Source organism: Cypionkella sp., from assembly GCF_028290025.1.
In the GTDB taxonomy this organism is placed as follows: domain Bacteria; phylum Pseudomonadota; class Alphaproteobacteria; order Rhodobacterales; family Rhodobacteraceae; genus Cypionkella.
Genome location: NZ_JAQGKQ010000046.1, coordinates 1 through 115,343, shown reverse-complemented (window position 1 = coordinate 115,343; position 115,343 = coordinate 1). Strand labels below are relative to the sequence as shown.

Here is a 115,343-nt window from a genome sequence, read left to right as displayed (position 1 = left end):
ACAACGGCCACAATCCTATGGCCGCGCTCCAGCATGTCCTCGCCACAATGGCGGGTCAGGGTTTCGTTGCCGATCAGATACGCGGAAAACTGGGTCATTATGGTATCCTTACCCCTCTGCGGCGGGATGCGATTTGTGGGATGAGACGCGCCCGCCGAACAGGGCTTTCACCAAAGCCCCCAAAGCGTGCAGCGTGATGTCCATCAGATAGAGCGGCGGATCGCCTACGTCTTTACGCTGGACCAGCAAACGCGCGCGCCACAAAAAACCCCCCGCGAGCAGCGCAAACGTTGCCGCCATCGTGTAGAAAACTCCATGATTTTTAACGAAATAATGCAGACGACTGTCCAGCCAAAAGCGAGGGATACGCTGCCATTCCCGCATACCGGTAGAAGCCGACCCGATATGCATCACCCGACTTTCAAGCACATAATCTGTTGGCCAACCGGAAAGTGCTGCGCGTCGGCAAAGATCGGTTTCCTCAAAGTACAGAAAAAATCGCTCATCAAATACTCCGATTCCATCCAGCGCATTCATTCGCATCATCAGGCTGGCACCAGCCAACCAATCGACCCGCCGCGTCTTTTCCGGAATCGGTTGCGCCACGACCCAGCGGTTCAGCAGACGACTGATCGGACCAAAGCGCACCTGCGCTTCAAATTCCGAAAGTATCGACGGGAAGCGAAACGCCGTGCGATGCGCTTCGCCATCGGCACCATAAATGAAACTGCCTGCAAATCCCGTAGCCGTGTTTGTCTTCAGATGATCCAGCAGCGCATGAATTGCCGACCTTTCTGGGAAAGCGTCCGAGTTCAAAATATAGACAAACTCCGGCGCGCTGCCATCCGGCATACCCGCGCGAATGCCGTAGTTATTGCCCGCTCCGAAGCCACCATTGCGCCCGGATTGCAGCACCCGGACCGACTGCGCGCCCTTGTCCCAGCCGCGCTTTTGCGCCTCGGCCTGCATCACTTCAAACGAGCCATCGCCGGAATCATTGTCCACAATAACCAGTGCACCTTCAATTCCCTGCAGCGCCAGAAGCGCTGCTTCTGTCGCCCGCAGCGTCATCTCCGCAGAGCGCCAATTCAGCAAAACCGTCAGCAGACCAGCCATTGCTACTCCGCCGCCGTGGCGAGAGCGGTGACATTCGATGTCGCGTCCTCGACATCGCCAATCACTGACCGCAGTTTAGCGGCCAGCACCCGCACATTTGGTTCCAAAACCATACTGTCATGACTCCCGGGCACCTCATACACTGTCAATGTTGGTGCGAAACGGGTCAAATCGTTGTCATGGAATACATATTCCTTGGCCTCGGAAATCCAGTTTCCCGCTGTCGCCGACCAATACCGATCTAACGGCGGGCGGAACAGCACCGTAGCCCCTTGCCTTTTCGACATCGTATAACGCGGCAAGGCTGCCCGGAAAGCCGCCTCAATTGCTGCGTTGTGGAACTGCGCATCGCTCTGCTCAACGACAATTGGTTGACGCTTTTGCATCTCCCACTGCCAGCGTTTGCGCGCCCATTCACCCAGATACCTTAAGCCTTTTGAGCGAAGTTCCGCGAGTTTTATCAGAACCTTATCGGCGCGTTTCAGGCGGGGACGCTCGGGCAATGGCGTGTCCAACAGCACGAGCAAGGATACCACATCACCCGCCGCTTCCAGCTGCCGCGCCATTTCCCAAGCAGTCAGACCGCCACCAGAAAACCCGCCGAGCATGTAGGGGCCAACGGGCTGCACCTGCCGCAACTCGGCGATGTAATCCGCCGCTGCCTCTGGCAAGCTGGTATGCGGATCGGCATCGCCATAAAGCCCACGCGCCTGCACGCCGTAGAACGGTCGATCTCCGCCCAAAAGCTGTGCCAAATGCCGCAGATTCAGCACGTTACCAAACATGCCCGCCACAAGAAAAAATGGTCGCTTCGTGCCGCCTTCACCTTGGTGCATCGGCACCAAATGGATGAACCGCCGCGCTGGTACTGCCAGCATTGCCGGAGCATCCGCACCGCTATCGCCGATCTGCGCAACGATCAAAGCCGCACAACGCGCAATTGTCGGCGCTTCGAACAGCACCGAGATCGGAAAATCGACTCGGTAGGCCTTTTTTACCATCGCAAACAATCGGACCGCGATCAAACTGTGACCGCCGAGGTCAAAAAACGAGTCCTCGACGCCAACCTGCGCCACCCCGAGCAATTCCTGCCAGAAACCGGCGAGGGTGCGCTCCACATCATTGCGCGGCTCGACATAAGCGGTGTCCAGATCGGGTCGCTCGAAGGCTTTCGCATCGATTTTCGCCGCCTCGGCCTCGGCCGTCTGACGGATCAAGGCTGGCAGATCGAGGCTGGATACGATGATCTGGCTGCCCTTCAACGCCACTGCGCGACCAAAAGCCTCGGCCCCTTCGTTGGGTCTGATCCCGAGACTGAAGGCATGCAGCAAGCGTTCCTCGGCAGGCGAGACCGGCTTTGCAGACACGCTGTCATAGCTCAACTCGCTCGGATCTGGGGCAGAGAACGTCAGCCCGCCTTCCAAGCGATGAACGTTAAACCCTTCGATTTCCACGCAAACCTGGCCATCTGGCGTGGCAAGGGTCACATCAAAACTTGCGGTCGAAGACCCGACGCGACTATTCGCGGCATTGCGGACCCACGACACGATTTCAGCGGGAAGCGGGTGTAACACGCGGATGCAGGCGTAAGAAACCGGCACCCAAAGGTGATCCGGGCGATAACCCTCAATTAGTTCCATCGCCCAGCCAGTCGCCATATCCATCAGCGCCGGATGCAGCAGCCAAGAGCCGGCCTCTTGCGCAAATTCCGCGGGCAAAGCCAACCGCGCTAACCCCTCGCCCGCGCCAATCGAGCGCGAATGCAAAACCCGCCAACGCGGACCAAACGTCAAATGCTGTTCTTGCGGACTGCGCAAACCGATGCCAACTTCAGCCGAAGGCAAACGTCCGGCAATCGTCAACACGTCGATTTTTGCTGCTGTCAAAATAGGCGGCCTGGCCATCGGAACAACGCGCGCCTGCGCATGTAGCTGCCAACCCAGACGCCCTTTCACCGTCACACCCGAGCGCAACTCAAACCCATAGCCCTCATCGGTGCGCGAAAGCGTGGCGCGCACCGGCCGCTTTTCATCATCCGCGACCTCCAACGGTCGAAAGAAATAGAGATCGCGCAACTCAAACGCGCCCATCTCACCCTGCGCCCGCAAAGCCTCTGCCGCGATTTCGATGGTGCCTGTTCCTGGAATAAGCACCCGCCCAGACTTCGTACGGTGCCCATCCAGAACCCAGCGATCCGAGCCATAAATCGCTGTAAACAGGCGATTTTGGTGGGCGTCAAAGCTTGCTTCATCCAGCATTGACATGGAAATTGGCAGGCGCGGCGCTGGCGGCGCACCCGTGCGGTCTGCCAAAGCTTCGGCGGCCATTCCGACGCCAGTCCAGATACCCCAGTTCAGCGCCACGACCTTTGTCTTCCCGCCGCTGCGCGATTTCGAATAAGCGTTCAGGAACTCGTTTGCCGCCACATAGTCAATCTGACCGGCTGGCCCGGTGACAGTCGAAGTTGACGCAAACAGCACGAGCAAATCCAGCGATCCATCGGGGAACAGTCGATCCAACACCAACGTACCGTGCAGTTTTGGTGCAAAAACCTCCTCGACCTGCGCCGGGGTTTTAATCATCAGCGGGCCGTCATCGACCACGCCCGCCGCATGGATCACCGAGTTGATCGGGCCAAACCGCTCGACACCGGCGTCAACTGCAGCGCGCATATCCTCAATGTTGCAAACGTCTGCGGGGGCCACAAAGACCTCACCCCCAAGTGCCTCCAGCCGCTGCAGTGCTAAGATGCGCCGTGCAATCGGGCTGGCGGGATCATGGGCAGCCAAATACTTCACCCAAGTGCCGCGATCGGGCAAATTGCGCCGTGCGATGAGAGTGATCTTCGCCCCAAACCGGCGAATAAGATCTTCGGCAATGGTCAAACCGATGCCGCCAAAGCCCCCGGTAATCAGCACATGCGCGCCTATACGCAATGTGAACGATTGTTCAGGAAGCGAAACAGGTCTAAGCCCCAACTCGTATCGTTTCTCGCCCCGCAAGGCGGAAATCGTGCTGGCGGGTTCAGCGAGAAGTTCCTCCAATACTTGCTCGGTTAATGGCCCCAGCAGAGCCTGCCCCCGACGTGGAGCGGGTGGCAAAGCAATGTCTAACGTCGAAACCGAAACGCCCGGCAGCTCGCGTGGTATCACCCTTGCGGGGCCGAGAATGGTGGCCTTCTCTGGACAGACCAACGCCTCAGATTTGACCTGAACCGCCCCTGTTGAGGCTACAGTGATATGGATCGGACGCGGCAGGTTTTCCTCGGCAATCGCTTGCGCAAGGAACATCAGACTGTAGAAACCCTGCTCCAGATTGCGGTGGAAAAAGCTTGAGCCGGGGCGGAAATTTTCGCCGCGCGTGACCAGCCAGAAATGGGCAATGCGGTTCGGTGTCTGACCCTTTGCAACCAGTTCTCGGATCAGCAGATCATAGCCTTCTCGACCACGTTCAGGAGCCAGAAGGTAGCCGCGTTCGCCGTCTCGACCAAATGCGTCGCCTGCTCGCACCGTTGTCACGCGATGCCCTGCAGTGCGCAGACGCTGGGCGCAATCAGCGCCAAGCCCTTGTGTATCAACGAAAATAAGCCAGCTTTCACCGCCTGCGTCTGCAAAGTCGGCAGCATAGTCAAACCCCGTTGCTGCGGGTCGCCAATGCGGCTTCCAGCCCCAATGGCTAATATCTTCAATCCGCGCAGGAAGCGCCGGAGGCTTAACGTCCAGCCCTTTACCCGGTTCGATAAAGTACGCTTTGCGCTGAAACGCATAGGTCGGCAGCACCACGCGATTGCGCTTCGCCCCGCCCCAAATCGGCTCCCAATCTACCGGAACGCCGCAAGCCCACAGCCGCGCTATGCTCGCCACATGCCACGCATCATCCGCCATTTTCTGCTCAGGATGCCGGAGCGCGGCAATCACGCAGCCCGTCGGCACACCATTGGCTTGCGCCAGCGAAGACAGCGCCCGCCCCGGCCCCATCTCAAGATAAACCCGCCCCGGTTCAGTCATCAAATCAGCCATGCAGGCCCGAAAATTCACCGTATTGCGCAGGTGCTGAACCCAGTAGTCCGGACTGGTCGCCTGAGCATCGGTCAACCGCGTTCCCGACCGGTTAGACACAATCGGTATCTGCGGAGGGCTTAAGTGAATCTTCGTTAGGTAATCGCCAAACCGTTCCAAAACTGGCTCGAGCATCCGACTGTGCGCGGCAATATCGATCGGGATCCGCTGAGTTTCGACATCAGATTTTGCCAGTTCCGCGGCCAATGCCACCAACGTCGCATCCGGTCCCGAAACCACGCACAGCCCCGGCGCGTTCACCGAAGCCAGATCGAGATCGCCCGTGATATAGGGGAGCAAATCCGCCTCAGCCAGCGGCACCGACAGCATCCCGCCCGGTGCAATAGTGTCAAACAGAGTGCCGCGCAGATGCACCAGTCCGATGCAATCCTCAAACCCAATCACGCCCGCCAAACAGGCGGCAGTATTTTCGCCCATCGAATGCCCGACCAATACTGCAGGCGTCACCCCCCACGACATATACAACTGCGCCAGCGCATATTCGGTAATCATGATCAATGGCAGCTGCGCCGAGGGACGTTTCAACCGCTCCTGCGCGGCAGCTTCCGCACCCGGTTCAGGCAACCACAGCGCGCGAATATCATAGTCGAGCCTTGGTTGCAGAACGCCCAAGCCCTTGTCCATCCAATCGGCGAACACTGGCTCGGTTGCGTAAAGATCCCGCGCCATTCCGGCAAATTGCGCGCCACCGCCGGGGAACATGAACACCACTTCGGGCTTTTCGCCGAGGTATTCGTGGTCGAAAATCCGGCGCGGATCGCCGCCGTCCAGCAGATCTGCCGCCTCGTCATGGCTGCCCGCCACCAGCACCCGCCGCTTCTCAAACGCGCGTCGGCCCTCTTTCAGCGTATAGGCAACATCCACCAAATCCTGCCCCGGATTAGCTCGCAGATGCTCGGCCAACCGAGCCGCCCCAGCATCCAATGCTGCTTTGGATTTAGCCGAAATAACAATAGGTTGAAACGGCCAGACACTTTGTTCGCCCATCGCCCTGACCGGAGCCTCCTCCAGCACCACATGCGCATTGGTGCCGCCAACCCCAAGCGAATTCACCCCCGCCCGACGCGGGAAATCGCTGACCCAATCCGTCAGCCGATCATTCACCTTGAACGGACTAGTTTCAAAATCAATCGACGGATTCGGCGCCTCATATCCCAAACTTGGCGGCAGTTGGCGGTGATGCAGTGACAGCGCCACCTTGATCAACGAAGCCACCCCTGCCGCAGTGTCCAGATGCCCGATGTTGGTTTTCACCGAGCCGATCCGGCATGAACCCACCGCATCCGTGGTCTGCCGGAACGCCGCGGTCAGCGCCGCCACCTCAATCGGATCACCGAGATATGTTCCGGTGCCATGGCATTCTACATAAGACACATCAGCGGCTGAGACCCGCGCAACCGCTTGCGCTTCGGCGATACATTTCGCTTGCCCGTCAACCGAGGGCGCCAGATAGCCAGCCTTCGCCGCGCCATCATTGTTAACCGCCGAGCCTTTCAAAATCGCCCAAATGTGGTCGCCATCGCGCACAGCATCTTTAGCGCGCCGCAGCACCACAACCCCCGCACCCGAGCCGAACACGGTTCCCTCAGCCCGATGATCAAAGGCGTGGCAGTGCCCATCCGGCGACAGAATTTCGCCCTCTGTGAACAAATAGCCTCGCGAATGCGGCAGCTCAATCGTCACGCCGCCCGCCAAAGCCATGTCACACTCGCCGTTCAGCAGCGCTTGAATGGCAAAATGCACCGCAACCAATGATGTGGAGCACGCGGTTTGCAGGTTGATCGACGGGCCTTTCAGATCAAAGATATGGCTGACGCGGGTGGCAAGAAAATCCTTGTCATTGCCGGTATGTCGCAACAGGAACATGCCGGTTTGATCGACCAGATCGGGGTTTGAGCATAGGTTGAAATAGAAATAACTGCCCATGCCGCAGCCTGCATAGACCCCGATTGCGCCGGAAAAATTCTCAGGCGGATGGCCCGCGTTTTCCAACGCCTCCCAAGCCGCTTCCAGAAACTGACGGTGCTGCGGGTCCATGATCCCGGCCTCTTTCGGCGAAAAACCGAAAAAATCCGAATCAAACTGCTCAAATCCGTCCAGTACAGCTGCCGAAGCTACATAGTTCGCCTTGCGCAGCTTTGCCGGGCTTTCTCCGGCCGCCAGCAACTCTGCCTCACTCAGCACCCGAATCGACTCAACTCCGCCGACCAGATTGGCCCAGTAAGCGGCAATATCCGCAGCACCTGGCAGATGCGCTGCCATACCCACTACCGCAATATCGCTATCGCCGATGCCCGCTAGGTCGAGATCTTCGCTCATCTGCCTTGTTTTCCCTGATGGCCCAGCACCAAAACTCAACGCACAAACACCACAAGTTCCCGCAATATCCACCGTCTTCAAACCTTACCACGGCCGTGAAATGGAGACCGCATGTGGGTTGAACAATGATGTTCTATTGCAACAATACGGCCCGGATGTGGCGATATTCCATGCAAGCCAAGCTACCAGTGCCCAGCGCCTGTGCCTCGAAACATCGCCCATTGCGCACGGCAGTAGACGATCAGATCAAAACCGAAGCCCAAAACAGTGACCAACAGGTGCTTTGGCTGTAGCAGATCGCGTGGCCGGGTGGCGGCCCGTCGCAGGCGCTTTAACAGAAAATGCCCAGGCACATAGCCGATAGGCCAGCGCGGCATACCGCTTTGCAGCACAAGGTCCAGCCAGCGCGGATCAGCCGATGCGTGCGCAAGTTCGATATGCCGCACGGCTACCGGAATCGCTGCCAAAACTTGATAAGCCGCCAGATTTATCGCCGAGCCGATTACAATCCGCGTCTGGTGCCGGATCAAGGCGGCAATCGAACGCTCTGACGTGTATATATGCGATACGTCCTCAGCCCCGCCAATACGGGTGAAATCCTCTGGCCCGGTCAAAGCATCCGTCAGCACCATGGCGCGCAGAAAACCATCCTCTACAGGCAAACCGATCGGCAGATGAAACAGCCGCGCTTTACCCGCCGGCATCGCGTAAAGCTGCCCACAAATCGCCGAACGCCAATCGTCCAGACCACCCCCTGCCGCCGCGATGATCTTATCCGTGCCCGACAGATTATGGGGACGCGCCACGATGTCCTTGATCGGCTGACTGTTAATCACCCAGTGCCCGGCCATAGCCTGAACCAACCGCCGCAACGCCCCCGCATCACAGAACTCAATATCCGCGTCCACGAACACCAGCACGTCTGCATCGCTGCGCGAAAGATCATGTACAAAGCGATTCCATGTCCGCGATTTGCCGCCTTCGGCCATATCGACGACCTCAATGCCGGGTCGTTGCGCCCGCGACGCCGTGTCATCGACGCAGCCATTTGCCAAAACCACCACGCGCGCCGAAATGGCTGCGTCCTGCAGAATATCCTGAGCCAACAGACGCGCCACCATAGCTGCAATACCCGCAGCCTCGTTATGCGCGAATACACCTATGTCCACCCGCATCAAATCACCGTCCGCTTCTGTTTGCCGCCCTGAAGACCGCGTCGTAAAGCCTCTCGAGCGGTTTCCAGCCGAAGTCGCCGAACCCGCTCGGCCTCACCCAGCAGACCCCCAGCCATCAGCCATGTGAACGGAATATGCGTGGCATTCGGCAGCAGATCGACCATGTTTGCCGCCAGTATCAACGCCAACCCCGCAGTGTACCGATTAAGCGTCGTCACGTGCCGCGACAACGCATCCCGCGCCAGCAGCAGCAGCGGCAGACCGGTGAGCCCGAACTCGGCAATGAACCCAAGCCAGCCATAAGTGCCCATCACAATGACCCAAGCACCGTCCGCAATCGCAGTCATCTGGCCGGTGATCGGATCATGCAAAAAGGCGCGACCATAGCCGCCCCAACCGAACAAAGCTCTTTCCTGCGCCCGCGCCAGCAGCTCTTCTTCGTTGTCAAAGCGGAATTGCAACGACCCCGCCCGATCGGCGCTAAAGCTGTTCGATATGTCGATCATCTGCTGCAACGGCACCAAATGCAGCCCGCGCAGCACCGGATAGCTGATTACAACCAGCGCCAGCAACCCCGCCGCCATTACCTGCACCCGCCAACTTGCCAACAGCAAAAGCGGCGTCAAAGCCACTGCATAAACCACAACACCGGCGCTTTTGCAGACCACCAACATAAACGTTAAGTATAGCGCGATCACCAATGCGCGCGGTCGCGCATCGGCGGGGGTGTCACGCAGGCGCACCACCGCCGCAAGCAAGCTCATCAGCGCGAAAAACGCCACCCACAGCCCATGCGGCAGAAACACCACCGGACGATAACCGCCCTGCCGGATCGTCTGGAAAAAGTCATGCTGAAAAAACCCGTAAATCCATAGGTTCAGTTGCGGCGAAAACCGCGCTTCAATCAGCATTGGCACCGAATAGACCAGCCCCGCAGCGACCAAAGCCTCAAGCACCGCCCGCATTCCCTCAGGCGTGCCGAGGTAGCGGCGCGCCAAAAAGAACGGCAGCAATGCGATGAACTGGTACGCCACAGCAGCGCCCGAGTCATAAACCTTCATGCCCTGTATTTCTGCGCCCGGAAAATGCAGCGGGTCAGAGTTGGTAAGAACGGTCGCAAAGGGGGAGAGAATATACATCAGGATGAAAGTCTTGCCTAAAACTCCGTCAGGCAGAAAATTGATCTTGTCACGTCGCACATAGCGCGCGCAGCAAAAAGCGATCAAGTTAGGGATCGTGGTTTTATCCAGATCGGGAATGACCGGAAAGTTGATCGCAGTCAGCGGCGGCATCACCAGATAGCCGCCCAGCACCGTCCATATCAGCGCCCGGGCCGGGTCCAGCCGTTTCCACAACTGCCAGCTGATCATCGGCCAGACCAGTAGCATCAGATAAGCGATGATATTCGGCGAGGCCACGGCGCAGATCAGCTTTCTCTAATAATGGTGCGAGTTTAGCGTAAAACGCCGATACTGGTAATGTCAGGTGACGCGTTTGAAAAACGGCACACGCCGCAACGCCACGACAGCCGCCCAACTCATGCCAAATGTAAGCAAAGTCGCCAACAGATGATCCACCTTTGCACCCACAAACTTGTAGACCACCAGCATGAAGAACGGATGAACCAGATAGATCCCGAACGCAGACCGCCCCAAATTCGGCAGCCATGGGTGCTGTAATGGCATCCGCCAAAACGCCTCAAACACAAGCACAGCGGCGCAGATTGTCCATACCCAAGGTGCAGCCTCCGTCACCAAGTAAGCAACCACCGTCATCGCAGCACCGCTAACCATCGGCCACGTCGTACGCCCTATTCGGTGCGCCACCCCAACCAGCAAGCCCAGCACATAGACCGGCAGCCCGAACAGCCACTGTGTAAGTGGAGCGGGGGCCGCATAAACCTGCATCGCCCAGAACATCGGCGCAGAGACCAGTGCCAGACCGACCAGCGCCACGGCCAACCGGGTCGGCGTGGTGACGGCCGCCCCCACTGGTTTTACTAGCAGCATCGCCAACATGATAAATGGCAAGAACCACAGATGGATCGACGAGCCGACAACCAGCGTCCACGGATCGCGCAAAATCTGCCACTTTTCCACTGAATCGGACACTTTCAGGTCAACCAGCCGGAAAAACGCCGACCAAAACAGCCACGGCAGCATCAGTCGCACAACCCGCCCGCGAAGGTTATAGCTGCCATCCGAACGTTGATAAGATTGCATCGCCAGAAATCCGGTCAGGACCAGAAACAACCCCAATGACAAATGACCAATCCAGTCGTCCTGTACCGCGTAAGCATGCGCCGCCACGATGCCAAAGCAGGCAAGGAAGCGCGCCAAATCAACCGATTGGCGATGGTTGCTTATTTGGCTCATCCCGCGTGGCTAATCCATAACGGCCCGGCCACGCAACGGCTTGTATGCCGCGATTGCGAAACAGTGTGTTTGTGGTTAACTGGGTTAACCGCCCTGATTTGGCCATGTTGCTGTGCGAGCCACGCGGTAAAAGTTACGAGGTATTTGTGCAGTTCGGGTTCGCCACCGCCGTAATCAAAGTCAATCTGTCAAGCCGGTCTGCTTTGCTAGCCGCCGCAGCCCAACGCTTTGCCGCTGGTGAGGGTTTTGCTTTGGCCACGATCAATCTGGATCATTTGGCAAAACTGCGCGCTTCACCTGCATTTCGCGCCATCTACGCAGCGCAGGATTTCGTGGTGGCAGACGGTCACCCGATCGTCTGGCTGTCGTGGCTGGCGGGCCGCCCGGTTGATTTGGTGCCCGGCTCTGACATGGTGCTACCGCTAGTGCAATTGGCGATGCAATCGGGCCGCCGCGTCGCTCTTATCGGCAGCACAGAAGAAGCTCTCACCGAGGCTACCACGAACCTCGAATCTCAAACCCCCGGCCTTAAAATTGCGCTGACCATTGCTCCACCAATGGGTTTTGACCCGCAAGGCCCGGATGCCCGCAGCATTCTCGCCCGGCTTACCGCCGCCGACATTGGTTTTTGCGTGCTGGCGCTGCCGGCTGGCAAACAAGAAGCCCTCGCAGCACTTGGTCGCAGTCTGGCACCGAACACCGGTTTTGCGAGCTTCGGCGCCGGCTTGGACTTTCTCGCAGGCAACCAGACCCGAGCCCCGCGGTGGATGCGGGGCATGGCGCTCGAATGGCTGTGGCGTGCGCTGTCAAATCCGCGCCGAATGTTGCCGCGCTATGCCGCCTGTTTTGCAATCCTACCCAGCCAGATCGTCGCCGCATGGAGACTGCGTGGCACCTGACTACTTATACTCGATCAACCCACGCCTGCGCCCACGCGCACGATTGATCCAATAACTTATCACGCCGACAGCCTCGGCAAACTTGCCCACCACACTGAAAAACCCCCAAACCAGACCACTGCGCCGCGCCAGTCGCAACACTTGGAGCGGATAAATCAGCGCCAGAACCCAAGCCAGCGGATGCAAAAGTCCCGCGCCGATCACAGTCAAAGGCAACACCATGCCCCAGAGAATCGCGCGGCGAACCTCAAGCACCCAATGCCGTTCAGCTGACGCACCATACCGCGCAGCACCTTCTGCAAACGCGTAACCCGCCCGCACGCTGCGCCGCCACCACTGAGCAAACCGCAACAAAGCCGCGTCATGCAGAGTCATCTCCGCGTCGATACGCCAGATTTCGCCGCCCGCACGCCGCAGTCGCAGGCACAACTCCGGCTCCTCCCCCGCAATCATATCCGCATCATAGCCCCCTACTGCCTGAACAGCTTGAAACCGCATCAGAGCATCGCCACCACAGGCCAAAGCTTGGCCCACCCCAGTATCCCATTCTCTATCCGCCAAGCCGTTATAGATCGAAGCTTCAGGAAACCGCTCGCGCCGCCGCCCGCAAATCACCACAGCTGCCGGGTGCGCCGCAAATCCCGCCAAGGCCGCTTCAAACCACCCGGGCTGCACTTCGCAATCGCCGTCCACAAACTGCACAAACTCCGGGGCGTCCAGTTCAGCCAGACCCGCATTTCGCGCGCGTGCCGCAGTAAAGGCCAAGCTCATATCCAGTGCTACCACATCCGCCCCCAAGCGCCTCGCCGCCTCTGCTGATCCGTCGCTCGACCCCGAATCCACATAAACCAGACGCCGCACTTGGCCGCGCAGGGCGCGCAAACACGCGATCAATCGCGCGCCCTCGTTGCGCCCGATAACAATTGCGTCGATCACTGCGCCCGCCATAGCAACCCTCCAGATTTCTGCCAATCTAAGGCCATGATTGCGCCTTGGCCATGCCCCGCCACACCTGCATAATGCCCCGTAAGTCTTTCAATTTGGGGCAGGTTCGGCTATGTATAACTCCTCTGCACAGGGGCACGGACGAATCCTGATCTGCCAAACGCCATCCAGCGCGCCGCTTGTCATGCGTCATCCGTTATCGTCCCGGTCGAAGCGCGGCTTGTTGCTGTTTTGGTTACGTCGCGGTTCGACAAACGGTTCGACCAACCCGACTTTCGGATGAGCGGACACTTTATCTTGACGTCGCGGCCCGTTGGCCTCGCAGATCTGGAGCTTACTGCCATGACTGCCGACCAAACCGGTCCTAAACCCAAACCAGATAAACCCCGAAAATCCACGGGCGTTTCGCTGTTCCGCACCGGTCATGTGGCATCTCCACAAAATGTTGCCCCCGATCTGGCCACCGGGCGTGAGATTTTTTCATCGACGCTTCCCGCGCTTTTCAATCCGCAGCGCGTCTGGGAATCGCTTAGGCCCGTGCAGGCGGACATCAGATCGAAATCGCGGAATGCTTTGTTTCTGGAAGCTTCCGACCATCCTGCGGCTGTCGCATTTGACATACTGCGCACCCGGCTTTTGCGAGGACTGGTTGAAAAGGGCTGGAAACGCATCGCGGTCACTTCGCCGACCCATGACTGCGGAAAATCTTTCGTCGCCACCAACCTTGCGTTTTCGCTGGCCCGCCGCCCAGCCTCTCGCACCGTTTTGCTCGATTTCGATCTGCGCCACCCCGAGATCGCGCAACTGCTTGGCGTCAAAGATCCAATCTCTCTGGGTGCGTTTCTTGCGGGCCAACAGCCGTTAGAAAACGAGTTTCGCCGCTTTGGCCGCACGCTGGCGCTTGGGTTGAACACGCAACCAATCGAAAAGGCGTCCGAAACCCTGCACGATCCAGATACAGTAGCGGCGCTTACCGCGATGATCGAACAGCTAGACCCAGAGGTGGTGATCTACGATCTGCCACCGGCTTTGGTGAATGACGATCTGCTTGCACTCGGCCCTTCGCTGGATGCCGTGCTGCTGGTCACTGATGGCACACGTTCGTCGCCGCAGGAGATCAGAGCCTGTGAAAAACTGTTTGAAGGCCGCATCCCGCTGCTCGGCGTCGTGCTGAACCGCGCGCAAGATTTCACCGCGGGCCGCTACCGCTACGCGAAGAATTAATCATGGGTCAGATTCAGTCTATAGAGGAACTCGTCAGCCTGCTGTTGCGCCGCCGCTGGCTGATCATCCTGATCACCTTGACAGGTTTGCTAGTCGCTGTGGTTTTTGCAAAGTCGCGTCCGAATATCTTTGAGACCGCAGCCGTGATCCAGATTGAAGGTGCCGAAGTCGCCGAGCCCACGGCGCAAGCCGCGCAGCCCGACGGTGGTGGTGCCGCACAAATCCTGCAAACCATCGAGCAGCGCCTGACGACCCGTGACGCGTTGACCGCGATGATCGAGCGCCACAATCTATTCGCCGATCAACCCGCCATGGCCAAGGACGACAAGCTTTTTGCCCTCCGTACCGCCGTCACCTTCCAAGCCGTCGATAGTGCAGGCGGTCAAGGCTTTGGTCAGGCGCGCAGCATCTCGGCAATCATCATCTCGGTGCGCTACGGTGATCCACAAACCGCAGCGGCGGTGGCCAATGATTTCGCGCAAGGCATACTCGACCAAAGCGCTGCGGGCCAACGCGACCGCGCCGACAAGAACGTCGCCTTTTTCAAAGAAGAAGAAGCCCGCATATACGCCCAAATCGCTACGCTAGAATCCGAAGTTGCCGCCTATAAAAATGCCCATGCTGGCGCGATGCCAACGCTTTCGGATGCGCGCCGCGATGAAATTGTCAGCCTGTCAGACGACCTGCGCCAAGCCACCCAAGACCTTGTAGGCTTACAAGGTGAGCAAAAAGCCATCGTTCAAAAACAGCTGCAACGAGAGACTGACAAACGACGTCTCGACGAAATCGCCACCCAAACGAATGTGTTGAACGCGCAGATCGCCTCAATCAACGCCCGCAAAGCTGATGTCGAAACCGCCCTTGCCGCAACGCCCGAAGTGGAACGTGTGCTTGCTGGCTATGATCGCCAGCTTCAGCAACTGCAGGATCAATACAACAACGTCACGCAACGCATGGCCGAGGCTGAGACCACCCAACGCCTCGCCATGCGCCAACAGTCAGAGCGTTTCACTTTGCTCGATCGTGCGCTGTCACCAGAATATCCCATCGGCGGCGGCAAAAAGAAAATCGCCATCGCAGGTACTATGGCCAGCTTGCTTGGTGCGATTGCGCTCGCCTTCGTGCTGGACCTTATCAAACCAGTGGTGCGCACCGCCGCCCAGATGCAGCGGCAACTTGATCTGGAGCCTGTCGTTTGCATTCCCGAAATACGGGCCCCAAAAGGCCGCTTGGGACGGGCGGCCTTGCGGCTCATCGACGATCCCAAACGTCCAATCTTTGGGTTGCCCCGCTTTGCCGTCCTGGCGGTCGCTTCTATGCTGGCGCTGGTATTGATGGCCGCTATACCATAAAAAGCCCGCCCCTGTGATGGGACGGGCTTAACCGCTGCTTAAAATTTCTTGCTGGCTCAATAACCGTTGGCGCTGACCACGACCCCTACCGTTGCCGCAAGCACCTTCACATCTGTCAACAATGACACGTCCGCCTCGTAAGCGTCGTCAAACCCTGCGCGCGCTTCAAACGTCGTGCGATTGCGCCCAGAGGTTTGCCAATAGCCGGTAATCCCCGGACGCAGCGCATAGTATGCGCGGCCCGGATACATATTCTGCTGACAAATCATCATCGGACGCGGTCCGACAAGGCTCATATCGCCGACCAGAACGTTCCACAGTTGCGGCAATTCATCCAACGACGACTTGCGCAGAAATTTACCCGTCCGAGTGATACGTGGGTCAGCTTTCAGCTTTTGCGTGCTGTCCCACTCCATCCGCGCATCGGGATTGGCGGCCAGAAATTCTTCCATCCGCTCATCCGCATCCCGCACCATCGAGCGCAGCTTCCACATCCGAAACCGCTTGCCGCCCTTGCCCACGCGCATCTGCGTATAGAACGGGCTGCCGCCATCTCGCGCCACCATAACCGCTGCCACGGCCACGATCGGCAACACAGCAGGGGCCGCCAAGACAATGGCTGCAATATCGAAAGCACGCTTGAAGAACCGCCGATAGGGACCACGACCCGAAGGTCTGACATCAGCCAGCGGTGTAGCGCTTTGGTCGTTGAAACTGTTAGCAGCATCGGCCGGAACCGAGCGGATGTTGTAGAAATCAGGATAATTTATAGTCATTGCAAGCCACCAATCGACAATCTGAATCGACCAATCCCTGTCCCATGATCACATGGATTTCAGGAAACAAACCAAAGTCCGAAGCATCGGATCTGATCAGAAAACTAGCCGTTCACTTGCCGCACCAAACAGTACGCCCCCGTGGTCAATTTAACCGCTCTGCTATGGGCTTGGCGATAGCCAATTCGGAATAGCGAACATATTTAAGCCATTTTAACCCAGATATTTTGACATAATGCAGCCTTGATCTTGCCATGTTTCAGCGCAGCGCAACCATGACGTGCAGGGGCCAAATAGCGCTCCGCCAGAGGTGCAACGCAGCTTCCCTGCGCGTCAATTCAGCGCGAATCACCTGGCGCTGTCATAGCCGCGTAGGCGACGCCGACTTCCCAAGCGATGATTTTGAATTTTATCGTGAATGCAGAGGCTTGCTAAGCGAAGCGAGCTTTAGAAAGACTGCGAACAGCGCTGAGACGCTCAAAACCGCTATAGTGAACCGTCGGCCAGAGGCACGATTTAGGGCCAAATTCGCCCGCCCGAGCATTGCCAATCTCATTAGAAAGCTCTCAATCAGGCAGCACCCGCATACAATATTTTGCGGTGCGCTATGATAAGACATCCTACGAAGCGCCTGTGGTTCCGCGACGAAACCACTGCTATCTAAAAATACAAAACATTTGATAATGCGGCTCTATTTGCAACCTTAACCTGTGCTATCTCCACAATTGTTCTTAAGCCGGCAACAATTAGACAAATATCAGACCGCTTGCTATATATAGACAACCCAAAGCTAATCGTTGCAATGAAGCCTTCTCAGAGCACACCCAGCATATCGACGTTGACCCATAGGGCCAAAGCCACCAAAGCTGCGGCCAGTGCGAATAGCACGACATCATTCAGCGGATCCCACGCCCTATGCTTGCGGGCCAGCAAGATCACCGCCGGATGCAGCGCCAACAGCGCCGCTGCCTGTGCCAGCAACGCACCCTCCAGCCCGCCGTGGGTGATGCCGACCAAGAACGCCACCGTCTGAACAAAAGCCTTCAACGCTTGCAGCCAAAAGTAATTCCGCCCATCCCCCGCCGCCAGCGCCGACTGGTCATAGGTAATGCCAATCGTTTCAGGCATCTGGATCAGCGCCACTACGACCACGATAAATCCTGCCGCGGCGTAGCGCTCGTCATACATGAAGCCCACCAGCGGCATCCCGATCACCGCAAGAAAGCCCAACAACAGCAGCGTCGCGCCCGAAATCGCCCAGCGCAGTTTGCGCATCTTGGCGAAGTTCGCAGCCGAGTCGGCCGGATGATGATCGCGGTACAGCGGGATCATAATACGGCTGTTCACCGCCCGCGCCAAAAGCAAAGGGAAGGACGCCAGAAAGTAGCCGATGTTGTAAACGCCCAACTCTTCCAGACTAAGGTAATGCCCGAAAATCGCCTTATCGCCCTGCGCCAGCGCAAAACCGCAGGCAGTTGACAGGAATATCCACTTACCGAAGTGGATAAGCTCATGCCCGGCTGTTTTATCCCAGTGAAACCGATTGCTCGGCCCCGGCAGATACGCCCAAGTCAACACCAGCTTGGCCAGGCTGCCGACGATCGCACCGATCACCAGCCCCCAGACCGAATGGCTCATCAGCGACAGCACAACCATCGCCACGATCCCAATCGCCTGCGCAATCAGGTCCAGCAGCGTCACCCGCCCCAACAACAAATGCCGCGTCGCAGTGTCAATCCGCGTTGGATTGAAGCCAGAGATAAACAGCGAAATCCCCGCGACTGGCAGCAGGTAGACCAACTCTGGCGCATGATAAAACTGTGCCAGCGGCCATGCCAACCCACATGTGACCAGCCACAACATCGTGCCGCGAAACGCATGAATGGTGAATGCCGTGTTCAGAAAGTTCGGATCGTCGCCGCGCTTGTTCTGCGCAATCGAAGCCGAGACCCCGACATCCGAGAACATCACCATGCCCACCAGCACCACCGAAACCAGCGCCATAACACCAAACGCGTCAGGTGCCAAAAGCCGTGTCAGGATCAGGTTAGAGCCCAGCCGCATCACTTGGGTCAGCGCATAAGACCCTGCGGTAAAGGCTGAACTCCGCAGCGCACGCGCAAATAAACTTCTTCCCACCGAAGCAGGCACGTTCAAGTCCGACATTAAATAAACCTTCAAGACTGCGATTCGACCTAGCTGCTGCATATAACCCGTCAATGAAGGCGAATTTGGCAACAATCTCTGCGAAAGACATGCGAATTTGCCTTACTCTCGCCAAATCCGCCGCCTATTGACCAAAGCCAAGACCCAATCCGGTGCTTTCATGCTGATTGCCTATCTCATCAACACTTACCCCAAGCCTTCACATACCTTCATTCGTCGTGAGATTGCCGCGCTTGAAGACATGGGATGGCAAGTGCATCGCTTTGCCATGCGATCAGATCGCGCAGCTTTGGTGGATCCGCTGGACTTCATTGAAGATGACAAGACCGAACATGTCTTGGAAATTGGCAGTAAAAACCTGCTGCGTTCCACTCTCGGTTGGGTGTTCAGACACCCCAAACAAGCCGTGTCTGGTCTGGCGATGGCGGTCCGCTGCGGCTCGAAGGGCAAGTCAGGTGGCCCCGGCACCGGTGGCATACTGCGCCATCTGATCTATCTTGTGGAAGCCGCATATATCGCACGCCGCAGTCGCGACCTTGGGATTAAACACATTCACGCCCATTTTGGCACTAACTCCGCCACAGTTGCCATGCTGTCGCAAGCGCTGGGTGGCCCCGGTTTCAGCTTCACGGTGCATGGCCCAGAAGAATTCGACGCCCCCCGCGCATTCTCTTTCCCCGAGAAAATGGCCAACGCCCGCTTCACCGTGGCAATCTCCAGCTATTGCCGCAGCCAGCTTTATCGTTGGTGCCAGATTGCCGAGTGGCCGAAGATCAAAGAGGTGCATTGCGGCGTTGATATAGCAGGCTATCCCGTTCCCGCCGCAATGCCCGAAGGCGGCCCGCATTTGGTCGCGATTGGCCGGTTGTGCGAGCAGAAAGGCTTCCCCGTCTTGATTGAAACCATGGCCATCGCCGCCAAACGCCTGCCGGGGCTGACCCTCACGATTTGCGGCGACGGCGAACTGCGCGAACTGATCGACGGCGAAATCGCCCGCCACGGTATCAAAAACCGCATTACTATTGCGGGCTGGGTCGATGAAGCAGGCGTGCGCGCCGCCATTGCCGCCGCCCATGCGCTGATCCTGCCCTCGCTTGCCGAGGGCCTTCCGATGGTTGTGATCGAAGCAATGGCCTGCGGTCGCCCGGTAATCTCCACCTGCATAAACGGAGTACCCGAACTGCTGACGCCAAAAGAGGGTTGGCTTGTGCCCGCAGGCGACCCCGCGGCATTGGCTGATGCGATTGTCGCGCTTTCCGAAATCCCCAATGCCGTTCTAACCGAGATGGGCTTCGCCGCCCGCGCTCGGGCCATGGCTCGCCACGATGGCAACACCGAAGCCGCCAAACTGGCGCAGCACTTCACAGAGGCGCTGAAATCCACAGCACCAATGGTCGCGCCAATCACCGTCGAGGCGATTGGACCGGCATGACCATCGCGATCATCTGCGCCAGCCACAGCGATGAAATCCTCAACGCCAACCTCGCACGATCCCCGATGATCGCCGAAGCCACCGTGCCTTTACACCTTGAACGCGATGCCGCTTCTGCCGCCCTTGCCTACAACCGCGCTATAGATGCCACCGATGCCGATATCCTGATTTTCGCTCATCACGACGTTTACCTGCCGCGCGGTTGGGAAAACCTGCTCGCCCGCCGCCTGCGCGAGCTGGAAACACACGACACGAACTGGGCACTCTATGGCCCGTTCGGCGTGGGCTTGGACGCCAGCCACATAGGCCCGGTCTGGTCCTCTAGCATCGGTCTGATCGTTGGCCGCGTCCCCACCGCGCCAGCGCAGGTGCAAAGCTACGATGAAATGGTGATCGTCATGCGCCGTTCATCTGGCCTGCGCTTTGACGAAAACCTCCCCGGCTGGCATATGTACGGCACCGACATCGTCACAACTGCCCGCACAAAGGGCCTACACGCCTATGCCGGAGCGCTGCCAACCATCCACAACGACCGCTACCACGACCATCTGCGCGAGGACTTTGTCGAAAGCTACACCGCGATGCGGCACAAATGGCGCGATCACCTCCCACTGCGCACCCCAATCATCAAGATCAGCAAATCCGGCCTGCACCTTTATAAGAACCGCTGGCAAGATTACCGATCCGAGAAGTTCCGCGCCAATATGTCCGTCGGGATCGCTCATGCGCCAGAATACCTCGCATCGCTCTGCGGCTGGTCCGATCTGACCGCTTCAGCCTAACTCAAACGAGATTAAAATTTGCGCCCCAGAACAGCTTGTTGCGCACCGCCCGATTCGCCCAAGCGCAGCGCCGAGCAATCGCAAAATCAATGCAATCGATAACAGACGTTAAACCCGAGCCCAGTCAAGTATATGAACTTGCTTTTTAGTAACGACTCGCCAATCATTAGAAAAACTTTTCAGATGGTGTTAAATGCTCTTCACACCGATGGGCTTGTCCCACGTAGTCTATTGGACACGACGACGTCTGGCCATTCATTACCCTCGATTGCTTGGGACATGGCTGCTGGGCCGCGACCGGCCCGAAGTAATTTTGGTTGAATTGACCAATGCCTGCAATCAAGCCTGTCCGTTTTGCGCCCGCGAGGTTATGTCGCGACGGGTCGGAGACATGTCCTACGAGGTTTTCACCTCAATCATTGATCAAGCCGCCCAATTTCCTTATGTTTTGCTTCGTATCGTCGGTCTGGGTGAGGCCGCCATGCACCCTCGGTTTCGAGAGTGCGTGAACTACGCAACCGCCCGCAACATCCCAATTGAGATCACATCAAATGGGCACATTTTCGAAGTGATGAGCCCAGCTGAAATCATCAACTCGTCGATCGTCATGCTATCGATTTCGATTGACGGTTTTTCAGATGGCTCCTACGAAAAGCTGCGCGTTGGCGGCAACTACCAAACCCTTCGCGAAAATATCACGGCGTTTCATCGTGCTAAAGCCATCACCAAATCAAAACGCCCCCTTTTTACCCTGCGCAATGTTTTACTGTCAAAGGTTGCGCACAAAAGGGCCGCCCAAGCCGCCCGCTTTAAGGCCGAATGGTCTGGCCTGTGTGATCGGATAAGCTTTAATGACTATACCCCACAGGCTCTTACCGAAAAAAACGAAGGCAAGCTGCGCGTTTGTGATAACATCTTTTATAACCTTCACGTCGAATGGGACGGCCGTACCCCGCTTTGCGCTTACCAGCATTTGATTGTCGACCAGGAATACACTGGAAATGTCGGCGAAATGCCCGTCAAAGAGATATGGAACGATCGACGTCGGCAAGAAGTTCGGCAGGCCCATATCAGCGGTGACCTATCGGCTGCCAGCTTCTGTCAAAAATGTCCCAAAACCCGGAAGACGGCAGTGTATCGCAATATCCGCGAGCATGGGAGCCACAGCAGCGCACTGCGCCACGGGTTAGAGCGGCTGCTGTGGCGCATCGTGGGTTAGTGCGCACGCCCCCGGCTTGATGCGATTCAGCCGCTAAATCATCCCGCGCAGCTTTTCTGTCACCGCCACCGCCAGTTTCGCATGCTCGCCCTGATCAAAATGCACCCCGTCCAGCGGACTCACTTTTATCACTGCGCCCGCATCCAGAAATTCAATCCCACGCGACTGCGCCAAAGCTGCATACAGCGCCGACAACGCCTGCGAGCGCAAAGCCCCTCCCCAGAACTCATCCTTGATCGGCCCAATTTCCACCACCGGAGTCGGGCACACCAGCAACACCTTAAACCCGCCGTGCCGCTCCTGCATCACCCGATGCTGCGCAATATCCAACAACCCGGCGATCCCGCCCACCACCGTCTCAGCTGTAGAGGTAAACCGCGCCTTCACATCATTGGTACCGAGCATCAGCACCAAGACGTCCAGCGGCCCGTGGCTTTCCAGCGCGATTTTCAGCCCAACCTGCCCGTTCATATGCGCGCCCATGATCGGATCATCAAACTGCGCGGTACGTCCCGGCAAACCTTCCTCGATCATTTCGCAGCCCAGAGCCGCCTGCACGATTGACGGCCAACGCACGCCAACGCCATAGCGCTCATATTTCGCCAAATCGACAATCGGCGGCGATCCATGCGTATTGCTGTCGCCAAAACACATCACAACTGGCATCGCGGTCTCCTGTTTTGCGCCACGCTAGGCCCGCGCCCAACCCGCGTAAACCCCCTTCCCCTTTCGCCCCTCGCCCCCCATATATACCGCAACCCAAACTCTGTGAGGCTTTCCATGTTCGGCACGACCACCGCCCCCACCGCAGCAGCCCCCAGCGAAATCCTGATCACCGACGGCTCAGAGCAGACGTTCATGCAAGACGTGATTGAACCCTCGCAAACCGTGCCCATCATCGTCGATTTCTGGGCGCCTTGGTGTGGTCCGTGCAAAACGCTTGGCCCCGCTTTGGAAGCCGCCGTGACCGCTGCCAAAGGTCGGGTGCGGATGGTGAAGATAAATGTCGATGAAAATCAAGCTCTTGCGGCGCAGTTGCGCATCCAGTCGATCCCTGCCGTGTTTGCGTTCTTCCAAGGTCAGCCGGTTGATGCCTTCCAGGGTAATGTCGCGCCGTCCGAGCTGAAGCGTTTCGTCGATAAACTGGCAGCCCTAGGGCCGGAACCCGACAATGGCCTTGCCGATGCCATCGCGGCCGCCGAAACCATGCTGGAGGATGGCGAATATACCGATGCCGTGGAAACATTCACCGCAATTTTGGAAGAAGAGCCGGAGAATGCCGTGGCCTACGCCGGTCTGATCCGCGCGCATCTGGCGCTCGGCGATCTCGATCTTGCAGAAACCTTGATCACTACGGCGCCCGGCACTCTTGCTAAGGCGAAAGAGGTGGACTCTACCCGTGCCATGCTCGATCTGGCGCGCCAAGCGGCCTCTGCTGGCCCCGAGGATGATCTGCGCGCCGCCCATGCCGCAGACCCGAAAAACCCACAGATCCTGTTCGACCTTGCCACCGCGCAACACGCCAACGGCAAAGTCGAAGAGGCGGTCAACTCCCTGCTCGATCTCTTCAAGCTCGACCGGGAGTGGAACAACGGCGCCGCGCGCACCCAGTTATTCACCATCTTTGACGCGCTAAAGCCGCAAGATCCCATCGTCTTGGCAGGCCGTCGCCGCCTGTCCTCGATGATCTTTGCTTAATCCAGACGCCGAGATAGCTAGGGGGCATGATGAAGCAAGTTGACCTGCCTGATACGCTGCCGTTGTTCCCGCTTCCCGGCGCGTTGCTTTTGCCGCGCGCCCGGTTGCCGCTGCATATCTTTGAGCCGCGCTATCTGGCGATGCTGGAAGATTGCATGAAAACCCCGCATCGGCTGATAGGTATGATTCAACCGCGCGAGGGGCCAAACGGCGAGAAGCGGCTGTCCGCAATCGGCTGCGCGGGCCGCCTGACCGGCTTTTCTGAGACCGAGGATCATCGCTACATGGTCACCCTCACCGGCGTGTCGCGCTTCCGCCTCCGCGCCGAGGTCGAAGGTTTCACGCCGTACAAACGCGCGCATATTGATTGGCAACCCTTCACCCGCGATCTGGGACGTGAGGAATCCGACGCCAATTTCAACCGCGAACCTTTCCTAGCCCTGCTCGCCCGCTACTTCGCCACCCGCGACCTCGGCACCGATTGGAGCGGTATCAAAGCCGCCGAAACCGAGCTGCTGATAAACTCGCTATCCATGCTGCTGCCGTTCCAGCCCGAAGACAAACAGGCGCTACTCGAAGCCCCTTCCCTCGTCACCCGCCGCGAAACCCTCGTCACCCTTTTGGAAATCGCCCTCCACTCCGATGGCCGCGATGAGACATTGCAATGACCGACGCGCCCCCCAGCACCCCCCTGCACGACCGCCGCATGTTAGAAGCCCTCGTCTGCCCCGTCACCCAAGCTGTCCTGACTTATGATGCAGAAAAGATGGAACTAATCTCGAAAGCCGCCCATCTGGCGTTCCCGATCCGGGATGGTATTCCGATCATGCTTGTGAGTGAGGCTAGGGCTGTGGAGTGAGGCGATCTCGGGTTATCTCATGATTTAGCGCTTGGCGCATAAATACCACATCTTGCGGTTTTAATAAACCAGAGCCCTATTCTCTCCCAGCCGGGAAAAATGAAATCGGCAGGCCAAGGATCACACCTCACCCCCTCAAACCTCCACCCCCCGGAGCAACTTCGGCACATCCCCCGACAGCCCAGCCGCCTGCCGCATGAACCCGCGCCGCAATCCCGGCACCGCATTCACCAGCCCCATCCCGAGATCGCGCCCCAGCCTCAACACCGGATTGTCATTAGAGAACAAATGGTTCACCCCATCCATCCCCAATGCCAGCGCGGTCGAATCAAACCGCCGCCACCTTTGATACCGCTCCAGCACATTCGCCGCGCCAATATCCTCGCCGCGTCGCACCGCCTCAATCAGCACCTGCGCCAGCGCCCCGACATCGCGCAGCCCAAGGTTCAGACCCTGCCCCGCAATCGGATGCACGCCATGCGCCGCATCGCCGACCAAAGCCACCCGTGCCGCCACAAAACTGTTCGCCAGTGTCAGGCTAAGCGGGTAGGTAAACCGCTCCCCCGCCAGCGCAATCTCACCCAGAAAATCACCGAACCGAGGCCGCAACGCCTCCAGATACTCCGCGTCCCCCAAAGCCTGAATAGCCGCCGCCTGCGCCTCCGTCTCGCTCCACACGATCGACGAATGATGCCCGCCCACCAGCGGCAAAATCGCCAGCGGCCCCGACGGCATGAAGAACTGCTGCGCAATTCCCCGGTGATCATGCTCATGCCGAATGGCCGTCACCAGCGCAGTTTGCCCATAGCCCCAGCCCGTCCGCCCTATCCCGGCCCGCGAAGCCACGCCCGACCCACGCCCATCACAGCCCACCAAAACCGAAGCCCGAACCCGCCGACCCGAGGCCAAAACGACCTCAACGAACTGACCCGTAACCTCCTGAGAAACCACCGTTTCTCCCGAGATTAAATCAATCCCGGCATCCTCCATCGCCGCCAGAAACGCCGCATACAGCAGCCGATCCTCCGCCATAAACCCCATCGGGCCTTCTTCCATCTCGGCATGATCGAACGTCAGAAAGAACGGCGCGGGCCCCTGCCCCGCCACCCCATCGCTCGCCTTGATCTGCAAGATCGGCTGCACCCGGCCCTCAAGCCGCTTCCAGACCCCGATCACCTCCAGCAGCCGTTTAGACGCCACCGCCAAAGCATAAGCCCGCCCGTCAAAGCCAGCTTCCGCCCGCGCGATTGCAGGTCGCGCATCGACCACAACGACCCGCAAGCCACTGCGCGCCAAAGCCAAAGCCAAGGCCGGGCCATTCAAGCCCCCGCCCACGATCACAATGTCAGCATCTTTTTCCATGTCCCAAATATGGCTCAACGCGCGCCATTGTCCATGCGCCGCCTTGCCGCTAGGCTTGGCGAAAATGGGGATGATGATGAGCAAAACTTGGTCGAACATGACCGCCGCCGAGTTGGGCCGCGAAATTGGCAAAGGCTGCATCAATCCTGTCGAGCTCACCGAGTTTTTCCTCGAAAGAATCGCCATCCACGAACATTCCACCCGCATCTATGCCCGCCCCACCGCGACCAGAGCGCGTGGTGAGGCAATGGGTGCCGCCACCCGCGCCAAATCCGGCTTCCGCCGAGGTTTGCTGGATGGCGTTCCGATCAGTTGGAAAGACCTGTTCGACACCGCAGACATCGCAACCGAAGCAGGATCGGCGCTGCTGAAAAACCGCACCCCGCTCAAAGACGCCGCCGTCCTAGAAATCGCCACCCGCGAAGGTCTCGTTTGCCTTGGTAAAACCCATATGTCCGAACTCGCCTTTTCCGGCCTCGGCCTGAACCCGATCACCGCCACGCCACCTTGCATCAATGACGAGCAAGCCGTTGCTGGCGGCTCTACTTCTGGCGGTGCGGCGTCGGTCGCCTACGGCCTTGCCCCTGCCGCGATTGGTTCGGATACCGGCGGCTCGGTCCGCATCCCCGCCGCTTGGAACGATCTCGTCGGCCTGAAAACCAGCCACGGACGCCTGCCTTTGACGGGCGCTGTGCCGCTGTGCGAAACCTTCGACACCGTTGGCCCGCTTGCCCGTTCGGTTGAGGACTGCGCCCTGCTGCTCGCCGCGATGGAGTCCCGCAAGCCCGCCGATTTACACGGCGCGAGCCTTACCGACGCGCATTTTCTCGTGCTGAATACTGTCGCGCTTGACAATCTTCGCCCTCGCCCCGCCCAAGGTTTTGAAGACGCGCTCACTCGGTTATCTCGCGCCGGCGCGCAAATCCGCCACATCGACCTGCCCGAAACTGCTGAGGCCATGGCGCTCGCAGGCATCCTGTTCACCGCCGAAGCCTACGGCATTTGGGCGAAAACCATCGAAGCGGCACCCGAGAAAATGTTTCCGCCCATCCTCGATCGTTTCCGCATGGGGGCCAGCATAAAAGCCGCCGATTACGTCGCTGCATGGCGTCGCTTGCACGAAATACGCAGCATCTGGGCGGCAAAGACCGCCGGCTATGACGCGGTTTTACTGCCCACCTCGCCGATCCTGCCGCCCAATGCCCACCGTCTGATGACCGACGATGCCTATTATGCCGCCGAAAACCTGCTGGCCCTGCGCAACACCCGGATCGGCAATCTGATGAACCTTTGCGCCCTGACTCTGCCGACAGCGCAACCGTCCTGCGGCATTAGTTTCATGGCTGGCCCCGGCCAAGAGGAACGCCTTTTGCGCATCGGCCAAGCTGCCGAACGTGCGCTGGCCTAAAAGCCACAACTTCGCGCCCCAAGCCCATATCCCGCATGGGTTTTTCTGGACGCGCCCTCACGATCTGGTTATCGTGGACATGAACGGGGCGATATGACCCTGATATGAGGCAGTAATGGCGTTTCCAGAGCGGTTTTCGAACCTGCCGGATTATGCGTTTCCGCGTTTGCGGAAGCTGTTGGACGCGCATGCGCCCGTCGGTGAGAGCATTTCCATGACTATTGGAGAGCCCCGACATCCGATTCCCGACTTTGTCGCGCCAATAATGGCGGCCAATATCAAAGACTTCGCGATCTACCCGCCAAATGACGGCACGCCCGAACTGCTGACCGCAATTTCCGGCTGGATCAACCGCCGCTACAGCGTCGCGATGGCGCAAGATCAACTGATGGTGCTGAACGGCACTCGCGAGGGGCTTTACAACGCCTGCATCGCGCTGTCGCCTGAGACAAAAAACGGCATACAGCCCATCGTCCTGATGCCAAACCCATTCTACCAAGTCTACGCCGTAGCCGCCGTCACCGTAGGGGCCGAGCCGCTCTACGTCCCCGCCACCGCCGCCACAGGTTTCCTGCCCGATTACGCTGGTTTGCCGCCCGAAGTCCTAGACCGCGTCACCATCGCCTACCTGTGTTCGCCCGCCAATCCGCAGGGCGCAGTCGCCAGCGCCGACTATTGGAAAACGCTGCTGGCCTTGGCCGAGAAGCACGATTTCACCATCTTCGCCGATGAATGCTACAGCGAAATCTGGCGCAACACCGCCCCCACAGGCATCCTCGAAGTCGCAAAAGCCACCAATGCCAACCCCGAGCGCGTCTTCACCTTCCACTCGCTCTCAAAACGCTCCAACCTCCCCGGCCTGCGCTCTGGCTTTGTTGCAGGCGGCTGCAAAGGCATGGCAGAAATCCGCAAACTGCGTTCCTTCGCAGGCGCACCGCTGCCGCTGCCGATCCAAAAAATCTCGGAAGCCGCTTGGAATGATGACGCACACGTCGCAGCCTCCCTCGCCCTCTACCAAGCGAAGTTTGACGCAGCCGACGCAATTTTCAGCGGCCTTCAGGGTTTCAAAACCCCCGAAGGCGGCTTCTTCCTATGGCTGCCCGTCGAAGACGGCGAGCAAGCCGCAGTAAAAGCATGGCGCGAAACGGGCGTGCGGGTCTTACCCGGCGCTTATCTTTCGCGCGATGCAAACGGGGAAAACCCCGGCAAAGGCTATATTCGGGTCGCTTTGGTGGCCCCCAAAGAAGAAATGCAGCGCGGGTTGATCAAACTCCGTGACTGCCTCTACGGTTGAGGACAGGGTTAACATGGCATCTTATCAAGCACGGCAACGCGATCCGCTTCTCGACCAAGGCACCACCGCCATGCTCGAGCGCCGCGGCCGTGAGCTGCTCGGCATCGGCCTGATGGTGGCCGCCTTCGGCTTCATACTGATGCTGAACAGCTACTCCCCCGAAGACCCCGGCTGGATGGTCGCCACAGACGAGCCCGCCGCCAACACGCTTGGCCGTTTCGGCGCAGCCCTCGCCTCCACCCTGATCATCATCGGCGGCAAAGGCACATGGGCGATCCCAATGATTTTCGCCGCTTGGGGCATCCGTTTCGTCCTGCATCGCGGTGCCGAACGCGCCGTCTCGCGCATGGTTTTCGCCGTGATCGCCATCGCAATGGCCTCGGTCTACGCAGCCACCCTACTGCCTTCCGCAATGTGGACGCACAGCTTCGGCATGGGCGGTTTGTTCGGCGACACCGTGCTCGGCGCGCTGCTCAACATCATCCCCGGCGGTGCCGCCATCGGCCTGAAACTGATCTCGATGGCCTCCGGTGCCGCGATGATTGCCCTGATGCTGTTCGTCACCGGCTTCAACTTCCCCGAAATCCAAGCTGGTTTCCGCTTTCTGATCACCAGCCTGATCCACACTTATTCAATCCTGCTCGGCGCTGCCGGTAAAGGCGCAGAAGGCACCAGCCGCGCTGCCGCCGCCATCCAAGCCCGCCGCCGTCGCACCGCTGCCGAAGCCGCCAAATCGGCTGACACCTTGCGCGCGCCTGCCGATTGGCGCGAAGACCGCGCGCAATCCAGCATCCGCCGCGCCGAACCAGCCGTCGAGGCCAGCGCCTTCGGACGCCCTTCAACCCTGCGCGCCGATACCCGCTACGCCGAACCCCTTGCAGAAGCGGCACAATACGCCCCGCCACGCGAAAAACTTGGCCTGCTTGCCCGCATGCCAGCCCTGATGCGCCGCGCGGTTGATCCCGAACCCGAACTGATCGAACCGACCATAACCGACGCCGCCGACCATGCCGACATGCCCACCGATGATCGCATCAGCTCGCGGATTTCTGATGCCATCCGCTCTCGCACCCGGCCGCCAGAGGCGCAACTTTCCCCACTCGCCGCCGCCATCCAGCGCCGCGAGCCACCCGTGCAACGCCCACGCAGTCCGGCCCCATTGATCGCTGACACTCGCCCTAAGCAACGGATCGAGCCGCCCGTAGTCGCCCCGCTGCACAACGCTTTTGTTGAGGCCGAAGAATATCAATCGCCTGAGGTCACCGATGAAAGCCACTTCACGCTCACCGATGATGCGCATGACTACACCGCAGAGGAAGACGATTACGCCGAGGATTACACTCCCGTCGTAGCAGCCCCCCGCCCTGCCCCCACACCCGAGCGTCGCCCGGTTGTCCAGCACGCGCAGAAAAAACCCATCGCCCCGTCGATTCGTGCCGCAGCCGAGGCGCAACCTCGCCTGCGTTTTGACGACACGGCACCCGCCTACGAACTCCCACCGCTGTCCCTGCTGACGCCGCCGTCCGCGGTCGAACGCCACGCCCTCTCCGACGAAGCCCTCGAAGAAAACGCCCGCATGTTGGAATCGGTTCTCGACGATTACGGCGTCAAAGGCGAAATCGTCTCGGTTCGCCCCGGCCCGGTCGTCACCATGTACGAACTCGAACCCGCCCCCGGCCTAAAAGCCAGCCGCGTCATCGGTCTTGCCGACGATATCGCCCGCTCAATGTCTGCCCTAAGCGCCCGTGTTTCCACCGTTCCGGGCCGCACCGTGATCGGCATCGAGCTTCCCAACGCCGTCCGCGAGAAAGTGGTCTTGCGCGAGATCATCGCCGCCCGCGACTTCGGCGACAGCAACATGCGCCTGCCTTTGGCGCTTGGCAAAGACATCGGCGGCGAGCCCATCATCGCCAACCTCGCCAAAATGCCCCACCTTTTGATCGCAGGCACCACCGGCTCGGGTAAATCCGTCGCCATCAACACCATGATCCTGTCGCTGCTCTATAAACTCAGCCCGGAAGAATGCCGCCTGATCATGATCGACCCGAAAATGCTGGAGCTTTCGGTCTATGACGGTATCCCACATCTGCTGTCGCCCGTCGTCACAGATCCAAAAAAAGCCGTCGTCGCCCTGAAATGGGTCGTGTCGGAAATGGAAGAACGCTACCGCAAAATGTCGAAAATGGGCGTGCGCAACATCGAAGGCTACAATGGCCGCGTCCGCGAAGCCCTTGCCAAAAACGAGGTGTTCAAGCGCACCATTCAGACCGGGTTCGATGAAGACACTGGCGAGCCGATGTTTGAAACCGATGAATTCCAGCCCGTCACCATCCCCTATATCGTGGTGGTGGTTGACGAGATGGCCGACCTGATGATGGTCGCAGGCAAGGAAATTGAAGCGTGTATTCAACGCCTTGCTCAGATGGCGCGCGCCTCCGGCATCCATTTGATCATGGCCACCCAGCGCCCCTCGGTTGACGTGATCACTGGCACCATCAAAGCCAACTTCCCAACACGGATTTCTTTCCAAGTCACCTCGAAAATCGACAGCCGTACCATCCTTGGCGAGCAAGGTGCTGAACAACTCCTCGGCATGGGCGACATGCTCTATATGGCAGGCGGCGGTCGCGTCTCCCGTATCCACGGCCCGTTTGTGAGCGATGAAGAAGTCGAAGAAATCGTCAACCACCTGAAATCCTACGGCCCGCCGGTCTATATGTCCGGCGTGATCGAAGGCCCAGAGGATGAGAACGCCAACGAAATCGACAGCCTCTTGGGCCTCGGCTCCGACGGCCTGGACGACAGCCTCTACGACCAAGCCGTCGCCATCGTCGCCAAAGACCGCAAATGCAGCACCAGCTACATTCAACGCAAACTCGGCATAGGCTATAACAAAGCCGCCAAACTGGTTGAGCAGATGGAAGAACACTCGGTTATCACCGCTGCAAACCACGTCGGAAAGCGCGAGATTTTGCTACCGGAGCATTAATCTTCACGGCTGCTCACTGCAAAAACCCAAAAACGCGCGAAGCAACCTTCGCGCGTTTTGCATTTCTAAATCGCCCGATATGCGAACCTAAACTGCAAGCCCGCCCTAGCCATTTCACATTGGCCCAAATACTCCCGCCGGAGGCACCAAGCTCTCAACCACAGCCAGCACGCTGAACTCGCACCCTAAAGCCCTACTCGGGCCACCGCCCCATCGGCCAATCCCGCGCGGTATGGATAACCCGAACAATCGAAAGCACCTCAGCCCCTAGGCGCGCTGAAATCACATAGACAATGATATAAGGCAGTCGCGTGACAGACTTTTCATAAGTCCCCACAACCCGGCCCGCCCGCCCCGTCGCAATCTGGCCAAGCCCCTCCGCAGCATCCCGCAAAGCATCGGCCACCCGTCGCGCCGCGTCAGGATTATCCGACGCTATGTAGATCAGTTGAGCCTTCAGATCGTCCAGCGCATCACGCGACCAAACGACAGCGCGAGTCAAATCTTACTGCCTTTTGCCGCATCAATCGCCGCGTAAAGCTCCGCCATCGCGTCATCATGTGTCGCAACCCGCCCCGCCTCGACATCGGCCAGCCCACGTTGAATCCCGCCAATGATCGCCAACTCGCGCTCTACATAAGCCGATACGGCCTCTGCTGCCAAGAAAGAATTGCTCCGCCGAGTATCCTGCGCCAACTGGCCCAGTTTATCCTTCAAGTCAGAATCGATGCGAATTGTCAGAGTAGTGCTGGCAGACATAAGAGCCTCCTGTGGCCGCATGTACACAAGTTAACACCAGCGACTCTATCCTGCAACGGCATTCAACCGGCCAGCCTTTGGCCGACAGCAAACAAATTCGTATTGGTCCAAATATCCCCGCCGGAGGCTTCCACAGAACGGCAGTAACGACCTTGAAAATCATAAAGACAAACGACACGCAAACCATAAGAAACCCTTAAAGCCACCCATCCAACCCATTGATAAATATAAACCCCAAGCCCACGCCACGTGTGGACATCGGCCAGCTTCAGACTCCGATCAACCTCGATCGCGCCTTCAAAGCCCCGAGCCAAGCCAGCCCATGCACCGTAGCGCGCGAGGGCCGATATTCCGCCGAAACCCAGCCCGAATAGCCGCCCTCATCCAGAGCAGAACAAAGTCCGGTGATATCAAACCCGCCGCCGCCCGGCTCGTTCCGGCTCGGAAACCCCGCGATCTGGACATGATTGATCCGGGCAGAATGTCGCGCCCAAACCGCCGCCGCATCGCCATGAATCCGCGCCGCGTGCCACAAATCGAACTGAATACCAACCCGAGCCAATCCCAGATCCTCAACGATCCGCCCCGCCTGATCGAAGTCGTTCAGGAAATAGCCAGGCATATCATCGGGATTCAAAGGCTCCAGCGTGATCGTCAAATCCGGCGCCTGCCCCGCAGCCCAAGTCAGGTTCTCCACATAAACCTGCTCCGCCTGCGGCCCCTTCGCCACCCCTGCCATCACATGCAGACGAGCAGCCCCCAGCCGAGAAGCGAGTTCTGCCGCCCGCAAGAACCCGTCTCGAAACCGCTGCTCCTCACCCGGAACCGCCGCAAAGCCACGATCCCCCGCTGCCCAGTCGCCCGGGGGCGTGTTGATCATCGCAAGCGGCAGCCCAGCCAAAGCGGCCTCCCATTCCTTTGCGGGATAATCGTAGGGAAACAGGATTTCCGCACCATCGAACCCCGCCTGCGCGGCGAGGCCGGGGCGGTCGAGGGGGGAAACCTCGGTGAAAAGCATAGTCAGGTTGGCGGCGAACTGAGGCATCAGCGCAGGTCTAGCGAAGGAATCACCGGAAAGAAACACCCATCTGACCAAAGCCCGAACCAGCTGATCCCCTGATGCTCGGCGTGAACTCCCAATTCCATCAACCGATAGAACGATTTGCGGTCAATCAACGCCTCCAGCCCCGCCCGGATGTGCACGTACGGCGCAGGCTCCCCGCCCTCCCCGATCATCACCCGAATCGGATTATCCGCGCCAGCAACCACCTCATCCTCAGTCTTAGTGAAGAACCGCAGCCGCTGATCCTTCTTCTCACCCTCCACTTCAAAATTCACCGCCAGCATCGGCGCGTCATCGACCTTGATCCGCACTTTCTCGACCGGAGTGACCAGAAAATACTCATCCCCTTCCCGCCGCAGAATCGACGAGAACAGCTTCACCATCGGCATCCGACCAATCGGTGAGCCTTCGTGAAACCACGTCCCATCCCGCGCGATCCGCATATCTATGTCGCCGCAAAACGGCGGATGCCACAAATGCACCGGCGGCGGGCCCTTTTTTGCGGCAGCCTGCACCGCAGCCAGCCCATCGGCCAGCGGTTTCACGATCATTTGTGCATCTTCGCTCTTTGCCATTTGTGCCTGACACCCAGTTTGGATCATATGGCAGCATATAACCTGTTCCGGAGAATTGTCATGGCCGATCCAACCCAGCTTGTCGCCGAGATCGAAACCTTGGGCGCGCGGTTGGCGCAAGCCAAGGCCTCGATCAACCAGCGCTTCATCGGGCAAGACAAGGTGGTCGATCAGGTTCTGGCCGCGATGTTGTGTGGTGGCCATGCTTTGTTGGTCGGTTTGCCGGGTCTGGGAAAGACCTTGCTGGTCGATACGCTCAGCACCGTGATGGGCCTAAAAGGCAACCGCATCCAGTTCACCCCCGATCTGATGCCCGCCGATATTCTGGGCTCCGAAGTGCTGGAAACCGCCGCCGATGGCAGCCGCGCCTTCCGTTTCATCGAAGGCCCGGTATTTTGCCAACTGCTAATGGCGGATGAGATCAACCGCGCCAGCCCCCGCACCCAGTCGGCTTTGCTGCAAGCCATGCAGGAAAAGGAAGTCACCATCGCAGGCCAGCACCGTGCTTTGGGCCGTCCGTTTCATGTGCTTGCCACGCAAAACCCGATTGAACAGGAAGGCACTTATCCGCTCCCCGAAGCGCAGCTTGACCGTTTCCTTCTGCAAGTGAACGTCGATTACCCCACCCGCGCGCATGAGCGTGACATTCTGCTCGCCACTACAGGGGCCACCGAATCTGAAGCCCATCAAGTGTTTAGCGCCGATGAACTGCTCGCCGCCCAAACCGTGCTGCGCCGGATGCCTGTGGGCGATCAGGTGGTCGAAGCGATCCTTGATCTGGTCCGCGCCTGCCGTCCGGGTGAGCCTGAAGGCCGAGATCTGGCAGGCAGCCTGTCTTGGGGCCCCGGCCCGCGTGCAGCCCAAGCCCTGATGCTAACCGTCCGCGCCCGCGCGCTGCTGGATGGCCGCTTGGTGCCCTCTATCGCCGATGTCGCCGAGATGGCGAAGCCTGTGCTGGAGCACCGCATGGCTTTGTCCTTCGCCGCCCGGGCGCGTGGCGAAACCCTGTCGAGCCTGATTGACCGCACCATCAGCCGCAGCTTGAAACTTGAGGCTGCTGCGTGAGCATATCCGCCGATCTGCGCGCCCGAGCCGAAACGCTTGGCCAATCGCTGCCAGCCCTTCTGGCAGAAGCCGAACATTTGGCGGCAACGCTGATGCTTGGCGAACATGGCCGCCGTCGCGCAGGCCAAGGCGATGAGTTCTGGCAATACCGCCCCGCCCATCAGGGCGATGCGGCGCGCTCGATTGATTGGCGGCGTTCCGCCCGTTCCGACGCGCATTTCGTCCGCGAACGCGAATGGCAAGCGGCGCAATCGGTGACACTCTGGGTCGATGCCGCCCGCTCAATGACATTTTCCGGTGACAAAGATCGAGCGACGAAACTCGACCGCGCGCGGTTGCTGGCACTGGCTTTATCGGTGCTACTTCTGCGTGGCGGTGAACGGGTCGGCCTGTCTGGCACCGCTCCCAAACCGGGACGCGCGCAGATCATGGCGCTGCTCGAAGGCTTGTCCTCTGATGGAGCTGACGACTATGGCACACCCGATGTGGCAGGCATGGTCAGCCATGGCCGCGCTGTTTTCCTGTCCGATTTTTTGAGCAATCTTGAGCCGTTAGAGACTGCCCTCACTCTTGCCGCAGATCGTGGTGTGCGCGGTGTTCTGCTACAAGTGCTTGATCCCGCAGAGGAAGATTTCCCCTACCAAGGCCGCACCGTGTTTGAATCCATGCAAGGCTCTCTTAAACACGAAACCCAATCGGCTGGCGATTTGCGCACGCGCTATCTAGACCGCCTCGCCGAACGCAAAGCGCGTCTTGCCACTTTAGCCCGCGCAATGGGCTGGCATTACCACTGCCACCACACCGGGCAATCAGCGCAAACGGCGCTGCTGTGGGCCTATAGCGCGCTGGAAGGTGGCCGATGAGTATGTTCGCCTTCAACACGCCTTGGCTGCTCTGGGGGCTGATCGCCCTACCGATCCTGTGGCTCCTCCTCCGCGCCATCCCCCCCGCGCCGATCCGTCGTCGCTTCCCCGCCGTTGCCCTCCTGCTTGGCTTGACGGATGAAGATCGCCAAGCCGACAAGACCCCTTGGTGGCTGTTATTGCTGCGGGCTTTGGCGGTGGCGGCCGCTATTATCGGATTTGCCGGCCCGGTGTTGAACCCGGAAAACCGTGCGGCGGGCACTGGTCCGCTGCTGGTTGTTTTGGATGGCGGTTGGGCCGACGCGCGCGACTGGCCCGCCCGCATTGAGAAGGCGAACAGTCTTCTTGCCGAAGCTGGCCGTTCGGGCCGCACCGTCGCTGTCATTCGGCTGACCGATCTGCCGCAGCCCGTGGAATTTCAGAACGCCGAGGCTTGGACGGGGCGGCTCGCCGCGATGGAGCCGCAACCGTTCGCGCCACAAGCATTTGAAGAATGGTCGAAAATCCTGCCCGAAAGCGCCTTCGACAGCTACTGGTTCTCGGACGGCCTTGACCACCCGGGTCGCGATGTCCTCCTGACAGCCTTGAATACCAAAGGCAGCCTCACCGCTTTCCTGTCGCCGCGCCCAGTTTTTGCGCTGCGTCCAGCCGTGTATGAAGACGGCAAAATTACTCTGACTGCCGCCCGCCTGCCCAGCGATACCGCCGATCTTGATGTGATCGCCCGCGGTCCTGACCCCTCCGGTATTGACCGCGAACTCGCGCGCGGCAGCCTGCATTTCGACGTGAACGCAGCGGAGGCGAAAGCCAGCCTCGACCTGCCGCCCGAATTGCGCAACCGCGTTACGCGGTTTGAACTCTTGGGCCAGCGCAGTGCCGGTGCCGTTAGCCTGACCGATGACAGCCTGAAGCGCCGTAAAATCGCGGTGATCGGTGGCACTGCCGACCGCGAGGGTCTGCCGCTGCTGCAACCCACCTACTACCTGCGCCAAGCTCTAACCCCCGTCGCTGATCTGGTCGAAGGCGGCCTGTCCGACGTGATCCCCGCCAATCCCGATGTGATCATCCTAGCCGATGTCGCCAAACTAACCCCGGCGGAAAGCGATAGCCTGCTAGAATGGGTAAACAAGGGCGGCCTCCTGCTGCGTTTTGCTGGTCCTCGACTGGCCGCGTCCCAACTTTCCCGCGCCGAAGAAGACCCGCTGATGCCCGTCCGCTTGCGCGAAGGTGGCCGTTCGGTCGGCGGTACGATGAGCTGGGGTGAACCGAAAACCTTGGCCCCTTTCCCCGAGGATTCGCCCTTCCACGGCCTGAGCATCCCGGATGATGTGACCGTCACCGAGCAAGTCCTCGCCCAACCCGACCCCACCTTGACCGAGCGCACGATTGCGGCGCTCGCCGATGGCACGCCCTTGGTGACCCGCAAGGAAATCGGTGCGGGCCAGGTGGTGCTGGTGCATGTTACCGCCAATGCCGAATGGTCCAGCCTGCCGCTGTCGGGCCTTTTCGTGCAAATGCTGGAGCGGCTGGCGGTTTCCACCAAGCCCGCCCAACCCAATGCGCAGGACCTAGCGGGCCTGACTTGGGTGCCGCAGAAGGTAATGGACGGCTACGGGGTAGAACGTGATGCAGGCGAAATCGCCGGAGTAGAGGGCGAAAAGCTGGGCAAAGCACTGGTTTCCGGCCCCGGTCCGGGCCTGCCAGCCGGGCTTTACGCCAGCGCAGATCGTAAAGTCGCGCTGAACGTGATTGGCCCCAAAACCCCCATCACCGCCGCGACTTGGCCCGCTGGCACGATGATCGAAGGCATCGCAGCCGTCAAAGCCCAGGCTTTGAAGGGCATCCTGCTGACCGCTGCAATGCTGATGTTGGCGCTGGATGTGCTCGCGGCGCTCTGGGTTTCGGGTCGGATTGGCGGCATTGCCCGCACCGCCGCTGTGATGCTCGCGCTGTTTGTCCCGCATGATGCCCGCGCCCAAGTGCCCGATGACATCAAAGCGCTAGAGGCGACGCGCGGCGTGGTGCTGGCCTACGTGCAGACCGGCGATGCGGCAATGGATCAGGTGTCAGAGGCGGGCCTGCGCGGTCTTAGCGATCAGCTTTGGCTGCGCACCGCCGTGGAGCCCGAAACTCCGATGAGCATTGATCTTGAGAATGACGACCTCGCCTTCTACCCGTTCTTATATTGGCCGATCACCCCGAACCAGCCTGTCCCCTCGACCGCCGCCTATGCCAAACTGAACCGCTTTCTGCGCACCGGCGGCATGATCATGTTTGACACCCGCGATGGCGATATCGCGGGCCTCTCGGGTGACAACACGCCGGAAGGCCAGATGCTGCAACTGATCGCATCCGGTCTGGATATCCCGCCGCTAGAGCCAATGCCGAAAGATCACGTTCTGACCCGCAGCTTCTATCTGCTGCAAGACTTTCCCGGTCGTTTCGCTGGCGGCACCGTGTGGGTCGAAGCCTCTGATCCCGAAGCCGAAAAGGCCGAGGGCATGCCGTTTCGCAATCTTAACGATGGCGTGACTCCGGTGATTATCGGTAGCGCCGATTGGGCCTCGGCTTGGGCCACGGACCCTGATGGCGTGCCGATGTTTCCGGTGGGGCGCGGCTATGCGGGCGAGGATCAGCGTGAGATTTCCTACCGCTTCGGCATCAACGTCATCATGCATGTGCTGACCGGAAACTATAAATCGGATCAGGTCCATGTGCCTGCCCTGCTCGAAAGGTTGGGCGAATGAGCCGGACAGTTGTTTTCGATCCGCTAGTCGCCCTCCCCTTGATCTGGGCGCTTGCCGTTATAGCCGGTCTGCTGGTGGCCTTCGCTTTGTGGAAAGGCTTGCGCGGTTGGCTGTTGCGCGGCCTCGCGTTCATTGCTTTGGGCGTGGCGCTCGCCAATCCGTCCTTGCAGGAAGAAAACCGCAAACCATTGTCCGATATCGTTTTACTGCTGGTCGATGAAAGCTCTAGCCAAACCCTGTCAGATCGCAAAGCCCAAGCCGAAGCTGCCGTCGCCAAGGTTACCGCCGAGGTCGCGGCCCTGCCCAACACCGAACTGCGGCTGATCCGCTTTGGCGATGGCCCCGAGGATGCGGGCACCTTGGCGATGACAGCACTATCGCAAGCAATGGCCGAGGAACCCCGCGCCCGCATTGCCGGGGCGATCCTGATCACCGACGGCCAAGTGCATGACCTAAACCTCGCCCCCGCTTTACCTGCACCTTTGCAAGTTCTGCTCACCGGGAAAAAGCAAGACTGGGATCGTCATCTGATCATCGAAGAAGCCCCAGCCTTCGCGATTCTGGGCGAGGAGTTTATCCTCAAGCTGAAAGTTGAAGATAAAGGCGCAGTGCCAGCCGCAGCTGGTGCTTCGGTGGCGCTGACCATCGGCGTTGACTCCGACGCGCCCATGACCTTCGACATTCCGGTCAACGAAGATATGGAACTGCCCGTCCGCCTGCCGCACGCTGGCATGAACGTGCTGCAATTCTCGGTAGCGCCCGTGGACGGCGAACTGACCGACCGCAACAACACTGCCGTGGTGCAGATCAACGGTGTGCGTGACCGCCTGCGTGTGCTGCTGGTTTCGGGTGAACCGCATGCAGGCGAGCGCGTCTGGCGCAACCTTTTGAAGTCTGACCCTTCGGTCGATCTCGTGCATTTCACCATCCTGCGCCCACCCGAAAAACAAGATGGCGTGCCGGTTGAGGAACTCTCCCTGATCGCCTTTCCAACGCGAGAATTGTTCGTCGAGAAAATCAAAGATTTCGACCTTATCATCTTTGACCGCTACCGGATGCGCGGCATCCTTCCGATGGAATATATTGATAACGTTGTGCAATATGTCAAAAACGGCGGCACAGTGCTGGTCGCCGCTGGCCCGGAATTTGGCGCTGTCGATAGCCTCTGGCGCTCGCCTTTGGCAGAAATCTTGCCTGTCGAGCCCACCAGTCAAGTCATCGAAGAAGGCTACAAACCCAAACTCACCGACCTCGGCCGCCGCCATCCCGTCACCGAGGGGCTGGAAGCCTTGTTCCCAAAAGGCTGGGGCCGTTGGTTTCGCATGATCGACGTCAATCTGCTGCGGGGTCAGGTGCTGATGTCCGGCCCGCAAGACAAACCTTTGCTGGTGCTGGACCGCGTTGAAAAAGGCCGCATCGCGGTGCTCGCCTCAGATCAGGCTTGGCTTTGGGGCCGTGGCTATGAAGGCGGCGGTCCGCAGTTGGAATTGCTGCGCCGCCTCGCGCATTGGATGCTGAAAGAACCGGAGCTAGAGGAGGAGTCACTGACTGCCACCAACAAGGCCGAGGTTCTGACCATCACCCGCCGCACCGTGTCCGACAAACCTCCGGGCGACCTGACCATCACCGGGCCGGATGGCAAAACCGAAACGCTGACTCTGCCATCCGACGGTCCCGGCAAATACAGCGCCGACTGGAAAGCGCCCGCTTTGGGTCTGTATCGTCTGCAACAAGACGATCTGGTGCGTGTGGTAGCTGTCGGCACGTCTGCCCCTAAAGAGTTCGTCGAAACCTTAGCCTCAGCCGAGGGCCTGGCCCCGATCGTCGCCACCCTGCAGGGCGGTATCCAGCCGATTGAGGCGGGCTTGCCCAGCATCCGCACCGTCCGCGAAGGCCGCCCCGCTGCCGGTCGCGGCTGGATCGGCATCATCCCGCGTGAGGCTTACGTCACCGAAGACTTGCGCATCAGTCCATTGGTCCCCAGTTGGCTGATGCTGATCTTGGCGGCAGGTTTGGCAGTTGCAGCGTGGCTGGTGGAAGGTCGCTTCAAGCGACGCGCAGCATAACTTTGCGCGATTCCGAGGCAAATTCGCGCCGGATCAGCATCGCCGAGGTCAGTAAAGTCGTCGCGATCAAAACATAAGGCCCCAGCAGCCAACCCAAACTGCCCAAAGCGAAGTAAATCGAGTGCAGTCCGCGGTTGAAGCTTATTGCCGCCGTGATGTTCAACTCCCCAGCTTGCGCCGCCCGATGCGGTGCCAGCGGATCGGCAGGGTCATTCGGCACCGCTGCCATCATCACCGCGCAATAGCCAAACAGCCGATTTGACCATATGAATTTCAGCACCGCATTGGCGAGAAAAACGATCACCAGCAACACCCGAAGCTGCAATCCGGTGGCATCAGCGGGCAAGGTCAGGTCTTTCGCCAACCCCACCACCGCTGCCGGATTGCCGATCAACGCAATGCCGCCGCCAATCGCAATCAGCGAAGCGCTAGCGAAAAACGCAGTGCCCTGCCGCAAACTGTCGATCATTGAGGCGTCAAATATCCGTGGCTGCCGCGTCAAAAACTGCCGCATCCACTCGCGCCGATATTCTTTCATCAGCAGGCTGACCGAAGGCCGCGATGCCGGAGGATGTTCAATTACCCAGCCAATCACTGCCCAAGCCAGCACTGTAAACGCCACACAAAGCGCATCCGTCGTGCCAAGCGGGCCGATGTTGATCATAGTTTCCATCGGGCAAACTTACGGCTTCACAACAATTCTGGAAAGACCCAACAGCAGCTTGCCAATTTGCTAAATTGGTTATATTTTCTGACCAGACGCAGGAGACGCCGATGGATATGCCGATCCCCAATGCCGCGATATTGGCGCGCAAATCCACCATCGTGGCCCGTCTGCGCGGCGTCCTGCCCGCCGATGCGGTGATCTTCGATCCCGCCGAAACCCGTGCCTATGAGTGTGACGCCCTCACCGCCTACCGCTGCGCGCCTCTTGTGGCGGTGCTGCCCCGAACCACCGCCGAAGTCGCCGCCGTTCTGAAGATCTGCCACGAAGAACAAATACCTGTGGTGCCGCGCGGTTCTGGCACCTCGCTTGCCGGAGGCGCTCTGCCTACCGCAGACTGTGTAATCCTTGGTGTAGCGCGGATGAATGCCGTGCTGGAAACCGACTACGACAACCGCTTCATCCGCGTGCAATCAGGCCGCACCAATCTATCCGTCACCGGTGCGATAGAATCCGACGGCTGGTTCTATGCCCCCGATCCCTCCAGCCAACTCGCCTGCGCCATTGCGGGCAATATCGCGATGAACTCGGGCGGCGCGCATTGTCTGAAATACGGCGTCACCACGAATAATGTGCTGGGCGTAACCCTTGTGCAAATGGATGGCACAGTGGTGGAAATCGGCGGGCCGTGGTCCGACGCTGGCGGAATTGATCTGCTCGGGGTGATCTGCGGGTCCGAGGGCCAGCTTGGCGTCGTCACCGAAGCCACCCTACGCATCCTGCCAAAACCCGAAGGCGCGCGCCCCGTGCTGGTCGGGTTCAACTCCAACGAAGTCGCAGGCACCTGCGTCTCCGACATCATCAAAGCTGGCATCTTGCCCGTCGCCATCGAATTCATGGACCGCCCCTGCATCCGCGCCACCGAAGCTTTCGCCAAAGCGGGCTACCCCGATTGCGAGGCATTGCTGATCATCGAAGTCGAAGGCTCCCCTGCCGAAATCGCCGAACAACTCACCCGCATCAAAGCCATCGCCATGCAGCACAACCCGGTCGAGTTTCGCGAAGCCGCCGATGAAGATCAGGCCAAACGCATCTGGCTGGGCCGCAAGTCGGCGTTCGGCGCGATGGGACAAATCAATGATTACATGTGCTTAGATGGCACCATCCCGGTCTCCGCACTCCCTTACGTCCTGCGCCGCATTGGTGAGATGAGCACCGCTTACGGGCTGGACGTCGGCAATGTCTTTCACGCAGGCGACGGCAACATGCACCCGCTGATCCTATTCGACGCCAACAAACCCGGTGATCTGCAACGCTGCGAGGCTTTTGGAGCTGACATTCTCAAGCTGTGTGTCGAGGTGGGCGGTTGCCTGACGGGTGAGCATGGCGTCGGCATCGAAAAGCGCGATCTGATGTCGGTGCAATTCACTGCTGCAGATATGGAAGCGCAACTGCGCGTCAAAGACGTGTTCGACCCGGCTTGGCTGCTAAACCCGGCGAAGGTGTTTCCGTTAAACATAACGGCATCGCGGCGGGCTGGTTGAAAGTCCGGGCTCGCTTCACCGGACCATTGGCTTCTCGAACCAAGCGCGAACCGAACGGACCAACCCAAGAATGTTGAGAACAAAGGATAACCATGAAGCCTGCTTCAGAAAGCGAACTGAGTGAAATGATCCGGGGCGCTCGGGCTTTTCTGATCCAAGGCGGTGGCACGCGCCGGATTGGGCAAACGGTGGGCGAATTGCTGGAAACAAGCGCATTAGCGGGGGTGGAACTGTATGAACCGGGCGCTTTAACGCTGATCGCGCGTGCAGGTACGCCGCTTGCCGAAGTGCAAACGATCTTAGCTGCCGAACGGCAGCGCCTCGCCTTTGAGGTGCCCGACCTGCGCAAACTGTTAGATCGCGAAGGCACCTCGACCATCGGCGGCGTGGTGGCGGCAAATGCCTCTGGCCCCCGCCGCGTGCAAGTCGGTGCCTGCCGCGATGCACTGCTGGGAGTGCGGTTTGTCGATGGCACGGGCGCGATTGTGAAGAACGGCGGGCGGGTGATGAAGAATGTCACCGGCTATGATCTGGTCAAGCTGATGGCAGGCTCGCAGGGCGTTTTGGGCGTTCTCACCGAGGTCAGTTTCAAAGTCCAAGCGGTGCCAGAAGCCGAGGTGACCTTGATGGCCGAACGGAGCTTGCCGCAAGGTCTGGCCGACCTGCGCGCAGCACTTGGCTCGCCTTACGACATTTCCGGTGCCGCATGGATTGCGGGTCGCGCCATGATCCGCCTCGAAGGCATGGCTGGTTCGGTCGCCTATCGTGCCGGTAAGCTGCGGGATCTGCTGGCGTTTGACACAGCCGAGGCTGACTGGAGCGCAGTGCGCGACGTCACTCTGTTCGCTGGCCGACCCGGCGCGGTTTGGCGCGTCTCGGTAAAGCCGACCGAAGCGGCACCGCTGATCGCACGGTTGGGGCTAGAGGCGGTTTGCGATTGGGGCGGCGGCTTGGTTTGGCTGCTCGACCCCACCGGCACAGCCGATGTGCGCGCTGCTTTGTCCGGCAATGGCCATGCCACCTTGATGCGGACTCTGCCGGGTGCAATGTCAGTGCCCGTTTTTCAGCCCGAGTCGCTCGCTGTCGCAAAACTCACCGCTGGCCTGCGTGCGAAATTCGACCCACGCGGCGTTTTCAACCCGGGGATGATGGGCTGATGCAGACACATTTCACTGACGCGCAACTTCAAGACCCCAAGCTGTCCGAGGCAAACAAAATCCTGCGCTCGTGTGTGCATTGCGGCTTTTGCACTGCAACTTGCCCGACATATCAAGTGCTTGGCGATGAACTCGACAGTCCGCGCGGCCGGATTTATCTGATCAAGGAAATGCTGGAAACCGGCCGCCCCGCCGATGCGCGCACCGTCAAGCATCTCGACCGCTGCCTGTCTTGCCTTGCCTGCACCACCACCTGCCCGTCGGGCGTCGATTACATGCACCTGATCGACCAAGCCCGCGCCTATGTTGAGAAAACCTACAAACGCCCGCAATCCGACCGCGCCTTGCGCTGGCTGCTTGCGAAGGTGATCCCGCATCCAAAACGCTTTCGGCTGGCACTGTTTGCCGCCAAACTGGGCCGCCCCTTTGCCAACCTGATCCCCGACGCAAGACTGCGCGCGATGCTCGCTATGGCACCGAAAACCATTCCTCCGGTCAGTCGCAACGACGATCCGCAAAGCTTTCCGCCGGATGGCAAAGCCGTAATGCGCGTTGCGCTGATGACCGGCTGCGCGCAAAAGGCGCTGAACACCGATATCAACGACGCCACCATCCGGCTTTTGCGGCGTCTGGGCTGTGAGGTTGTGATTGCCAAAGGCATGGGCTGTTGCGGCGCGCTCACCCACCATATGGGGCGAGAGGCCGAAAGCCACGCCTCCACCCGCGCCAATATCGCCGCCTTTATCGCCGAGAAACGCGGCGCAGGGCTGGATGCGATTGTGATAAATACCTCGGGTTGCGGCACCACGGTAAAGGATTACGGCCACATGATCGGCAGCGCTGAGGCTGCTGAAATCTCTGCACTGACGCTGGATATATCTGAGCTGCTGCAACGGCTTACACTGCCTGCAGGCGCACCCAAAGGCATGACCGTCGCTTACCATTCCGCCTGCTCGCTTCAGCACGGTCAGCAAATCAAAACCGCGCCGAAAGACCTGCTCAAGCGCGCGGGTTTCACTGTGGTCGAGCCTGCCGACAGCCATCTCTGCTGCGGCTCGGCAGGCACCTATAACCTGCTGCAACCCGAGATTTCGCAGCAACTCCGCGCCCGCAAAGTCCAGACGCTTGAGGCCAAACGCCCGGACATTATCGCCGCCGGTAACATCGGCTGCATGATGCAGATCGGTTCGGCAACCAGCATTCCCATCGTCCACACTGTCGAGCTGCTGGATTGGGCCACTGGTGGGCCAAAGCCGCGGGCGTTGGGCTGATTGGCCTCAAATCCGCCGCACTTCCGGGCTACCCCCGGCAACAGCCCGGAGGATACATGCGCTTCGCCCTTATCGCTTTGCTTACGCTTGTCTGCCTGCCAGCGCGCGCACAAGAAACCGCCCTTGTTAGCCTACAAACCGGAGATGACTCAAAGGGTTGGAACGCTGTCGGTCGGCTCAACCTCGGCGACCGTGGCTTTTGCACCGGCACCTTGATCGCTCCCGACCTAGTGCTCACTGCCGCGCATTGCTTGTTCGACAAAGAGACCGGCGCGCGCATTGAGGCGCGAGACATCGAATTTCTCGCTGGCCTGCGCAATGGCCGTGCCGAAGCTTACCGCAGTGTCGCACGCGCAGTGGCGCATCCCGACTACGTCTACAGCGGTGACAGTGAGATTGACCGCACCGCCTATGACGTTGCTGTGCTGGAACTGAATCAGCCGATCCGGCAACCCTCAATCCAACCGATTGCCACCGCTAGCCCGCCAAAAATCGGCGACGAGGTCGGCGTGGTGTCTTACGCGCAAGACCGCGCCGAAGCGCCCTCGCTGCAACAGATCTGTCATGTGATTGATGGCTCTCGCGCCGTGTTGGTGCTGTCATGCGACGTAGATTTCGGCTCGTCCGGTGCGCCAATTTTTGTGGTGAAAGACGGTGTGCCGCAGATCGTTTCAGTGGTCTCTGCCAAGGCTGAATCGAATGGCAAGAAGGTGTCTTTGGGCACCGCACTGCAAGATCCGCTTGCTGTTGTGCTGGCAGAAATCGCCAAAGACGATGGCCCGATCGCGTTATCGGGCGGCAAGGTTAACACTTTGGCCGGTGGTAAAGCCCGCGGCGCAAAATTTTTAAAACCTTAGCGCAATGCGCTTTAAAAGCTCTTGAAAGCTGCCGTTCGCATTCCCAGATCAGCGATGTCGTCGGGATGCCGCAATCGGGCCCGGGGACATCAACCGCCTTGCCCGGATGGGAAGGCTTATGCGCCGTTGCAAAACGGCCATCGCTTGAAAGAGGATGCCATGCGCAATTTTGATTTTGCTCCGCTCTACCGTGCCACCGTTGGCTTTGATCGTATTGCCGATCTGGTGGATCGCGCTTTGACTGCCGATGTGGCTCAGCCCACCTATCCCCCATATAACATTGAGAAAACCGCTGAAGATGCCTACCGCATCTCCATCGCAGTGGCGGGTTTCTCGCCGGACGAACTGTCGGTCGAAGTGAAGGATGGCGCACTGCATGTCAGCGCTCGTAAAGAGCCTGAAGGCGCTGAGAAAGCCTACCTGCACCGTGGCATCGCCACCCGTGCGTTTGAGCGCCGCTTTGCTCTGGCCGATCATGTCCGCGTCACTGGCGCTGCACACGAATATGGTATGCTCCACATCGACCTCGTCCGCGAAACGCCCGAGGCCCTGAAGCCTCGCCGCATTGAAATCGGTCGCCGTGCCGATGTCGAAATGCAGGCGGTAGAGTCTCAGCCAGAAACCGCGACGCACTAAGACCTCACGCTAACAGAAAGGCCCGACGAAACGTCGGGCCTTTTTTATTTCGCTTAAGCTATTGTGCCAAAGCCTTCGCCGTCCGCATCAAGTTCACCGCCTCAATCCGATAGCCGAACTCGTCCGCCCCGCGCGAAGCCAGCGCCAGATCAATCGCCTGATCCCAGCCCCAATCGCCCAGATATTTCGTATCTGTCAGCAACTGCCCAAAACCCGCAATCGCCGCCGCAAACCGCGTTTCATCCGTCACCGGCATCCCCGGCACAATCGGAGTTTCCTGCAACGTGCTATCTTTACCCCCCGGCGCAACCGAACGCAGCCGCAGATAGCCAAGTTCGCTAGAACCCTCCGGCGCCTTAGCCGAACCATAACGCAGTGCATCATTCCGCAAGGCCGAACTCCCCGGCGCGGTCACCTCGTAGATCGCCGTTACCGCCGTGCCCGCACCAATATCGCCCGCATCAACTTTGTCATTGTTGAAATCCTCGCGCGCCAGCGCCCGTGTCTCATACCCAATCAGCCGATATTCCGCGACCTGCGCCGGGTTCCACTCCACTTGGATTTTCACATTGTCCGCAATCGGATACAGCGCGCCCGTCAGCTGATCGACCAGCACTTTGCGCGCCTCGTTCAGCGTGTCGATATACGACGCAGTGCCATTGCCGTTCTGCGCCAGCGCCTGCATCGTCGCATCGTCGAGATTACCGCGCCCAAATCCTAGCACCGAAAGATACACTCCGCTCTCGCGTTTCTTGGCGATATAAGTTTTCAGCGCCTCTGGATCATCAATCCCCACATTGAAATCGCCATCCGTCGCCAGCAGCACGCGGCTGACCTCACCGTCCGCCTTCATGCTTTCCGCCACCTGATACGCCAGCTCCAACCCCTGCGCGCCAGCCGTCGAGCCGCCCGCATATAACTGATCCAACGCCCCCATAATCGTCGCGGTATCGCTGGCCTTAGTCGGCGGCAATACCTGCCCAGCCGACCCCGCATAAGCCACAATTGCGACCTGATCTTCCGGATGCAACTGCCCCAGCATCAGCCCAAGCGATTGTTTCAACAGTGGAAGTTTGTTGGCATCCTCCATCGACCCGGAAGTATCCACCAAAAACACCAAGTTCAACGGTGGCCGATTTTCCACCTGCGGCACAGCGCCCTGAATAGCGATATTCACCAGCCGGGTATTCGGGTTCCACGGCGTCGGCATCACTGTAATGGTCGGGCGAAACGCCTGACCCCCCTCAGGTTTCGGATAGGCATAGGGGAAATAGTTCACCATCTCCTCAATCCGCACCGAGGCCGGATCGGGCAGAGAACCCGCGTTCAAAGATGATCGCACCGTCGCATAAGACGCGGTATCGACGTCAATCGAGAAGGTCGAAACGGGCTCCTCCGCTGTTACCTTCACCGGATTGGCGTCAGCATTGGCGAAGGCTTCGGTGTTTTCCGCCCGTTGCGGCGCGAACTCCATCGCGGGCATCTCCGACACCGCACTCGTCGAGTAGCTGTCCGTGGACATTTCACCGGTGACGCCCCTCATCGGCATCGGAGGAGGGGCCGTCTGCACGGATGCAGACTCGTCCTGCATCACAGTTTCCGGCTCGGAAACAGGCGCGGCGGCATCAGCGGCCGGCTTTAAACTCCGGTTTGCTGCGCCACCTGCCGCCGCCTCGGCTTCCGCTTTCGCCGGAGCCTTCGCTTCAGCGTCACTGGGCGCAAGCTTTGCTTTGGCAGTATCGGACTGCTGTTGTGGCAGCACCTCGGGCAGCGTATCTAACACGGGCGGCTGCAGCGGAGCGTCGACCTGCGCGATCGGCTTACTGCCCGCCGCATCCAGCGGACCCTTGCCCGACAGCGGCAGGATAACCACAAACCCAACCAAAAGCGCGGCAACCGACGTCGTGGCAGCCAAAACAGGTTTCATCTTCAAAGCATTCAGCATGGCGATACCCTTTTGCAAAATACCCACCCTCACTGGGCGGTCTTGCATAGGACGCATCGGCTCGGTCGATCCTTGGAGACGATCAAAATTTTCCATCGCCAACCGCATCGCCGCGGTTTTTGCAGCCGAATCAGCGGCAGGCACAGCACGCAGCGCAGCTTTCAGGGCGTCAAGCTCATCCATCAGTTTGCGTCCTCCACGCCAAGGCGGTGCTTGGGGACGGATTTTGTCCCACTCATTTCGCATCCTCCACAGCCAAGGCGGTGCGTGGGACGGTTTTTGTCTGAATCATTTCGCATCCTCCACCGCCATCGCCCGCAGGCGTTTCTTCACCTCAGACATCCGCCAAGCCACAGTGCCTTCTGACACCCCCAACACCACTCCCGCCTCGGCTTGAGTCATCTCCTCGCCCAAAACCAAAGCCACCGTATCGCGCAACTCTACCGACAACCGAGCCATTGCGCCCAGCAACCAATCCTGCGCCTCGGCTTGGCTACGTATCTCATCCTGCCGAGCAATTTCCCAATCGCCCCAGCCACTTGCGGCCTTCGCATGGGTAGCCTGACGACGCCTCAAATCATGTGCTGCGTTCATCACCACGCGGTAAAGCCAAGTGGTAAACCGCGCATCGCCGCGCCAATGCCGCAGCTTTACCGGCAAGGCCGCACAAATATCCTGCGCGAGATCCTGCGCCTCGGCCCGCAGCCCGATCAAGCGATATGCCAGCCGATAAATTCGGTCGTAATGTCGCTCGACCAGCAGCGCAAAAGCGTCACGGTCACCGCCAGCGGCGGCAGAGGCAAGGGTCTCATCCGGGGTTTCCATCAGCATGACCATAGTAAGACGCAGCGAAACCCGCAATCCTTGGTACATGCGCAAAAGAAAGCGCGCCCGAACAGATCGGGCGCGCAGGACTGTCTAAAATCAGTCACCAGATATGGTAGGCAACTCGCTAAAACCACACCGCCAGCTTGGAGTGGCGTTCGGCTAGGCTTAATTGATCAGCCCGTCATATACGCCATATGCGCTATTGGTCGATCCTAATTGCCGTGTTTGGCCTTGATCGCCAGCATAAGCGACCACAGCGTTGTAAGTGCCGGGGCCGAAAGAGCCGTCAATACCTCCGCGATAATAGCCGTAAGACGACAACCTGCGTTGAATCAACCGCCGTTCCGACGACGAAAAGCTGTTGAAAGCTCGAGCAGCAGCGGTGTTGTACACAGAAACCCGCGGTTGTTCGTAACGCGGTGCGTACTGCTGATAGCGCGGCTGTTCGTATTGCCGTTCGTAACGCGGCTCATAGCGCTGTTCGTAACGCGGCCGGTTTTCGTATCGAGGTTGATTATGGTGCTTGTTCGGTTTGGTCTCACGGATGATACCTTGCAACAGAACCACGCCAGCAGCACCCTTAAGCACGTCTTGCTCGCGCTGGCCCCAAGCCAGTGCAGGTGCCGCTGGCAAAGCGATTGCGAGGGCAGTCAATATCGCAACGGTGTTGCGCTTGATGTTTGAGACAGCGGGCAGCATGTCATATCCTTTCATGTTGTGAACCAGCGAGAACAGCCTCGTTGGCCGATGAGATCAACATGTGGATGCAACGTGAGATAAGCAAAGTCGTTCCGCTGCTAGGCGATAACAAGGCCGAGATGATCGGCGGGCGGCGTCAACCGCCCCACCGCTAAGTACATCATTTAATGCGGAAATCGAAATGCTTACGCACGTTTTCCTCGATTTTCCAGATGCCCTTAAATGTCGGCTCCACCACAAAGGAATCGCCCGCTTGGACAGTGACCGGGGAGCCGCCATCTGGTGTAATGGTGATCTTGCCCGCGATAAGCACGACATATTCATACGCCGTATAGGTCGCATGATAGCTGCCAACTGTGCACTCCCAGATGCCCGAAACCATATCGCCCGCCGCCGAAGTATGCAGCGCCCAGGTCTTCATGCTTGGGCTACCTTCGGTGACAATCCAGCCATCCAGATCGGCGGTGGAGGGGTCAGAGCCGTTCGTATCGGGAAGTTTGACGACAGTTTGCATGGTTGATCCTTTCGGGTTGTGATGGCTTAAAGTCGCAGAACGCGCCCATCCTGTCCGCTTCATCTCCGACAAAACAGCGGGCAGAGCCGACTGTCAGTCCCGCGCGTCAAACGCCGCGCGCGCAGCCTCGATCCGCTCAAGATGCGCTTCCGCCCAAGTCCATACCCCACAGAACGCCTCGCCCAACGTCAGCCCCAGATCGGTCAGCCGATATTCCACCTTCGGCGGCACCACCGGATGTACGGTGCGATGCACCAGCCCATCCCGCTCCATCTGCCGCAGGGTCTGCGTCAGCATTTTCTGACTGATGCCCTCAACAGCGCGACCAATCTGAGTGAACCGCATCTCACCACGCTGCGCCAGCAACTCCAATATCAGCATCGTCCACTTAGCCGCAATCCGCCCGATCAGGTCGTTCACCAACTTCTCGATACGCGGATCAATCGGCTGGGCATTAGAAGTTAGAAATTGGATCGTCATAACACTCTCTTTTAGGTGAGTATAAATCTTTTGGGTGCCTTCTTTCTTTTTGAACGTGTCAGCCGCATTTCACAAGCAGAGAACGAACTTGAAAGGAAACGCAATGAAAACCACAGGCAATACGATCCTGATCACCGGTGGCACTTCAGGGATTGGCCTCGCTTTGGCACAGGCTTTGGCGGCTCAAGGCAACCAAGTCATCATCGCGGGGCGGCGCCAAGCTTTGCTGGATCAAGCGGTTGCGAACACCCCTAATCTTCACGGGGTCACACTGGATGTCAGCGACGCCGCAGCGCTGCCCGGGTTCGTCGCCACGATCACCCAAAGCTTCCCCAGCCTGAACGTGCTGATCAACAACGCGGGAATTATGCTTGCCGAAAACCTGCAAGCGGGCGACACCAAAACCGCCGAGGCGATGATCGCCACCAACCTGATCGCTCCAATCCAACTGACCGCAGCCCTCTTGCCACATCTGATGGCACAAACCAGCGCCACCATTATTAACGTCACCTCGGGTCTCGCCTTCGTGCCGCTGACCCGCACTCCGACGTATAACGCCACCAAAGCCGCGCTGCACAGCTACAGCCAATCCCTCCGGCATCAGCTTCGCGACACCTCGGTCGAAGTGTTGGAACTCGCCCCACCATCTGTGCAAACCGATCTGATGCCGGGCCATGCGGTAGATCCGACCGCCATGCCACTCGCCGATTATATCGCCGAAGTAATGCAGATTTTGGCCAATCCAGATGGCTCGGGTGAGGTGTTGGTCAACCGCGTGAAATTCCTGCGCAACGCCGAAGCCGAAGGCCGCTATGCCGATGTTTTCAAGGCTCTGAACGGCTCGTAGGATATATTAAAACAAAAACGGCGCAGTTCTCGCCTGCGCCGTTTTTGTTTGATCAAACCAACCGACAAAAACCGATCTCTTTCGGCTCCACATAATCGCCGATGCCACGCGACAGCCCGACAATTTGCCGCCGGGGCTTGTGTCTAACGATGGCAACCCCGATATCTTCCACAACCCTGTGGAGTATCCCTTGCACCGTATCACCCTTCCCGAACGCCCCGACTGGCGCGTCGAAGCCGAGAAACTTGGTTTCACCTTTGCCGATATGTATGGCGAGCCCTATTGGGACGAAACTTCGGCCTATAGTTTCACGCTCGCCCAGATCGAAGACGACATCGAAGACCCCAGCACCGAACTTCACGCCATGTGTCGCGAAGCAGTGGCGCATGTGATCGCATCCGAAACCCTGATGCAGCGGATGGATATCCCGCGCGCGCATTGGGATCTGGTGGCGCAAAGCTGGCATGATGCCGAACCTGAATTATATGGTCGTTTCGATCTGGCCTATGACGGCAGTGGCCCCGCCAAAATGCTGGAATACAACGCCGACACGCCGACCTCGCTGTATGAAAGTGCCTCGTTCCAATGGCTGTGGTTTGAACAGCAACTGGCCGCCCGCGTGCTGCCCGAAGGTACCGATCAGTTCAACGGCGTGCATGAAGCCTTGGTCGCTCGTCTGGCCGAAATGTTTGCCCCCGACACCGACCTGCATTTTGCAGCCGTCGCCGACGCGCCCGAAGACTACGCCACGGTAGAAACCATGGCTTGGGCCGCGCGAGAGGCCGGTTTGGGCGCGCATTACACCGATCTCGACAAGATCGGCATCAGCCCCGACGGCCAATTCACCGATGCCGAAGATCGGGTGATCGGCGCGTTGTTCAAACTCTACCCGTGGGAAGACCTGCTGCGCGACCCGTTTGCCGACAAGATCACCGCCTCAGGCTGTCGCTTCATCGAACCTGCTTGGAAAGCCATCCTGTCGAACAAGGCGATCCTGCCCGTGCTGTGGCAGATTTTTGAAGGCCACCCCAACCTGCTGCCCGCGTATTTTGAAGACGAAGCCGCATTGGGCCGCGCCCCTGATCTGCTGGCCCAAGGCTATGTCACCAAGCCGATCTTCTCCCGCGAAGGCCAATCGGTTACGATTCACCAAAACGGCGCGGTGCTTGAAGCTGCCACGGCCCGCGATTACGATCAGCACCCGAAGATCGTGCAAGCCTATCATCCGCTGCCGGTGTTTGCAGAAATGCGTCCGGTTATTGGTGCGTGGATTGTAGGAGAGACCTGCGTCGGCATGGGTTTGCGCGAAGATCGCAGCCGCATCACGCAAGATTTGTCGCGGTTCAAGCCGCACTTTATAGAAGGGTAAGGCGATGAAACGCTCACGTCATGTTGCACTCACCTTGCTCGGCGCTGCCGCGTTCGGGTTGGCCGCCTGCAACGAAGAAAAGACCGAGGCCAGCGCCTTTGCCGACAAGGCCAGTTGTTTGGCCGAGGCCAAGCCAGACGGCTGGTTTTCGGCTGCCGATTGCGAAACCGCCTTCGCCGAGGCGCAAAAGCTGCACGAAGAAACCGCGCCGCGCTACGAAAGCCGCGAATTGTGCGAGGCAGAGCACGGCGCAGGCGCTTGCGGCGGCGATGCGGCGGCGAACAATGGCGGCGGCGGTTCGGTGTTCATGCCGCTGTTGATGGGCTACATGATCGGTCAGGCACTGGGCGGCGGTAGGGTGATGTCGCAACCGGTGGTGCGCTCGGCAGGCGGCGGTTTTGCCACGCCAGACGGCGGCACCCGCATCACTAATCTCAACAGCGGCGGCAAGATCAACGCCAGCGCCTTCAATAAAGCCCCTGTCACCAGAGGCTTGGCACCGATGACCAAAACCCAAGTGCAATCGCGCGGCGGCTTCGGCAGTTCAGGTGCATCGCGCGGCGTCGGAGGTTAATCAAACGGCGCGAGGGCTTCCCCTCGCGCCGCCCAATCTGCCGCAGCCTGCCTTAAACCGACAAGCAGATATATTTCAGTTCCATATAATCGTCGATGCCATGGCTAGACCCTTCACGGCCGAGACCTGACTGCTTAACCCCGCCAAACGGTGCCATCTCGTTGGAAATCAGCCCGGTGTTGACGCCGACCATGCCGTATTCCAACTGCTCCTGCACACGGGTAATACGGCCAATATCCTTGGCGTAGAAGTAGCTAGCCAAACCAAAGATCGTATCATTGGCGCGGCGGATGACTTCTTCCTCGGTATCAAACTTGAACAAAGGGGCCAGCGGCCCGAAGGTTTCCTCATTGGCGACCCTCATATCCTTGGTTACGCCCGTCACCACGGTCGGCTGAAAGAACGTGCCGCCCAAAGCGTGACGCTTGCCGCCGGTCAGCACCTTGCCGCCGCCCGCCAGCACATCCGCGATATGCTCCTCAACTTTCTCAACCGCATCTTCGTTGATCAGCGGCCCAGTGGTGACGCCCGAGGTCAAACCATCGCCGATCGCCAACTTGCCAACCGCCGCCGCCAGCTTCTCGGCACAAGCATCATACACGCCCGCCTGCACATAAATCCGGTTCGCACAGACGCAGGTTTGCCCGTTGTTGCGGAATTTCGACACCATCGCACCTTCAACCGCCGCATCCAGATCAGCGTCGTCAAATACAATGAACGGCGCATTGCCGCCCAGTTCCATCGAGCATTTCAGCACTTGCTCCGCCGCCTGCCGCAGCAAAATCCGACCCACTTCGGTCGATCCGGTAAAGGTGATCTTGCGAATAGCCGGGTTCTCGCAGAACTCCTTGCCAATCTCAGATGACCGCGATGAGGTGATAACCGAGAACACGCCCGCAGGCACCCCCGCACGCTCCGCCAACACCGCCAAAGCAATCGCCGACAAAGGCGTTTCCGCCGCCGGACGCGCCACAAACCCACAACCCGCAGCCAGCGCCGGAGCCACCTTGCGCGCGATCATAGCATTCGGGAAGTTCCAAGGAGTGATCGAGGCACAAACCCCAATCGGCTGTTTCAACACAGAAATCCGCTTGTCACGCATGTGGCCGGGAATAATCTGTCCGTAAGTGCGCTTCGCCTCCTCGCCAAACCATTCGATATACGCCGAGCCATAAGCGATCTCGCCCTTAGCCTCAGCCAGTGGTTTGCCCATCTCGGCGGTCAGGATCGTCGCCAGATCTTCCTGCGCCGCCATGCACAGATCAAACCACTTGCGCATCACCTGCGCGCGCTCTTTGCCAGTCCGCGCCGCCCACTCGCGCCGCGCAATATCCGCCGCCGCAATCGCCCGCGCCGCATCCGCACGGGTCAAATCCGGCACATTGGCAATCACATCGCCGCGCGCCGGGTTGGTCACTGCAAAGGTCGCGCCATCGGCAGCGTCAATCCATTCGCCCGCCACATAGGCTTTGTTCGGCAGCAGGCTGGGGTCTTTCAACAAAGAACGCAGATCGGTCACGGAATCGAGCATGGGGGCCTCCATTGTCACGGGTTGCCCCTGCTTGCCCGCTCTGGACTTAAAAGTCCACATCCTCCACCAATGCTGGACCTAAGCTAAGCGGCAAACTGGAGCGATCAGCATGGACATGACCCGAGAATATCAAAACGGCGCTTTCATTCCCGGCTCGGAATTACTGCCATCCCTCTGGGCGCAAAAAGCCGCCCAATTCCGCGACAGCCTCGGCTCGCGCGCCCGACTTGACCTCGCTTACGGCCCGGCCCCCCGCAACCGCTTCGACCTGTTCCTGCCCGAAACCACCCCACGCGGCCTGATGGTCTTTATCCACGGCGGCTACTGGCTGGAAACCGACAAATCCCTCTGGTCGCACCTCGCTGCCGGAGCCATCGCCCAAGGCTGGGCCTGCGCCCTTCCAGGCTACACTCTCGCGCCCGAAGCCCGCATCGCCCAAATCACCAACGAAATTGACAGCGCCATCACCACCGCCTGCGCAGAAATCGCAGGCCCACTGGTGATCACCGGCCATTCCGCAGGCGGCCACCTCACCGCCCGCATGGGCAACCCCGACCGCAGTGCCACGCTAAAATCCCGCCTCACCCGCATCGTACCGATCTCGCCCCTCGCAGACCTAGAGCCCCTCTCGCAAACCGATATGCAAACCAACCTGCACATCGACGCCATTGAAATCGCGCAAGAAAGTCCCGGCCGCCATGCACTAACCACGCAAGCCCATATCTGGGTCGGAGCCTCCGAACGCCCCGCATTCCTGTGGCAAGCCCGAACGCTATCGGAAAACTGGAACTGCGCGTGGACAGTCGCCCCGGGCAAACACCACTTCAATGTGATTGACGGCCTCGAAGACCCCAACTCGCCCCTAATGCAAACCTGCTTAGGCAGCCTGTAATCCCAAACTTCGCCGCCCCGGACTTGATCCGGGGCCTCTGAAGGCAGCGGGTTAAAAAGAGGCCCCGGATCAAGTCCGGGGCGGCATAGCTTGGTGGGGCTTGGTTATTCGCAGACGACCTGCCTCAACTATTCGCGTGCATCCGTTCAATATATGCCCGCATTTCTTCCGCCTCATGCCGCGCATCGCGCAGGCCCTCCATCGCGGCGCGCAATTCGGCTTCGGTCTGGGCGATCTGGTTCATCAACTCGCCCTCGCGGCTTTCCAGATATACGATCGCCTGATCGCGCATTTCCTCGGCCTCGTGCAAAGATTGCGCCAAACGGTCCATTTCCGCCATATCGCCGCCCGCCACCCGAGTGAAGCGATGCAAAATCCAATAGGTGAACCAACCCGCCGCGAAGGCCAGCAGCAGAATAATTGCAGTCGCCACGACAAATTCCGTGCGGTTCATAACCGTGTTCCCAGTGTCATTCGACCCTCTGCACTATTCTGTTATCTTCGGCCGCGGCTCCGGCGTGACTGTCTTTTTCTGCGGTGCGACAGAGGGGCTGGTATCACTTGAAAAATCCGGCCCTGCTGCGGCTGCACCCTGCGCCTGCGCCGCCGTAGCCGCCGCTTTCCCAGCATCCGCCGAAACAGGCTTTGGCGCGCCGATCAAACGAAATTCAATCCGCCGATTAGCCTCGCGCCCGGCGTCAGTGCCGTTGTCAGCCAACGGATCAGCCTCACCATAGCCTCGCGCGATCATGCCCGAGACGTCGATTTGCCGCCCCTGCAACGCCAAAACGACGGTTTCGGCGCGGGCCTGAGACAGCGCCCGGTTGCCCTCCTCCGACCCCTGCGCATCGGTGTAACCCGCCACTTCCAGCTTCACGCCGGGGCACAGCTTCAACACATCGGCCAGCGCCTTCATCACACCACTCGCCGCCGCGTCGATTTCTGCCGATCCAGGAGTGAAAGTGATCTTCTGCCGCGCCACAACATCATCGACGTCCGCAGCACATTCCTCCGGTGTCGGAATACCGGCAAGTGGGTCGAGCGTTTTATCGTATTTCACATCGACCCTAAAAGTTTGTCCCTGCCCGAGTTTTTCAGACAATATCTGTGAAATTCGCACCTTGGCAGATTGCGACCCGGTAATACCCTTCAGCTCAACCGTATCGGGGCGCACCAAAAGCGTGCCGTTGTCCAATTCACCCAACGCCTGCAGCCCTGCCAAAACCCGCAGCGGCCAACCGGTTGGCAACTCAGGGTCCATCCGGGTCGCGAGGTAGGTGTTGCCGCCGAACTCGGCGCGCGCAAAACTATCGACCGCCTTGCGCAGCATGTCATCGGTCAGCCGCCCGCGCATCTCCAGCCGATGCGTCTCAGGAGCCAACGACGCGGTGAACTCCGCCGGACCGGCAACCGCACCCGAGGCTTTCTTCTCAAGCGTGGCTTTCAATGAAAACACATCTGGCAGATCGGCCTCAAGCTCGCCCACCACCCGGTCAAAATCGCCCTGCGGCACATCAGCGCCCGCCAGCAACGTCACATCGGCATCGCTAAAGGTCAGCGTAGCGCTGGCCAGTTGAGCGACCGCCTTGATTCCGGTTATCGTCGCATCGGTCCATTTAGGGCTCGGCACACCTAGGCCCACGGTGCAACCGTTGCTCCCGACGGCACCAGCCAGCCCCGCCGCCGCCAATATCCGCGCCCGCCCCAGTTCGGTATCCGCAGAGCAAGCGTCAAACCTTGCACCCTCAGCGTCTTTCACGAATCGCAAGGTGAACGGGGTGAGCACAGGACGCGGCGCTGAAATATCTACCTTCACTGCCAGCCCGGATGGCTTGGCAGTGTTCAGCTGCCGTTCAAACGCGCGTTTTTCGGCGTCCGAAGCTGCAATTGCCGTGATCGCCACCTGATCCGCCGCCACCGAAATTTTTGACCGCGGCAACATTTCCAGCGCATCCAGCCCATAAGTTAGCGCAGCTTCCCAACCCTGTGGCGCGGGATAGTCCGCTGTCTCCAGCATATCTGACAAGGGCACGTCGGGATTAAGCGCCTGCGCCTTATCCTTGACCGCTTGTAGAGCATCACTTTCCGGCAACAACCCGATCAACTGGATGCCATCATCATTGCGAAGCATCTCGACAGAGAACCGTGGGGCTTCAATAGCTTTGACCGGGGTGACTTCCATTCGGTCACGGATGCGCGACGAATCGATCAGTGCGCCTACCAGATTGACCACCTTATAGCGCGCCGCCTCGTTCGGCGCGGTGCCGCTCAGGTGAATCTGCAAGCCATCCGGTGCAACGCTCGCAAAGGTAACGCCCTCGGTCAGCAGCATGGATTTCACAGCGCGCGCCGAAATATTCTCGACCAGCACAGCCGCACCCCAAGCCACCAATATCGAAACCACCCCCGCCGCGGCAAACGCGACAGGAGCCAGGTATTTCTTAGGAAGCTCGGAAGGGCTAAAATTGGGCAATGTTACCACGGGATCATTCAACTCGGTCTGTCAGAGAGACGGCACGGCCAAATGCCGTCGCCCGGTCCCGGACTGCATAAAGCGCACGGCAACCCGGATCAATCAAAGGAAAACCGCAACGGCGAGAAATAGCGCAGCAATCAGCCCGGCATCGCGATTCGACCAAAACAATCTTAAGCAATTTTCCGGATCGTCCACGTTCAGACGACGAAGCTGCCACACCATATGCCAGCCAAAGCCACAGACTCCGGCCATTGCCACAATCAGATTTAGCACATGGCCAGCGGGAATCGCTGCCCAGAGCACCGCCGTCGCCATCAGCACCACCGCCAGCACCATAAAGCCACGCAACCACGCCCGCGCATCATCCCCGAACAGCCGCGCCGTCGATTTCACACCAATCAGCGCATCATCTTCCTTATCTTGCAGCGCGTAAATCGTATCGTAAAACAACGTCCACGCAATGCCCGCGCCATACAGCAGCACCGCAGGCCACTGCACCTCGCCCACATGTGCCGCGTAGAGCAGCACCGCACCCCAGTTGAATGCGAGCCCCAAAAAAGCCTGCGGCCACCATGTAAATCGCTTGGCAAACGGATAAATCAGCACCAGCGCCAGTGACGCCACGCCCAGCCCAATCGCCAACCAATTATAACTGAACAGAATACATGCAGCCAAAGCCGCCTGCACCGCCATCCAAACCAGCGCGCCCTTCACCGTCACCGCACCCGACGGCAGCGGCCTGCTCCTGGTTCGCGCCACCGCCCCATCAATATGCCGATCAGTGATGTCGTTCCAAGTGCAGCCAGCCCCCCGCATCAAAAACGCGCCCACTGTGCAAGACACCGCCAACCACAAATCCCACAACCGAAACCCATCGCCCAACCCCGCCAGCGCAATGCCCCAAAAACACGGGATGACCAAAAGCCAAGTACCAATAGGCCGATCCGCCCGCGACAGCCGCAGATAGGGCCGCGTCACAGGCGGCGCAAACCGATCCACCCAGTTGCCCTTCGGCGCATCCGCAACCGTATTGACGTTTGTCGCCTCTGGCATTTCCGCTCTCTCAGACATAGATTCCCCGGCATGACAGATGCAAAAATCCGGCTCTATGTAGATCAGGCTTTGGCGCATGGGCAAGCCGTGGCCGTAAACGCCGATCAGGCGCACTATTTGTTCAACGTGATGCGCCTGACAAAAGGCGCTGCAGTCTCGCTGTTCAATGGCCGCGATGGCGAATGGCGTGCCGAGATTGCCGAGGCTGGCAAACGCGGCGGCATCCTGATTTGCGATCGCCAAACCGCCCCCCTGCGCTTGCCCCCTGATCTCTGGCTCGCCTTCGCACCGATCAAAAAAACCCGCACCGATTTCATCGTCGAAAAAGCTACCGAGCTTGGCGCGGCGCGTATCATCCCCGTCCAAACCCGCCACACCAATTCCGAGCGTATCCGCCAAGACCGCCTGCAAGCCCACGCCCTAGAGGCCGCAGAGCAATGCGGTGCCACCTCCGTCCCCGAAGTCACTGACCTCACCCCCCTCGATAAATTCCTCACCACCCTGCCCCCCGACCGCAAACTGCTCTGGTGTGATGAGGCCATGCTCGGCCAAGCCCCCGCCCTAAGCGGCCCACGCGGCGAGAAATGGGCGATCCTGATCGGCCCGGAAGGCGGCTTTTCGGCAGACGAACAAGCTCGCCTGCGCGCCCTGCCACAAATCCACCCCACCGCCCTCGGCCCCCGCATCCTGCGCGCAGACACCGCCGCCGTCGCAGCCCTCACCCTATGGCAAGCAGTCTTGGGCGACTGGGCATGAGCAAACTTGCGACGATTCGCCCTGCCACCGAACAAGACACCCCCGCCCTTCTGGCCTTCCTATCGCAACACGAGTCGACCTCAATGTTCCCCATCGCCGACCTGCTGGGCAAAGGGATAAAGGCCGAAAGCTGGCTGTTCGAAACCGCAGGTGCGATCACAGGTTACCTTGCCCTTAACGAAATCGGCACCTTGGAACCGCAGGCCCCCACCGCTGACTGGGCCACCGTCAGACCGTTGCTTGCAGGTCGCTCAATCAGCGGTCTGATTGGCCCTGCCGAGCAATGCGCGGCCCTCCAAACCGCCCTCGGCCTCGCCAACACCCCAACCCGGATGAACACCACAGAGCCCGGCTTCACCCTAAACCTAACCGACCTGCGCTTACCAAATTGCGAGGGCTACTACCTGACCCCGATCCGCGACCAAGACCTGCCGCTCATCTCCGCATGGCGGGCTGCAAACCTGATCGAAACCATGGGCTTCACCCTAGACACCGCCCCGCTCCTAGCCCGCACCCAAGTCTTGCGCTGGCAGCAAGACAAAACCCACCGCATCCTGTGGCACGACGACACCCCGGTTTCCCTCGCCGGATCAAACGCCCAAATCCCCGACGTGCTCCAAATCGGCGGCGTCTACACGCCCCCCGACCTGCGCAACCAAGGCTATGCTCGCCGTGTCGCCGCCATGCTGCTCGCCGAAGCCCGCCACGCAGGCATCAAACGCGCCGTGCTATTTGCCGCCTCCGAAGCAGCCGCCCGCGCCTACATTGCATTAGGTTTTCGCCCCAGCCACAGCTTTGCACTAATAATGTTTTCAGAGCCACAGCAGGTTTCCGCATGATCCGCCCCGAATTTCTCGCCATGCTGAGACGCGGCAACGAGGTGATCCTCGCCGCAGCAATCCTCGGCTTCGGCCTATGGCTTATCGCCCTTGGAGGCTACCTGCTCACCCCCCTCGGCACCGCATTCGGCGCATTCGGAGTCGCTTGGGCCATCCTAGCCCTGCGTCGCCTGCGCTTCACCCAACCCATCGACAGCCCCGGCATAGTTGAGGTGGACGAGGCCCAGATCGGCTATCTCGGCCCGCAAACCGGCGGCTATGTCTCAATCCCCGAACTCACCGAACTCCGCCTGCTATCCCTACGCGGTCGTAGGGTCTGGCGCTTGAAACAAGCCGACGGCCAAGCCCTGTTGATCCCTGTCGATGCCACCGGAGCCGATAAGCTATTCGATGCCTTCGCCAGCCTCCCCGGCATGAACACGCTGTCGCTCGTCGCCGCCCTCGATGCCAAGCCAACCACCGGGTCCACCAATCTGTCGCTCGCAGCCGAGACCCAAACCATCTGGCGCCGCACAGCCCAAGCCGCCCTCGCCCGCGAGTAAAAGCCGCAAGCGGCACTTGCCTGCGAATAATGGCTGTATAACAGCCGCGCGGCATCTCTTGACTTAGGCAGTGCGCCACTCCACCAGTTGCATCCTGAAATTTCCAACGCGAAAGGGCTCTGCCCCATGTCGATTCCTCAAAACGGCGGCGGCCCCATCGAAGATTTCTGGCAGCTTGCCGAGATGATGGCCGACGGCTGCAAGCCGAAAGCCGATTGGCGGATCGGCACCGAGCATGAGAAGTTCGGCTGGCTTACCGACAGCCGCGCACCGCTACCCTATGCAGGTGATCGCTCAATCTCCGCTTTGTTCGCGGGCCTGCAAAACTTCGGCTGGGCCCCGGTCTCCGAGGCCGACAATATCATCGGCATGACCCGCGACGGCGCGAATATTTCGCTTGAGCCCGGCGGCCAGTTTGAACTCTCCGGCGCTCCGTTGGAAGACCTGCACCAAGGCGCGGCCGAGTTGCAAAACCACCTCGACGAAGTCCGCAGCATCGCCGATCCGCTCGGCATCAAGTTCATGGGCCTCGGTGCTGCCCCCGAATGGTCGGCCGAGACCATGCCGGTGATGCCAAAAGGCCGCTACCGCCTGATGACCGACTATATGGGCCGCGTTGGCACCCACGGCACCCAGATGATGTATCGCACCTGCACCGTGCAAGTGAACCTCGATTACGCCTCCGAGGCCGACATGGTCAAAAAACTCCGGGTCGCACTGGCCCTACAACCCGTCGCTACCGCCCTCTTTGCCTCCAGCCCGTTCTTCGACGGCAAACCTAATGGCCACAAATCATGGCGCTCACGCATCTGGCGCGGCCTAGACAACGCCCGCACCGGCATGTTACCATTCGCCTTCGACCAGGGCTTTGGCTTCCAACAATACGTCGATTGGGTGCTTGATGCGCCAATGTATTTCGTCTACCGCGACGGCAAATATATCAACGCCTTAGGCCAATCCTTCCGCGATTTCCTGAATGGCAACCTGCCCGCGCTGCCCGGTGAAAAGCCCACACTCTCCGACTGGGCTGACCATATGACCACGGTATTCCCCGAAGCCCGCGTTAAGAAATACATCGAAATGCGCGGCGCAGACTGCGGCGATCAAGCCCATATTGACGCGCTGCCTGCCTTCTGGGTCGGCCTGATGTATGACGATGCCGCCCTAGACGCCGCTTGGGATCTGGTGAAAGGCTTCGACACCGAAACCCGCGAGACCCTGCGCGTCAACGCTTCCGTCAGCGCCTTGCAAGCCGAAGCCAACGGCGTCAAACTGTTAGACCTAGCCCGCGCCGCCGTCAGCCTGTCGCATGCGGGCCTCGCCGCCCGTGGCCTTGACGAGCAACGCTACCTCGCCCCCCTCGTGCAAAACCTCGCCACCGAGAAAACCCAAGCCGACCGCTGGCTCGACCTCTACAACGGCGCATGGGGCAAAGACCTGACACCGATTTACGAAGCCTCCAGCCTGTAACCGACAACCACGGCGGCCGGAATCTGCGGATTCCGGACAGCCCCTCCGCTTCTCAAAACCCTAACATTTCACCTATTCTTAAATATCCCCGCCGGAGGCTTCCACGACTGATGTAGCCCCCACCGCCGCAATCCGGCAGCGCCAAAACGGCCACCCAACCACACATCTCAAAAAATCCCACCGCCAGCCGCCCATCCCCCGGCAGCGCCGCCGAGCGGGGGCTCGATGCCCCCCGAGGCGGCACCCCCGCTCAAATCACCGCAACGCCAGCAAAATTTTTAAACTCGGATACCCGTCCACCACCATGCCACGCGCGCGTTGAAACGCCTTCACCGCCGCCATCGTCAACGGCCCGACCTTGCCATCCGCGGTGCCCGCATAAACCCCCGCCGCCAGCAACAGCGACTGCATTTCCTTCCGCTCCTCCAGCGTCAAAGCCCGCAGATCGCGCGGCCAGCCACCAACAAACGCCGCCCCACCAGCAATCCGATCTGCCAGATGCCCCACCGCGATCACATAGCTGTCGGCCTTGTTATAAGCCTCAATCGCCGCGAAATTATCATAGACCAAAAATGTCGGCCCTCGCGCACCCGCCGGAAGCAGCAGCGACGCCCAGCCCTCGCCCAAAGACCCACCACCCGGAAACGTAACGCCCAACCCCGCCCAAAAACTCAACGGCTTCTGCGTCCGATCCCCGGCCACGCTATAGTCAAACCCCACAGGCAGCCGCACCTCGTCCCCCCAACGCCCACCGTTCTTCCAGCCTGCGTTGGCGAGATAAGCAGCAGTTGAGGCCAAAGCATCCGTCGGATCCTCACCCCAAATATCCGGCTTGCCCCGCCCGTCAAAACTAACCGCGAGTTTCAGATACGACGACGGCATGAACTGAGTATGCCCCATCGCCCCCGCCCAAGACCCAATCATCGCCGCAGGTTTCACCGCCCCCGATTGCACGATCTGCAACGCCGCGATCAACTCCGCCTCAAAGAACGCCCCGCGCCGCGTATCATAGGCCAGCGTCGCCAGCGCACTCGGTGTTTCAATGTCACCCCGCACCGCACCATAGGCACTTTCCAGCCCCCAGATCGCCAAAACTACATGCTTATCAACACCATAGCGCGCTTCAATCTGCTCAAGCAGCGGGCCATGTGTCCGCAAAGCCTTCTGCCCCGCAACGATGCGATCCTCCGACACCGCCCGATCCAGATAGTCCCAGATCGTGCGAGTAAACTCGTCTTGCTTGCGATCGCGCTCGATCACATCTGGCAGAAAATGCACGCCCTGCATCACCTCATCAAACGTCGCCACCGAAATCCCAGCCGCCAGCGCCCGCCCGCGAAAACCCGCAATCCATGCCTGCAACCCGGCCTCGCTGCCGTTCTCCATCACGTCCGCCGCCCCCGCTTCTGCCACGATTTCCTCGACATCCTGCGCCGCGGCAACGCCGCTCCACAGCGCCAACCCCAGCACCAAGCCAACCAGCGCGCGCATAGCCAGTTACCGCCGCTTGCGCACGACTTTGCGCTTGGTCGCCGCATCCTTGGTCGCGAATTTTCCCGGCTTCCTCGGCTGATACCGCCCGGCTTTCGCCCGCCCCGTCGGCAAAGTCGCCCCGTCGATGTTCAGCAAATCGAGCACAATCCCCCCGGTCATCGGCGTAGCTTCCGCCAGGCGCACCGTCACCCGCAAGCCAATGCCGATCTCAATGCCACTATCGGAACCCACCAGCATTTGCCGCTCTTGATCGTAATGGAAATACTCGCGCCCGACCGAGCGGATCGGCACCAGCCCATCCGCCCCGGTTTCGTCCAGCTTCACAAACAGCCCAAACCGCTGCACACCAGAAATCCGGCCGGCGAATTCATTGCCCACCCGCTCCGACAAAAACGCCGCCAGATACCGATCGTTGGTATCGCGTTCTGCCACCATCGAACGCCGCTCGGTGTCCGAAATCAGCTTCGCCGTCTCATCCAGATTTTCCACGTCCCAAGCCGACAACCCATCGTCACCCCAGCCATGCCCAGCGATCAAAGCCCGATGCACGATGAGGTCCGAGTAGCGCCGGATCGGTGAGGTGAAATGCGCATAATTCCGCAAAGCCAGCCCGAAATGCCCGAAATTCACCGCATTATAATAGGCTTGCGTCATCGAGCGCAGCGTCGAGATGTTCATCAACTCGTCAAATTCGGTGTCTTGCGCCTGCGCCAACAACCGGTTGAGATGCTGGGTTTTCAGCACTTGCCCCTTCGCCAGCGTAAAGCCCGAAGCCTCCGCCACTTCGCGCAAAGCTTCCAGCTTGTCCGGCGATGGTTCCTCATGCACCCGAAACAGCAAAGGCCGCTTCAGCCGAACCAATTCCTCAGCCGCCGAAACGTTGGCGAGGATCATGCATTCCTCGATCAGCTTATGGGCGTCAAACCGAGCCTTGAAGGCGACAGAGATCACCTTGCCCTCGTCCGACAATTCAATCTTCCGCTCTGGCAATTCCAAATCCAAAGGTTGCCGCAAGGCGCGGGCCTTCTTGAGCGCCGCGTAAGCCGCGTAAAGCGTATGCAGCACCGGCAACAACAACGCAGTCGCCGCATCCGCCCGCCCCTCAATCGCATCCTGCACCTGCCCATAATGCAACGAAGCTTGCGACCGCATCAGCCCACGCACAAAACGGTGGCTCAGCTTTTGGCCATGCGCGTCAATCCGCATTTGCACCGCAAGACACGCCCGATCCACGTGCTCATGCAGCGAACACAGATCGCCCGACAGCACATCCGGCAGCATCGGCACCACGCGGTCGGGGAAGTAAGTCGAGTTGCCACGCTTGCGCGCCTCACGGTCCAGCGCCGAGTTTGGCCGCACGTAATACGCCACATCGGCAATCGCCACCCAGATGAAAAACCCGCCAGCGTTCTTCGGATCGCTATCCGCCTCGGCATAAACCGCATCGTCACGGTCGCGCGCATCAATCGGGTCAATCGTCAGCAATGGCAGGCCGCGCAAATCCTCGCGCTTATCCAAAGAAGCAGGCTGCGCCGCATCCGCCTCGGCAATCACCGCGTCGGGGAATTGGTCCGGGATGCCATGCTGATGAATTGCAATCAGCGAAACCGCGCGTGGTCCCGAAGGATCGCCCAAGCGCGCGGTAATCTTGGCTTGCGGCAAGCCCAGCCGTTTCGGGCCGATCTGCTCTGCCTCAACCAACTCGCCATCGCGCGCCTCAAACGTATGATCGCGCGAAACCCGCCATTCCTTATCAACGCCTTTGTCGATGGGAATAATCCGCCCGCCCTCGGCATTAGAACGAAAAACCCCCAGCAGTTTCAGCGGGTTCGAGCCCAAAGCCCGGATCAACCGCGCCTGATATCCGTGATCCTCACCGCCAACCGGGGTCAGCCGCGCGAGGATCTTCATCCCCCCCGCCAAAGCCGGATCGCCCTTTTGCGGCATGATCAAAATGCGCGGCGGCACATCGCCCACGTCAGCCTCCAACGGCTGCGCAAACAGATCGCCGTTGCTATCCGGCGGCAGCACCAGCAGCACCGAAACTGGCGGCAAAGCCCCCGGCTCACGATAGCTGCGGGCTTTTTTCTCGATGCCACCCTCGGCCTCAAGTTCCTTCAGCATCCGCTTCAGATCAATCCGCGCATAGCCTTTGATGCCAAACGCCTTGGCAAGGTCGCGCTTTCCGGTCAGGCCGGGGTTCTCGATGATCCACTGACGGATCTGGTCTTTTGTGGGCAAACTGTTCATTCCTTGCCCCTAGCACGAGACGGCGCGGCCCGAAAGACCGCCCTTACGCCGCAGCCCGCGCTCCGGCAGCTTTACCCGCCCAGCGCCCGGTTGCAGCAACGCCCGTCAGCAAATATCCGCCAGTAGGCGCCTCCCAATCCAGCATCTCACCGCAGACGAACATGCCGGGAATCGCCTTCAACTCCAACCCCTCGGTCACAGCCGATTGCGCCACGCCGCCAGCGACCGAGATCGCTTCATCCAGCGGCCTTGGCCCCATCAACTTGAACGGCAGCGACTTCACAGCGGCAACCGTCTCCAGCCCCCGGCCAAATTCCATCACCAAACCGACAGCCGCGGGGGCAAGCCCCAATTTGCGCAAACGGTTCGCCAAAGTTTCCCCCGGTTTCATCCGGCTCAACCGCGCCGCAATCTCATCGCCCGACACATCCGCCATCAGATCGACCCGCAGCGCAGCGCCCTCGCGCAACGCACGGCTAACGGCATAAACCCCGCCGCCTTCAATACCGCGCTCCGAGACGACAAACTCGCCACGCTCCCGCTGATCGCCAACAATCAGCGCAGCCCCTTTGATCGCCGTGCCGAAAAACTTCGCCATATGCGGCGTCCAGTCCACCGCGAAGCCCATATTCGCAGGCTGCCACGGCGCAATATCCACGCCCTTCTCGGCCAACCAAGGCACCCAAGCCGCATCCGACCCCAGCCGAGCCCAACTCGCCCCACCCAACGCCAAAACCGTGACCGCAGGCTTCAAAACCTGCACACCCTCCGGCGTTTCAAACGCCAACCCATCGCCCTCAAAGCCCGCCCAGCGCCAACGCGAGCGCAGTTCCACCCCCGCCCCCTCCAGCCGCTTCAGCCAAGCCCGCAACACCGGCGACGCCTTCATTGACCGAGGGAAAACCCGGCCCGTTGACCCCGTAAACACCTCTTGTCCCAAAGCCCGCGCCCAAATGATCATCTCGCGCGGGCCAAACTCCGCCAGCATCGGCCGCAACCATTCGCTGCGATATTCCGCGATAAAGCTGCTGCGATCCTCATCCTTGGTGATGTTCAACCCCGACTTGCCCGCCATCAGAAACTTACGAGCCGGGCTTGGCTTCGCCTCACAGACCACCACCTTGTGCCCTGCGCGCGCCAACTCCTCTGCCGCCATCAAACCCGCAGGCCCAGCGCCGATTACCAAAGCATCCATCACATATTCCCTTGGGGCAATCCGCCCTTAATTTCAATCACGCGGTGCGGATAAGGCATCTCGACCAAAGCCGTTCAAACCCGCCACACCAAACCTTGCGATTTTCGCGCCAACGTTGCCGCGAATTCTGCGCTAAGTCAGCCCCACCGCCCGCCGCACCGCCTCATCTCGCAATGATACATCGCGGCCCAAATACTCGTCAGCCTCGGGGCCGCACATCCACAGCAAGCACTTCGCCGGCCAATCCGCCGGAATATGCACCGAGAAATCCAACTGGCTGACCGGGTTAACCCCGCTCGCTTTGATTTTCACCTGCATCTCAGTCGCCACGGTGCCGGGTGACATCCCCAAAACGCGAATGCCATGCGCCGCTTCCTCCAGATGCGCGATGCGCGTCAGCATCAGCGCACCCGCCTTGCTGGCGCAATAACCACCCCAACCCTCCATCGGGTTCACCGCAGCTCCCGATGATACCGTGATGATCGTCCCCGAGCCTTGCGCCTTCATCAACGGCAGCGCCGCGCGCATCCCGTGAAACACGCCTTTCAGATTGATATCAATCGCCGCGCTGAACGCCTCAACACCTGCATCCGCCAACCGCGCAATCGGCTCGATCACACCGGCATTGTTAATCAACACATCCAGCCGACCAAATCGCGCCTGCACCGCAACAAGTGCCGCCTCGACCGCCGCCGCGTCGGCCACATCGCAGCGCAACGCCAAAGCTTTCGGCCCGATCTCGGCCGCCAGCGCCACAATTTCAGCCTCTGATCGCGCCAGCAGCGCCACCGAAGCCCCCGCATGCGCGAACTCGCGCGCCGCAGCAGCGCCAATACCTCGGCTGGCTCCGGTAATCACCACAACCTTGCCTTGCATATCAAAGCCCAGCATAGCGCATCCTCCTCACGTCCACATGACAATTCCGTTTACCCAATGCTTGCGCCAACGGAAAGCCTTGACGCTTGTCATACGAGGAAGGATGCTTATGGGCGACATTCCACCGGAAAGGCTATATTATGAAATACTGGAAACTGGCGGGAAGTACCGCCGTTTTAGCAATTTTGGCAGGTTCTGGCGCTTTTGCCGACGTAACCCCCGAAGAAGTATGGCAAAACTGGCAAGACATGAGCACGTCTGCCGGTCAGACCGTCACCTCCGCCAGTGCCGAGCGCGACGGCGACACGCTGGTCGTGTCTGACGTGGCGCTTTCCTATGAAAAAGACGGCACCTCGTTTTCCAGCACAATCGAGCAGATTGATTTTGCTGACAACGGCGATGGCACCGTTGATGTGACCACTTCGGACAGTTACACGATGGCGCTTAAAGCCCCAGCTGCGGCTGACGCAGGTTCGGACGTGCCGACAGACCTGAAAATCACCGTGACGCAGCCCGAAATGGTCGTCACCGCCAGCGGTACTGCTGCCGCACTAAGCTACGCATTCACCGCGCCTACGCTGAACGTCAAGGTAGAGCCCGGCAATCCGAGCGCCCCAGCGCAGGGCAGCTTTCAAGCCGACATTACCGAACTGGACGGCAAATATCTGGTCGAAGGCGATGGCGACGCCAAGAAAGTCACCTCCGATTTCACCGCGAAAGCCGTGAAGCTTTCGGGCGCCGGCAAGGATGATACCGCGAAATCCGATGTCAACTTTAGCGCGACTATTGCCGATCTCGCTGGCAACTCCGACGGCAACTTCCTTGGTGCGCAGGCAATGACCGATCTTGCCACGGCGCTGAAGGGCGGTTTTGCGATTAACGGCAGCATCAGCCGTGGTGCGATGACCTTCGATCTAAGCGTGACCGAAGACGGCAAGCCCACCAAAATCAACGGCGCTTCGGAAAGCGGCGATATGTCCTTCGTGATGGATGCCACGCATCTGCAATTCGGCGGCAATGGCAAGGCGTTTAATCTGACCGTCGCCAGCGCCGACATTCCTTTCCCCGAGTTGAAACTCGGCTACCAAGAAGCCGCGTTTAACGTGGCGATGCCAGTCGGCAAAACCGGCGCTCCGGCAGACTTTGCGTTCCTGACTAAGCTCGTTGGCTTCACCGTCTCGGATGAAGTCTGGGGCATGGTCGATCCAGCAGGCAGCTTGCCGCACGACCCCGCGACTGTCGTGATCGACACCAAAGGCAAAGTCACCATGACGACCGATCTCTTTGATGAGGCTGCAATGGCTGCGCTGGGCGATGCACCTCCCGGTGAGTTGAACGCGCTTGACGTCACCGAGTTGAAAGCCTCGGTTGCAGGCGCAGAATTGACCGGAGCGGGTGGTTTCACGTTCGACAACACCGACAAAACCACCTTCCCGGGCGTGCCTTTGCCGACTGGCAAGCTGGACCTGAAACTCACCGGCGGCAACACTTTGCTGGATAAACTGGTAGCAATGGGCCTTCTGCCGCAAGATCAGGCGATGGGTTTCAAGATGATGGTGTCGATGTTCGCCAACTCGGCCGCCGACAAGGACGAGATGACCTCGACACTGGAATTCAAAGACAAAGGCTTCTACGCCAACGGCCAGAAACTTCAGTAATCTAACCTAAGCATGACTGGAAAAGCCGCCCCTCACGGGCGGCTTTTTTGTATTCAAAAACTCAAAACTTTCCACAATTGTTAAAAATCCCTTAACGGCGCCACTCTAACCATATGTAATCGCACATAAAAATAACCTCCCAAGTTGGGAGCCCTTTACTGCAACCGCCGCAAACAATTCTGCGTCAAATACAGCTCATCCAGTGCCGGATCGAACGGAATCCCCGCATAGTCCAAATTGCCCGTCACCGCCGGCCGCGCGATCGCCTGCGGAGCCGCAACCACCGCCGCCGTAAGCATGTTGCCCGAGGTATCGACCACCCCACCCACGATCAGCCGGGTTGCAAAGCTCATCTTGTCAATCTTGCCGCCCACCACGCTTCCAAGCAAGTTGAACCCCGCCGCCACCGCCGCCTGCTGCAACGCCTGCTTCGGCTCTTTGCCTTCGACCAAAGACTGCATCCCCTGCACGCCACCCTGCAGACCCGATCCGACAAACATCAGTTGCAACGACTCCGACCGCGCCAGCGCCGGATTTCCCCCCGCAATCCCAACCATACCCACAATGAACGTCCCCGTTCCGTTGATTACTGCAGCCTCGACATTGCCGGTATCTTGATACGTCGCCGTGCCGCGCAGCACCGATCCCGCCCCCAGCACCGCAAACGCAGCCCCACCCGACAACAGACCCGCACCCACCACCAATATCGTAGCCGAAGTATCACGGGTGAATTGCGCCACCTCCAAGGCCCTCTCCCACCCGGCCACATTGCTGGAGATGCTATCCGATGATTGCCGTGTAGCCCTGCGCCGCATCGCCTCTACTGCGTTGAAATCGCTGCGCCCGCGCCCGATCATTGCTAGCAGGTTCGCGCGCATCTCCCCTGGGTCACGCGCCAACCGCCCCGCCGCATCCATATAAAACACGTTGGTTTCTTGGTCGACGTCCGCCCGCAGCCCGCTCCACTCGGTCTCGAACAAATACGTCGTCGGCATCAGAAAGCCGTTTTGCACCGAGGTAATTCGTGACCTCGCCTTAATTTTATCCGCCCGCAAAGCTGCCCGAAGCATAAGATAAACCCCCTCGCGGTTCACCCCCCAACGCCGGCCACGCTCGTCCACAACCACTGTCCACGGCATCTCGAAATTCCTTATGAAAAAAAAACTAGTCAGGGCTAAAATTGCCCTTACGTCTTGAACTCTGTGCAGAAGTCATGACTTTGAGCCGTAACGAAGTCAATTCCCTTAAGGATGCTGCATGTCCCGCCTTTCCTTGCTGACCGAAGCCCTCCTGCAGGCCGCCAAACAAGCCGGAGCCGAAGCCGCTGACGCTATGGCGCTTTCCGGCACATCGCAATCCATCGACATCCGGGCAGGCGCATTAGAGCAAGCCGAGCGGTCCGAAGCGACAGAGATCGGCCTGCGTGTGCTAATCGGCGGCCGCCAAGCCTGCGTTTCCGCATCTGACACCTCTCCCGCCACCCTCGCCCGCCTTGCCGAACGTGCCGTCGCCATGGCCCGCGAAGCCCCCAATGACCCCTATGCGGGCCTCGCCTCGCCCGACCAAATTGCCAAACATTGGGACTTAGCCGCGCTGCAACTGGTTGAAGACGCACCAGAGCCGTCCGCCGCGCACCTCGAATCTCTCGCCCGCGAAGCTGAAGCAGCTTCCATGGCCGCCTCTGGCATCACTCAAGTCGAAGCCTCCGCCGGATACGGTCGCAGGCAAGTCCACCTCGCCGCATCAAACGGTTTCGCAGGCGGCTACGAACGCTCATCCCACTCGGTTTCCGCCGTTGCCTTCACCGGATCTGGCACCGAGATGGAGCGTGATTACGCAGGCGAAAGCCGCATCTTCGCCGCCGACATGCCCTCTGCCACCGCCATCGGAACCCTCGCGTCAGAGCGCGCCCTCGCCCGCTCAGGGGCAACCAAACCCAAAACCGGCACCTACCCGGTGATCTACGACGAACGCGTCGCCTCCTCGCTGATCGGCCACCTGACCAGCGCCATCAACGGCGCAGGCATCGCGCGCGGTTCTTCATGGCTGCTCAATGGCTTAGGCACCCAAGTCCTCCCCGCCCACCTATCGCTGATCGAAGACCCACTGCGCCCGCGCATCGGCGGCTCACGACCCTTTGACGGGGAAGGCTTGCCGTCAAACCGCCGCATGGTGATCGAAAACGGCATCCTGCTCGGCTGGACATTAGACCTCGCCACCGCCCGCCAACTTGGGATGCAGTCTACCGGTAATGCCGCGCGCGGCACTTCCGCCCCGCCCACCCCCTCCAGTTCCAACCTCGACCTCACCCTCGGCGAAGTCACCCGCGCCGACCTGATCCGCGACATGGGCACCGGCCTGCTGATCACCTCCATGATCGGCTCCACCATCAACCCCACCACCGGTGACTACTCACGCGGCGCGTCCGGCTTCTGGGTTGAAAACGGCGAAATTCTCTACCCCGTCAACGAATGCACCATCGCTGGAAACCTGCGCGACATGCTCAAACGCATCATCCCCGCCAACGACGCCCGCACGCATCTCTCCACCCGCGTCCCCAGCCTGCTCGTCGAAGGCATGATCCTTGCCGGAGCGTAAACGTGCCAGCGCGTGACCTTGCCCTATTGACCGAGGCCGCCCGTGCCGCTGGCGAAGTCGCCATGCGCTATTGGAAGAACGCGCCGAAAGCGTGGAACAAAGCCGACGCGAGCCCGGTGACAGAGGCCGATCTCGCCTGCAACGACCTGATCCAAGGCATCCTGCGCCGGGCGCGCCCCGATTATGGCTGGCTGTCCGAGGAAACCCCCGATGACACCGCCCGCCTTGATACCGAACATCAGTTCATAATCGACCCCATCGACGGCACTCGCGCGTTTATCGCGGGCGAAAAACACTTCTCGCATTCCCTCGCGGTCGCTCGGAATGGTGAAATAACCGCTGCCGTGGTCTATTTGCCCGCTCTCGACAAACTTTATACAGCCACCAACACCGGACCCGCTCTGCGCGACGGCGCGCCGATTCAATGCAGCCAAAAGTCATTGTCAGACGGCACTAACATTCTGACATCTAGGCATTCCTTGGACCCCGAGCATTGGACAACTCCGCCCGATTTCCAACGCAGCTTCCGCGCTTCATTAGCCTACCGTCTGTGCCTCGTCGCCGATGGCAGCTTTGATGGTATGATTACTTTCATGGACGCATGGGAATGGGACATTGCCGCAGGCAGCCTCATCGCCGCGCGGGCGGGCGCATCTGTCTCGGATAAACACGGCCAAGCCCTGCGTTTCAATGCCCCCGGTGCGCAATCAGCGGGCACATTTGCCTGCGCCCCGGCCCTGCACCGCGATCTAATGCCACTGATAAAACAATAGGGCCGCCCGAAGGCAGCCCTATGTGAATTTTCATTCGTAATAGCCAGAACCGAAGTTCAGATCACTTTTTCTTCGGTGGCACGAACCGCTTTGAAGTGTCCTTGGCATCCAATTTCGGCCCAGCAGGCTTGGCAAACGCAGGCTTGCCAAACGACTTGCCTTCCGAGCCATGTGACTTGGAACCAAACGCCTTACCCGGCTTGCCATCAGCAGCGCCATGCGACTTAAACCCGGTCGATTTCGGCGCATAAGCAGGCTTGTCGCCACGTGGAGCATAGGGTTTCGCGCCTTCAGCACGCGGCGCATAAGGCTTGCGGTCACCATCTTCACGCTTGGCATAAGGCTTAGCACCCTCAGCCCGAGGCGCATAAGGCTTGCGTTCCCCATCCGCGCGCGGTGCATAAGCGGGCTTGTCGCCACGCGGAGCGTAAGCCGCTTTGTCACCACGCGGCGCGTAAGGCTTGCGTTCGCCGTCCGCACGCGGTGCATAAGCAGGCTTGTCACCACGCGGCGCATAAGCGGGTTTGTCACCGCGAGGCGCATAAGGCTTGGCTTCGCGCGCAGCATAAGGCTTCGCACCGTCATCTTCACGCTTGGCATAAGGCTTCGGCGCGCGCGGACGTGGCGCTTCTGCCGGAGCATCCTCGGAACCCTTGATCGGATCGTAGCCATCCGCCGCAGCTTCCTCGACCAAACGTGAAGGCTTCGGCACATAAGGCGCTTTTTCACGCTTCTCGTAAGCTGGCTTGTCGTAAGCTGGCTTTTCCGAACGCTCCGCCCGCGCCGGACGCTCCGCCCGATCCCGAGCAGGCGCACGGGCGGCACGTTCCGGGCGATCCATCGAAGGCTCGCCTTCCATCCGCTCCATCACAACGCCGTTTTCCAACTCCAGCGACAGACCAAACCGGCTCGCCAAAGCTTCGGCGATTTGCACATAGGTGATGTCTTCTTGCACGCGAATCGCACCAATGCCGTCCTTGGTGATCGAGCCCGCGTCACAGATTTTTGGCAACAGCCAACGCGCTTCGGCACGGCCAGCGCGGCCAACCGACAACGTGTACCAAACAGAGGCACCAAATTCGCTGCGTTCGCGCGGTGGCGCTGCTTCACGGGCTTCGCGCACAGGGCCGGTTTGATCCGACAAAACTTCCGGTGCCGAACGCCCCGACCGCCAGGATTGCACATAAGCCGCAGCGATCTGTTCAGCACCAAAGCGCTCGATCAACTGCATCGCCATGCCCATCTCATCGGTCAGATTCTGACCAAACACCGGGTTTTCAAAGATACGCATGTCGTCTTTTTGCTGCACGTCATCCGCCGACGGAGCCGAGCCCCACTCTGCCACAACCTTAGCACCCTGCAATAAACGCTGGGCTTTCTTGAACTCGGACGGCGCCACGATCAGGGCTGAGACGCCCTTCGACCCTGCCCGACCAGTCCGACCGGAACGGTGCAGCAGCGTTTCCGAATTCGACGGCAAATCGGCATGAATAACCAGTTCCAACCCCGGCAAGTCGATACCACGCGCAGCCACATCCGTCGCAATACAAACATTCGCGCGACCATTGCGCAACGCGGTCAAAGCATTGGTACGCTCTTGCTGGCTCAACTCACCCGACAAAGCCACGACCTTAAACCCACGATTGCCCATCCGCGCCATCAGATGATTGACGTTGACCCGGGTCTTACAAAACACGATCGCGGCCTTCGCCTCGTAAAACCGCAGCAGGTTGAAAATCGCATGTTCACGATCCCGCACCGCCACCGACAACGCACGATATTCGATATCGACGTGCTGCTTGGCCTCACCCTGCGCCGCAATCCGCAGCGCATTGTTCTGGAAATCTTCCGCCAGTTTGGCGATCTCTTTTGGAACGGTGGCCGAGAACATCAATGTGCGGCGATCTTCGGGTGACGCGGCGAGGATATACTCCAGATCCTCGCGGAAGCCCAAATCGAGCATCTCATCGGCTTCGTCCAGCACAGCTGCGCGTAGGCCCGACAGGTTCAGCGATTTGCGGTCAATGTGGTCGCGCAGACGGCCGGGAGTGCCAACGACGATATGCGCGCCACGGTCCAGCACGCGCTTTTCGGTGCGGTAATCCATGCCACCCACACAGGTCGCAATCACCGCCCCCGCCGAAGTATAAAGCCATTCCAATTCGCGCGCCACTTGCAGCGCCAATTCGCGGGTCGGTGCGATCACCAGTGCCAGCGGATTATCGGCATACAAAAGCTTGTCCATGCCGCCCAAAATCTGGTCCGCAATCGCGATCCCAAACGCCACGGTCTTGCCCGAACCGGTCTGCGCTGACACCAAAACATCGCGCCCCTGCGCATCTGGTTGCAGCATCGCCGTCTGCACGGCGGTCAGAGTTTCATACCCTTTTGCCGTCAAAGCCGCAGCCAAAGGCGCGGCAATCATTGGATCAATCATATCATTTCCTGATGGGGGATGGCCTTGGCCATGCCCGTGAAGTCCCATTAAAAACGGCACCTCATTCCCCATCGCAAGCCGGCCTCCCTGCCACTTGCCCCGGAATCCTCGGGCCGAAACACCGCCATTACAGCGAATCGCGCAGGTTGTATATAGCGGAGGCTGGATCGCCCCTCGCCAAGCCTCTGATCATCTTGCCCGCCTTAAATCATCTTAATCGTGTCCTTACCGACCGCCAGCATATAGCCGCGCCGCGCAATCGTCTTCACCAACAACTCGCTGACCATCTGATTGCCCAACGCGTCGCGCAGCCGCTTCACCCGTGTCGCTCCCGCCGCCTCGTCGCAATCGGCGGCATTGCGGCCCGAGATCACGCCCTCAATCTGCGCGCCCGTCAGCACATCATCATCCATCCGCGCCTCTGCCAAAACGCTTATCGTCTCAATAGCCGCCTCGGTCAGACTGAATTCCATGTCGTTGATGTAAACCGCCCGCGCCTCGCGGCTGATCACAAAGTGCTGACCTGAATCCCACTGCGCTGGATTGCCGAAATCCGGCGGTTCAAAGCGATGATCGTCACCAGAAACACCAGCGCCGCCACCATCAAGGCAGTCGCAAACACCAACAACACGAAGATCACCGAGCGATAACTGGTCAAAACTTCCGAAAACGAAGTCCCAGACTGCGCCAGTATCTCGAGTAGCTTGATCTCCGCCCCGGTGTTCAAGTCGTTGTTTTCAACAAACAACCGCTCCACTCGGGCGTTATACGCGTTCGCATCCGGCAGGTTCAGAAACAGGAACACTGCAGCGCCCAACAGAATCACCACTATCGCCGCGATCCCGCCTGCAACCACCCGGTTGCCCGCCTTCAGCACATCAGTAGCGGAGGAAGTACTCTCCTGCACTGGCTTTCCTTTCGCCCAAACCTTCGGGGCCGAACGTGGACAATACGTTCAGCAAAGTCCAGCCACCCGCCGCGAGCCTCGGCCTAAGTTCGCTTTTCGCCGCACCCTTGTTTCCACAAGCGCCATCTGACACCTGCGCGACGCCGTAGTGCAGCCGCAGCGGGCTGTCCTGCTTTGCTTTGTAATCGGCGTAACATTCGGCGCTGGCGGGCAGTGCCAAGCCAAAGGCCAAAATTGCCGCAAGTAACAGGCGCATCCGCTGCACTCCCCAAATCGTTACCGATACATTGGGCAATACCGCGCGGCTATTCAATATCGAACCGAGTTTATGACCCTGCTATCGCATAACAGCCGACGGATATTGCTTGGCCAGACGTTCAAAGACCAATCTCAGGCATCGGCCCAAACGACGGTCCCACCCAACACATCTCGCTACGAGGAGGCCAAAATGTCCCACACCGCGCATATGTCAGATACGCTTGCCGAAACCATCCACGCCCTGCGTGAAACCCGCCAAACCCCGATTTTCGCAATGAAGCGGCAGGCGAATATTTTTGTGGTACTGCTTATCGCCATCTCATTGCTGGCCGCCACGGCGATGCCGTCGCACGCCGATAAGCGCAGCGATAATATCGCGAAAATCATCGCCGGCGCTTTGGTGATCGGTCTGATCGCCAAAGGCATTGACGATAACAAAGACCGCAAGCACCACGACAAACCTAAACCCCATCACGACAAACCCAAGCCACATCATCAGCCGCAGTCCAGCCATCAGCCGCGCGTGCCGTCGGTATGCGCCATCTCTATCGACAGCCGATCCGGCGATGCCGTGACGATGTACTCCGAAAAATGCCTGCGCCGCGAAGGTTTTGATTATCGCCTGCCGCATTGCGCCCGCGACGTGCGAATCTATGGCAGAGCCGACCGAGTTTATTCCGCCCAATGCCTGCGCGACGCGGGCTTCCGCTTGGGGCGATAAGCAGAATCCGGGCCGCATCCCGATCCCTTAGCGGCCCGAACTTGGGGGGCGGTGGCACCGAGCAGCGCCGCCCCCCCTTTTTTTGCCCACGTTTTCGCGCTAGGCGAAGACATGGAAATCATCTTCGCCAGCTTTGAATTCGAATCCGCCGCCCAAGCGCAAGGCCACACTCATATCGCTGGCGTGGATGAAGTTGGTCGCGGTCCGCTTGCAGGCCCGGTGACTGCCGCCGCGGTCATTCTGAACATCGCCAACGTCCCCGAGGGCTTGGCCGATTCGAAAACCCTGACCGCTGCCCGCCGTGAGGCACTTTACGAGATCATCCTCGCCAGCGCGCATTGCTGCATCGCTCACGCCTCGGTCGAGGAAATCGACGAATTGAACATCCTGCGCGCCAGCCATTTGGCGATGGAACGCGCCGTCGCGGGTTTACCGCAAGCCCCCTGTCATATTCTGATCGACGGCCACATGATCCCCACCAAGTTGAAGGGCCGCGCCACCGCAATCATTCAGGGCGACGCCAAATCGCTCAGCATCGCGGCGGCGTCTATCATCGCTAAAGTTGCACGTGATCGCATCATGGTGGATTTGGCGCAACAATACCCCGGCTACGGCTGGGAGACCAACGCCGGTTACCCGACAAAGATGCACCAGTCTGCGTTGCTAAATCTTGGGGTCACTCCAGCACATAGACGTTCGTTCAAACCTGTCCACAATATGTTGTATCAAGACAAATCTGTAACCCTTTGATTCAATAAAGAATTTGACGAGTTATCCACAATGACTCATTCTCTGCATCAACAAACGGTGAATAACACCGAGGGCAGAGGCAGAACATGGCGACGAAAAGCAAACCGGCGGTGGAGCATATCCTACCGCTGAACCAAATTCTCGATGGCGACTGCATAGAGCGTATGAATGCGCTGCCGGCAGGCTCAATAGACCTGATCTTTGCCGACCCTCCCTACAACCTCCAGCTGAAAGGCGACCTGCATCGCCCCGATAACAGCAAGGTCGATGCTGTGGATGACCATTGGGATCAGTTTTCAAGCTTCGCGGCCTACGATAAATTCACCCGCGAATGGTTGGCAGCGGCAAAACGCCTGCTGAAGCCAAACGGTGCGATCTGGGTAATTGGCAGCTATCACAACATCTTCCGCGTCGGCTCGGCCTTGCAAGACCAAGGTTACTGGATGCTGAATGACGTGATCTGGCGCAAATCCAACCCGATGCCAAACTTTCGCGGCAAACGCCTGACCAACGCGCATGAAACCCTGATCTGGGCCTCGCGCGATGAAGACAGCAAATACACCTTCAACTACGAAGCCCTGAAAGAACTCAATGACGGCGTGCAAATGCGCTCGGATTGGGTGCTGCCAATCTGCACCGGGCATGAGCGTTTGAAAGACGAAAACGGCGACAAAGCCCACCCGACGCAAAAGCCCGAATCGCTGCTGCACCGCGTGCTGCTCGCCACCACAAATACCGGCGACGTCGTGCTCGACCCATTCTTCGGCACAGGCACCACCGGAGCCGTCGCAAAAATGCTCGGCCGCGACTTCATTGGTATTGAGCGCGAAGAGGCCTACCGCAAAGTCGCCGCCGAACGCATCTCCCGCGTCCGCCGCTTCGACGCCAGCGCCTTGGAAATCACCGGCAGCAAACGCTCCGAACCCCGTGTGCCGTTCGGCCAGGTGGTTGAACGTGGTATGCTCCGCCCCGGCGAAGAACTTTACTCCATCGGCAACCGCTTTTCCGCCAAAGTCCGCGCCGATGGCACGCTGATTGGCCACGAAGTCAAAGGCTCAATCCACCAAGTCGGTGCCGCCTATGAAGGCGCGCCATCTTGCAACGGCTGGACCTATTGGCACTTCAAACGCGATGGTAAGATGATCCCGATCGACATTCTGCGCCAGCAAATCCGCGCCGAGATGGAAGCCGACCTCGGCCGCCCACACTGACGCATCCCAAAGTTTCCGAACGCCTGTGTCACGGTCCGCCCCTGACACCACTGCCCCAGCATGCTTGTCGTGCTGGGGTTTTTTCCATTAGGCACAATCCGCCGCCTGCGCTAGCATCTCTGCATTAATCCCAAACCTATTGGCCCGCGATGCAGCCCGATCTGCCCAGCCTGACGCGCATTTGCCAAACTGAGGAAGCCGCCCTTAGGGCGATTTTCAGCGACATAGCGTTAACTTTTGCACCGCCCTTCACCCCGAAAATCCGCTTCAAAATTGCCCACTTGCTAGACTTGGCCGAGCCGCACCGTCACGCCCTGCAACGCGCCCACAGCTTTCATCTGCAATCGCCAGAACTCCGCGCGCTGCCGATGCACGCACCCGAGCGGCAGTACTTCGACGCCGTTCTGCGACATCTGCGGCTTTACCCGGCAGCTCTCGCCCGCCTGCAAACCGCTCTACGCCAGCGCCTTCCGCTTTTCCCGCCTGCCCCGCCGCCCTACACTCCCGAAGCCCAAACCCTCGCCCTGCATTCCCGCACTTGGGACCATATGCACAGCCATCTCAGCCCGCATCCGCCCAATCTTTACCACGATGCCCCCGGCCACCACGGCGATCTGCCCTATCCCACCACCGATTTCCTGCGCTATGCCATGGCCGCCCGCCGGATTTGCCTCGCGATGGACAAAAACGCGGCCGCGTTCCTCGATGTCGGCTGCGGCGTGGGTCTGAAAGTGTTCCAAGCCGCCGAACTCTTTGCCCGCGCCGATGGTCTGGAATATGAACCCGAGCACGCCGCCGCAGGCCAAGCAATGATGCAACGCGGCGGTTGGCCCAGCGCGCAGATTTTCCAAGCCGATGCGCTGACATTTCCACACTACGGCGACTACGATGTGCTTTACGTCTACAAACCGATGTACGGCGAACCGCTGGAGCAGATGGAGCGGCATCTGACCACTCAGGCCAGCCCCGGCACATTGCTCATCGCGCCCTATCTCGATTTCACGACGCGATTCGAAACCCTTGGCTGCACCCGTATTGAAAATTTTATGTACATGATCCGGCCGCTAAAAACCCTGCCCGCCATATTGAAACGTGCGGTTCAGGTCGGCTGCGCCCTGCCCGCCCGCCCGAAAAATGGCTATGCAGAAGACGGCTTTCTGAATCCGCTTCACCTCGCGCTACGCCGTTGGGGCCATGGCGATTAAGCCGAACGGCTTGCTAAATCGAGAACCAACCGTTCAAACTGGCGTAAATATCCCCGCCGGAGGCATCCCACAGCCGCGAAAAGCGCCGCCTCACACCGCCGGAGCACCCTTCGGATCCGGGTTCAGCCCCTTATTATACGGGTGCCAATCAGCAATATCCGGGTAATATTGTGCCCGCCATGCCTTCACCCGCCGGTTCATCACGCGCTTCCACCACGGCGGGATCATCGCCACCATGGTCATCACCGGATAACCGTAGGGCAGTTGCGGCGCGTCGTCCGCGGCATAGGTTTGCAGCAAAGGAAACCGGCGATCTGGCTTGTAATGATGGTCAGAATGACGCTGCAAATTGATCAACAGCCAGTTTGACGCCCGATGTGAGGCGTTCCAACTATGGCGCGGCAGCACGTGCTCATAACGGCCCTCGCCAAGATAACGCCGGGTTAACCCGTAATGCTCAATGTAATTAACCAGTTCCAACTGCCACACCGCGATCCACGCTTGCCAGATGAACAGCGCCAGCCCGACCCAGCCGCCCAACACCAAGGCCAACAAAAGCATTGCTGCCTGCAAGCCCCAGTAACGCCAATAAGGGTTGGATTTATCGAACCTATTCAATCCCTTGCGCGCCAGCATTGCTGCTTCAGCCTTCCACGCTGACTGACGACATTCCACCAAGACACGCGGGAAAAACCGATGAAACCCCTCGTTATAGCGCGCCGTTACAGGGTCACGCGGGGTGCCGATATACAGATGATGCACCCGCAGATGCTCGGATCGGAAATGACTGTACAGCACCGATGCCAGCAGCAAATCGGCCAACCAACGCTCCCAAGCTGGCTTTTGGTGCATCAATTCATGCGCATAGTTGATGCCAATGGTGCCCGACACCACGCCCATGCCAAAAAACAGCCCAATTTTCTCAGCCGCACCCAAATCCACCGCCTGCGGCACATACCACAGCATCCAACATAGCAGAGTAAACTGCGCTGGAAACCAGATCAGCGTCACCAAACGGTAGTATTTTAAGCCAGACTCCGGCGTATCGAGATCGGCATTGTCAGAGTTTAGCCCCGCCACCGCATCCAGCAGCGAAAACATGCCCCAAGCGTAAATCGGCAGCGCCAACACGAACCAACCGCCCCACAAGGTCGCCAGCACCGCCACCGGAATCATCGCCAAGGACAGCCAGAACGGCAGAGCATTTTGCAAACGTTGCACTTCAGCACTCGGAATAATGGTCATACTGGCCTCTTGTTTGGGCCATTCTAACGCAAAATCCATCACACTCAACGCGGCGTTTTCGCATTAAACGCAAGGTCATAGGCCTTGCGCATCAGGGTTGGCAGATCATCAGGCTTCAACTGCACAAATTCACCTCTCTGCGGGTTGGCCACAGAATCGGCCACCATCACCTGCAAGACTAAGTGGAAATGTGTGAACGTATGCTTAACCGCGCCAATCAAACGCCAATCAGCCTCAAACGGCGCACCCAACGTCGTGCCATCCCAACCATCAGACGGAAACCCCAGCATCCCGCCAAGCAGCCCCCGCTCGGCCCGCCGCTCTACCAAAATATCTCCCCCCCGCGACGCAATCCAAGCCACCCCTGCCCGCGTGGGCTTTTCCACCTTTGCAGTCTTGCGCGGCAATTCCCCAGCAATCCCGAGCCGTTGCGCCTCACACAGCCCGAGCAGCGGGCAAATCACGCAAGCCGGATTGCGCGGCGTGCAGATCGTAGCCCCCAAATCCATCACCGCCTGCGCATAGTCACCGGGCCGTAATGCAGGCGTCACCAAGCCCGCCAGCCGTACCAATTCCGGCTTCGCGCCCGGCAACGCATCAAGCACCGCAAACAGCCGCGCCATCACGCGTTCAACATTGCCATCGACCACCACCGCAGGCTCGTCATAGCAAATTGCCGCCACCGCAGCCGCCGTATACGGCCCCACCCCCGGCAAAGTCAGCATCGCCGCAGCCGAGCCCGGAAACACCCCGCCATGCGCGCTGACCACCGCCCGCGCACAGGCCAAAAGATTGCGCGCGCGCGCGTAATAGCCAAGCCCCGCCCACTCCGCCATCACATCGCCATCTGCCGCCGCAGCCAAATCCGCAACCGTCGGCCAGCGCGTCACAAACCGTTGAAAATACGCGGTAACTGCCGCAACGGTGGTCTGCTGCAACATCACTTCCGACATCCAGACCCGGTATGGATCAGCTCGCATACCCGCAGCCCGCGCAGCCGGAGGCACCCGCCACGGCATCAGCCGCGCCGATCGGTCATACCATGCCAGCAACCGCTCGCTTACCTCCGCGTCACGCAATCTTTATCCCCTTAACCCTGCCGACCCTTGGCGACCCCCGGCTTGCCGGATACACTAGCCCGAACCACGGATAGGACCAGATGGCCCGCACGCCCAGCCCGCTTCCCTCAGCCCATCGTCGCATTCGCGGCTTTGAAGCCACATCGGGGCTGCTGAAGGATCAAATCCGCAAAGTGGGCGAGCAGCGTGGCTTTGCCGTCGCCCGTCTGCTCACCCATTGGCCTGAAATCGCGGGCGAGGAAATGGCGCGTGTGACCCGCCCCGTCAAAGTCGGCTACGGGCGTGAGGGCATGGGCGCAAGCCTGACGCTGCTCACCACCGGCCCGAATGCGCCGATTGTTGAGATGCAGAAGGAAAAGCTGCGCGAAAAGGTCAACGCCATTTATGGCTACGCCGCGATTTCGCGCATCTTGATCACTCAGACCGCCGCCACAGGCTTTGCCGAAGGTCAGGCGGAGTTCACCACTAAACCCATCGAGCCGCCTGCGCCCGATCCCGCTATTCTGGCCGAGGTTGCGCGCACTGCAGCCCCGATCCAGAACGACGACCTGCGCCAAGCTCTTGAACGTCTTGGCCAAAACATCCTAAATCGCCGAAAATCCAAGGAAGGCTGACACATGGCTAAAACTCTCGCATCCACCGCCGCACTGGCCCTGATCGCGGGCCTTGGCCTGTCATCATTCGCATTTGCCCAAACCACGACAACCGCGCCTACCACCACAACAACCGCCGCGCCTGAAACCGCTGCCACGCCTGCGGCCATCGACCCTGCCACCATCGCTGACTACGGTATCGGCCAACTCGACGCCAAGGTCAAAATTGTCGAATACCTGTCGTTCACCTGCCCGCATTGCGCCGCCTTCCACGCCGAAGTTTATCCGCAACTGAAGGCCGACTACATCGACACCGGCAAGGTTCGCCTCGAGTATCACGAGGTCTATTTTGATCGCTACGGTCTCTGGGCCGCGATGATGGCTCGATGCGGTGGTGAGATGCGCTACATGGGCATCACCGATATCGTGCTCGAAACCCAGAAAGAATGGGCCGCCTCGGATGACCCGAACGCTGTCGTGGAAAACCTGAAGAAAATCGGCCGCACCGCCGGTATGGACGATGCAACCCTCGACGCCTGCATGAAAAACTCCGCGATGGCTGAGGCGCTGGTAACCCATTTTGAAACCAACATGAAAGCCGATGCGATTGAGGGCACTCCGACCTTCATCATAAACGGCACCAAACACTCCAATATGGCCTACGACGATCTGAAAGCTATCCTCGACGCCGAGCTGGCGAAGTAAATGAACACCCCACTGGCGGGCGTTAAAGTCGTTGAACTTGCTCGGATTTTGGCTGGTCCTTGGGCTGGTCAAACCCTCGCCGATCTTGGCGCTGACGTGATCAAAGTTGAGGCGCCCGAGGGCGATGACACCCGCCGCTGGGGGCCTCCGTTTATCGAGCGCGACGGCGACAAATCAGCCGCTTATTTCTACGCCACCAATCGCGGCAAACGCTCCATCACTTGCGATTTCCGTACCGCCGAGGGCCAGGACACCGTTCGCCGCCTGATCGCCGACGCCGATGTGCTGATTGAGAACTTCAAAGTCGGCGGCCTAGCCAAATACGGCCTCGACTATGCCAGCTTAAGCAAAATCAACCCAAAACTGGTCTACTGCTCGGTCACCGGTTTCGGCCAAACCGGCCCCTACGCCCACCGCGCTGGCTATGATTTCATCATCCAAGGCATGGCCGGCCTGATGTCGGTCACCGGCGAACCCGGCGGTCAGCCGCAAAAAGTCGGCGTCGCCGTCACCGATATTTTCACCGGAGTATACTCCGCCACCGCAATTCTAGCAGCCCTGCTGCAACGCGGCCGCACCGGGGTTGGTCAGCACATCGACATGTCCCTCTTAGACGTTGCCACCTCAATCATGGCCAACCAGTCGATGAATTATCTCGTCTCAGGGCGCGCACCCGGCATGATGGGCAACGCCCACCCCAACCTCGCCCCCTACGCCGTGTTCGATTGCGCCGACGGCTGGATCATCCTCGCCACCGGAAACGACGGCCAATACCGCCGCCTCTGCGCGGTCCTGCGGCTAGACGACATGGCAACCGCCCCCAATTTCGCCACCAACGCCGACCGCATCGCCAACCGCGAAGCAATGACCGCCCGCATCACCGAGGCCACCAAAACCTGGACCAAGTCAGACTTGCTCGCCGCCTGCGAAGCCGAAGGCGTCCCCGCAGGCCCGATCAACAGCCTCGACGAAGTCTTCGCCGACCCGCAAGTCCTCGCCCGCCAAATGCAAATAGCCCCTGACGGCCTCCCCGGAGTCCGTTCCCCCATGACCTTCTCGGGTGCCGACTTATCGCTGGATCGCCCAGCGCCGAAACTAGGTGAGCATCAGGGGGAAGTTTAGGCTGGGGTCTGACGCGAAACTCGGCACCGCATAGGATGCGAGATTCCACGCACCCACCCCATCCGTTTCCTCATCGTTTACTGTCAACCCTCACCACAAAGGGCCGCGCCTGACCTCGGGATGGCGCGCCAGCAAAAGTTCTGCACAATTTATCCCGCAACTCCTCCGCCAAAGCTTCAACTGGTGCCCTTAGCAATCGCGCCCTCCCAGCGGGAGGTCAGGCGCGGCCCGGCGGGCTTCGCCCTTGATTCCGGGCTGGGGGCTTCAATTGGGAGGCTGGAAAGGCATGTCCGTAATAGCGAACTCTCTCCATCGTTTAAAACTTATCTTCTCAAATGCGGCTAAAACCTCTGTCATATGCCTTATTTATGTTTAGGCGCTTGCAGATCACGGGTTCGTGAGCATAGAGTTTGGCCGCTATTAATCCCGATGGAAGTGAAAATAAATCTATGAAATCTTTGCAATTTTTTGTCGTGACGGCCTCTCTTTTGCTGTCAGGATGCGCAGTAACTAAGGTCCAGCCACTTACCAAAAGTTCTTTTGCCGTTTCGACCGCAGCCGCACCCGCGTGCGGGCAGGCTGGTGCCTCAAAAGTCGCCAACCGCGTTGCTTCGACTGAAGTAATCAAGCGCGGTGGTGATCGCTTCTACTTCAAGGCTTCAAATAGTGATTATCGGATCATTGAGGATAGTCTCGTTGTCCAAATGGTAAACAAGGGCGATCCTGGCTACTCGGAATCATTCTCGGCTCGGGAAGAACTGGGGGCAAATTGGCAGGAGATTGTCGCCAAGGGAATTCCAAACACTTGTACAGACTAAACTCTTTGGCCCAGAAGAGACGAGCGGACCACACAGTCCGCTCGTTTATTATGAACCCATCACATTCGTGCGAAGCTCTACCCCTCACCCCCACCCATAATTAAAACTCACACTGATCCGATCCTCATCCGCCATATTCATCGGCACTTCATGGCGCAGCCAGCTTTCCCACAGCAGCACCTCTCCCGCGTCCGGTGCCCTATAAACAAACGTCCGCAACTCATCGCGCACCTTGGTTTTGCGCGGCGGGGCGGCCATCATCATCGGCAGCCGGGGGTCTTCGAACTTGATCGCGGAAGTGCCCTGCGGCATCGTCACATAGCACGTTCCCGAAATCACGCTGTGCGGGTGGATGTGCGAACTGTGCACCCCGCCCTGCGGCAGAATGTTGATCCAAAGCGAGTCCAGCTTGATCTTCTTGCTCCCCAGATCAAACTGCACGTCCTTCACAAAGCTCTCAACATGCTTGTCCAGAACCTTAACCAAAGCTTTGAAGATCGGAAACCGCCACGGCAAATCGTCGAGTGAGGCATAGCTGGTGTAGCCCGGATAGCCGTGCTTTTCGCACCAGTCCTGCCCCGCCTCATCGTCCTCGGCAATCGCGAGGCAAGAGTTTTCCAACTCCTCGAGATCAATGGTTTTACCCTGTTCGGCCAAAGCCGCGCGGTACAGCCGCGTGACAAAAAGCGATTCAATATTCGACATGGCGCGATACTCCGTTTCGGATCAAGCGGGTCAAAGGTTAACAAACCCTTTAACGACCCCCAGCTAACCCATTGATTTCACATAAACCGAAATCTGCCACGCGTGGGCAGCCTTAAATCCCCAACCGATCAAACGCCGCATCGAGCGGAGCCCAATCCTCAATCCGCAGCCGCACCGGCAGAGTCAGAACCCGTGCCCGAAACGCTTTCGGCAGCCTCACCGCGTCCTTTTCCGTCGTCACCAACTGCGCCCCCTTCGCGAAAGCCTCAATCTCCAACCGGGTCAGCAACGCCTCTGACAGCGGCTGATGATCGTCCAAAGCCTCGCCCCGCACCACGACAGCCCCCTCGCCCCGCAGGGTCGCGAAGAACTTCTCCGGCCGCCCGATCCCCGCAAAAGCCAGCACGCGCTCACCAGCCCAGCCCATCCCCATCGCCAGCACCTCCAACCGCCCGCGCAGCAAAGGCACGCCCTCCACCGAGAACCCATCCCCAATCGCCAGCACAAAATCCGAGCGGCTCAACCCAACCGAGACCGGCTCCCGCAACGGCCCCGCAGGAATACACCGCCCGTTCCCAAACCCCACCACCGCATCAACCACCACAATCGACAGATCCTTCACCACCGACGGATTCTGAAACCCATCGTCGAGCAAAATCACGTCAACCCCCGCCGCCTCCGCCGCTTTCACCCCAGCCGCACGATCCTTTGCAACCCAAACGTCACAAAACGCCGCCAGCAACAGCGGCTCATCTCCCACCTGATCCGCCCGGTGCCGCGCCGGATCAACCTGCACTGGCCCGCTCAAACTTCCACCATGCCCCCGACTGACCACAGCCACGCGCCGCCCCCGAGCAATCAACCGCTCTACCAAAGTAATCGCGGTCGGTGTCTTCCCGGTCCCACCTGCGTTGATATTACCGACACAAATCACCGGCACCGCAGCCCGATAACCTACTTCACGCAGCCGCCGCGCCGTAGCCCAGCCATATATCCACCCGAGCGGAGCCAAAACCCGCGCCCAAATTCCCGGACGTCCCGGCGGATAAGACCAAAACCCCGGCGCGCGCATCAGCTTGACCCATCCAAAACCCTGCGGGCAAACTCGACCACACGGTCTGTCACTTCAACCCCATCTGAGGCCAAAGCCCAAGCCGCATGCGCCAGCCGCGCCGCCCGGTCGGGCGCCAATAGGTCGCTTAGCGCATCGCCCAAATCCGAGGGCGACCCCACCGCTCTCGCCGCCTGAGCAGCGCCCAAACGACCAAACGCAAGACCGTAATCGCCCGGTCGTGGCCCGTAAACGATCGCTGATCCCAACGCTGCAGCCTCCATCGGGTTGCGGGCACAGCCTTCACCCAGCAATGACCCGCCCATATAGGTTACCGGAGCCAACCGATACCACAGGCCATATTCGGCGGTAGAATCGGGTATGTAGACCTCAGTTTCCGTATGCGGTTCTTGATCGAGACTGCGTTGCGCGACCGTCCACCCCTCTGACGCCTCCATCTGCGCCGCCAATACTTCGGCCCGCGCAGGATCTTGCGGCACCAAAATTAGCAGCAACCGATGTGCCAACCGCAGAGCTGATCGATGCGCGCCGATCACCGCCGCTTCTTCTGCCGCAGGCACGTCGGTTGCAAGCCAGACCGGGCGCGTTGCCAACAGCCCGGCCAGCATGGCACGTTCAGGCTCGTGATACGACAGTGCGGTTGACGGTTCTTCCATCCGTCCAGCCACCGCGACTTCTGCAGCACCCGCACGTCGAAACGCCCGAGCGGCAGTCTCATCCACCGCAAGCACTTGGGCGATAGACTGCAACGCCGCACGCATCAGTCCTGGATACCAACCGTCGCGCTCTTTCGGCAAAAACGGTGCCCGCGCGTCAACCATAATCACTGATAGGTGGCGCGCTTCCGCCTCAAACAGCAACGCTGGACGCAGCTCTCCCTCAGACATAATTGCAAGCGCAGGGGCCCAATGCGACAAAAAAGCCTTCGCCTCTGCAGGGGTATCCAACGGTGGCGGTTGAAGCAACATGCCGTTGGTCAACGGCACTTCTTCCGGGCAAGTCAAAAGCACGGTGACGCCCAGTTCCTCGACAAGCCGTAACGCAAGTTGCCGCAGGCCACGCGAACAGCCGATCTCTGAAGCATGCAACCAGATCAAATCGCCCGGCGGGCGGGCGGGCCAGGCTTTAGCAATGCCTGCAGCACGCCGTCCGGTCAGATTATAAAGCGTTCGACCTAATGAGATTACCATAAAAACGGTCGCTTACGCGCCCATCTCTTCGGTCAGTGACCCGGGCGAGCTTTCTTCGCGCAGACGATGAATATGCGCGATGAAATACCGCATGTGGGCATTATCAACCGTGCGCTGCGCCTCGGCCTTCCATGCCGAAAATGCCGTCGCATAATCGGGATACATACCTACGATGTGGATCTCGCTGACATCCTTGAAAACGTTGTCTTGCGGGCTGACAAGCTCACCGCCGAAGACCAGATGAAGACGCTGCGCCATGTCTGAAATCCTGATTGCTGCACCATCGCGCAGGGTAACGGTTGCGCAGGCTCGGTTCAAGGCTCGGCAGACTTGAAGCCGCACAGACAGCGCTCCGCTTTACAACCCATCCGCCGTCAGATGTGCCGCCATCACAAGATCGCTAAGCAATTCTTCCTGAGCGCGGTGTTGCTGGTCGGGATTGGGTAAGCGCAGGATATAAGACGGGTGCCAAGTTACCAGGACGGGGCCGTCATGCAATCCGGCTTGCACCTTGCCACGGCGGCCAGATAGCGGAGTCGCATCTCCGGTTAGCGCAAAGGCGGCCGAAGCCCCGAGTGCAAGTGTCAAGCGCGGCCGGATGAAGCCGATTTCCAAACCAAGCCACCAGCGGCAATACTCAATTTCCTGACGATCAGGTGACTGGTGCAAACGGCGCTTGCCGCGTGGGGTAAACTTAAAATGTTTGACGGCGTTTGTCAGCCAAACCCGCGAAGGGTCCAGTTGCGCCCTGCGCATGGCATCCCGTAACACCTGTCCTGCGGGCCCGACAAAAACGCGTCCGGCGAGGTCTTCTTGATCACCTGGTTGCTCACCGACAATCATCAGGGCGGCATCGCGGCGACCTTCTCCCCAAACGGTCTGAGTCGCGGCCTCGCACAGACCACAGCGGCGGCACTGCATCGCGGCGTTTTGGGCCTGATCCAACGTCTCGGGCAGCTCGGCCGCGTGCGGCATTGCATCACGGTAGCGGGTGGATACCGCAGCCGCCCCTGGACGAGACGCGGTGCTGCCAGCGTCTCGCATCCGTTGTACCCTAGCCTCCGCATCTTTGAGCATTTCGGGGATCAATCGGGTTTCGGGCAAGTTTTTCCAATATTTCTTGGGCATCTCGGAACGCATGGCATCCAATTTAATCCGCGCCGGGTTGAAAATGTTGGCAAAGTAGGTGGCCCACAGCGTTTCAGAAGCGTCGTCTGGCAGATCGGGGCGCGCGCCTGCTGGGCCAAAGCTCAGCGCGCCGTCGCAAAATTGCGCGGTGAGGCGCGGGGTAGCGATCATCCAATCCATGTCGGCAAAACGCTTGGCGAAAAACGTCGCGCCGGGCTCGAGAGTGTTATGCTCAGGCTCAAACCACGCAGCAAAACGACGGCGGGCGTGGGGCTTCGCGAAATCTGTCGGAATCTCGCGAAAGCGTACGAAGGCGTGCATTTTGTGAATATCACGGCCAACCGATTTCGCCATCAGGTTCAGTCTTCGGCCCAGAATATCGGCCTGCGACAGAGGGGCTGCGTCGTTATGGTCGATGCGCCAAAGCGCCTGATAAAGCAGGGAAAGCCGCTCGGGCGCAGTGTGCCAGATCACCGAACCAGCGAGCTTTAGAAAAGCCGCCGGGACGTGCGCTTGATGTGGACCAATTTCGGTGGGCAAAACCCGGGCAGCAAACAAGCCGCCAGCATCCGCCCATTCAATCTGATCGGGGGGGATACGATGTGAAATTGCAAGCCGCGCCGCTGCGCGCCATGCCTGCAAAGTGCCACGTTCCGGCAGGCTAACCGCGTAGCTCAAATCAGGCGCAACTGCTCAGGAGGCGGTGCGAAACGCGCGCGCAAATTGGCGCTGTCAGTCATGCCGCCGGGAGTCCAGCCAGGCAAGGTGATAAACGCTTTGGCTTTTTTCATCAAAGCGCCGATTCGCACCAGATCTTCATAGCGAAGGCTGCGGCTTTTGCGGGCAGCTATGATGCGATCCACGGTGCGGGTGCCGAAGCCCGGCACGCGCAGCAGCATTTCGCGCGTTGCCAGATTAACGTCGAGCGGAAACGCCCCTCGGTGCTGCAAGGCCCACGCAAGCTTGGGGTCGAGATCCAGATCAAGGTGCCCAGCGGTGGTGCCGGTTGCGATTTCCTCGGCGCTAAAGCCGTAGAATCGCATCAACCAGTCCGCCTGATACAAACGGTGTTCACGCAGCAGTGGCGGCTGGACCAAGGGCAGTGCGGCGGAGGCATCCGGGATCGGGGAGAAAGCTGAGTAATACACCCGGCGCAGTTTGTAGCCGGTGTAAAGCCGGGTGGCACTGGTCAAAATGGTGACATCGTCTGTGCCGTCCGCGCCAATGATCATCTGGGTGCTTTGACCCGCTGGCGCGAACCGGGGCGGCTTTTTACCCGTGTGGGACAGCTCTTTCGCGGCCTCCCCTTCTAATCGCACTTGTGCCATCGTGGCTCGAATAGTTTCCGGCCGTTTCTCCGGGGCAAATTTGCGCAACGAAGCATCCTGTGGCAATTCTACATTTATCGAGAGACGGTCAGCATAGAGCCCGGCGGCTTTGATCAACTCAGCCGAGGCATCGGGGATGGTTTTGAGGTGAATATAGCCTTTGAAGCCGTGTTCTTCACGCAATGTCTGCGCGATCCGCACCATGTCGGCCATAGTTTGATCCGGCGAGCGAATGATGCCAGACGACAGAAATAGCCCTTCGATATAGTTGCGGCGGTAGAACTCCAGCGTCAGGGACACCACCTCTTCGACCGAAAAGCGCGCACGCTCAACGTTTGAGGACACTCGATTAATACAATAGGCGCAATCGAAGATGCAGAAGTTGGTCATCAAGATTTTAAGCAAGGATATGCAACGACCATCCGGCGTATAGGCGTGACAAATGCCGGTGCCGCCCGAAGACCCCAACCCGCCGCTGCGGGAATCGCGCTTTTCGCCACCTGACGAGGCGCAGGAGGCATCATATTTCGCCGCATCCGAAAGCACGGCCAGCTTGTCTTGAAGGGTCATCTTTACCATGAACTCAATTTAGGTGTTCATGGTATGTTCGTCAATGCGCCGCTCCATCAATCGGCGGAGCGACGCGTCAAAACTTCGTGTCGCGCCGGTTAGTGCGTTGGCGTTCAGAGTTTTTCGATGACAATTTCCAGATACGCACCCCGCGCGACCAAAGTGCCATCCGTGGCGCTATTCATGCGTTCGGCAAGACCAAGCATGTCGGCCGCAAGCGCCTGTTGTCGATCGACATCTAACGCGAGGAAGGCTTTGTGCGTCGGGCCGTACCAAGTCCTAAACACCTCAAGCCAGTGCTGCGGCGATAGGTATCGGAAGGCAAACTCCTTGCGCGTGACGTTTACTCTTGCCTGTGGGAACAGTTCGGCCAATCGCGCCTCGGTTCCCCACAGCGACGGTGATTTGACGCCTGCTGGGGGTGGCAGATGGGTGCCGATAATTTTGAACAACTGGCCGATAAAACCGTCGGGCGTCCAGTTCGCCAGACCGATTTTGCCACCTTTGCGGCAGACTCGCAGCAGTTCTTGCGCCGCTCGATCTTGATCCGGGGTAAACATCACACCGAAGGTTGAAAGCACCACGTCGAAGCCTCCGTCAGCAAACGGCAGCGCCTCGGCATCGGCGGGGGTGAATGTTACGTCAACGCCTTCAGCCTCCGCCCGGGCACGACCAAGCTCCAGCAGGGCAGGCACGTAATCAGTAGAGGTGACTTTGGCCCAGCGCCGCGCTGCGGCAAGTGTTGCATTGCCGTTGCCAGCGGCCACATCCAGCACTTTCGAACCCGCGCGCAGATCAAGCGCCTCGCATAATTGCTCGCCAACGATTTGCAGCGTGGTGCCCACCACCGCGTAGTTGCCCGAAGCCCAAGCCGCCTGCTGACGGGTTTTCAGGGCTGCAAGATCGGGTGTGGGTGGTGCTAAGGTATCAGACATAGTTGCCTCCAATCAGTTTAAGCTAAACCCGCAACGTTGCGCCGACAGCCTTTCGCTAAGGCTGCGCGCATGGGTCGAATTGTGATACGCTTGCCCAGTCTGTTCGGAGATGTTCGCAATGTCTTTGGCCGTTATTCCGCAAGACTTGACCGATCCGACGCGCGGGCCGCTTTTGATGCAGGTCGCCGAGCCTGATATCCTGTCCGCGCTTTTGCGCGACATCCGGGTGACCCGATCGCTGCAATACTGTTTTGAATCGCGCGGTGCCTGGATCGTCGATGCGACACCTGCACCGTTTCGCCCGCCGGGCTCGGTCAGCTTTCATGTCGTGGTTGAGGGCGATATCTGGATTGACGTGGAGCAGCGTTTTCAAGTGACGCCAGGAGATGTGCTAATCTTCCCGCGCGGCAAAACTCATTGGATCGGATCTGGCCAAGGCGGTGTGTTGATCGACCCCGGCTCGGATCTTCCGCCGACACCTTGGGCGACGATGCCCGTGCTGCGTTATGCCGGGAACGGCGCGCCTTGCCGTATTATCTGCGGTTTCATCGAGGCGCGCGTACTTGATTTCGCGCCTCTGCTGGCGGCTTTGCCAGATGTGATGATCGCCCGGATCGGCGACAAGCGTGACGACTGGCTTGCGGCGGCGGTGCGGCAACTAAGCCGCGAGGCTGACAGGCCGCTGCCCGGCGGTTTGGCGATCACCGCGCGGTTATCCGAAATCATTTTCATCGAATTGCTGCGGCGCGAAATGTCGAAGGCACGCTCGCAGACGACGGGCTGGCTGAGCGCCGTGACCGATCCAACCATTCAGCGGGCACTCAATCTTCTGCACGCGCACCCGTCCGAGTCATGGACGCAACGTGCGCTGGCGGCTTCGGTAGGCGTCTCAAAGACGGTGCTCTGCGCCCGGTTCCAAGCGATGTTGTCGATGTCGCCGATGCAATATCTGCGCGAATGGCGACTGTATCTCGCCTCCGCACGTCTGGTCGAAACCGACGATCCAATTGTCAAAATCTCAGAAGACGCGGGCTATGGATCAGAGGCCACATTCTCGCGCGCATTCTCGCGCAGTTTTGGCGCACCCCCAGCCCGTTGGCGCAAAACCTCAGGAGCGCGGCAAATTGGCGGCGGTTGAGCGTGCGCCGGGCCATGAGCTCATGAGATTGAACACGTTCGACCGCAACGGCCGCTGCGGCGCGGGAAAGCCTGACGCGTTAAAAAAAGGATTTTGGTCGGAGCGAGAGGATTCGAACCTCCGACCCCCTGCTCCCGAAGCAGGTGCGCTACCAGACTGCGCTACGCTCCGACCGTGGCGCGCAATTAAGCTCTTGTTTGCGGCATTGCAAGAGGGGCGCTGCGGGATTTAAGCGTCGCCGTCGGTGCCGGAAAGACCCTCAATTTTGTTGCGCAAACGACGGCGGTCAAACAGCCGCAGCCAGAGCCCGATGCGTGGGAATGCACCGAAATCAAAGCGCGACCGAGTCTCTAATACCGGGCGGTTTTTTGACACTGCCGGTCGGTCTTCGCGCAAGACGATGTAAACTCCGGCAAGAATGATCACGGTTGTGCCAACGGCCGTCCAGAAATCGACTTTCTCGCCGAAAATCATAAAGCCGTAGATGATTGCCCAGATAATTTGGCTGTATTGCATGGGCGCGACAATGATCGCGGGCGCACTGCGGTAAGCCGCGATGGTCAGTAGACCACCCAGCAGACCAAGCATCGCCATTGTGCCCATCAGTCCCAGATGTGCCACCGGAACAGCGACATAAACAAACGGCAGCGCCACGGCCATCACCACGAAGTTCGCCACCATCGGATACAGCATCAGTACGACTGAGCGTTCGTCATGGCCGATCTTGCGCACTATCACCGAAGTCATCGCCCCGAGAAACGCCGCCGCGAGGGCCGAAAGATGACCCAAGCTTAGCGGCTCTTGCCCCGGACGCAGCACAATCATCACACCGAGCAGGCCCGCGATAATCGCCATGCCTCGGTGCAGACCGACCTTTTCTCCGAGTATGGGGATCGCCAGAAGTGTGATCAAAATCGGCATGGCGAAGAAAATCGCATAGCATTGCGCCAGCGGCAGCACAGAGAACGCATAAAATCCGGTGATGCCGTTCAGCACGGCAGTGGTGGTGCGCAGCGCGGTCCAATATGGGTGTTTCGGGATCAAATTGCCATCGGTGCGGTCGCTCATCAGCATGATGGTGACCAGCGGAAAGCCCAGAAGACCCGAGAAAAAGATCAGTTGAAACGAACTATAGCTGGCCCCCAGATACTTCACCAAGACGTCATGGGTGGCGTAGATCCCAAACGCGGCCAGCGCCAGAAGCGCGCCGCGCAGGTTCGATGGAGCAACGGGCATGTCGGGCATCCGGGCGAAAGAGTGCGGCTTGTGCGGTGCGCTATGCTGTCAGGCTTTGCTCTCGCAGTTTCAAGTGACAAGCCGCACGCCGGTCACCATAAGCCCGATTTTTCCGGCAATAGTGGCATCAGCCGCACGATTAAGCCCGACCTAAAAAAAATAAGCATAGACGACCATGGACGCAACGCACCCAAGGTCGCTGTTCGTGCGCAAGGCGATGCAGCCAATACGCCTAAAGGCTCGCTTGCATTGCCGCAATGATCGCATCACCCATCTGGCCGGTCGATACTGGCGAGCCGCCCTCTGGGCCCATCAGATCAGCGGTGCGCACGCCGTCAGCCAGCACCTTTTCGACCGCCTTCTCAACGCGGCTGGCTTCATCGCCCAAACTGAAGGAATAGCGCAACGCCATAGCAAAGCTTAAGATGCATGCGATTGGATTGGCTTTGCCCATCCCGGTGATATCCGGGGCCGAGCCATGCACCGGCTCATACAACGCCTTCGGACGGCCATTTTCCATCGGCAGACCAAGGCTTGCTGACGGCAACATGCCCAAGGATCCGGTCAACATCGCGGCCATATCGGACAGAATATCACCGAACAGGTTGTCGGTGACGATGACGTCAAATTGCTTAGGCCAGCGACACAGCTGCATCGCGCCATTGTCGGCATACATATGGGTGAGTGCGACATCGGGATATTCTTTGTCGTGGATTTCCTGCACCACTTCGCGCCACAGGATACCCGACTCCATTACATTGGCCTTCTCCATCGAGCAGACCTTGTTGCTGCGTTTGCGGGCCAACTCAAATGCCGAGCGCGCAACGCGGGCGATCTCGGACTCGGTGTAGCGTTGGGTGTTGATGCCAACACGCTCATTGCCTTCGACGAAAATGCCGCGAGGCTCACCGAAATAGACGCCGCTCGTCAGTTCGCGCACGATCACGATATCAAGGCCCGCAACAACTTCGCGCTTCAGGCTAGAGAAATCGGCAAGCGCGTCAAAGCATTGCGCCGGGCGCAGGTTGGAAAACAGATCCATCTCTTTGCGCAGACGCAGCAGGCCACGCTCTGGCTTCACGCTGAAATCGAGCTTGTCGTATTTCGGGCCACCAACGGCACCGAGCAGCACCGCATCAGCCTCTAGCGCACGGGCCATGGTTTCATCGGTGAGCGGGGTGCCGTGGGCGTCATAGGAACAGCCACCAACCAGACCTTCCGACACATCAAAGCTGACGATGCCTTGGGCGTCGAACCACGTGATGATCTTTTTGACCTCGTCCATCACTTCAGGACCGATGCCGTCGCCGGCGAGGATAAGCAGGGAAGGATTGGCCATGTCAGGCTCCGTGTGGAAAGGGTTGCGGTTGGCCTAGCCAATGGGGGGGGCAGGGTCAAGCTTCAGCGCCCGGAAATGGGTGCTTAGCAGGTCAAACACCCGCCTAATTCGCGGTGTGTGGCGCAAAGCCTCGGGTGCGGTCAGCCAAATCGGCAAAGGCGCTAGCTGCAGAAATGGCGCTACGCGGGTGACCGCTGAATCTGCGTCGCCGATGATCGTCTGCATTCCGCCCAAACCAAGCCCAGCACGGATCAGCGACCAATACACGATCTGATCATCGCAGCGTGTCGGAAAATCTTCCCGCCGAGCGTTAAAACCCTGCGCCGCCATCATCCGAAGCATCAAATCTGATCGGTCAAAGCCGACGAACTCATGGTTCAGCACCGTCTCGGCTGTGATCGGATCGGGGCGGCGGGCAAGATAGCAATGCGCGGCATACATCGCCATCGGGATATCGCAGAGATGTGCTGTGATCAGATCGGGTTGCGTTGGACGATACATCCGCAGCGCGATATCCGCCTCGCGGAACAGCAGATTGTCGGAAGCGTCGGTCGGGACCAGTTCAATCTCAATGCCCGGCTCATCGCGGCGCAACTCGGCCAGCATCGGCGGCAACAGATATTGCGAGACGATGCGGCTGGCGGTAATCCGCACCGGCCCTTGCAGGCGAGCATCGCGACCCGCCACCGCCAAAGCCAGCTTGGCCGCCGCTTCGCGCATGGCGCGGGCATGTGGGATCAGGGCAGCCGCCTCTGCTGTAGGAGCCAAGCCGCGTGGTTGACGGGTGAACAACGGCAGCCCCAGCGCCAATTCAAGATCGGCGATATGACGGCCCAATGTAGGTTGGCTTAGCCCCAATTGCCGTGCCGCCGCCGAAAGCGAACCGGTTTCGGCCACGGCGAGAAAGGAACGCGTAAGGGTCCAGTCGAGATCGTCCATACATATCTGAATACCACATCTGCGATGGTTGCCAATGTTATGAATGGCGTCGGGCTGCTAATTTCACCTCGGAACATAGGAGAATGAAAATGGCAGTGGTTTTGGTAGCAGGGGCGTCCGGGCTGTTTGGCTCGCATACGGCAAAAGCTTTTGCGGCGGCGGGCTGGGAAGTGCGGCGCTATCAGCGCGGCACTGATATGGTGCAGGCCGCGCAGGGTGCGGATGTGATCGTTAATGCGATGAACCCGCCAATGTATCACGATTGGGCGCGGTTGGTGCCCGAGATCACCGCGCAGGCGATTGCAGCGGCGCGGGCCAGTGGTGCCACGCTGATCGTTCCGGGGAGTGTTTATAATTACGGAACGCGCGCTCGGCCTTGGGGGCCATCGACGCCGCAAAAGCCCAACACACGAAAAGGCGCTGTGGGGGTGCAAATGGAGGCAGAATACCGTGCCAGCGGTTTACCAGTGATCCTGCTGCGCGGTGGCGATTTCATTGACGCCGCTGGCAAGACGCAGGGCATGGGCATTGCGCTACGCAGCTTGGCCAAGCGAAAAATTGTAGCCTTTGGTGATCCAAACGTGCCGCGCGCCTATGCTTATCTGCCGGATATGGCGCGCGCAGCGGTGGCTCTGGCCGAAATTCGCGGCTCGTTGACCCGGTTTGCAGATATTCCGTTCGCCGGGTTGACGTTCACTATGCAAGAGCTGGCCGACAGCTTTCAGCAGCAAACCGGGCAGAGCTTTCGTTTGGGCAGGTTTCCTTGGTGGATTCTCGGCTTGGCTGCACCGTTCTGGGAACTGGCGCGAGAAATGCGTGAGATGCGTTATCTATACGATCTGCCGCATTGCTTGGACGGCACAACGCTGAAATCAGTGTCGCCGCATTTCCAAGTCACCAAGCTTGCAGAAGTTGCCGCTGCCCAGCTGCGAGTGGCGGGGTTAGGGCGCGAGATCAACCCAGAGCGGGTGATGGCGTGAAGCAGCGGTCAGCGTGACGGCGGTGGGGTCGGCATCAGGCGGCCACACCACCCCCGCCCCGCTGACATGCAGGTCTTTCGATGGCAAAATCACCTCTACCCGTAGGCCGCCGATTTTGGGGTAAAGCGCGGTATCCAGCGCTGGATCGCCCGATTGGCCCGGATCGTGACGCGTTGACTGTCCGCGAGGGGCTGGGTCTTGCAGGGCCGAATGGCGCAGGAGTGCAGTGATCGCCTGCTTGCGACCGCCACCATCGGCAGGATCAAGGTTGCTTTGGCCGAGAATGACGAAGGGTGGCTCAGGCGGCTTGAAGGCTAAATCGCCCGCCAACAACCGCAGCCAAAAGGCGGTTTCGTCGTGGTTGCGCCGACCGTTGCGATCCTCCGGTCCATCAAAAATCGGCGGGCTTGCGTAGTAGGCGAGCAACCTCAGGCTGGAGCCATCAGGCATGGTGATGGGCACCTCATAAGCGCCAGTGCTGGACAGAAGTTGCGCCGCCGACGTGTCAGGCGGCATCATGTTGCCGGGCAGGTCCGCCCATAGCAGACCGCTAAAATCGCGTATATGCGCGGTATCAATCGGCAGCCGAGACAGGATGGCCATACCGCCCTCCCCGGCCCAGCGGCCATAGGCTTGGGCATCGCGCGGCTCGCCTAAAATACCGTTGCCATCGAGATCGAGGCCAGTGGCAATGCCAGTATTCGGCCGGAGTGGCAGGCGGTAGCGATAAGGAGCCCCCGCCTCGGCCAGCCGCTTTTCAAGCGCCGAAATCGTGTCGCCGTGAAGATCATAGTCAATGCCGGTCAGCAGCAGCACGTCGGCATCCAGTGCCACGATCACCTGAACGGCAGCAAGTTGCGACGGATTGTCACCACGTTGCAAAGACTGCAGCGCCAAGCCAGGGCCTTTGGCCCATAGGTCGATGTTATACGTGGCAACACGCAGATCGGCCATAGTTGGCCAGGCGCACAGCCATATCAGGCAGGCGCATAGCGCTTGCCATCCTCGCCCAGCATATTTGCTGCGCGGGTTTCGGTGATCATGTCGGCAATGCGTCCCATCGCAATGCCGCGCATGAACAAGCTGGCGGGTAGAAAAGCCCATGCCGTCATCGTCCAGATCAAGGTTTGTGGCGAAGTCAGCGTCAACGGCTCAAACCCTGTCGACGCGATCTTCACCACCGCTGGAATCAAGAATGGCAGCAAAAACCCTAACGCAATGTTAATGCGCGCGTCTCTCGTCAGCCGCGTCACCACATCGGCCCCGGCTGTTGGGTCAAATGTTGGCAAATTAACCCAGACGTTGAAGGCTTTTGATCGGCTTGGCCAGCGCCCCGCCTTTAAGAGCACCACAAAAATTGACAATGAGATCAGAGAGATCAGATAGGCCATGCCCGCTGCCGTCCGCACAGAGGCGATTTGCTCAACCGTGGCATCATTGGCGACCATCAGCGTCGCCAGCCGCACCGGGCTATACGGAAAATCCATCGACATGCCGATCAGCGTGCCAACGGCATCGGTGAAGTCGGTCAAAGTTGAGGGCCGGATCTTGCCGCGCGCGATCATGGACAGCGAGACGACCGTCGCCAGCAGCATCAAGAATCGCACTCGATTGAACGGTGGCGCGTCGCGGAATTCGACCATACTCGGGTAGGTCGCATTGTATTCTACAAAGGTCAAAAGCCCGATGAACAGCGCCACAAGCGCCACCATCTGTTTGGCATCTGCCGTCACATCGACCAAAAGCACAGAAGGCGCGGCGACCAGCACCATCACCAATATCATGCGAACGATCGCGCCTGTTAGCCGCGAAACCACTGCCCTGCCACCCTTCAATCGGTCCTGCTTGGTACTATGCCAAGCTAGGTTTCCGAAGATATCCCGCACTTTAAGGCGGGTTGCCTCAATATTGCCCAATTCTTGCCTTCTTTCCGCATGGTCGGCAACAGTTGGGTTAATGATCGGTAAGCAGTGTGGCGATTCCGTGGTGAATGTGTTGCAGGATTGAATCAAACTGGCGGTAACAAAAAGGCCACCCCGCAGGGTGGCCCTATATGTAGTGGTTTGTAGAAACTCAGGCCCAAGGGTGCAGCGCCGCGTTCTTTTTCTCGAATGAACCGATTGCGGCAGCTTTTTCCAAAGTCAGCCCTATATCGTCCAAACCATTGATCAGACAGTGCTTGCGGTGGGCGTCAACCTCAAACCCAAACACCTGACCATCCGAGGTGGTCACGGTCTGGCTGACTAGATCAATGGTCTGCCGCGCGTTGGCCCCTTTGCGGGCATCCGCCATCAGCACATCGACCACTTCCTGCGGCATCACGATCGGCAGAATGCCGTTCTTGAAACAGTTGTTATAGAAGATGTCGGCGAACGAGGTGCTGATGACGCAGCGAATGCCGAAATCCAGCAAAGCCCAAGGCGCATGTTCACGGCTGGAGCCGCAGCCGAAATTGTCGCCCGCCACGATGATCTCGGCCTGACGATAGGCAGGCTGGTTCAGCACAAAATCTGCGATTTCGCTGCCGTCGAGATTATAGCGCATCTCGTCAAACAGGTTCACCCCAAGGCCCGAGCGCTTAATGGTCTTCAGGAACTGCTTTGGGATGATCATATCGGTGTCGATATTAACCAACTGCATCGGTGCAGCGATCCCGGTGAGGGTTGTAAAGGATTGCATCGGAATTACCTCGGTTGGAAGTCTGCGGCGCAAGGAACCCCCGCAGCCGGAATTGAGTTGTTTGTCGCAGGCAAAACAGGACGGGTGCCATGACGTTTCGCAAAGGATCGAAGGTCTCGTGGGCGTGGGGCAAAGGCACCGCGACGGGAAAGATCGCCGAGGTCTACCGCAGCAAGATCACCCTGACGTTGAAAGGTGCCGAAGTCACTCGAAACGCGAGCAAAGCCGAACCCGCCTACCGCATCGTGCAACAAGACGGGGACGAGGTCCTCAAATCGGCGAGCGAAGTTCACAAACCGGAATAAGCTATCGCTGCTCATGCGATTTCCGCCATCATTTCGCGCACGTCGGTCAGATGGCCCGTGATTGCAGCGGCAGCTGCCATGCCGGGCGACAGCAAATGGGTGCGCCCGCCACGGCCCTGACGGCCCTCGAAGTTGCGATTTGAGGTGGCAGCACACCGTTCACCCGGCGCAAGCTGGTCAGGGTTCATCGCCAAGCACATCGAGCAACCCGCCAGACGCCATTCAAAGCCCGCGTCAATGAAGATTTGCGCCAAGCCCTCGGCCTCTGCCTGCGCCCGCACCAAACCAGAGCCCGGAACAACCATCGCGCGGATGCCGTCTTTCTTCTTCTTCCCCTTCAGGATCGCCGCCGCGGCCCGCAAATCCTCAATCCGGCCATTGGTGCAAGACCCGATGAACACCGTGTCGATCTTGATATCCGACAGTTTTTGGCCGGGAACGAGGCCCATATAGTCCAAAGCCCGCTGCACAGCCTCAACTTTGCCGCCAGTGAAATCCGAAGGCGAGGGCACCACGGCAGTGATCGGCAGCACGTCCTCGGGCGAAGTGCCCCATGTTACCAAGGGTGCGATGTCTTCTGCTTTGATCGTCACAACCTTGTCGAAAAACGCGCCTTCATCGGTGAACAGCGTTTTCCAATAAGCCACCGCAGCCTCCCAAGCCTCACCTTTCGGGGCGTGTGGGCGGCCCATGCAATAGGCGTAGGTTTTCTCGTCCGGCGCGATCAGACCAGCGCGCGCGCCGCCCTCAATCGCCATGTTGCAGACCGTCATGCGGCCTTCCATCGACAACTCACGGATGGCTTGGCCACAGTATTCAATGACATAGCCGGTGCCGCCAGCTGTGCCGGTTTCGCCAATCACCGCCATCGTAATATCTTTGGCAGTCACACCGGGGCGCAATGATCCGGTGATTTCCACCTTCATGTTCTTGCCCTTGCGCTGGATCAGCGTTTGCGTCGCGAGCACATGCTCGACTTCCGAGGTGCCGATACCATGCGCCAACGATCCAAACGCGCCATGCGTGGCGGTATGCGAATCGCCACACACCACGGTCATCCCCGGCAGGGTCCAACCCTGTTCAGGCCCAACAATATGCACGATGCCTTGGCGCACATCCGATACCGGATAGTAATGGATACCGAAATCCTTCGCGTTCTGGTCCAAAGCCTGCACCTGAATCCGACTGTCTTCGGTCATCGTCGCAGCATTTGCGCGGTCCAAAGTCGTCGGCACGTTATGGTCTGGAACAGCAATGGTTTTTTCGGGACTGCGCACTTTTCGACCGGTCATCCGCAGACCTTCAAAGGCTTGTGGGCTGGTCACTTCATGCACCAAATGGCGGTCGATATACAGCAGACAGGTGCCGTCATCGGCTTGGTGGACGACGTGATCGTCCCAGATTTTGTCATAGAGCGTGCGAGCGGTCATGGCTGGCTCATCCTCGGGATTGGAAAAAAGGGAAAAGACGAGGCGGGGCACTTCCCAAAAACTGGGGGCCCGGCAAACCGATCAGACGTGCGCTAGAATGGCGCGGGTGGCCCCGTAAAACCGCCACGGCAGGCGATCATGGTCAGCAATGTCAAAAAACCGGATCATGCCGATGATATACGCCTATCGCGCCTTGCAAGCAAGGGTCGAGGCATAACACATTCAGGGATATATGGCCGAGGTTACGCGGCTTGTCGGCATCCGGGGGCGGAATCGCCCCCGATGCAAGGTAGCATGGCGCGAGCTTAGTGGACGCGCAATCAGTAGTGCGCAAATCTTCCGGCTTGGATTTCGCGTTCGCGGCACTCCAGATCGTAGATGCTGACTGCGCCGTTCAGATATTCAAGTTCTGCCTCATGGCGCGTTTTGCGTCGCGGCAGTAGTTTCAGTAGTCTTGTCATAGCGTTTACTCCGTTTACCCTCCCTGCCCGCAATATGCTGCGTCGCAGCATGAATGTGTAGCTATGCATTAGCCGTGCGCCCATGCTTCCAGCGCATAGCTTTACGCTCAATTTTCGGTCAGGCGCGCTGCCTAAAAAGGCAAATTCCCCTTGCGAATGGCTGCACAGACCGTTATGCGCGCGTCTTGCCCCGCCGTTGAGATTGTTGCCCTGCAATGATAGGCTGGCATTGTCCCGGTTTCGGGGCCCTGCGCCGGGGCCGCATCGGCGCGCTATTTGGAGGACTTTGTCCTGTCGCACTCTGATCCCGCCACCGGCCTTCCGGTTGGCCCGCGCGCAACCCGCGCCTCTGACGATTACACCGCCGAAGATCTGCTGGCTTCCGTGCTGGCCTCGGTTAATGACGATAAAGCCGAGGAGATCGTGCAGATTGATCTGCGCGGGCGTTCGGATGTAGCCGATTACATGGTTATTTGCTCGGGTCGCTCCACCCGGCAAGTCGGCTCGATTTCCGAAAAGCTGGCGGATCGCTTGAAAGAGCAGTTCCATTTGTCGGCCAAGATGGAGGGCAAGGAAACCGGCGATTGGGTGCTGATTGATGCGGGCGATGTGATCGTCCACGTCTTCCGCCCCGAAGTGCGCGAGTTCTATGACCTTGAAAAGATGTGGCTTCCGGGCAGCGCGCATCGCGGGGCGTAAACCTTGCGGCTGCATGTCTGTGCGGTGGGACGGCTGAGGGCTGGACCCGAGCGTGATCTGGTAGATGACTACTATATGCGGCTGGATCGCACCGGGCGGGCGTTAAGCCTCGGCCCGGTGGCGGAGCTTGAGGTCGAGGATAAGAAGAACCTCGGCATGGCAGCGGAAGCTGTGTTGCTAGAGCGGGCTATTCCGGCTGGCGCGCTGATTGCGACGTTAGATGAGCGCGGCAAGGTTTTATCGTCACCCGAGTTCGCAGAAATGCTGGCAAGCTGGCGCGATAGCGGGCGGCAGGATGTGGCCTTTGTGATCGGCGGCGCGGATGGGATTGATCCTTCGTTGCGCGCAAAAGCGAGATTTTCCCTAAGTTTCGGCCGCATGGTCTGGCCGCATATGCTGGTGCGGGTGATGCTGGCGGAGCAGTTGTACCGCGCCGCAACGATTCTCGGCGGTGGGCCGTATCATCGGGCATAGGGGGCGGGGATGAGCGACAACAGTTTTCGCACAGTGCAGGCGGTCAGCGATCTTGTGCATCATGTGAAACCTTTGCTGGCGCAGCATTTGGCGGCGGTGGCCGAGGCATCGGGGTTGACGCTGCGCGAGACGGGTGAGGCATTTGCCCAGTTGCGCGACGATGGCTTTCGGTTTCAGCGTGAGGAGACTTTGGCTCTGCTGGACGGGCTGGAGACGATTGCGATCACCCAAGCCGAGGGCTTTGAATTGGCCGTTGTGGTCCTGCTGGCCGATGTTTTGCAGCGGCGGCAGGTTTCCGGGTTGTTGGTTGAGGCTTGGGAACACGCTTGCAAGTTCTTGCGCGATTGGCCGACAACTTTGCGGGCGGCCGTGGCGAACGGGCTGCGAAGGACCGCCGAATTGGCTACGCTCACATTGCAAACACCGCCCACCGATGCAGACTGCCAGACGCGGAAACCCGCCGAGATTGCCGCGCCACTGCTGCGGATTGCGCGTTCCATGCGGCGGGATGAATTATATGCGGTGGCGCAAGCCGACCGGGGCGATGCAGTTGAGCAGCACTTCGCCGCGCTGATGGATGTGATCGGTAAGCGCGACGGGATATTTCCGGAGGGCGAAGTTAAGTATCCGTCCGAAGTTGTTGAACTAAGGGCAGGGATGGACAGCGCGCCGGGATTTGAAGGCTGCACCGCAATTTTGCTCCTGAACGTGCTGAAACGTGGCGATAAGGCTGGGTTGTTTACTCAAATTTGGCCGCTTTACGGTGCTGCCTATTGCGCGCTGCGTCCCTCAACCCACGACCCGATCCTCGCTGGCGTCCGGCATATCTATGAAACTGATACCAATTTCCTGTGCAACGAGACGATCAATATCGCAGGACGCCTCACCGAAGGTGCCACAATCCCAGTCCTCGGTGATCCGCTCTAACCCGAACCCTGCGCAACCGTTGCTCTGCGCCCCCCGCAACGCTAGAAGCGTCTGACGCATTGGAAAGGCCGCTTCATGTCCCGCAAACCCATTGTTCTGTGCATTCTGGATGGCTGGGGGATCAATGCCGATCCGACCTCCAGCGCGCCTGCGCAGGCCAATGTGCCGAACTTCAATCGGATTTGGGCGACGTGTCCGCACTCGACGCTGATCACCTTTGGCCCGGATGTCGGGCTGCCAACCGGGCAGATGGGCAATTCGGAAGTCGGCCACACCAATATCGGCGCGGGTCGGGTCGTCGCGATGGATCTGGGTGCGATTGATCTCGCGGTAGAGGATGGCAGCTTTGCCACCAATCCCTCGCTACTAGATTTTGTCGCGAAAATGAAAGCCTCGGGCGGCACCGCGCATCTGATCGGCATGGTTTCGGATGGCGGCGTGCACGGCCATATCACCCATGTGATTGCCGCCTGCCGGACCATTACCGCGCTGGGCGTTCCGGTGGCCTTGCACGCAATCACCGATGGCCGCGATGTGTCGCCCTCATCCGCTGCCGAGTTCATCGACATGCTGATGGTGCAACTGCCAGCGGGCGCGAAAGTCGCCACGGTGATCGGGCGGTATTGGGCGATGGATCGTGACAATCGGTGGGAGCGGGTGCAGCGCGCCTATGATGCGATGATGATGGGCAATGGCGAGCACGCCGAGACCCCCGCACAGGCGGTGGCGCAATCTTATGCCAAGGGTGAGATGGACGAATTCATCGCGCCCACAGTCATCGACGGTTATCAGGGTGCGATTGATGGCGACGGCGTGTTCTGCCTGAACTTCCGCTCGGATCGCTCGCGGGAGATTTTAGGCGCGCTGGCGGCTCCGGGCTTTGCGGGCTTTGCCACCGGGGATCGCCCGGTTTGGGCATCGATGTTGGGGATGGTGGAGTATTCCGAAGATCATAACCTTTACATGGCAACGGCTTACCCAAAGCGTAGCATTTCCAACACTTTGGGCGAATGGGTGGCGATGCAAGGGCGCACGCAGTTTCGCCTCGCCGAAACCGAGAAATACCCGCATGTCACGTTCTTTCTGAATGGCGGTCGAGAGGCTCCGTTTGAAGGCGAAGACCGCGCTATGCCGAAATCGCCCAAAGTGGCGACCTATGATTTGCAGCCCGAAATGTCCTCGGTGGAGGTGTCCGATAACCTCGTGATGGCGATTGAGAAGGGATACGATCTGATCGTGGTCAACTTCGCCAACCCCGATATGGTCGGTCATACTGGCAGTCTTACGGCGGCGATCAAGGCATGTGAGGCGGTAGATATTGGCCTCGGCCGCGCTTTGGTGGCGCTGGAGGCTGCGGGCGGCGCGATGATTGTCACCGCCGATCATGGCAACTGCGAGATGATGATTGATCCGATAACAGGCGGGCCACACACCTCCCATACGGTCAATCCGGTGCCAGTTGTGCTGGTCGGCGGGCCCGTGGGGGCGGCGTTGCGCGATGGTGGACGGCTCGGCGACCTCGCGCCAACGATTCTGGCGCTGATGGATTTGCCGCAACCACCCGAGATGACCGGGCGGAGCCTTATGCTGGCATGATGCTCAAAGCCGCCTTGCTTGTGGTGCTGACCGCCTCGGCGGCCGTATCCGGCGTGGCCGAAGATGCGGCGCGGGCGAGTGCCGAATTGCAGCAAGCCGTAGCTGCATTGCAAGCTGCCGAAGGTGCGAAGGATCGCGTGGCCGCATTAACCCAAACCATCAAGGCTTACGAGGAAGGGCTCGCGGCATTGCGCGAAGCCCTGCGGCAAGCGGAACTGCGCGAAACCGCCCTCACCCTGCAATTTCAAACCAAACGCGACCGGATTGCGCAACTTTTGGGCGTACTGTCGCGCATTGATGCTGAACCGGGTCCACTGCTCTTGCTTCACCCAACCGGGCCTTTGGGCACCGTGCGCTCAGGCATGATGCTCGCCGACGTGACGCCGGCATTGCAGGCCGAAGTCAATGATCTGAAAGGGCAATTGCAGGAACTCTCCGACCTGCGCCGCTTGCAAAAAGCTGCGGGCGACACTTTGGGCCAAGGTCTCGCAGCGGCGCAAGTCGCGCGCTCTGATCTAAGCCAAGCCATATCAGACCGCACCAAACTCCCGAAACGTTTCACCGAAGACCCTGATGTGCTGAAGGGCCTGCTCGAGTCCGCCGACACGCTGGAAGCCTTTGCTGCGGGCCTCGCCTTGGACGACACTGGCAATGCCACATTTGCCGATCAGCAAGGCAAACTTGATCTGCCCGCCCTCGGAACCTTGCTACTGAAACCCAATGAAACCGATGTGCGCGGTGTCGCTCGCCCCGGCATGACGTTGGCCACCCGCCCCGCTGCCCTCGTCACCAGCCCTTGGGCTGCGACCATCCGGTATCGTGGACCCTTGCTCGACTACGGAAACGTGATGATTATAGAGCCCGGCGGTGGCTATCTTTTGGTTCTGGGCGGGCTCGATCAGGTGTATGGCGAAGTGGGCGAAGTGATTGCGAAGGGCGCGGCACTCGGCTTGATGGGTGGAGCTGCGGCGGGAAGTGGCGATCTTCTCGCGCCAGCTAAAGAAGGCAGTGGCGGACGCGAGACGGAAACGCTTTACATAGAGATGAGGCAAGGTGCGAAACCAGTGGACCCGATGCAGTGGTTCGCGGCAACGGCCAAAGCAGAGGAATAGGACGAGCCGATGAAGAAAATGATTATCGCGGCACTGTGCGGCTCGATTGCAGGCGGCGTTTTGACGACGCAGGTGGCCGGCCCGCTGATCGCGCAAGATGCGACGAAAAACGCCTCGGTCTATGAACAGCTCGACCTGTTCGGCGATATTTTTGAACGCATCCGCGCGCAATATGTCGAAGATGTGGACAGCAAATTGCTGGTTGAAGCCGCGATCAACGGCATGTTGACCTCGCTTGACCCGCATTCCAGTTATCTTAATGCCAAAGCTTTTGACGATATGAACACCCAGACGCGCGGTGAGTTTGGCGGGCTTGGCATCGAAGTCACGATGGAAGAAGGCTATATCAAAGTCGTCTCGCCGATGGATGGCACGCCTGCGGATAAAGCGGGCATCAAACCGGGTGACTTCATCACTTCGGTCGACGGTGAAAATGTCCAGGGTCTGACGCTGGACGAAGCCGTTGATAAGATGCGCGGCCCGATCGGATCGGAAATTCTGATCTCGGTAGTGCGCGAAGGTGTAAAAGAGCCGTTTGACGTTTCCATCATCCGCGACACCATTAAAGTCGCGGCTGTTAAATCGCGCTTGGTCGGCAACATCGGCGTGATGCGGGTTTCGTCGTTCAATGACCAAACCTATCCGGGTATCCAGGACGGCATCAAAAAGCTGGCGGAAGAAGCTGGCGGCATGGATAAAATCAATGGCTTCGTGATTGATCTGCGCAACAATCCCGGTGGCTTGCTGAAACAAGCGATCCTCACCTCGGATGCGTTCTTGAACGAAGGCGAAATCGTCTCGACCCGGGGTCGCAACGCTGAAGACAGCTCGCGTGAGAATGCGACGCCGGGTGATTTGGCGGTCGGCAAACCCCTCGTGGTGTTGATCAACGGTGGCTCGGCTTCAGCTTCAGAGATCGTGGCAGGCGCGCTGCAAGATCACCGTCGGGCGATTGTTGTCGGTACTCGCAGCTTCGGTAAGGGCTCGGTACAAACGCTGATCCCGCTCAAAGGTGAGGGTGCTATGCGTCTGACCACCGCGCGCTATTACACCCCGTCGGGCCGCTCCATCCAGTCTTTGGGCGTGATGCCAGATATCGTGGTGAACCAGCCCATTGTTGATCCAGAAGCCGAAGGCACCGAGGCGAAGGCAGCGGACGATCAAATCAAGCAGCGCACAGAAGCGTCTCTGCGCGGTGCGATCACCAATGATTCTATGACCGACGATGAGAAAAAGCAGTTAGAGGATGAGCGTGCGCGCACCGAAGAAGCCGCCAAGCTGCGCGATGAAGATTATCAGCTGGCCTATGCGGTGGATATTCTGCGCGGCTTGAACGCAGTCGCGCCAACACCGTAACCCATCGACAGATGCAACCCTTTGCCGCGCTAAGTCTCAGCTTTAGCGCGGCAAATTTTTGGATAATTCCCATGACCGTCGATCCCCAAACCCTGCCCTACCGCCCCTGCGTCGGCGTCGTGTTGATCAACGCGGCTGGCCTGATCTTTGCCGGTCAGCGTTTGGATAATCCGGTGCCCGCTTGGCAAATGCCGCAGGGTGGCATTGATGACGGCGAAAAGCCCCGCGCGGCCGCCTTGCGAGAGTTGTGGGAAGAAACCGGCGTCACCGCTGATCTGGTGGAGTTTATTGCCAAGACCGACGATTGGGTGACCTACGATTTGCCGCCCGAATTGTTGGGCAAAGTCTGGGGCGGCAAATATCGCGGCCAGCGGCAAAAATGGTTTCTGTTCCGCTATTTGGGGACGGACGCTCAGGTCAACATCACCTCCGATCACCCCGAGTTTTCAAAATGGCGCTGGATCGGTGCCGACGAACTGATCGCCTCCATGGTGCCGTTCAAACGCAAGGTCTACGAAGAAATCGTTGCCGTCTTCCGCCCGCACCTCGCCTAGCTTCTTGGCATCATCGCTGAGGCAATCCATCGGCCAAATGTATCCACGGCAGCTTTTCAGCAATGAAAACATGCTCCTCAGGCGCATAAATGCTGGGGTCATCCAGCAATGCCGCATAAAAATGAATCTCACCCGGAAACCGTTCCGACCGATACGCCACTTGCGCGCCGCAAGCCGCACAGAAATCCCGCCAAACACCGGGCGATGACGCATAAGTTGCAGGGGTGGCGCCCGTCCATTTCCAAGCGCCATCGGCAACGCCAAAGAACGAAGTGAATGCCGAAGAACACGCGCGCCGACAGCTTTCGCAATGGCAATGGCTTTGCCAGATCGGTGCCGCAGTGCATCGAAATCGTGTCGCACCACATAGGCAATGCCCAGAATAAGGTGGGGTCATTCGCAAGCTCCTTTCGTGGGCTGGCTCGGCAACTCAACATTCTGCCCAGCTACCAATGCAAAACCACGCGATCAGTTTCATACTGACTTAAATATTCCCGCCGGAGGCTTCGACGGTTGCTGCCAACAATCACGTCAATATCTTGGGGATAATCGCCAATCGCAGCCCATATCCTGCGACCTTACGTTGACTAAGCTCTGCTGCGCCGTAATCATACCGCTCCAACGGAATCAGGACATACCGATTTGCGCTTTACCAAGCTGCGGCTGAATGGCTTCAAAAGCTTTGTGGATCCGACCGATCTGGTCATCCATGACGGGCTGACCGGGGTGGTCGGGCCGAACGGTTGCGGCAAGTCCAATCTCTTGGAAGCGATGCGCTGGGTGATGGGCGAAAACCGCGCTTCTGCGATGCGTGGCGGCGGCATGGAGGATGTAATTTTCAACGGCGCCGCCACCCGCGGCGCGCGGCATTTTGCCGAGGTCGCACTGGTGCTGGACAATTCCGACCGGCTCGCACCCTCGGGCTTTAACGATTCCGATACGATTGAAATCACCCGCCGTATCACCCGCGATGCCGGTTCGGCCTATAAGCTGAACACCAAAGATCTGCGCGCCCGCGATGTGCAAATGCTGTTTGCCGATGCTTCCACCGGGTCGCACTCGCCCGCTTTGGTGCGCCAGGGCCAGATTTCCGAACTGATCAACGCCAAGCCAAAAGCCCGCCGCCGCATTTTGGAAGAAGCCGCCGGAATTTCTGGCCTTTATGCACGTCGGCATGAAGCTGAACTGAAGCTCACCGGTGCCGAAACCAACCTTCTGCGCGTCGATGATGTGCTGGAATCGATGGCGCAGCAGCTCTCACAACTGACCCGGCAAGCCAAACAAGCGGCCCGCTACCGTGAAATCGGCGAGGAACTTCGCCGCGCAGAGGGGCAGCTTTTGTATCGTCGCTGGCGTGAGGCCGAACTTGCGCGCGCCGAGGCTGATGGCCTGCTGCGCCAGCGCTTAACCCAAGCCGCACAAGCCGAAGCCGCCGCCCGTCTCGCCGCCAAACAGCGTGAGACCGCCGAAGATGCGCTGCCGCCCTTGCGCGAAGAAGCGGCTATCGCTGCCGCCATCCTGCAACGCCTGATGCTACAGCGCGACCAGCTTGGCGACCAGGAAGCCCGCGCCCGCGCGATGATCGAAACCCTGCGCAACCGCATCGCCGAACTCGACCGCGATGCCGAGCGGGAAGCCAGCCTGAACCGAGATGCAGGCGAGGTTATCGGCCGTCTCGAATGGGAAATTGAACAGCTGTTGCGGCTGCACGACGGCCACGAAGATCGGCTGACCGAAGCCTCAGAACTGGCGCGCGAAGCGTCGGCGGTGCTGACCGATCGCGAAGGCGTGCTGTCGCAAGCCACCGAGGATGCCGCACGTCTGGCAGCCCGTCACCAGTCGGTGCAACGCATGTTGGCTGACACCAAAACCGCTCTGCAAAAGGCCGAAACCGAAGCGGCGCGCGCGGCAGAAGCGGTTACAACCGCAGCATCCGCACTGGAAACCGCAGCCGAAGCCTTTGAGACCGCAGAAGAATCCCAGATTTCCGCAACCGAGGCTGCCGAAGCTGCCGAAGAGGCGCTACTTGTCGCCGAAGATGCGCGCGGTGAAGTTCAACGCCGTGAAGCCGAAGCCCGCGCCGCCAAATCCGAGGCCGAGGGTGAGGCCAATGCCCTGCGCGCCGAAGTCGCGGCCCTGACCCGCCTGGTCCAGCGCGAAGCCCAAGCGGGCCACCAACTGCTGGATCTGCTGGTGGTCGAACCCGGCTTGGAAAAGGCTATCGGCGCGGCCCTCGCTGACGATTTGCGCGCGCCCGAGGTCGCAGGCGACAAACGCTCCGGCTGGGTCGCGCTGCCCGACTACGCCACTTCGCAGCCCCTGCCCGCTGCCAGCGTCGCGCTGTCAAACCACGTGCAAGCCCCCGATGTTCTCTCGCGTCGGATGGCTCAAATCGGCCTCATTGACCGCGCCGATGGCCCCCGCTTGCAAACCGATCTGCAACCCGGTCAGCGCCTCGTTTCCCGCGAAGGCGATCTTTGGCGCTGGGACGGCTTCCGCGCCGGGGCCGAAGATGCCCCCTCTGCCGCCGCCCTGCGCCTGCAACAACTAAATCGTCTGACCGCATTAAAGCGCGATCTTGAAGAAATAACCGCCCGCGCCGAAGGTGCTTCACAGGCACATGCACAGTTGCAAAACCGCTTGGCGGAACTGTCCCGCGCCGACCAGATCGCGCGGGATGCCCGTCGCGTCGCCGACACACGCGTATCGGAAGCCAACCGTATGGCCGCCCGTGCCGAGGCCGATAAATCGATTTCCGGTGGCAAGTTAGACGCTGCCCGACTGTCGATCGAACGCTATCAAGCTGAGGTTTCCGAGGCCCGCGAGCGTCTGGAATCCGCCATCGCCGCCGAAGAAGATCTCCCCGATCTCGACTCCGCCCGCGAAGGCGTGGAGGCTGCGAAACTCACCGTCGAAGCCGCCCGCATCACCATGATGTCGCGACGTTCTGCGCATGACGAACTGCGCCGCGAAGGCGAAGCCCGCGTGCGGCGCCGTCAAGAAGCGGTCAAGGAACTCTCGGGCTGGAAACACCGCCTGGACACCGCCGCAAAACGTATCGCCGAGCTGGCCGAGCGCCGCGCCGAGACGCAGGAAGAGCTTGCCGATGCCTCTGCCGCGCCCGAAGAAATCGCCATCAAGCGTGAAGAACTCGGCGATGCGATCAGCGAGGCCGAGGCCCGTCGCACCATCGCCGCCAATGCGCTTTCCTTCGCCGAGGCCGCGCTCCGCAATGCCCGCGATACCGAACGTGAGGGCGAAAAGCTGGCCGGCGAAGCCCGTGAATCTCGCGCTCGCGCCGAGGCCCGCACCGAAGCCGCCCGCGAATCGGTTAATCTCGCCGCAGAACGTATCGCCGAGGAACAGGGTGCCACTCCCGATCAACTGCTCGACACGCTGAAGGTCGATCCCGACAAGATGCCGGACGCAGAAACTCTCGACACCGATGTGCAGCGCCTGAAACGGCAACGCGAGGCTTTGGGCGCCGTCAACCTTCGCGCCGAGGAAGACGCGAAGTCGGTGTCCGATGAATACGACGCGTTGGCGCAAGAGAAACTCGACCTCGAAGAAGCGATCAAAAAGCTTCGCTCCGGTATCGCTGGCCTAAATCGCGAGGGGCGCGAACGCCTGCTGACAGCGTTTGAACAGGTTAACGCCAACTTCGCGACGCTGTTTACCCATCTTTTCAACGGCGGTGAAGCGCGGCTGGTTCTGGTCGAATCGGATGACCCATTAGAAGCCGGC

Annotated in this window: 101 protein-coding genes, 1 tRNA gene and 1 pseudogene (1 of these 103 running past the window's edge); 51 read left to right on the top strand and 52 right to left on the bottom strand. The window is 59.5% G+C overall.

Annotated features, from left to right (window positions below; all coding sequences use genetic code 11):
- The 6 genes from JWS10_RS06550 to JWS10_RS06525 form a co-directional block, all read right to left on the bottom strand.
- On the bottom strand, window positions 1-98 hold the 5' end (the start) of the coding sequence (locus tag JWS10_RS06550) for a MupA/Atu3671 family FMN-dependent luciferase-like monooxygenase (protein WP_299505631.1). The gene continues 4,387 nt to the left of window position 1, outside the view; 98 of the gene's 4,485 nt are visible here — the first part of the coding sequence; its start codon is at window positions 96-98; its stop codon lies off the left edge, out of view.
- Between the two features lie 10 nt (window positions 99-108).
- A complete protein-coding gene (locus tag JWS10_RS06545; RefSeq protein ID WP_299505629.1) occupies window positions 109-1,116 on the bottom strand; it encodes a glycosyltransferase family 2 protein in 1,008 nt (335 codons plus the stop codon).
- A gap of 2 nt (window positions 1,117-1,118) precedes the next feature.
- Window positions 1,119-7,514, bottom strand: coding sequence for a type I polyketide synthase (locus JWS10_RS06540; RefSeq protein WP_299505627.1), 6,396 nt, complete (start codon window positions 7,512-7,514; stop codon window positions 1,119-1,121).
- A gap of 182 nt (window positions 7,515-7,696) precedes the next feature.
- The gene (locus JWS10_RS06535; RefSeq protein ID WP_299505625.1) at window positions 7,697-8,689 is read right to left on the bottom strand and encodes a glycosyltransferase; all 993 of its coding nucleotides are present in this window, start codon (window positions 8,687-8,689) and stop codon (window positions 7,697-7,699) included.
- A complete protein-coding gene (locus JWS10_RS06530; protein ID WP_299505624.1) occupies window positions 8,689-10,107 on the bottom strand; it encodes a hypothetical protein in 1,419 nt (472 codons plus the stop codon). Before JWS10_RS06530 ends, JWS10_RS06535 begins: the two co-directional genes overlap by 1 nt.
- Before the next feature lie 63 nt (window positions 10,108-10,170).
- Entirely contained in the window at window positions 10,171-11,064 is an 894-nt protein-coding gene (locus JWS10_RS06525; protein WP_299505622.1) for an acyltransferase, read from the bottom strand.
- A 146-nt stretch (window positions 11,065-11,210) separates the two neighbouring features.
- Here JWS10_RS06525 and JWS10_RS06520 point away from each other — a divergent pair, with 146 nt between their 5' ends.
- Complete coding sequence (locus tag JWS10_RS06520; RefSeq protein ID WP_299475842.1) at window positions 11,211-11,963, top strand: WecB/TagA/CpsF family glycosyltransferase; 753 nt, start codon at window positions 11,211-11,213, stop codon at window positions 11,961-11,963.
- Here JWS10_RS06520 and JWS10_RS06515 read toward each other — a convergent pair whose 3' ends face one another.
- Window positions 11,964-12,911, bottom strand: coding sequence for a glycosyltransferase (locus JWS10_RS06515; protein WP_299505620.1), 948 nt, complete (start codon window positions 12,909-12,911; stop codon window positions 11,964-11,966).
- A gap of 339 nt (window positions 12,912-13,250) precedes the next feature.
- Here JWS10_RS06515 and JWS10_RS06510 point away from each other — a divergent pair, with 339 nt between their 5' ends.
- Entirely contained in the window at window positions 13,251-14,132 is an 882-nt protein-coding gene (locus JWS10_RS06510) for a CpsD/CapB family tyrosine-protein kinase (RefSeq protein WP_299505618.1), read from the top strand.
- Window positions 14,133-14,134: 2 nt separating this feature from the next.
- Window positions 14,135-15,484 carry a Wzz/FepE/Etk N-terminal domain-containing protein gene (locus JWS10_RS06505; RefSeq protein WP_299505616.1) on the top strand — a complete coding sequence of 450 codons (1,350 nt, stop codon included), beginning with the start codon at window positions 14,135-14,137 and terminating at the stop codon, window positions 15,482-15,484.
- Between the two features lie 56 nt (window positions 15,485-15,540).
- On the opposite strand, the gene JWS10_RS06500 is transcribed toward JWS10_RS06505, so the two are convergent.
- Both JWS10_RS06500 and JWS10_RS06495 read right to left on the bottom strand, forming a co-directional pair.
- A complete protein-coding gene (locus JWS10_RS06500; protein WP_299475861.1) occupies window positions 15,541-16,260 on the bottom strand; it encodes a sugar transferase in 720 nt (239 codons plus the stop codon).
- Between the two features lie 813 nt (window positions 16,261-17,073).
- Entirely contained in the window at window positions 17,074-18,426 is a 1,353-nt protein-coding gene (locus tag JWS10_RS06495) for an oligosaccharide flippase family protein (protein ID WP_299505614.1), read from the bottom strand.
- Window positions 18,427-18,586: 160 nt separating this feature from the next.
- On the opposite strand from JWS10_RS06495, the gene JWS10_RS06490 reads away from it, so the two are divergent.
- From JWS10_RS06490 to JWS10_RS06480, 3 genes are all read left to right on the top strand, one after another.
- Window positions 18,587-19,858: a glycosyltransferase family 4 protein gene (locus JWS10_RS06490; protein ID WP_299505612.1), complete on the top strand. Its 1,272-nt coding sequence runs from the start codon at window positions 18,587-18,589 to the stop codon at window positions 19,856-19,858.
- Entirely contained in the window at window positions 19,855-20,640 is a 786-nt protein-coding gene (locus tag JWS10_RS06485; protein ID WP_299505610.1) for a hypothetical protein, read from the top strand. The genes JWS10_RS06490 and JWS10_RS06485 overlap by 4 nt, the downstream gene beginning before the upstream one ends.
- A 193-nt stretch (window positions 20,641-20,833) precedes the next feature.
- A complete protein-coding gene (locus tag JWS10_RS06480) occupies window positions 20,834-21,859 on the top strand; it encodes a radical SAM protein (RefSeq protein WP_299505608.1) in 1,026 nt (341 codons plus the stop codon).
- A 33-nt stretch (window positions 21,860-21,892) separates the two neighbouring features.
- On the opposite strand, the gene JWS10_RS06475 is transcribed toward JWS10_RS06480, so the two are convergent.
- On the bottom strand, window positions 21,893-22,525 hold the full coding sequence (locus tag JWS10_RS06475) for a GDSL-type esterase/lipase family protein (protein WP_299505606.1): 633 nt from the start codon (window positions 22,523-22,525) through the stop codon (window positions 21,893-21,895).
- Window positions 22,526-22,639: 114 nt separating this feature from the next.
- Between JWS10_RS06475 and JWS10_RS06470 the strand changes: the two genes are divergently transcribed.
- Genes JWS10_RS06470 through JWS10_RS06460 form a run of 3 tightly spaced genes read left to right on the top strand, consistent with a single transcriptional unit; the run spans window position 22,640 to window position 24,416 of the window.
- Complete coding sequence (locus JWS10_RS06470) at window positions 22,640-23,557, top strand: co-chaperone YbbN (protein WP_299475881.1); 918 nt, start codon at window positions 22,640-22,642, stop codon at window positions 23,555-23,557.
- Window positions 23,558-23,583: 26 nt separating this feature from the next.
- The gene (locus tag JWS10_RS06465) at window positions 23,584-24,225 is read left to right on the top strand and encodes an LON peptidase substrate-binding domain-containing protein (RefSeq protein ID WP_299475888.1); all 642 of its coding nucleotides are present in this window, start codon (window positions 23,584-23,586) and stop codon (window positions 24,223-24,225) included.
- On the top strand, window positions 24,222-24,416 hold the full coding sequence (locus tag JWS10_RS06460; protein WP_299475891.1) for a Trm112 family protein: 195 nt from the start codon (window positions 24,222-24,224) through the stop codon (window positions 24,414-24,416). Before JWS10_RS06465 ends, JWS10_RS06460 begins: the two co-directional genes overlap by 4 nt.
- Window positions 24,417-24,551: 135 nt before the next feature.
- Here the strand turns inward: JWS10_RS06460 and JWS10_RS06455 are convergent, their stop codons facing one another.
- On the bottom strand, window positions 24,552-25,778 hold the full coding sequence (locus JWS10_RS06455) for a UbiH/UbiF/VisC/COQ6 family ubiquinone biosynthesis hydroxylase (protein WP_299505650.1): 1,227 nt from the start codon (window positions 25,776-25,778) through the stop codon (window positions 24,552-24,554).
- A gap of 76 nt (window positions 25,779-25,854) precedes the next feature.
- Here JWS10_RS06455 and JWS10_RS06450 point away from each other — a divergent pair, with 76 nt between their 5' ends.
- The 3 genes from JWS10_RS06450 (at window position 25,855) to JWS10_RS06440 (ending at window position 31,469) form a co-directional block, all read left to right on the top strand.
- Window positions 25,855-27,186, top strand: a complete 1,332-nt coding sequence (locus JWS10_RS06450) for an amidase (protein ID WP_299505604.1) — start codon at window positions 25,855-25,857, stop codon at window positions 27,184-27,186.
- A gap of 115 nt (window positions 27,187-27,301) precedes the next feature.
- Complete coding sequence (locus tag JWS10_RS06445) at window positions 27,302-28,480, top strand: aminotransferase class I/II-fold pyridoxal phosphate-dependent enzyme (RefSeq protein WP_299505602.1); 1,179 nt, start codon at window positions 27,302-27,304, stop codon at window positions 28,478-28,480.
- Window positions 28,481-28,493: 13 nt separating this feature from the next.
- Complete coding sequence (locus JWS10_RS06440) at window positions 28,494-31,469, top strand: DNA translocase FtsK 4TM domain-containing protein (protein WP_299505600.1); 2,976 nt, start codon at window positions 28,494-28,496, stop codon at window positions 31,467-31,469.
- 193 nt (window positions 31,470-31,662) lie between these two features.
- On the opposite strand, the gene JWS10_RS06435 is transcribed toward JWS10_RS06440, so the two are convergent.
- The 4 genes from JWS10_RS06435 to JWS10_RS06420 form a co-directional block, all read right to left on the bottom strand.
- On the bottom strand, window positions 31,663-31,971 hold the full coding sequence (locus tag JWS10_RS06435; RefSeq protein ID WP_299475916.1) for a type II toxin-antitoxin system RelE/ParE family toxin: 309 nt from the start codon (window positions 31,969-31,971) through the stop codon (window positions 31,663-31,665).
- Window positions 31,968-32,228, bottom strand: coding sequence for a CopG family ribbon-helix-helix protein (locus JWS10_RS06430; RefSeq protein WP_299505597.1), 261 nt, complete (start codon window positions 32,226-32,228; stop codon window positions 31,968-31,970). Before JWS10_RS06430 ends, JWS10_RS06435 begins: the two co-directional genes overlap by 4 nt.
- A gap of 268 nt (window positions 32,229-32,496) precedes the next feature.
- Entirely contained in the window at window positions 32,497-33,273 is a 777-nt protein-coding gene (locus JWS10_RS06425) for a TIM barrel protein (RefSeq protein ID WP_299505595.1), read from the bottom strand.
- Window positions 33,273-33,842: a DUF1285 domain-containing protein gene (locus JWS10_RS06420; protein ID WP_299505593.1), complete on the bottom strand. Its 570-nt coding sequence runs from the start codon at window positions 33,840-33,842 to the stop codon at window positions 33,273-33,275. The genes JWS10_RS06425 and JWS10_RS06420 overlap by 1 nt, the downstream gene beginning before the upstream one ends.
- An 84-nt stretch (window positions 33,843-33,926) precedes the next feature.
- On the opposite strand from JWS10_RS06420, the gene JWS10_RS06415 reads away from it, so the two are divergent.
- Genes JWS10_RS06415 through JWS10_RS06400 form a run of 4 tightly spaced genes read left to right on the top strand, consistent with a single transcriptional unit; the run spans window position 33,927 to window position 40,607 of the window.
- Window positions 33,927-34,931 (top strand): MoxR family ATPase, encoded by a 1,005-nt coding sequence (locus JWS10_RS06415; RefSeq protein WP_299505591.1) that lies wholly within the window; start codon window positions 33,927-33,929, stop codon window positions 34,929-34,931.
- Entirely contained in the window at window positions 34,928-35,794 is an 867-nt protein-coding gene (locus tag JWS10_RS06410; protein WP_299505589.1) for a DUF58 domain-containing protein, read from the top strand. The genes JWS10_RS06415 and JWS10_RS06410 overlap by 4 nt, the downstream gene beginning before the upstream one ends.
- Window positions 35,791-38,541, top strand: a complete 2,751-nt coding sequence (locus JWS10_RS06405; RefSeq protein ID WP_299505588.1) for a DUF4159 domain-containing protein — start codon at window positions 35,791-35,793, stop codon at window positions 38,539-38,541. The genes JWS10_RS06410 and JWS10_RS06405 overlap by 4 nt, the downstream gene beginning before the upstream one ends.
- Window positions 38,538-40,607 (top strand): hypothetical protein, encoded by a 2,070-nt coding sequence (locus JWS10_RS06400; RefSeq protein ID WP_299505586.1) that lies wholly within the window; start codon window positions 38,538-38,540, stop codon window positions 40,605-40,607. Before JWS10_RS06405 ends, JWS10_RS06400 begins: the two co-directional genes overlap by 4 nt.
- Here the strand turns inward: JWS10_RS06400 and JWS10_RS06395 are convergent.
- The gene (locus tag JWS10_RS06395; protein ID WP_366943519.1) at window positions 40,588-41,280 is read right to left on the bottom strand and encodes a DUF599 domain-containing protein; all 693 of its coding nucleotides are present in this window, start codon (window positions 41,278-41,280) and stop codon (window positions 40,588-40,590) included. The two genes, JWS10_RS06400 and JWS10_RS06395, sit on opposite strands and share 20 nt — an antisense overlap.
- Before the next feature lie 101 nt (window positions 41,281-41,381).
- Here JWS10_RS06395 and JWS10_RS06390 point away from each other — a divergent pair, with 101 nt between their 5' ends.
- From JWS10_RS06390 to JWS10_RS06370, 5 genes are all read left to right on the top strand, one after another.
- On the top strand, window positions 41,382-42,815 hold the full coding sequence (locus tag JWS10_RS06390) for an FAD-linked oxidase C-terminal domain-containing protein (RefSeq protein ID WP_299505584.1): 1,434 nt from the start codon (window positions 41,382-41,384) through the stop codon (window positions 42,813-42,815).
- A gap of 92 nt (window positions 42,816-42,907) precedes the next feature.
- Complete coding sequence (locus JWS10_RS06385) at window positions 42,908-43,972, top strand: FAD-binding protein (protein WP_299505583.1); 1,065 nt, start codon at window positions 42,908-42,910, stop codon at window positions 43,970-43,972.
- A complete protein-coding gene (glcF, locus tag JWS10_RS06380; protein WP_299505580.1) occupies window positions 43,972-45,243 on the top strand; it encodes a glycolate oxidase subunit GlcF in 1,272 nt (423 codons plus the stop codon). Before JWS10_RS06385 ends, glcF begins: the two co-directional genes overlap by 1 nt.
- Before the next feature lie 56 nt (window positions 45,244-45,299).
- Window positions 45,300-46,100, top strand: a complete 801-nt coding sequence (locus JWS10_RS06375; RefSeq protein ID WP_299505578.1) for a trypsin-like serine protease — start codon at window positions 45,300-45,302, stop codon at window positions 46,098-46,100.
- Between the two features lie 159 nt (window positions 46,101-46,259).
- Window positions 46,260-46,736: an Hsp20 family protein gene (locus tag JWS10_RS06370; RefSeq protein ID WP_299476970.1), complete on the top strand. Its 477-nt coding sequence runs from the start codon at window positions 46,260-46,262 to the stop codon at window positions 46,734-46,736.
- Between the two features lie 58 nt (window positions 46,737-46,794).
- Here JWS10_RS06370 and JWS10_RS06365 read toward each other — a convergent pair whose 3' ends face one another.
- From JWS10_RS06365 to JWS10_RS06345, 5 genes are all read right to left on the bottom strand, one after another.
- Complete coding sequence (locus tag JWS10_RS06365) at window positions 46,795-48,864, bottom strand: von Willebrand factor type A domain-containing protein (RefSeq protein WP_299505577.1); 2,070 nt, start codon at window positions 48,862-48,864, stop codon at window positions 46,795-46,797.
- 105 nt (window positions 48,865-48,969) lie between these two features.
- A complete protein-coding gene (locus JWS10_RS06360; protein ID WP_299505575.1) occupies window positions 48,970-49,506 on the bottom strand; it encodes an RNA polymerase sigma factor in 537 nt (178 codons plus the stop codon).
- A gap of 168 nt (window positions 49,507-49,674) precedes the next feature.
- Window positions 49,675-50,223: a peptidoglycan-binding domain-containing protein gene (locus JWS10_RS06355; protein ID WP_299476117.1), complete on the bottom strand. Its 549-nt coding sequence runs from the start codon at window positions 50,221-50,223 to the stop codon at window positions 49,675-49,677.
- A gap of 145 nt (window positions 50,224-50,368) precedes the next feature.
- The gene (locus tag JWS10_RS06350) at window positions 50,369-50,722 is read right to left on the bottom strand and encodes a cupin domain-containing protein (protein WP_299505574.1); all 354 of its coding nucleotides are present in this window, start codon (window positions 50,720-50,722) and stop codon (window positions 50,369-50,371) included.
- A 93-nt stretch (window positions 50,723-50,815) separates the two neighbouring features.
- On the bottom strand, window positions 50,816-51,202 hold the full coding sequence (locus tag JWS10_RS06345; protein ID WP_299505571.1) for a helix-turn-helix domain-containing protein: 387 nt from the start codon (window positions 51,200-51,202) through the stop codon (window positions 50,816-50,818).
- 103 nt (window positions 51,203-51,305) lie between these two features.
- Here JWS10_RS06345 and JWS10_RS06340 point away from each other — a divergent pair, with 103 nt between their 5' ends.
- From JWS10_RS06340 to JWS10_RS06330, 3 genes are all read left to right on the top strand, one after another.
- Entirely contained in the window at window positions 51,306-52,049 is a 744-nt protein-coding gene (locus JWS10_RS06340) for an SDR family oxidoreductase (RefSeq protein WP_299505569.1), read from the top strand.
- A 190-nt stretch (window positions 52,050-52,239) separates the two neighbouring features.
- Window positions 52,240-53,418, top strand: a complete 1,179-nt coding sequence (locus JWS10_RS06335) for a glutathionylspermidine synthase family protein (RefSeq protein ID WP_299505567.1) — start codon at window positions 52,240-52,242, stop codon at window positions 53,416-53,418.
- Between the two features lie 4 nt (window positions 53,419-53,422).
- Window positions 53,423-53,992: a DUF1190 domain-containing protein gene (locus JWS10_RS06330; protein ID WP_299505565.1), complete on the top strand. Its 570-nt coding sequence runs from the start codon at window positions 53,423-53,425 to the stop codon at window positions 53,990-53,992.
- Window positions 53,993-54,044: 52 nt separating this feature from the next.
- Here JWS10_RS06330 and JWS10_RS06325 read toward each other — a convergent pair whose 3' ends face one another.
- Window positions 54,045-55,523 carry an NAD-dependent succinate-semialdehyde dehydrogenase gene (locus JWS10_RS06325; RefSeq protein WP_299505563.1) on the bottom strand — a complete coding sequence of 493 codons (1,479 nt, stop codon included), beginning with the start codon at window positions 55,521-55,523 and terminating at the stop codon, window positions 54,045-54,047.
- Window positions 55,524-55,632: 109 nt separating this feature from the next.
- Here JWS10_RS06325 and JWS10_RS06320 point away from each other — a divergent pair, with 109 nt between their 5' ends.
- The gene (locus JWS10_RS06320; RefSeq protein ID WP_299505561.1) at window positions 55,633-56,415 is read left to right on the top strand and encodes an alpha/beta hydrolase; all 783 of its coding nucleotides are present in this window, start codon (window positions 55,633-55,635) and stop codon (window positions 56,413-56,415) included.
- A gap of 124 nt (window positions 56,416-56,539) precedes the next feature.
- Here the strand turns inward: JWS10_RS06320 and JWS10_RS06315 are convergent, their stop codons facing one another.
- The 3 genes from JWS10_RS06315 to ubiA all read right to left on the bottom strand — a co-directional run bounded on the left by JWS10_RS06315 (window position 56,540) and on the right by ubiA (window position 59,962).
- The gene (locus JWS10_RS06315; protein WP_299476144.1) at window positions 56,540-56,869 is read right to left on the bottom strand and encodes a hypothetical protein; all 330 of its coding nucleotides are present in this window, start codon (window positions 56,867-56,869) and stop codon (window positions 56,540-56,542) included.
- A gap of 33 nt (window positions 56,870-56,902) precedes the next feature.
- Window positions 56,903-58,897 carry an OmpA family protein gene (locus tag JWS10_RS06310; RefSeq protein WP_299505559.1) on the bottom strand — a complete coding sequence of 665 codons (1,995 nt, stop codon included), beginning with the start codon at window positions 58,895-58,897 and terminating at the stop codon, window positions 56,903-56,905.
- Between the two features lie 93 nt (window positions 58,898-58,990).
- Complete coding sequence (ubiA, locus tag JWS10_RS06305) at window positions 58,991-59,962, bottom strand: 4-hydroxybenzoate octaprenyltransferase (RefSeq protein ID WP_299505558.1); 972 nt, start codon at window positions 59,960-59,962, stop codon at window positions 58,991-58,993.
- A 12-nt stretch (window positions 59,963-59,974) separates the two neighbouring features.
- Here ubiA and JWS10_RS06300 point away from each other — a divergent pair, with 12 nt between their 5' ends.
- The 4 genes from JWS10_RS06300 to JWS10_RS06285 all read left to right on the top strand — a co-directional run bounded on the left by JWS10_RS06300 (window position 59,975) and on the right by JWS10_RS06285 (window position 63,551).
- Entirely contained in the window at window positions 59,975-60,700 is a 726-nt protein-coding gene (locus tag JWS10_RS06300; protein WP_299505557.1) for a 16S rRNA (uracil(1498)-N(3))-methyltransferase, read from the top strand.
- Window positions 60,697-61,539, top strand: coding sequence for a GNAT family N-acetyltransferase (locus JWS10_RS06295; protein ID WP_299505556.1), 843 nt, complete (start codon window positions 60,697-60,699; stop codon window positions 61,537-61,539). The genes JWS10_RS06300 and JWS10_RS06295 overlap by 4 nt, the downstream gene beginning before the upstream one ends.
- On the top strand, window positions 61,536-62,081 hold the full coding sequence (locus JWS10_RS06290; RefSeq protein ID WP_299505555.1) for a hypothetical protein: 546 nt from the start codon (window positions 61,536-61,538) through the stop codon (window positions 62,079-62,081). Before JWS10_RS06295 ends, JWS10_RS06290 begins: the two co-directional genes overlap by 4 nt.
- 126 nt (window positions 62,082-62,207) lie before the next feature.
- Window positions 62,208-63,551 carry a glutamate--cysteine ligase gene (locus JWS10_RS06285; protein WP_299505554.1) on the top strand — a complete coding sequence of 448 codons (1,344 nt, stop codon included), beginning with the start codon at window positions 62,208-62,210 and terminating at the stop codon, window positions 63,549-63,551.
- 255 nt (window positions 63,552-63,806) lie between these two features.
- Here JWS10_RS06285 and JWS10_RS06280 read toward each other — a convergent pair whose 3' ends face one another.
- The 4 genes from JWS10_RS06280 to JWS10_RS06265 all read right to left on the bottom strand — a co-directional run bounded on the left by JWS10_RS06280 (window position 63,807) and on the right by JWS10_RS06265 (window position 69,378).
- Window positions 63,807-65,042, bottom strand: a complete 1,236-nt coding sequence (locus JWS10_RS06280) for a lytic murein transglycosylase (RefSeq protein WP_299505552.1) — start codon at window positions 65,040-65,042, stop codon at window positions 63,807-63,809.
- 6 nt (window positions 65,043-65,048) lie between these two features.
- Window positions 65,049-67,295 (bottom strand): ribonuclease R, encoded by a 2,247-nt coding sequence (rnr, locus tag JWS10_RS06275; RefSeq protein WP_299505551.1) that lies wholly within the window; start codon window positions 67,293-67,295, stop codon window positions 65,049-65,051.
- A 43-nt stretch (window positions 67,296-67,338) separates the two neighbouring features.
- Window positions 67,339-68,490, bottom strand: coding sequence for a TIGR03862 family flavoprotein (locus tag JWS10_RS06270; RefSeq protein WP_299505550.1), 1,152 nt, complete (start codon window positions 68,488-68,490; stop codon window positions 67,339-67,341).
- Between the two features lie 132 nt (window positions 68,491-68,622).
- On the bottom strand, window positions 68,623-69,378 hold the full coding sequence (locus JWS10_RS06265) for an SDR family oxidoreductase (RefSeq protein WP_299505646.1): 756 nt from the start codon (window positions 69,376-69,378) through the stop codon (window positions 68,623-68,625).
- A 128-nt stretch (window positions 69,379-69,506) separates the two neighbouring features.
- On the opposite strand from JWS10_RS06265, the gene JWS10_RS06260 reads away from it, so the two are divergent.
- Window positions 69,507-71,024, top strand: coding sequence for a DUF2125 domain-containing protein (locus JWS10_RS06260; RefSeq protein ID WP_299505549.1), 1,518 nt, complete (start codon window positions 69,507-69,509; stop codon window positions 71,022-71,024).
- A gap of 155 nt (window positions 71,025-71,179) precedes the next feature.
- Here the strand turns inward: JWS10_RS06260 and JWS10_RS06255 are convergent, their stop codons facing one another.
- A complete protein-coding gene (locus tag JWS10_RS06255; protein WP_299505548.1) occupies window positions 71,180-72,163 on the bottom strand; it encodes a hypothetical protein in 984 nt (327 codons plus the stop codon).
- Window positions 72,164-72,281: 118 nt separating this feature from the next.
- On the opposite strand from JWS10_RS06255, the gene JWS10_RS06250 reads away from it, so the two are divergent.
- Complete coding sequence (locus JWS10_RS06250; RefSeq protein WP_299505546.1) at window positions 72,282-73,622, top strand: TldD/PmbA family protein; 1,341 nt, start codon at window positions 72,282-72,284, stop codon at window positions 73,620-73,622.
- Between the two features lie 2 nt (window positions 73,623-73,624).
- Complete coding sequence (locus JWS10_RS06245) at window positions 73,625-74,395, top strand: 3'(2'),5'-bisphosphate nucleotidase CysQ (protein ID WP_299505545.1); 771 nt, start codon at window positions 73,625-73,627, stop codon at window positions 74,393-74,395.
- Window positions 74,396-74,456: 61 nt separating this feature from the next.
- On the opposite strand, the gene JWS10_RS06240 is transcribed toward JWS10_RS06245, so the two are convergent.
- The 3 genes and pseudogenes from JWS10_RS06240 to JWS10_RS06230 all read right to left on the bottom strand — a co-directional run bounded on the left by JWS10_RS06240 (window position 74,457) and on the right by JWS10_RS06230 (window position 77,995).
- The gene (locus JWS10_RS06240; RefSeq protein WP_299505544.1) at window positions 74,457-76,832 is read right to left on the bottom strand and encodes a DEAD/DEAH box helicase; all 2,376 of its coding nucleotides are present in this window, start codon (window positions 76,830-76,832) and stop codon (window positions 74,457-74,459) included.
- 203 nt (window positions 76,833-77,035) lie between these two features.
- Window positions 77,036-77,739: pseudogene (locus JWS10_RS06235) on the bottom strand (hypothetical protein).
- Window positions 77,711-77,995, bottom strand: a complete 285-nt coding sequence (locus JWS10_RS06230; protein ID WP_299476223.1) for a hypothetical protein — start codon at window positions 77,993-77,995, stop codon at window positions 77,711-77,713. The pseudogene JWS10_RS06235 and the gene JWS10_RS06230 overlap by 29 nt, the downstream one beginning before the upstream one ends.
- A gap of 192 nt (window positions 77,996-78,187) precedes the next feature.
- Here JWS10_RS06230 and JWS10_RS06225 point away from each other — a divergent pair, with 192 nt between their 5' ends.
- The 4 genes from JWS10_RS06225 to JWS10_RS06210 all read left to right on the top strand — a co-directional run bounded on the left by JWS10_RS06225 (window position 78,188) and on the right by JWS10_RS06210 (window position 81,884).
- On the top strand, window positions 78,188-78,718 hold the full coding sequence (locus JWS10_RS06225; RefSeq protein ID WP_299476226.1) for a hypothetical protein: 531 nt from the start codon (window positions 78,188-78,190) through the stop codon (window positions 78,716-78,718).
- Between the two features lie 111 nt (window positions 78,719-78,829).
- Window positions 78,830-79,468, top strand: a complete 639-nt coding sequence (locus JWS10_RS06220) for a ribonuclease HII (RefSeq protein WP_299505542.1) — start codon at window positions 78,830-78,832, stop codon at window positions 79,466-79,468.
- 86 nt (window positions 79,469-79,554) lie between these two features.
- Entirely contained in the window at window positions 79,555-80,679 is a 1,125-nt protein-coding gene (locus JWS10_RS06215) for a site-specific DNA-methyltransferase (RefSeq protein ID WP_299505541.1), read from the top strand.
- A gap of 149 nt (window positions 80,680-80,828) precedes the next feature.
- On the top strand, window positions 80,829-81,884 hold the full coding sequence (locus JWS10_RS06210; RefSeq protein WP_299505540.1) for a class I SAM-dependent methyltransferase: 1,056 nt from the start codon (window positions 80,829-80,831) through the stop codon (window positions 81,882-81,884).
- A 90-nt stretch (window positions 81,885-81,974) separates the two neighbouring features.
- Here JWS10_RS06210 and JWS10_RS06205 read toward each other — a convergent pair whose 3' ends face one another.
- Window positions 81,975-83,129 carry an alkane 1-monooxygenase gene (locus JWS10_RS06205; protein ID WP_299505539.1) on the bottom strand — a complete coding sequence of 385 codons (1,155 nt, stop codon included), beginning with the start codon at window positions 83,127-83,129 and terminating at the stop codon, window positions 81,975-81,977.
- A gap of 44 nt (window positions 83,130-83,173) precedes the next feature.
- Window positions 83,174-84,148, bottom strand: a complete 975-nt coding sequence (locus JWS10_RS06200) for an A/G-specific adenine glycosylase (RefSeq protein WP_299505644.1) — start codon at window positions 84,146-84,148, stop codon at window positions 83,174-83,176.
- Window positions 84,149-84,288: 140 nt separating this feature from the next.
- Between JWS10_RS06200 and JWS10_RS06195 the strand changes: the two genes are divergently transcribed.
- The 4 genes from JWS10_RS06195 to JWS10_RS06180 all read left to right on the top strand — a co-directional run bounded on the left by JWS10_RS06195 (window position 84,289) and on the right by JWS10_RS06180 (window position 87,446).
- Window positions 84,289-84,822: a DciA family protein gene (locus tag JWS10_RS06195; protein WP_299505538.1), complete on the top strand. Its 534-nt coding sequence runs from the start codon at window positions 84,289-84,291 to the stop codon at window positions 84,820-84,822.
- A 3-nt stretch (window positions 84,823-84,825) separates the two neighbouring features.
- On the top strand, window positions 84,826-85,506 hold the full coding sequence (locus JWS10_RS06190) for a DsbA family protein (protein ID WP_299505537.1): 681 nt from the start codon (window positions 84,826-84,828) through the stop codon (window positions 85,504-85,506).
- On the top strand, window positions 85,507-86,628 hold the full coding sequence (locus tag JWS10_RS06185; protein WP_299505536.1) for a CaiB/BaiF CoA-transferase family protein: 1,122 nt from the start codon (window positions 85,507-85,509) through the stop codon (window positions 86,626-86,628).
- Window positions 86,629-87,038: 410 nt separating this feature from the next.
- A complete protein-coding gene (locus tag JWS10_RS06180) occupies window positions 87,039-87,446 on the top strand; it encodes a hypothetical protein (protein ID WP_299505535.1) in 408 nt (135 codons plus the stop codon).
- Window positions 87,447-87,530: 84 nt separating this feature from the next.
- On the opposite strand, the gene JWS10_RS06175 is transcribed toward JWS10_RS06180, so the two are convergent.
- From JWS10_RS06175 to JWS10_RS06145, 7 genes are all read right to left on the bottom strand, one after another.
- On the bottom strand, window positions 87,531-88,151 hold the full coding sequence (locus JWS10_RS06175) for a TIGR02466 family protein (protein ID WP_299505532.1): 621 nt from the start codon (window positions 88,149-88,151) through the stop codon (window positions 87,531-87,533).
- Between the two features lie 112 nt (window positions 88,152-88,263).
- On the bottom strand, window positions 88,264-89,223 hold the full coding sequence (gene lpxK / locus JWS10_RS06170; protein WP_299505531.1) for a tetraacyldisaccharide 4'-kinase: 960 nt from the start codon (window positions 89,221-89,223) through the stop codon (window positions 88,264-88,266).
- Entirely contained in the window at window positions 89,223-90,413 is a 1,191-nt protein-coding gene (locus JWS10_RS06165; protein ID WP_299505530.1) for a glycosyltransferase N-terminal domain-containing protein, read from the bottom strand. Before JWS10_RS06165 ends, lpxK begins: the two co-directional genes overlap by 1 nt.
- 12 nt (window positions 90,414-90,425) lie before the next feature.
- Window positions 90,426-90,671 carry a DUF4170 domain-containing protein gene (locus JWS10_RS06160; protein ID WP_299476261.1) on the bottom strand — a complete coding sequence of 82 codons (246 nt, stop codon included), beginning with the start codon at window positions 90,669-90,671 and terminating at the stop codon, window positions 90,426-90,428.
- A gap of 99 nt (window positions 90,672-90,770) precedes the next feature.
- Window positions 90,771-92,219: a UdgX family uracil-DNA binding protein gene (locus JWS10_RS06155; protein WP_299505529.1), complete on the bottom strand. Its 1,449-nt coding sequence runs from the start codon at window positions 92,217-92,219 to the stop codon at window positions 90,771-90,773.
- A complete protein-coding gene (locus JWS10_RS06150; RefSeq protein WP_299505528.1) occupies window positions 92,216-93,448 on the bottom strand; it encodes a putative DNA modification/repair radical SAM protein in 1,233 nt (410 codons plus the stop codon). The genes JWS10_RS06155 and JWS10_RS06150 overlap by 4 nt, the downstream gene beginning before the upstream one ends.
- 104 nt (window positions 93,449-93,552) lie before the next feature.
- Complete coding sequence (locus tag JWS10_RS06145) at window positions 93,553-94,374, bottom strand: class I SAM-dependent methyltransferase (RefSeq protein ID WP_299505527.1); 822 nt, start codon at window positions 94,372-94,374, stop codon at window positions 93,553-93,555.
- A gap of 118 nt (window positions 94,375-94,492) precedes the next feature.
- On the opposite strand from JWS10_RS06145, the gene JWS10_RS06140 reads away from it, so the two are divergent.
- Complete coding sequence (locus tag JWS10_RS06140) at window positions 94,493-95,512, top strand: AraC family transcriptional regulator (RefSeq protein WP_299505526.1); 1,020 nt, start codon at window positions 94,493-94,495, stop codon at window positions 95,510-95,512.
- A gap of 94 nt (window positions 95,513-95,606) precedes the next feature.
- On the opposite strand, the gene JWS10_RS06135 is transcribed toward JWS10_RS06140, so the two are convergent.
- The 4 genes from JWS10_RS06135 to JWS10_RS06120 form a co-directional block, all read right to left on the bottom strand.
- Window positions 95,607-95,683 (bottom strand) — tRNA-Pro (locus tag JWS10_RS06135).
- Window positions 95,684-95,740: 57 nt separating this feature from the next.
- The gene (locus JWS10_RS06130; protein WP_299505525.1) at window positions 95,741-96,748 is read right to left on the bottom strand and encodes a DMT family transporter; all 1,008 of its coding nucleotides are present in this window, start codon (window positions 96,746-96,748) and stop codon (window positions 95,741-95,743) included.
- A 232-nt stretch (window positions 96,749-96,980) separates the two neighbouring features.
- Window positions 96,981-98,087, bottom strand: a complete 1,107-nt coding sequence (gene leuB, locus JWS10_RS06125) for a 3-isopropylmalate dehydrogenase (protein ID WP_299505524.1) — start codon at window positions 98,085-98,087, stop codon at window positions 96,981-96,983.
- 33 nt (window positions 98,088-98,120) lie between these two features.
- Entirely contained in the window at window positions 98,121-99,026 is a 906-nt protein-coding gene (locus tag JWS10_RS06120) for a LysR family transcriptional regulator (RefSeq protein ID WP_299505523.1), read from the bottom strand.
- Window positions 99,027-99,115: 89 nt separating this feature from the next.
- Here JWS10_RS06120 and JWS10_RS06115 point away from each other — a divergent pair, with 89 nt between their 5' ends.
- Window positions 99,116-100,006 (top strand): epimerase, encoded by an 891-nt coding sequence (locus JWS10_RS06115; RefSeq protein ID WP_299505522.1) that lies wholly within the window; start codon window positions 99,116-99,118, stop codon window positions 100,004-100,006.
- Here JWS10_RS06115 and JWS10_RS06110 read toward each other — a convergent pair.
- From JWS10_RS06110 to leuD, 3 genes are all read right to left on the bottom strand, one after another.
- Window positions 99,968-100,960, bottom strand: coding sequence for an endonuclease/exonuclease/phosphatase family protein (locus JWS10_RS06110; RefSeq protein WP_299505521.1), 993 nt, complete (start codon window positions 100,958-100,960; stop codon window positions 99,968-99,970). The genes JWS10_RS06115 and JWS10_RS06110 overlap by 39 nt on opposite strands.
- Window positions 100,961-100,983: 23 nt before the next feature.
- Window positions 100,984-101,790, bottom strand: a complete 807-nt coding sequence (locus JWS10_RS06105; RefSeq protein ID WP_299476292.1) for a hypothetical protein — start codon at window positions 101,788-101,790, stop codon at window positions 100,984-100,986.
- Window positions 101,791-102,079: 289 nt separating this feature from the next.
- The gene (gene leuD / locus JWS10_RS06100) at window positions 102,080-102,685 is read right to left on the bottom strand and encodes a 3-isopropylmalate dehydratase small subunit (RefSeq protein WP_299505520.1); all 606 of its coding nucleotides are present in this window, start codon (window positions 102,683-102,685) and stop codon (window positions 102,080-102,082) included.
- An 89-nt stretch (window positions 102,686-102,774) separates the two neighbouring features.
- Here leuD and JWS10_RS06095 point away from each other — a divergent pair, with 89 nt between their 5' ends.
- Window positions 102,775-102,990, top strand: coding sequence for a DUF2945 domain-containing protein (locus tag JWS10_RS06095; protein WP_299476298.1), 216 nt, complete (start codon window positions 102,775-102,777; stop codon window positions 102,988-102,990).
- A gap of 11 nt (window positions 102,991-103,001) precedes the next feature.
- Here the strand turns inward: JWS10_RS06095 and leuC are convergent, their stop codons facing one another.
- Together leuC and JWS10_RS06085 are read right to left on the bottom strand one after the other, a co-directional pair.
- Window positions 103,002-104,420, bottom strand: a complete 1,419-nt coding sequence (leuC, locus tag JWS10_RS06090; RefSeq protein WP_299505519.1) for a 3-isopropylmalate dehydratase large subunit — start codon at window positions 104,418-104,420, stop codon at window positions 103,002-103,004.
- Between the two features lie 320 nt (window positions 104,421-104,740).
- The gene (locus tag JWS10_RS06085) at window positions 104,741-104,881 is read right to left on the bottom strand and encodes a hypothetical protein (protein ID WP_299476304.1); all 141 of its coding nucleotides are present in this window, start codon (window positions 104,879-104,881) and stop codon (window positions 104,741-104,743) included.
- Window positions 104,882-105,157: 276 nt separating this feature from the next.
- Between JWS10_RS06085 and rsfS the strand changes: the two genes are divergently transcribed.
- From rsfS to JWS10_RS06050, 7 genes are all read left to right on the top strand, one after another.
- Window positions 105,158-105,580 (top strand): ribosome silencing factor, encoded by a 423-nt coding sequence (rsfS, locus tag JWS10_RS06080; protein ID WP_299505518.1) that lies wholly within the window; start codon window positions 105,158-105,160, stop codon window positions 105,578-105,580.
- Window positions 105,581-105,583: 3 nt separating this feature from the next.
- The gene (rlmH, locus tag JWS10_RS06075) at window positions 105,584-106,054 is read left to right on the top strand and encodes a 23S rRNA (pseudouridine(1915)-N(3))-methyltransferase RlmH (protein WP_299505517.1); all 471 of its coding nucleotides are present in this window, start codon (window positions 105,584-105,586) and stop codon (window positions 106,052-106,054) included.
- Window positions 106,055-106,063: 9 nt separating this feature from the next.
- Window positions 106,064-106,981 carry a hypothetical protein gene (locus JWS10_RS06070; RefSeq protein WP_299505516.1) on the top strand — a complete coding sequence of 306 codons (918 nt, stop codon included), beginning with the start codon at window positions 106,064-106,066 and terminating at the stop codon, window positions 106,979-106,981.
- 75 nt (window positions 106,982-107,056) lie between these two features.
- On the top strand, window positions 107,057-108,577 hold the full coding sequence (gpmI, locus tag JWS10_RS06065) for a 2,3-bisphosphoglycerate-independent phosphoglycerate mutase (protein WP_299505515.1): 1,521 nt from the start codon (window positions 107,057-107,059) through the stop codon (window positions 108,575-108,577).
- Complete coding sequence (locus tag JWS10_RS06060; protein ID WP_299505642.1) at window positions 108,577-109,689, top strand: peptidoglycan DD-metalloendopeptidase family protein; 1,113 nt, start codon at window positions 108,577-108,579, stop codon at window positions 109,687-109,689. The genes gpmI and JWS10_RS06060 overlap by 1 nt, the downstream gene beginning before the upstream one ends.
- Window positions 109,690-109,698: 9 nt before the next feature.
- Window positions 109,699-111,045 carry a S41 family peptidase gene (locus tag JWS10_RS06055; RefSeq protein ID WP_299474371.1) on the top strand — a complete coding sequence of 449 codons (1,347 nt, stop codon included), beginning with the start codon at window positions 109,699-109,701 and terminating at the stop codon, window positions 111,043-111,045.
- A gap of 65 nt (window positions 111,046-111,110) precedes the next feature.
- Entirely contained in the window at window positions 111,111-111,599 is a 489-nt protein-coding gene (locus JWS10_RS06050; protein WP_299505640.1) for an RNA pyrophosphohydrolase, read from the top strand.
- A 10-nt stretch (window positions 111,600-111,609) separates the two neighbouring features.
- On the opposite strand, the gene JWS10_RS06045 is transcribed toward JWS10_RS06050, so the two are convergent.
- Window positions 111,610-111,996: a GFA family protein gene (locus JWS10_RS06045; RefSeq protein ID WP_299505514.1), complete on the bottom strand. Its 387-nt coding sequence runs from the start codon at window positions 111,994-111,996 to the stop codon at window positions 111,610-111,612.
- A 245-nt stretch (window positions 111,997-112,241) separates the two neighbouring features.
- On the opposite strand from JWS10_RS06045, the gene smc reads away from it, so the two are divergent.
- Window positions 112,242-115,343 (top strand): chromosome segregation protein SMC (gene smc, locus JWS10_RS06040; protein ID WP_299505513.1); only part of this gene is annotated, 3,102 nt, incomplete at its 3' end.

What these genes read in the sequence shown, in the direction of transcription:
- JWS10_RS06230 (WP_299476223.1), bottom strand. Translation starts at nt 77,995, where the DNA reads ATGCGCCTGTTACTTGCGGCAATTTTGGCCTTTGGCTTGGCACTGCCC.
- JWS10_RS06300 (WP_299505557.1), top strand. Translation starts at nt 59,975, where the DNA reads ATGACAGATGCAAAAATCCGGCTCTATGTAGATCAGGCTTTGGCGCAT.
- JWS10_RS06255 (WP_299505548.1), bottom strand. Translation starts at nt 72,163, where the DNA reads ATGCCGTGGACAGTGGTTGTGGACGAGCGTGGCCGGCGTTGGGGGGTG.
- JWS10_RS06430 (WP_299505597.1), bottom strand. Translation starts at nt 32,228, where the DNA reads ATGTCTGCCAGCACTACTCTGACAATTCGCATCGATTCTGACTTGAAG.
- lpxK (WP_299505531.1), bottom strand. Translation starts at nt 89,223, where the DNA reads ATGCGCGCGCCGGGGTTTTGGTCTTATCCGCCGGGACGTCCGGGAATT.
- JWS10_RS06250 (WP_299505546.1), top strand. Translation starts at nt 72,282, where the DNA reads ATGTCCCGCCTTTCCTTGCTGACCGAAGCCCTCCTGCAGGCCGCCAAA.
- JWS10_RS06160 (WP_299476261.1), bottom strand. Translation starts at nt 90,671, where the DNA reads ATGGCGCAGCGTCTTCATCTGGTCTTCGGCGGTGAGCTTGTCAGCCCG.
- JWS10_RS06365 (WP_299505577.1), bottom strand. Translation starts at nt 48,864, where the DNA reads ATGGATGAGCTTGACGCCCTGAAAGCTGCGCTGCGTGCTGTGCCTGCC.
- JWS10_RS06350 (WP_299505574.1), bottom strand. Translation starts at nt 50,722, where the DNA reads ATGCAAACTGTCGTCAAACTTCCCGATACGAACGGCTCTGACCCCTCC.
- JWS10_RS06385 (WP_299505583.1), top strand. Translation starts at nt 42,908, where the DNA reads ATGAAGCCTGCTTCAGAAAGCGAACTGAGTGAAATGATCCGGGGCGCT.
- JWS10_RS06260 (WP_299505549.1), top strand. Translation starts at nt 69,507, where the DNA reads ATGAAATACTGGAAACTGGCGGGAAGTACCGCCGTTTTAGCAATTTTG.
- JWS10_RS06405 (WP_299505588.1), top strand. Translation starts at nt 35,791, where the DNA reads ATGAGTATGTTCGCCTTCAACACGCCTTGGCTGCTCTGGGGGCTGATC.
- JWS10_RS06045 (WP_299505514.1), bottom strand. Translation starts at nt 111,996, where the DNA reads ATGACCCCACCTTATTCTGGGCATTGCCTATGTGGTGCGACACGATTT.
- JWS10_RS06390 (WP_299505584.1), top strand. Translation starts at nt 41,382, where the DNA reads ATGGATATGCCGATCCCCAATGCCGCGATATTGGCGCGCAAATCCACC.
- leuC (WP_299505519.1), bottom strand. Translation starts at nt 104,420, where the DNA reads ATGACCGCTCGCACGCTCTATGACAAAATCTGGGACGATCACGTCGTC.
- JWS10_RS06480 (WP_299505608.1), top strand. Translation starts at nt 20,834, where the DNA reads ATGCTCTTCACACCGATGGGCTTGTCCCACGTAGTCTATTGGACACGA.
- JWS10_RS06445 (WP_299505602.1), top strand. Translation starts at nt 27,302, where the DNA reads ATGGCGTTTCCAGAGCGGTTTTCGAACCTGCCGGATTATGCGTTTCCG.
- JWS10_RS06455 (WP_299505650.1), bottom strand. Translation starts at nt 25,778, where the DNA reads ATGGAAAAAGATGCTGACATTGTGATCGTGGGCGGGGGCTTGAATGGC.
- JWS10_RS06110 (WP_299505521.1), bottom strand. Translation starts at nt 100,960, where the DNA reads ATGGCCGATCTGCGTGTTGCCACGTATAACATCGACCTATGGGCCAAA.
- JWS10_RS06190 (WP_299505537.1), top strand. Translation starts at nt 84,826, where the DNA reads ATGGCTAAAACTCTCGCATCCACCGCCGCACTGGCCCTGATCGCGGGC.
- JWS10_RS06370 (WP_299476970.1), top strand. Translation starts at nt 46,260, where the DNA reads ATGCGCAATTTTGATTTTGCTCCGCTCTACCGTGCCACCGTTGGCTTT.
- glcF (WP_299505580.1), top strand. Translation starts at nt 43,972, where the DNA reads ATGCAGACACATTTCACTGACGCGCAACTTCAAGACCCCAAGCTGTCC.
- JWS10_RS06105 (WP_299476292.1), bottom strand. Translation starts at nt 101,790, where the DNA reads ATGATATTGGTGATGGTGCTGGTCGCCGCGCCTTCTGTGCTTTTGGTC.
- JWS10_RS06425 (WP_299505595.1), bottom strand. Translation starts at nt 33,273, where the DNA reads ATGCCTCAGTTCGCCGCCAACCTGACTATGCTTTTCACCGAGGTTTCC.
- JWS10_RS06525 (WP_299505622.1), bottom strand. Translation starts at nt 11,064, where the DNA reads ATGAGCCAAATAAGCAACCATCGCCAATCGGTTGATTTGGCGCGCTTC.
- JWS10_RS06545 (WP_299505629.1), bottom strand. Translation starts at nt 1,116, where the DNA reads ATGGCTGGTCTGCTGACGGTTTTGCTGAATTGGCGCTCTGCGGAGATG.
- JWS10_RS06070 (WP_299505516.1), top strand. Translation starts at nt 106,064, where the DNA reads ATGAGCGACAACAGTTTTCGCACAGTGCAGGCGGTCAGCGATCTTGTG.
- JWS10_RS06320 (WP_299505561.1), top strand. Translation starts at nt 55,633, where the DNA reads ATGGACATGACCCGAGAATATCAAAACGGCGCTTTCATTCCCGGCTCG.
- JWS10_RS06225 (WP_299476226.1), top strand. Translation starts at nt 78,188, where the DNA reads ATGTCCCACACCGCGCATATGTCAGATACGCTTGCCGAAACCATCCAC.
- JWS10_RS06130 (WP_299505525.1), bottom strand. Translation starts at nt 96,748, where the DNA reads ATGCCCGTTGCTCCATCGAACCTGCGCGGCGCGCTTCTGGCGCTGGCC.
- JWS10_RS06205 (WP_299505539.1), bottom strand. Translation starts at nt 83,129, where the DNA reads ATGACCATTATTCCGAGTGCTGAAGTGCAACGTTTGCAAAATGCTCTG.
- JWS10_RS06210 (WP_299505540.1), top strand. Translation starts at nt 80,829, where the DNA reads ATGCAGCCCGATCTGCCCAGCCTGACGCGCATTTGCCAAACTGAGGAA.
- JWS10_RS06085 (WP_299476304.1), bottom strand. Translation starts at nt 104,881, where the DNA reads ATGACAAGACTACTGAAACTACTGCCGCGACGCAAAACGCGCCATGAG.
- JWS10_RS06495 (WP_299505614.1), bottom strand. Translation starts at nt 18,426, where the DNA reads ATGTCGGACTTGAACGTGCCTGCTTCGGTGGGAAGAAGTTTATTTGCG.
- JWS10_RS06120 (WP_299505523.1), bottom strand. Translation starts at nt 99,026, where the DNA reads ATGGACGATCTCGACTGGACCCTTACGCGTTCCTTTCTCGCCGTGGCC.
- JWS10_RS06505 (WP_299505616.1), top strand. Translation starts at nt 14,135, where the DNA reads ATGGGTCAGATTCAGTCTATAGAGGAACTCGTCAGCCTGCTGTTGCGC.
- JWS10_RS06440 (WP_299505600.1), top strand. Translation starts at nt 28,494, where the DNA reads ATGGCATCTTATCAAGCACGGCAACGCGATCCGCTTCTCGACCAAGGC.
- JWS10_RS06460 (WP_299475891.1), top strand. Translation starts at nt 24,222, where the DNA reads ATGACCGACGCGCCCCCCAGCACCCCCCTGCACGACCGCCGCATGTTA.
- JWS10_RS06195 (WP_299505538.1), top strand. Translation starts at nt 84,289, where the DNA reads ATGGCCCGCACGCCCAGCCCGCTTCCCTCAGCCCATCGTCGCATTCGC.
- JWS10_RS06515 (WP_299505620.1), bottom strand. Translation starts at nt 12,911, where the DNA reads ATGGCGGGCGCAGTGATCGACGCAATTGTTATCGGGCGCAACGAGGGC.
- JWS10_RS06485 (WP_299505610.1), top strand. Translation starts at nt 19,855, where the DNA reads ATGACCATCGCGATCATCTGCGCCAGCCACAGCGATGAAATCCTCAAC.
- JWS10_RS06060 (WP_299505642.1), top strand. Translation starts at nt 108,577, where the DNA reads ATGCTCAAAGCCGCCTTGCTTGTGGTGCTGACCGCCTCGGCGGCCGTA.
- JWS10_RS06115 (WP_299505522.1), top strand. Translation starts at nt 99,116, where the DNA reads ATGGCAGTGGTTTTGGTAGCAGGGGCGTCCGGGCTGTTTGGCTCGCAT.
- JWS10_RS06510 (WP_299505618.1), top strand. Translation starts at nt 13,251, where the DNA reads ATGACTGCCGACCAAACCGGTCCTAAACCCAAACCAGATAAACCCCGA.
- gpmI (WP_299505515.1), top strand. Translation starts at nt 107,057, where the DNA reads ATGTCCCGCAAACCCATTGTTCTGTGCATTCTGGATGGCTGGGGGATC.
- JWS10_RS06340 (WP_299505569.1), top strand. Translation starts at nt 51,306, where the DNA reads ATGAAAACCACAGGCAATACGATCCTGATCACCGGTGGCACTTCAGGG.
- JWS10_RS06330 (WP_299505565.1), top strand. Translation starts at nt 53,423, where the DNA reads ATGAAACGCTCACGTCATGTTGCACTCACCTTGCTCGGCGCTGCCGCG.
- JWS10_RS06470 (WP_299475881.1), top strand. Translation starts at nt 22,640, where the DNA reads ATGTTCGGCACGACCACCGCCCCCACCGCAGCAGCCCCCAGCGAAATC.
- JWS10_RS06450 (WP_299505604.1), top strand. Translation starts at nt 25,855, where the DNA reads ATGAGCAAAACTTGGTCGAACATGACCGCCGCCGAGTTGGGCCGCGAA.
- JWS10_RS06540 (WP_299505627.1), bottom strand. Translation starts at nt 7,514, where the DNA reads ATGAGCGAAGATCTCGACCTAGCGGGCATCGGCGATAGCGATATTGCG.
- ubiA (WP_299505558.1), bottom strand. Translation starts at nt 59,962, where the DNA reads ATGTCTGAGAGAGCGGAAATGCCAGAGGCGACAAACGTCAATACGGTT.
- JWS10_RS06420 (WP_299505593.1), bottom strand. Translation starts at nt 33,842, where the DNA reads ATGATCGTGAAACCGCTGGCCGATGGGCTGGCTGCGGTGCAGGCTGCC.
- JWS10_RS06315 (WP_299476144.1), bottom strand. Translation starts at nt 56,869, where the DNA reads ATGAACCGCACGGAATTTGTCGTGGCGACTGCAATTATTCTGCTGCTG.
- JWS10_RS06175 (WP_299505532.1), bottom strand. Translation starts at nt 88,151, where the DNA reads ATGTCGAATATTGAATCGCTTTTTGTCACGCGGCTGTACCGCGCGGCT.
- JWS10_RS06360 (WP_299505575.1), bottom strand. Translation starts at nt 49,506, where the DNA reads ATGGAAACCCCGGATGAGACCCTTGCCTCTGCCGCCGCTGGCGGTGAC.
- JWS10_RS06165 (WP_299505530.1), bottom strand. Translation starts at nt 90,413, where the DNA reads ATGGTAATCTCATTAGGTCGAACGCTTTATAATCTGACCGGACGGCGT.
- JWS10_RS06355 (WP_299476117.1), bottom strand. Translation starts at nt 50,223, where the DNA reads ATGAAAGGATATGACATGCTGCCCGCTGTCTCAAACATCAAGCGCAAC.
- JWS10_RS06395 (WP_366943519.1), bottom strand. Translation starts at nt 41,280, where the DNA reads ATGGAAACTATGATCAACATCGGCCCGCTTGGCACGACGGATGCGCTT.
- JWS10_RS06415 (WP_299505591.1), top strand. Translation starts at nt 33,927, where the DNA reads ATGGCCGATCCAACCCAGCTTGTCGCCGAGATCGAAACCTTGGGCGCG.
- JWS10_RS06325 (WP_299505563.1), bottom strand. Translation starts at nt 55,523, where the DNA reads ATGCTCGATTCCGTGACCGATCTGCGTTCTTTGTTGAAAGACCCCAGC.
- JWS10_RS06345 (WP_299505571.1), bottom strand. Translation starts at nt 51,202, where the DNA reads ATGACGATCCAATTTCTAACTTCTAATGCCCAGCCGATTGATCCGCGT.
- JWS10_RS06145 (WP_299505527.1), bottom strand. Translation starts at nt 94,374, where the DNA reads ATGTCTGATACCTTAGCACCACCCACACCCGATCTTGCAGCCCTGAAA.
- JWS10_RS06375 (WP_299505578.1), top strand. Translation starts at nt 45,300, where the DNA reads ATGCGCTTCGCCCTTATCGCTTTGCTTACGCTTGTCTGCCTGCCAGCG.
- rnr (WP_299505551.1), bottom strand. Translation starts at nt 67,295, where the DNA reads ATGAACAGTTTGCCCACAAAAGACCAGATCCGTCAGTGGATCATCGAG.
- JWS10_RS06285 (WP_299505554.1), top strand. Translation starts at nt 62,208, where the DNA reads ATGTCGATTCCTCAAAACGGCGGCGGCCCCATCGAAGATTTCTGGCAG.
- leuD (WP_299505520.1), bottom strand. Translation starts at nt 102,685, where the DNA reads ATGCAATCCTTTACAACCCTCACCGGGATCGCTGCACCGATGCAGTTG.
- JWS10_RS06400 (WP_299505586.1), top strand. Translation starts at nt 38,538, where the DNA reads ATGAGCCGGACAGTTGTTTTCGATCCGCTAGTCGCCCTCCCCTTGATC.
- JWS10_RS06270 (WP_299505550.1), bottom strand. Translation starts at nt 68,490, where the DNA reads ATGGATGCTTTGGTAATCGGCGCTGGGCCTGCGGGTTTGATGGCGGCA.
- JWS10_RS06290 (WP_299505555.1), top strand. Translation starts at nt 61,536, where the DNA reads ATGATCCGCCCCGAATTTCTCGCCATGCTGAGACGCGGCAACGAGGTG.
- JWS10_RS06500 (WP_299475861.1), bottom strand. Translation starts at nt 16,260, where the DNA reads ATGACTATAAATTATCCTGATTTCTACAACATCCGCTCGGTTCCGGCC.
- JWS10_RS06200 (WP_299505644.1), bottom strand. Translation starts at nt 84,148, where the DNA reads ATGCCGTGGCGGGTGCCTCCGGCTGCGCGGGCTGCGGGTATGCGAGCT.
- JWS10_RS06280 (WP_299505552.1), bottom strand. Translation starts at nt 65,042, where the DNA reads ATGCGCGCGCTGGTTGGCTTGGTGCTGGGGTTGGCGCTGTGGAGCGGC.
- JWS10_RS06095 (WP_299476298.1), top strand. Translation starts at nt 102,775, where the DNA reads ATGACGTTTCGCAAAGGATCGAAGGTCTCGTGGGCGTGGGGCAAAGGC.
- JWS10_RS06150 (WP_299505528.1), bottom strand. Translation starts at nt 93,448, where the DNA reads ATGGTAAAGATGACCCTTCAAGACAAGCTGGCCGTGCTTTCGGATGCG.
- JWS10_RS06215 (WP_299505541.1), top strand. Translation starts at nt 79,555, where the DNA reads ATGGCGACGAAAAGCAAACCGGCGGTGGAGCATATCCTACCGCTGAAC.
- JWS10_RS06535 (WP_299505625.1), bottom strand. Translation starts at nt 8,689, where the DNA reads ATGCGGGTGGACATAGGTGTATTCGCGCATAACGAGGCTGCGGGTATT.
- JWS10_RS06295 (WP_299505556.1), top strand. Translation starts at nt 60,697, where the DNA reads ATGAGCAAACTTGCGACGATTCGCCCTGCCACCGAACAAGACACCCCC.
- JWS10_RS06185 (WP_299505536.1), top strand. Translation starts at nt 85,507, where the DNA reads ATGAACACCCCACTGGCGGGCGTTAAAGTCGTTGAACTTGCTCGGATT.
- JWS10_RS06475 (WP_299505606.1), bottom strand. Translation starts at nt 22,525, where the DNA reads ATGCCAGTTGTGATGTGTTTTGGCGACAGCAATACGCATGGATCGCCG.
- JWS10_RS06055 (WP_299474371.1), top strand. Translation starts at nt 109,699, where the DNA reads ATGAAGAAAATGATTATCGCGGCACTGTGCGGCTCGATTGCAGGCGGC.
- leuB (WP_299505524.1), bottom strand. Translation starts at nt 98,087, where the DNA reads ATGGCCAATCCTTCCCTGCTTATCCTCGCCGGCGACGGCATCGGTCCT.
- JWS10_RS06140 (WP_299505526.1), top strand. Translation starts at nt 94,493, where the DNA reads ATGTCTTTGGCCGTTATTCCGCAAGACTTGACCGATCCGACGCGCGGG.
- JWS10_RS06220 (WP_299505542.1), top strand. Translation starts at nt 78,830, where the DNA reads ATGGAAATCATCTTCGCCAGCTTTGAATTCGAATCCGCCGCCCAAGCG.
- JWS10_RS06490 (WP_299505612.1), top strand. Translation starts at nt 18,587, where the DNA reads ATGCTGATTGCCTATCTCATCAACACTTACCCCAAGCCTTCACATACC.
- JWS10_RS06465 (WP_299475888.1), top strand. Translation starts at nt 23,584, where the DNA reads ATGATGAAGCAAGTTGACCTGCCTGATACGCTGCCGTTGTTCCCGCTT.
- JWS10_RS06240 (WP_299505544.1), bottom strand. Translation starts at nt 76,832, where the DNA reads ATGATTGATCCAATGATTGCCGCGCCTTTGGCTGCGGCTTTGACGGCA.